This is a genomic window from Xanthomonas sp. 4461 (genome assembly GCF_024806475.1).
In the GTDB taxonomy this organism is placed as follows: Bacteria; Pseudomonadota; Gammaproteobacteria; order Xanthomonadales; family Xanthomonadaceae; genus Xanthomonas; species Xanthomonas arboricola_F.
Window position 1 is genome coordinate 173014 of the sequence record NZ_JANTYV010000002.1, and the last position, 115111, is coordinate 288124.

Consider the following 115111-nt stretch of genomic DNA (forward strand, 5'->3'; position numbering starts at 1 on the left):
CCAATGAAAAATTCACGGACTGGTATTACCTCAGGGAATACAAATGGAAGAGCCCGCTAGCCAAGGGATTCCGGCCCACGCAGACCGGGGTACAAACGCCGTGCGGTGGTCCGCAGCGCCTGCAGGATGCGCTCGGCGCCGGGCGGCAGGATGTAATCGCGCCGACGGATGATGCCGAACGATTCCATCCGCACCCCCAGTTCGATCGGCAGCACGGTCAGCAACTTGGCCTGGATCAGCGGCGCCACCGACTCCACCGGCAGGGCGGTCAGCATGTCGGTGCCACGCAACAGGGTCGAGGTCACCGGCAACGACGAGGTTTCGATGGCATTGGTCGGCGTCTGCACGCCGTGCTCCATGAACATCGAATCCAGCCGTGCGCGCAAGACGCTGTCGGCCGGCGGCAGGATCCAGCCGTGCCGTACCAGGTCCGCGTGCTGCAGACCGACCCGGCTGGCCAGCGGGTGGCCGGCACGTGCGATCACCGAATGCGGCTCATCGGCCAGCGGCTCGAACTCCAGCTCGCCCACGCCTTCCGGGCCCAGGATGCGGCCGATCACGATATCCAGCTGGCCATCGAGCAATTTCGCCACCAACGGCCGGCTGTAGTCCATCTCCACCCGCACCAGGATGTCCGGGAACTCGCGCTTGACCTCGGCGATCGCCTGCGGCACCAGGTTGGTCCCCGGATTGACCACGGTCCCGATCGACGCCTGGCCCATGCGGCCGGCGCGCAGCGCGGCGATTTCTTCCTGGGCCCGGCCGATCTCCGACATCGCCGCGCGGGCGCGCCGGATCAGCACATGACCGTACCAGGTGGGCTCGACACCGCGGGCATGCCGCTCGAACAATTTCACCCCCAGCATGTCTTCCATCTCGGCCAGCAGCTTGGAGGCGGCCGGTTGGGTCATGCTGGCGGCCTCGGCCGCGCGCAGCACCGAGCGTTGTTCGTGCAGATGCAGCAGCAACAGGAGTTGGCGGGTCTTGAGGCGGGCTGCGTTGAACCAGGGAGTACCGGAATTTGCCATGGGTTGCGGATGCGGCCGTGTATTCGTCGGAGGAATAGAATATGCCGAAAATTTCATTTGCAGCACATATCTCCCCGGGCGAGGCTAGCGCTCGCCGCAGCAGGAGCCCCTACCTCCCGGGCGCGGCCAGAACCAGACGTGACCGCCTCTGACCGGGTGGCAGCACGCACGCCATGACTGCGGAGGTGGACGACGATGACGGCATCTTGCCGGCCACTTGCGGGCCGTAGCGCGAAGCATGCAGCTTGGGCATGCGCTGGCGGCCCAGCCATACGTCCGCTCTTTCGCCCCTCACTCTACCCTGCGGATCGCGCATCGGCAGCACCTGCTTGCCGCCCGCCGTTGCGCAAGTTCCCCCGACGCTGCCGGCCTTCTGGCCACCAACGGCCGCTTTCCGCTCTATCGCGAGTAACACCATGACTTCACAGACCACCGCCAGCCTGTTCGCCTTGCCGCTGATCGCCATCCTGCGTGGCATCACCCCGGAAGACACACTCGCCCATGTCGGCGCGCTGATCGACGCCGGCTTCGATGCGATCGAGATCCCGCTCAATTCGCCGCGCTGGGCCGAGAGCATTGCGCTCGCGCAGCAAACCTACGGCGAGCGCGCCTGGATCGGCGCCGGCACGGTGCTGCGCAACGAAGATGTCGACACCCTGGCCGGCATCGGTGCGCGCTTCATCGTCACCCCGAACACGCGCCCGTCGTTGATCCGCCATGCGGTGTCGCGCGGGCTGACCGTGGTGGCCGGCTTCGCCACCGCCAGCGAGGCGTTCGACGCCATCGATGCCGGCGCAACGATCCTGAAACTGTTCCCGGCCGCAACTTATGGCGCTGCGCATGTGCGCGCGCTGCGCTCGGTGCTGCCCACCCACATCCCGGTCTATGTGGTCGGCGGCGTCAGCCCGCAGACCCTGGCCGGCTTCATCGCCCAGGGCGCCGCCGGCGCCGGCATCGGCGGCGAGCTGTACAAACCCGCGCAATCACTCGAAACGACCCAGACGCATGCACGCAGCTTCGTGCAGGCCTACCAGGAACTGCAAGGATGAAGATCACCCGCCTCACCACCTACCACGCCGCACCGCGCTGGTTGTTTCTCAAGGTCGAGACCGACGAGGGCATCACCGGCTGGGGCGAGCCGGTCATCGAGGGCCGCGCGCGCAGCGTGGAAGCGGCCGTGCACGAACTGGCCGGCTATGTCGTCGGCAAGGATCCGGCGCGCATCAACGACCTGTGGCAGACCATGTACCGCGCCGGTTTCTACCGCGGCGGCGCCATCCTGATGAGCGCCATCGCCGGTATCGACCAGGCGCTATGGGACATCAAGGGCAAGGCGCTGGGCGTACCGGTGTACGAGCTGCTGGGCGGGCTGGTGCGCGACCGCATGAAGACCTACCGCTGGGTCGGAGGCGACCGCCCCGGTGCCATCATCCAGCAGATCACCGACTACCGCGCGCTGGGCTTTGACACCTTCAAGTTCAACGGCACCGAAGAGATGAAGCTGATCGACAGCGCGCGCGCCGTGGATGCCGCCGTGGTCAAGGTCGCCGAAATCCGCGAAGCCTTCGGCAACACCATCGACTTCGGCATCGACTTCCACGGCCGCGTCGGCGCGCCGATGGCCAAGGCGCTGCTGCGCGAGCTGGAACCGTTCAAGCCGCTGTTCGTCGAGGAACCGGTGCTGGCCGAACAGGCTGAGTACTACCCGCGCCTGGCCGCCAGCACCTCGATCCCGCTGGCGGCCGGCGAGCGCATGTTCTCGCGTTTCGAATTCAAGAACGTGCTGTGCGCCGGCGGCATCGGCATGGTGCAGCCGGACCTGTCGCATGCCGGCGGCATCACCGAGTGCGTCAAGATCGCCGCGATGGCCGAAGCCTACGATGTCGGCTTCGCCCCGCACTGCCCGCTCGGCCCGATCGCGCTGGCTGCCTGCCTGCACGTGGACTTCGTCTCGCACAACGCGGTGCTGCAGGAACAGAGCATCGGCATCCACTACAACGAAGGCGCCGACCTGCTCGACTACGTCATCAATAAAGACGATTTTCAGTGTGTCGATGGCAGTATCGCCGCCCTGCCCAAGCCCGGGCTCGGTGTGGAGATCGACGAAGACATGCTCAAGCGCGCAAACGAAAATCCGCCGGACTGGCGCAACCCGGTATGGCGTCATGCCGATGGCAGCATCGCCGAATGGTGAGCACGCCCGAACACACCGCCGTGCTGGCGGTCGACAGCCGCTGCACGCATGGCGAAGGCGTGCTGTGGTGCGAGCAGCGCCAGGCGCTGTACTGGGTCGACATCGTCGACAAGCGCCTGTGGCGGCATCATCCGGCCACGGCGCAATCGCGCTACTGGACGCTGCCCGACCGCCCGGGCTGCCTGGGCCTGATGCACGACGGCCGCCTGCTGATCGCATTGGCCAAGGCCATCGGCATCGTCGACCCGGACAGCACCGAAGACGAGCTGTTGCCGTTCGAGAAGCTGGCCGATATCGAAGCAGACAACCCGCTCACGCGCAGTAACGATGGCCGCGTCGACCGGCACGGCAACCTGGTGTTCGGCACCATGGACGAGCACGACAGCAAGGCTGCTCGCGGCGCGATGTATCAGTTCTCGCTGGCCCATGGCTTGCGCGCGTTGCCGTTGCCGGGCGTATCGATCCCCAATTCGATCTGCTTCAGCCTCGACGGCCGCACGCTGTATTACTGCGATTCGGTGCGCCCGCAGATCCTGTGCTGCGACTACGATCCGGACACCGCGCAGACCAGCAACACGCGCGTGTTCGCCACGCTGGATCGCGATGATGCCGAGCCGGATGGCTCCATCATCGACAGCGAAGGTCATCTGTGGAATGCGCAGTGGCGCGCCTGGCGCGTGGTGCGTTATCGCCCCGACGGCAGCGTCGAGCGGATCGTGCAGCTGCCGGTCAAGCACCCCACCTGCAGCGCGTTCGGCGGCGCGGCGCTGGACCGTCTGCATGTGATCTCCTCGCGCCTGGACCATAGCGCCGAAGAACTCGCTGGCATGCCCCAAGCCGGAAGCCTGTTCGTCTGCGACCTCGCCATTACCGGCCTGCCCGAAAGCCGGGTGGCCAGCGCATGATCGCCGTCGACTGGGGGACCAGCAGCCTGCGCGCCTACCTGCTCGACGCCACCGGTGCCGTGCTCGAACAGCGTCGCGGCAGCGACGGCATCCTCGCCTGCCAGGGCCGCTTTGGCGAGGTGCTGAGCGCCTTGATCGACGGCTGGGAAGGTCCGGTCGTCCTGTCGGGCATGATCGGCAGCCGCAACGGCTGGGTCGAGCAGGCCTACCTGCCCTGCCCGGCCGATACCGCCGCACTGGCTGGCGCCATGCGCCGCTACGACGACCTGCTGCCCGGCCGCACGCTATGGTTCGTGCCCGGCGTCAGCACCGGCGCGCAGCATGGCGTGCCCGATGTCATGCGTGGCGAAGAAACCCAGCTGGTCGGGCTGATCGCCGCACTCGGCGACGGCGACCACATCGCCTGCCTGCCCGGCACACACAGCAAATGGGCGACGATTGCCGACGGCCAGCTGACCGACTTCGCCACCGTGATGACAGGCGAGCTGTACGCGGTGCTGCGCCAGCACAGCATCCTCGGCAAGCTTATGTCCGACGATCACGCCGACCTCGATGAAGCCGCGTTCCTGTCGGGCGTGGATCGCAGCGCAGACCCCGGCGGCCTCAGCCACCACCTGTTCGGCACCCGCACGCTGGGCTTGTTCGACCGCCTCAGTGCACAGGCCCTGCCCTCGTACCTTTCGGGCCTGCTGATCGGCCACGAGCTCGGCGAGCATCGCGGCAGCCACGCCACCGTGCACCTGGTCGGCAGCCCGGCGCTGGCGCAACGCTACGCCCTGGCGCTGACGCATCTGGGCGTGGCCACCCAAACGCACCCGGAAGACCTGGCCGCCGCCGGTCTGTTCGCCCTGGCCCGGCAACACGGCCTGACCTGAGCTGCGCCCCACGGAGACAGCATGCCAAGCCGTCTCCTGCGGGGCGGGAAGGCAAGGATCGCGCGCGCCGCAAGCGCGGGTTGGGGTGAGGGTGCTGCGGAAGACAGCCAACCCGGAAAGATCCAGGCATGTCCCGCACACGAGCGACACATCCAACAACTGCGCAGCACACAATCCGCATCCCACCTCACACCCATCACCGGACTGCTTTAGAATTACCGGGCTAAACGCCGGATTCCGCCATGCCTTTTGTTGTCACCGAAAACTGCATCAAGTGCAAATACACCGACTGCGTCGAAGTCTGCCCGGTGGATTGCTTCCACGTCGGCCCGAACTTTCTGGTCATCGATCCGGACGAGTGCATCGACTGCACGCTGTGCGAGCCCGAATGCCCGGCCAACGCGATCTATCCGGAAGATGACGTCCCCGCCGGCCAGGAAGGCTTCGTCGCGCTCAACGCCGAGCTGGCCAAGGCCTGGCCGGTGCTGACCGTGCGCCAGGAACCGCTTCCCGATGCTGCGGACTGGGACGGCAAACCGAACAAGCTGCCGCTGCTGCAGCGCTAAGGCGCTATCCCGCGCGCGATACCAACGCCGCCCGCAGCCACACCGCACAATGCAAAACGGGCGCCTTGAGCGCCCGTTTTGCTTTCCGACAGCGTTTTGAACCCACTCAGCCGCCGAGCTTGCCCTTCAGCGCGCTGATCACCGCCACCGGTGCAGCGGCCGTGGCCGGCATGCCGCGCGGATCCACTGCCGACACGTAGCTGCCCGCCTCGACCTTGACCACGCGCACCAGGAAGCTGGAACCCTCGTAGCTCACGTCGTAGGAACCGAGCATCTGCGCCTTGCTGGCGATGGTCAGGCCGGGAATCTCGGCCAGCGCCGCACCGACCTTGGCAAACACCTCGTCGCGCTCGCCCGGCACGGTGAAACCGCTGTTGGCGCTGGCAGACGGCGGCGTGTTGTTCTGCTGGGTGGTCGATGCCAGCGTCGGCACCTTCATCGCACCGGAGGTATCGGGCAGGTTCAGATCCGGCGGCACTTCCAGCGGGCGGGCTTCCGGGGCCAACGCATAGTCGCCGCGCGCGCCCTTGTGAAACCAGCTGCAACCACTCGTGGCGGCGACGGTGGCGGTCGCCAGCAACGCGAGCGACAGCACGCGGACGGGGGAAACGGAATGACGCATCGATAAATCTCCTGGGTCAGGCCGCGAGCATTTCGCGGCTGGAAAGTGCTTCCAACGCAATGGCGTCGGCGGCAAGGCGGTCGGCGGCAGGCTGGTGCGCCGCAGAAAGTGGCAGCAGCGGCAAGCGCAGGCCGTGGCCGATCCCGGCGCGCTGCAGCAGCGCCTTGACCGGGATGGGATTGGATTCGATCCCGCAGAAGCTGTGATATTCGCTCAGGCGCGCATCCCAGGCGGTGGCCGCATCGCGCTGGCCCTTGCGGGCCAGATCGCACAGGCGTCGATACGCCGACGGCAATGCGTTGGACGCCACCGAGATCAGGCCCTCAGCGCCGGACAGCATCGATTGCGCGGCGCTGCCGTCATCGCCGCTGAGCACCACGAAGGAGTCGCTGCGCAACGCGACCAGCGCGGCAACGCGCTCGGGTTCGCTACGCGCTTCCTTGATGCCGACGATATTCGGGTGATCGACCAGGTCGGCCACCGTCTCCGGCAACAGGTCGCAGCCGGTGCGGCCGGGCACGTTGTACAACACCACCGGCAGCCCGCCGTTGTCGGCCACGGCCAGAAAATGCGCCTTCAACCCTGCCTGGGTCGGGCGCACGTACGGCGGCGTCACCACCAGCGCGTACTGCGCGCCCAGCGCGGCGGCGCGGCGCGTCTGCGCAATGGTTTTTGCGGTGCCGGACAGGCCGGTACCGGCCAGCACCGGCACCCGGCCGGCAACCTGGGCAACGGCTGCGCGCAGCAGTGTGTCGTATTCGTCGTCGCTCAGCGCGGCGGCTTCGCCGGTGGAGCCGGCGACCACGATGCCCTGCACGCCACCGTGCAGCTGCTGCTCCAGCAGCCGCCGCCAGGCATCCAGGTCGAGTGCGCCGTCCGGCCCGAAGGGGGTCGCCAGCGCGGTGATGATGCCGGAAAGGGACAAGATTCTGCTGCTCTTACGTGACAGGGGAGGCCCGCGCGCACGCGGGTTGCGACCGCCTGCATGTTACTTGCGGCGCGAAACCACGGGCAAGTATGCTGGTCACCGCCAGGGCGCCTGCCCGGGCGGCCATTCAGCCTGATGCAATGCCGGAAGCCCCTTTGACCGACTCTACACCCCGGCCTTCGCCGACCGAAAATCACCTCCTGATCAACGCCTACACGACGCATCCGGAGTCCCCCCTATTGCCTGTCACCCGCCGCATCGCCGATAGCGGCTGCAATCTCGTGGACGCCCGCCTGGCAACGGTGGGGCGCGATGTCTCGGTCACCGCGCTGGCCACAGGCTCCTGGGATTCGGTCGCCAAGCTCGAAGCCATGCTGACCCGGCTGGAACGCGAGGAAGGCCTGAAGCTGGTCTGGTACCGCACCGGCCCCAAGCAGACCCAGTCCAACCTGCTGCCCTACATCGTCGAAGTCATCGCCGCCGACAAGCCGGGCATCCTGTTCCAGCTGGCCGATTTCTTCGACCGCCAGGGCATCACCATCGAAAATCTGCAAAGCACCCGCTACCGCGCCATGCAGACCGGCGCGGAGATGTTCTCTGCGCAGGTGACCATCGGGGTGCCGGCCAACATGCACATCGCCGCGTTGCGCGATGATTTCCTGGAATTCTGTGATCACCTCAATCTCGACGCGATCATGGACCCGATGAAGTTCTAAGGCAGACGCACCGATGGCCATCGCCCAATCCGCGCTGAAACAGATGTTCGACCATATCCGCTCCGAGACCGACTGGAATCTCGACGGCCCCTTGCGCTGGGAGTATTTCTTCGCCGACCCGGCGCAGGAACCGCTGCAGAAACTCGCCGAGCAACTCACCCAGGACGGCTACCGCGTCATCGACATCTTTCTCGGCGAACGCGACGAAGATGACGGCGACGACGAGGAGTCGTATTTCCTGCACGTGGACAGGCGCGAACACCACACCATCGAATCGCTGAATCAGCGCAATGCGCAGTTCGACGCACTCGCCAAACGTTTCCATGTGGCTGCTTATGATGGGATGGACGTCGGGCCGGCCTGACCGGCCGCCGACCGCCTCTCCCCTTCAGGCTGAGCAACGATGACCGACGCTGTACTGGAACTGCCCGCTACCACCCTCGACCTGCCACTGGCGCTGTCCGGCGGCACCCAGGCCACCCTGCGCGGCTATGCCGGCAAGTGGGTGGTGCTGTACTTCTACCCGAAGGACAGCACGCCCGGCTGCACCACCGAAGGCCTGGATTTCAACGCGCTGCTGCCGCAGTTCTCGCAGGCCGGCGCGGTCGTGCTGGGCGTCTCGCGCGACTCGGTGAAGTCGCACGACAATTTCTGCGCCAAGCAAGGATTTGCCTTCCCGCTGGTCAGCGATGGCGACGAGGCCCTGTGCCGCGCCCTCGACGTGATCAAGGAAAAGAACATGTACGGCAAGCAGGTGCTCGGCATCGAGCGCAGCACCTTCCTGCTCTCGCCCGAAGGGCGCGTCGTGCAGGCCTGGCGCAAGGTCAAGGTCGCCGGCCATGCCGAGGCCGTGCTGGCCGCAGTCAAGGCGCACGCCAAACAGTGACGCCCCTGAGTTCCCGTGTCCTCCATCACCCTGCACATGCAGGCGTGATGGCTCGCCCCTGCTCCATCACTTGGAAGACCCAATGACCCGAGGCAAGCGCATTTACGTGCTGGACACCAACGTGCTGATGCACGATCCCACCTCGCTGTTCAAGTTCGAGGAACACGATGTGTTCCTGCCGATGCAGGTGATCGAAGAACTCGACAACGCCAAGAAGGGCACCTCCGAAGTCAGCCGCAACGCGCGCCAGGTCAGCCGCTTCCTGGACGAACTGCTGGAGAACACCAACGCCGAGCAGATCCAGGCCGGCATCCTGCTCAGCCATCCGCAGGGCATCCAGCTCAAGGGCCAGGCGGCGATCGGCCGGCTGTACTTCCAGATCCATCCGATCGACCCGGGCCGTACCTTCGGCGCGATGCTGCCGGACAACAAAATCCTGGCCTCGGTGCTGGCGCTGCGCGAAGAAAACCCGGATGTGCCGGTCATTTTGGTGTCCAAGGACATCAACCTGCGCATCAAGGCCTACATCAGCGGCCTGGTGGCCGAGGATTACCAGAACGACCGCGCGCTGGACGATTTCAGCCTGCTGTTCACCGGCGCCATCGAGCTGCCGGAAGACTTCTGGCAGAAGCACAACGAAGACCTGCGCAGCTGGAACGAGCGCGGTCGCACCCATTACGAGATCGTGCTGGCCGACGACGAAGACTGGCACCCGAACCAGTACCTGTATCTGCCCGGCGAAGACGACGTGGAACTGCGCGTGGCCAAGGTCGGCGGCGGCAAGGCCACGCTGTGTCTGGTGGACGATTTCCGCCACACCCAGCACGCGGTCTGGGGCATCGCCGCGCGCAACCGCGAGCAGAACTTCGCGCTCAACGCCCTGATGGACCCGGAAATCGATTTCGTCACCCTGCTCGGCACCGCCGGCACCGGCAAGACGCTGCTCGCGCTGGCCGCCGGCCTGGCGCAGACGATGGACCAGCAGCGCTACCGCGAAATCATCATGACCCGCGCCACGGTCAGCGTGGGCGAGGACATCGGTTTTCTGCCCGGCACCGAAGAAGAAAAGATGACCCCGTGGATGGGCGCGCTCACCGACAACCTGGAAGTGCTCACCCACAACCAGGACGGCGGCTCCTGGGGCCGTGCGGCCACCAACGACCTGCTCGCCAGCCGCATCAAGATCCGCTCGATGAACTTCATGCGCGGGCGCACCTTCCTGTCGCGGTATCTGATCCTGGACGAGGCACAGAACCTCACCCCGAAGCAGATGAAGACCTTGATCACCCGTGCCGGCCCCGGCACCAAGATCGTGTGCCTGGGCAACGTCGAGCAGATCGACACGCCCTACCTGACCGAGACCACGTCCGGCCTGACCTACGCGGTGGATCGCTTCAAGGCCTGGCCGCACAGCGCGCACATCACGCTGCGCCGTGGCGAACGCTCGCGTCTGGCCGACTTCGCCTCGGAGGTGTTATGATGCGAACGCTTCGCAGCGCCACTGCACTTGCGGTGCTCGCACTGGCCGGCTGCGCGACCACCCAGGCGCCATCGACGGTGCCAACCAACCTCAAGAGCGGGCAGTCGTGGATCATCACCCGCCAGAGCGTCGCCGAGCAGGTGCTGGACACCTGCTCGCGCGATAGCCCGGCGCGTCATCCGGGCCAGATCAGCGGCTACTGGGAACCGAGCCATCAACAGATCGAGCAGCTGGAATCCCGGCAGGATGCGTTGACGCCGACCATTGCCGAGCCGCGCGAGTTCGACCGCCAATACGTGGGCGTGGTGATCCAGGGCCAGCAACTGATCTACATCAATGCGTTCAAGCTGCCCAACGACCCGCCGGTGAAACCGGCACGGGAAGCGATCAAGGTCTGCGACGGCGGCAGCGCTTTCTGGGGGGCGCTGTACGACCCGCAAACCGGCGCGTTTTCGCAGATCGCCGTCAACGGCAGCCCCTGACCCGCAATGGGCCTGCTGCTGCCGCGCTGGGTCTGGATTGGCGCGGTGGCATTGTCGAGCGTGGCGGGCATGGTCAACGTGGTCGGCTACCTGGGTTCCGAGCATCAGGTGGTCAGCCACCTCACCGGCACCACCAGCCTGCTTGGCGTGGCCCTGGTGCAAGGCAGCGCGCCGGAGATCGGCTTCCTCTGGGGCGTCCTGATCGCCTTCTGCGCAGGCGCCATGCTCAGCGGCCTGATCATCCAGGACGATGCCTTGCGGCTTGGACAGCGCTACGGCGCGGCGCTGCTGATCGAGGCACTGCTGTTGCTGGCCGCGATTCCGCTGTTCAAGCTGCATCATGTCGGCGGCGCTCTGTTCGCCGCTGGCGCCTGCGGCCTGCAGAATGCGATGGCGACCACCCTCAGTGGCGCGGCGGTCCGCACCACGCATGTGAGCGGCATGTTCACCGATCTGGGCATCGGCCTAGGGCACCTGCTGCGCGGACGCCCGCTGCAGGTGCGCCGGCTCACGCTGAGCGGGCTGATCATCGGCGGCTTTCTTGGCGGCAGCATCCTGGGCACTGTGCTGTTCCAGCGCTGGCAGTACGACGCGCTCTACCTGCCGGCCATCCTTACCGGATTGACCGGTGCCGGCTATGTCGCCTATCTGCAATGGCGTCGCTGGCGTACAGGATGATGCGCACATCCTCCAGGCAGCAGTGCAGAATCGGCGTATGACCACGCCCAGCACGCTGTCCGCATTGACCATCGCCGGCTCCGATTCCGGCGGCGGTGCCGGCATCCAGGCCGATCTCAAGACCTTCGCCGCGCATCGCGTGCATGGCTTGTCGGCGATTGCCGCATTGACGGCGCAGCACACGCGCGCCGTCACCGCCGTGCACATCCCGCCCATCGCATTCTTGCGCGCACAGGTGGACGCCTGCTTCGCCGACTTCCAGATCCAGGCCGTCAAACTCGGCATGCTGGCCAATGCCGAGGTCATCCACTGCGTGGCCGATCTGCTCGAAGCCCATCGCCCGCCTTTCGTGGTGCTGGACCCGGTCATGGTCGCCACCAGCGGCGCTCGCCTGCTAGAGGATGCTGCGCTGGATGCGCTGCGCTCGCGCCTGCTGCCGCTGGCAACCTTGATCACGCCCAACACGCCCGAAGCCGAGCTGTTGACCGGCCGCCGCATCGACACTGCCGATGCCGCCGAACATGCCGCCGCCGCGCTGCTGGAGCTCGGCGCGAACGCCGTGCTGCTCAAGGGCGGCCACCTGCACGAGGGCGCACGCGTCATCGATCGCTTCGATGACGGCGTCACCCAGGACGTGTTCATGCATCCGCGTGTCGACGTCGACGCGCACGGCACAGGCTGCAGCCTGTCGGCGGCGATCGCCGCACAGCTGTGCCAGGGTCTGTCGCTACTCAACGCCTGCGAGGCCGCGATCGACTACGTGGCGCGCGCCATCCGCCTGGGGCAGCGCCCGGGGCAGAGCGAGGTACTGGTGCTCGACCATTTCGGCGCCGCTCCTGGCGTATGAGCGCGCACAGCCAGACGCTGACGGCCAGCGCAGCGGACGGACATCGCTGGGAAGTGATGCGCATCGCACCGCTGCAACCGATCGCCACCTTGCTGTGGCTGCCCGCACTGGGCGTGGCGGCACGGCATTACCAACCGTTCGCCCATGCCTTGGCCGCTGCCGGAATTGCGGTGTATCTGCACGAATGGCGCGGCAATGGCAGCAGCACGCTGCGCCCATCGCGTCGACACGATTGGGGCTATCGCACCCTACTGGCCGACGACATTCCGGCCAGCCAGGCACTGATGGACCGGCTTGATCCGCAGCACCCGCGCATCGTCGGCGGGCACAGCCTGGGCGGTCAGCTGGCCTGCTGCCATGCCGCGTTGCAGGCCGGGCGATTGCCATCGCAACCCGACTCGCCTTTGACGCAGCTATGGCTGGTTGCCAGCGGCTCGCCGTATTGGCGTAATTTTCCGCGTCCCATGCGTTACGGACTGCCGCTGGTGTATCGCGCCCTGCCCTGGCTTGCACGCGTACAGGGCGTGCTGCACGGGCGATCGCTCGGCTTCGGCGGCACCGAGGCACGCAGCCTGATCGCCGACTGGGCGCGGGTCGGCCGCAGCAATCGCTATCGCGCTGCAGGCAGCGACTGGGAACTGGAGCGCGGGTTGGGCGCGTTGACGGTACCGATCAAGGCGCTGACCTTTGCACACGATCACTTCGGCCCGGCTGCGGCGCTGCATGCACTGCTGCACAAGATGCCGCACGCGCATGCCGAGCTGCAGCAGTTGGATGATGCGCAACTGGGCGTGCGCAGCGATCACTTTGCATGGATGAAGGCACCCGCCGCTGTGGCGGCTGCGCTGCATCGCAGGCGTGCCGATACAGTCAGTGGCGATCGAATTTCACAAAGGGATTGACGAGTACGCCGGGCATCCGCATAATTCCGCTCCTGACGAGGCGCCCGTAGCTCAGTTGGATAGAGTACCTGGCTACGAACCAGGCGGTCGGGAGTTCGAATCTCTCCGGGCGCACCATCTTCAGGAACAAAAAAGACAGCATTGAACCGCTGTCTTTTCAGTTAAAAGTCCGACTGCAGTGCATCGGATTGCAAGTCAAAACAAGATATGCGCCCGTAGCTCAGTTGGATAGAGTACCTGGCTACGAACCAGGCGGTCGGGAGTTCGAATCTCTCCGGGCGCACCAATCTTGAAGAAAACGACCAGCTTGCTGGTCTTTTTTTTGCCTGTCGTTTTGACTGCATCGCCTGCGAGCCCGGCTTGCGCAGCGTACCGATCGTGCAGACGCACCGAGCGAATGCGCTGCGACACCTGTTACCGAACCAGACGCAGAACGCTCACGTTGTCGCGCCAACAGCATCCGATTTAGCGACCACCACCACCGGCACCAACGAGGTCACCGGATGTCCGGCATCGCGCCAAGCATCCAGCCCGCCAAGCAACGGACGCACATCGCGATATCCATGCTCGCGCATCCGGCCCGCCAACCAGGCCGCAGACACTTCATCCGGGCACGCGCAATAAATCACCACACTGCGATCGCGCGGCACGCTGGCCAGAATCTGCGCAAGCTGGCGTTCGTCGGCGAAGACCGCGCCAGGAATCGTGTACGGCTGCAGCTCGCGGTATCCGGGTGCCCGGATATCCAGCACCGCCGGCCGCAGGCTCTCGTCGCCATCCAGCAGCGGCACCAGCTCGTCCACCGCAATGCGCGCGCGCTCCAGCGACCGCAGCAGCGTGTGACGCCGCCACCAGCGCCACCCGACGTAGCAAGCCAGCAGCGCGGCCACGATCACCACCGCACCAGAACCGAGTCCGGACAAGAACGCGAGCACGTCCTGCACCTGATTGGCGAACATCGCCCCGAGGCCCAGCCCGACCAATGCCCACAGCGAAGCGCCGAATGCGTCGTAACGCAGGAACGCGCCCGGCCGCACCCGCATCGCACCGGCCATCGGAACCGACACCATCGACAGGCCAGGCACGAATTTGGCCACTGCCAGGACCCGCACACCCCAGCGCGAGAAGAACCGCTCGGTCTGCTTCATGCAGGTATCGCGCGACAGGGATAACCGGCACAGCGACTGCAAGGTGCGATTGCCGAAGCGGCGACCCGCCAGATACCACGCCAGATCGCCAAGCAGACTCGCCAGCACTGACACACCCCACGCTGCAAGACCCGCCAGCCACGCCTCGCTGCCACCGCGCAGTGCGTAACCGGCGCCGACCAGCACCAGCGTCGGCAACGCCGGCACCGGCAGCCCGAGCGACAGTGCCAGCACGTTGGCAAACACCAGCGCCAATCCGTACTGTTCGATCAAGCCTTGCATGCGAGGGTCCTGCGCGACGGCAAGCGGCCATTATCCGCTCTTGATCACGTTTGCGACTGCCCGGCAGCAGCGAAACGATACGTTTCGGCAAGCGCCTGCAACCATCGCTCGAACAGCCCATCGGCACGCAAGGCGCGCCGCCACCAGCCAAGCGCCTCGCCCTCTTCGCCCGGCCGCCACGCCAGGTAGAAAGTCTCGTCGGCCTTGTGAGTTTCCACCGGTACCTCGCGCAAACGACCATTCAGCAGCGCGCCCTGCGCATACGGCTCAGGCAGAAACCCGTAACCTGCCCCGGCCAGCTGCAGCAGCAACTTGGTGTGCATGTCCGGCACGGTCAGCACGTCGCGGCCGGACAACAAACCGACCGTGCGCGGTAGCAGACGCCGCGCAGAATCGGCCACGGCAATCGCGCGATGGTCGGCCAGCTCGGTCGCACCCAGCAATTTCGCGTCCGCCAGCGGATGCCTCGCCGCCACGACGAACACGAAGCGCACGGTGCCGATCCGTTCGGCGACATAACCGCCACCGCTGGGCCCCTCGCCCGCCGCCACGATCAAATCCACGCGCCGGTCCAGCAACGCCTCCCAGCTGCCGGACAACGACTCGCTGAGCACACGCAGCCGAGTGCTGTCGGCCACGGCGTAGAAGTCCAGGATCTGCGCCTGCAACAGCGCGGCCGGCAACATCGCGTCCAGCCCGATCGCAAAGTCCGATTCCCAGCCGGAGGCCACCCGCCGCACCCGCACCTCCAGCTCCTGCGCGGCACGCAGCAGGTTTCGTCCTTCGCGCAGCAGCTCGCGCCCGGCCTGGGTCGGCGTTGCCTTCGGCCCCACCCGCTCGAACAGCTGCACACCCAGATCGTCTTCCAGCTTGGAAACCGTGTACGAAATGGTGGACGGCACCTTGAACAACACCTTGGCCGCGGCGGCGAACGAACCGCGGCGGTCGATCGCATCCAGGATCTGCAAGGCTTCCAGGCTGATCTTCATTGTTCGAATTTTTCGATGGTGGCGACCAAATCTACTCGCTTTTTCTCTGCATTGAAGGGGTGGAGACTACGCATCAAGCCGCTGGGACAGCGATTCGCCCCTAGCGCCAATTCGAACCTTTCAAGGAGAAGCAGCATGTTGAATGTCCGCAAGAGCGAAACCCGTGGCCGCGCCGAGCATGGCTGGCTGTCCTCGCGCCATACCTTCTCCTTCGCCAGCTACCACGACCCGCGCCATATGGGCATCGGCCCGCTGCGGGTGATCAACGAAGACAAGGTGACCCCGGGCGAAGGTTTCGGCACCCACGCCCACCGCGACATGGAGATCATCTCTTACGTCCTGGGCGGCGCGCTGGAGCACAAGGACAGCATGGGCACCGGTTCGGTCCTGCACTACGGCGATGTGCAGCGCATGAGCGCCGGCAGCGGCGTGACCCATAGCGAGTTCAATCATTCGTCCAGCGAGCCGGTGCACTTCCTGCAGATCTGGGTGATGCCCGAGCGCAACGGCATCGAGCCAAGCTATGAAGAGAAGCATTTCGATGCCGACAGCAAGCGCAACCAGTTGCGCCTGATCGCCTCGCCGGCCGGTGACGACGGCTCGCTGCGCCTGCACCAGGATGCACGGCTGTATGCATCGATCCTCGATGGCGACGTGCGCCTGCAACAGCCGCTGGCCGAAGGCCGCATCGGCTATGTGCAGGTGGCCCGCGGCAGCCTGAGCGTCAACGGGCAGGCGCTGTCGGCCGGCGATGCAGTGCAGGTCATCGGCGAGCCGGAGATCGTGCTGGCTGACGCAAGCGACGCGGAAGTACTGGTGTTCGATCTGCCGAAGTAAGCCTTGCAGCGCATGCGATGCGCACGCGCTGCCGGGGCGCTGATCGCAATGCACAAGGCCCGCTTTAGCGGGCTTTGTGTTGTGCGCAGGACATCGTCGCGACGCTGCACGCATGCCCTGTACGCTTGCCACCGTGCTGCGAGAGCAGGTGCCGCACATGCGCAGCCACACGACACGGTGTACGACGTCAGCGACGAAAGCAACCACGTTGCAGCCGCTCCAACCCGGCCGTGGAATCGGCGCGGGCGTCGGTTATGCGGCCTGCGATTTGACCTGCGGGTCGAACGGCGCATCGGGCTGCGCCGATCCGTCGGCATCGCCGTTGACCAGCGCAAACAGGGCGTCCGCATCGGCCTCCAGCACACGTGCCGACCGCGCCAGGTCGTCGACCATCTGCGCCTGGTCGCGCGCCTGCACGCCGATGGACTGCAGCGCCGTGTTCGCCGTCGAAATATCCTGCGCCTGCTCGTGGCTGGCAGCGGCGATCTGCTCCACGGTCGCGGTGACACGCAGCACCGAGGTCACCACGTCCTGCATCACCACACCGGCCTGCTCGGCCAGGCGCGAGCCGTCGCCGACCTGCCCGGTGGCATTGTCGATCAGCGAGCGGATCTCCCTGGCCGACACGCCGCAGCGCTGCGCCAGGCTGCGCACCTCGGTGGCGACCACCGCGAACCCACGCCCCTGCTCACCGGCGCGCGCCGCTTCCACTGCCGCGTTGAGCGCCAGGATATTGGTCTGGAACGCGATCCCGTCGATCACTTCGATGATCTGACCGATGCGGTCGGTTGCCGAGCGGATGCCGGCGGTGGTCTTGACCACATCGGCGATGACGTCGGCACCGCGCCGTGCCACCGCAGCCGAGTCTTCGGCCATGCGGCGTGCCGAGCCGGCGTTTTCGGAGTTGGCGCGCACGGTGGCCGCCAGTTGATCGATCGTGCTCGAGGTCTGCGCAACTGCGCCGGATTGCGTGGACACCCGGCTGACCAGCTCCTGATTGCTGGCAGAAATATGATGCGACTCGCGCTGCACGTTCTGCGCGATGCTCATGGTCTGCCGCATCAGGTCGCGCATGCGCTCGGCCGATCGCACTTGATCGGTTACGTCGGTGGCGTACTTGACCACCTTGTACGGGCGCCCGGAGACGTCCAGGATGGGATTGTAGGAGGCCTGGATCCACACCGAGGTGCCGTCCTTGCGCAGCCGGCGATACCGTCCCGCGTCGAACTGACCACGCGCCAGCTTTGCCCAGAAATGCCGGTACTCGTCGGAGGCGCGGTAGGCCGCATCCACGAATATCCCGTGATGCTGGCCAACCGCCTCTTGCGCCGAATAGCCAATAATCGCCAGGAAATTCTCGTTGGCATTCAGCACACGGCCGTCCAGATCGAACTCGATCACGCCCATTACCTTGTCGATGGCCTGCATGCGGCCATCCGCGTCGGCCGAATCGATGACCTGACGGGTGACATCGGTGGCGTACTTGACCACCTTGTAAGGGCGACCGAGCTCGTCGAGGACTGGATTGTAGGAGGCCTGTATCCACACTTCCCTGCCATCCTTGCCGATGCGCTTGTAGCGACCCGCATCGAATGCACCACGCCCCAGCGATTGCCAGAACGCGCGATACGTAGCCGATTGACGCGTCTGCGCATCCACGAACATGCCGTGGTGCTTGCCGCGGATCTCATCGAGCCGATAGCCCATCACCTGCAGAAAATTCTGGTTGGCATCGAGCACCGTGCCATCCAGCGAAAACTCGATGACGGCCATGACCTTGTCGATCGCATCGATCCGCCCTTCGAAATCGGCGGTTTGACGTACCTGTTCGGTGATGTCGGTGGCGTATTTCACCACGCGGTAGGCCTTGCCCGTGCGATCCAGCAACGGGTTATAGGAAGCATTGATCCAGACTTCGCGGCCTTGCTTGTCCAGCCGGCAAAAACGCCCGGCATTGAAGTCGCCACGCCGCAGCGCATCCCAGAACTGGCGGTAGCTCTCGCTGTCGCGATCGCTCGTGGTCACGAACATGCGGTGATGCTGGCCGACGACCTCATCACGCCGGTATCCCATCAGCGACAGGAAATTCTCATTGGCCTCAAGGATGCGGCCATCCAGATCGAATTCGATCACCGCCATCACCCGGTCCACCGCATTGGCCTTGTGTTGCAGCCCACGGCTCCACAAAGAGAACAGGCGTCCAAGCAACGGTAGGCGCATCACGTCGAAATCCGAGTTGTGGTTCACGTTGTTAGCGACACGCATGCGGCTTACTTGACCCCCATTCGCTCGCCACGGAGCCGAGCGATTCAGGCGTCGCACGGCCCGCCTTGATCGGCCTGGTCAGGCGCGGCCCATCTCCGAAATCCAGACGCTGCTTCCGTGTAGACGAAGAAGACCAGGCCTTCTTACCAGATGCGACAGCCAGGGGGCGGATACTGTAAATCGACTGCCAAGGCGCGCGCTTAGTCAGCACACCTGCAATCGCGTGCGATGGATGCTGCCGGGCCTTGCATCAAGAGTGCGCGGCATAGACACGCTGGCCAGAAACCACACGCAAAAGCTCTGAAGCTTCAGATCAAGGACCGATGACACAAGGTCTTCCGCGTTGGATTGCAAGGCGTGCAGCAGGCGGCTGCCTGGTTGAACGCAGAAGCATGACGCTGCAGATAGCTCTTCGCTCGTTCGCTGCAATCAGCGTCGGCCAACAGCTGCAAGCCACAGCTGCAAGCCACAGCTTCAAGCGAAGATAGTTCGCAGTCTGCCAAGCCCATTCTCCAGCTGCCTGTTTTCCAGCAACAGAGAAGAGAAAGACGCACGAAGGCAGCAAGCAGCAAGCAGCAAGCAGCAAGCAAAGGACAGCATACGGACCGACCGAAGTGGTAGCCGCAACCAACTTAGGTTGCTTCGAAAACGCCATTCGGTGCCAACATAGGCAGCAGACGGGACCGGTCAGACCCAGCAACCGCATGTCGGTCGCGATCGATGGTCGCTCGCAATGCGCGGCAGCAGTGCCTGCACCACAAACCGATCTTCCTGCGACCCGTCTTGCCATCGCTCAGGTCACCAAACAGTCACCACACAGGAAGGGACACTCGCCAGCAGCGCCGCGCGGCGGCGATCAGTCATTCCAGGCAAACACTTCTTACCAAAAGCGAGCGCTGCCATTCACAGCACTGGGCGGACTGGACGTTTCGCCGCATGCCGGGACTTCCCGCAACCAGGTTGCGATCGCATCCCTGCGCATCGTCGACGCATACGCTCGTGCATGCACTCCACCGGCAAGCTCGCACATCCGGGCATCGTGGGCCCATACCCACGATGCAACGCGTCCGCGCCACGCGACACCGGCAATGCGCGATGCAACGACCCGGGCGGCGCAGACCGCCGCAGACAAACCGATCAGGACATATCGGCACACCGAAGACATGAGTGCCGAGAAGTTCCCGACCACAAGCAACGCGTGATATTCGCAGGGCCCTCAACTGCGAGGCAGTGGTGCTAACTGGACCACCGGCAAGCGACGATCGACTGGTGCTGACCGCGTCAGTTAGCCAAATAAAAACGCCCGCAAATCAATGATTTGCGGGCGTCTAGAACACTGGCGGAGCGAGAGGGATTCGAACCCTCGATAGAGCTTTTGACCCTATACTCCCTTAGCAGGGGAGCCCCTTCAGCCGCTCGGGCATCGCTCCAGTTTTTGCGTCCTGCCGCGATGTCCGTGGCAGGCCGCGAAGAATACCGGGTAACAGGGGCTAACGTAAACCCTTTATGGCGATCAATTCGAAGAATCGTCGCCGTGGTGATGCGCGCCAGAAGCAACCGGCTCGTCCCCACGCTGGATGCGCTGATAAATCTCTTCGCGATGCACAGCCACATCTTTCGGTGCGGTGATGCCAATTCGCACCTGATTGCCCTTGACGCCGAGCACGGTAACAGTGACCGAGTCGCCGATCATCAAGGTTTCGCCTACCCGGCGAGTGAGGATCAACATTTTGCAAATCTCCTGGAACCGGTGGGTTTCCCACCAGCATCGACGGCCTCCTGAGTGAGACGCGCCCTAGGTAAAGGGAATAGACCAGAAATGGTAGCGGGACATCCTGCCAGCCAGCAAGGCATAGCAGGACAAGTGTTCAGCCCAAGTGTTGCTTGACCCAGGAGGTCACACCGTCGAGTGCGGTCGCAAGGGCGGGCCCGTCCTCGCCACCACCCTGGGCGAGATCCGGACGGCCACCGCCCTTGCCTCCGATCTGACTGGCGATATGGCCAAGGAGTTCCCCCGCCTTCACCTTGCCAGTTGGGCTGCCATTCACGCCGGCGACAAGTGCGACTTTGCCCGCCGAGGCACCGGCCAACACGATCACCGAATCGCCGAGCTGCTGCTTCAAGCGATCCATCGCCTCGCGTAGCGCCTTTGCATCGAATCCTTCCAGACGCACCGCAATCACCTTGACCCCGGCCACGTCGACAGCACTGCTACCGAGATCTGCCGTCGCGCCGGAGGCCAGCTTGGCCTTCAGCGATTCCAGTTCGCGCTCAAGCCGCTTCTGACGCTCTGTCAGTGCACGCACCTTGTCGACCACCTCGGCGGCGTTGCCACCGAGCAGACTTGCCGCCTCGGACAAACGACGCTCCTCATCGGCAACGTAATCCAGCGCGCCCTGCCCGGTCACCGCCTCGATTCGGCGCACGCCCGAAGACACGCCGCCCTCGGAGGTGATCTTGAACAGACCGATGTCGCCGGTACGGCTGACGTGGGTACCGCCACACAGCTCGGTGGAATAATCGCCCATCTTCAGCACGCGCACGTGCTCGCCATATTTCTCACCGAACAAGGCCATCGCGCCGAAATCCAGCGCTTCCTGCATCGCCATGTTGTGCACTTCGACACTATGGTTGGTGCGCACCTCGGCATTGACCTTGCGCTCGATCACCGCAAGCTCCTCCGCGGTGATCGGCTGGAAATGCGAGAAATCGAAACGCAAGCGGTCGGGTGCCACCAACGAGCCCTTCTGCTGCACATGCGTGCCCAGCACTTCGCGCAACGCGGCATGCAGCAAGTGCGTGGCCGAGTGATTGAGGATGGTCTTGCCGCGGCGCTGCACATCGATGCCGCCGGCCAGCACATCGCCCAGCGCAAGCGCGCCTTCGGTGATGCGTCCGACATGCCCATGGAACTGGCCGGCGAACTTCTGGGTGTCGGTGACGTCGATCGACACATCGGTGTTGCTCAATTGCCCGCTGTCGCCGACCTGGCCGCCGGATTCGGCGTAGAACGGCGTGCGATCGGTGAACACGATGACCTCGTCGCCGGCTTCGGCACGCTCGACCGGACGGCCCTGCTTGAGCAGCGCGACAACCTTGAGTACGTCGGCGTCATGCGCCTCATAGCCCAGAAACACCGTCGGCGACATGGTCGCAACCAGATCGGCCGGCAATGCGACGCCGCCACCGAACTTGCCTGCCGCACGCGCGGTCTCGCGCTGACGCTCCATGGCAAACTCGAAACCCTCCATGTCCACACGCAAGCCGCGCTCGCGTGCGATGTCGGAGGTCAGATCGACCGGGAATCCATAGGTATCGAAGAGGCGGAAGGCATCGGCGCCGGGAATCACCTCCTGCGAGCGGGCGGCAACCTCGTCGAAGATCTTCATGCCGGCGTCCAGCGTCTCGGCAAAGCGCTCTTCTTCGGCCAGCAACGCGCGCGCGACGGTCTCGCGTGCGACCACCAGTTCGGGATAGGCCTCGCCCATCAGCTCGACCAGGGTCGGCACCATCTTGCTGAAGAACGGCTGGCGCACGCCCAGCATCCAGCCGTGCCGCAGCGCACGCCGGATGATCCGGCGCAATACATAGCCGCGCCCTTCGTTGGAAGGCAGTACGCCATCGACAATCAGGAACGAGCACGCGCGAATGTGGTCGGCGATCACCCGCAGCGACTTGTTTTCCAGATCGGTGATACCGGTCAGGGCACTGGCCTTGCCGATCAGGGCCTGGAACAGGTCGATTTCGTAATTGGTATGGACGTGCTGCAGGATCGCCGCAAGACGCTCCAACCCCATGCCGGTATCCACGCATGGCGCAGGCAACGGCACCAGGGTGCCGTCGGGCTGTCGGTCGAACTGCATGAAGACCAGGTTCCAGATCTCGATGAAACGGTCGCCATCTTCGTCCGGCGAACCGGGCGGACCACCGGCGATGTGATCGCCATGATCGAAGAAGATCTCGGTACACGGGCCGCAGGGACCGGTGTCGGCCATCTGCCAGAAATTATCCGAGGCGTATGGCGCGCCCTTGTTGTCGCCGATACGCACGATGCGGCTTTCGGGAACGCCGATCATGTCCCGCCACAGCGCGAAGGCTTCTTCGTCGGTGTGGTAGACGGTGACCAGCAGACGGTCGGCCGGTAGCTTCCAGACTTGGGTCAACAGTTCCCAGGCCCAGGCGATGGCGTCCTTCTTGAAGTAGTCGCCGAACGACCAGTTGCCCAGCATTTCGAAGAAGGTGTGGTGGCGCGCGGTGTAGCCCACCGAGTCCAGATCGTTGTGCTTGCCGCCGGCACGCAGGCAGCGCTGCACATCAGCGGCCCGCACATAGCTGCGCTTTTCCGCGCCCAGGAACACGTCCTTGAACTGGACCATGCCGGAATTGGTGAACAGCAGGGTCGGGTCGTTACCCGGCACCAGCGGCGCGGACGGCACGATGGTGTGGCCCTTCCCCTCGAAAAACGCGAGGAAGTCACTACGAATCTGGGAAGTGCTGAATTTGGCAGGTGCGTTCATGAGCTGGCATTGGGCGGGCGGCAGTCCCGGTCACCCAATGACATGTGGGCGCAGATGAGCGGAACAACCTGAAACCACAAAGGGTAGCAGGCCTGACGCCCTCAGTCCTCAAGCTCGAAGCGGGTGGCGCTACGAATACTGTTGCCGTCGAAACCACGCCGGGCCAGCAGATCGGCCGCCTTGCGTCGTTGCGGCAGATCTACCGGGCCTTGCTCGCCAAACCGGCGCCGGACCAGATCGCGTGCGTTCTCGGTCCAATCGCCTTCAAATGTCGCCATGGCAGCACTGATGGCCTCGCTATCCAGGCCATGCGTTCCGAGTTCGGCGCGAATATGCAGGGGGCCATAGCCCGAGCCGGCACGATTGCGCACCACCGCAGCAGCGAACCGGGTGTCGTCTTGCCAACCCTCCTCCGCCAGCCGCTCAACCGCCGCCTGTGCGGCATCTGGCTCGATTCCGCGCGCCAGCAGCTTGCGGTTCAATTCCTTGCGCGAGTGCTCGCGCCGCACCAGTAGCCCCAGTGCGCGTTGGACCGGCGTCTGCTCCTTGAACCGGCGTCCCCGCTTGGGTGCGGGCTCGTGCTCGTCCATCGTGACGTGTCCCCGATCACTGAATCAATGCGCCCTCCATGGCGCCTGCCCTCCTGGCCTTCGATAGATCTACCGCGAGAAGCGACGGCACTGACTCCGCCGTCCCCGCGATAGAAAAACTTGCTGCGTTACCGCTCGCGCTGCAGTGGGCTGTCGCCAAGCGCTTGAGTCCGTCATGCTCTACGAGCACCTGACGGATGGTGCGCAGCGTCGACCGACTCGACCGCAATCGCTCACAGCCGGCGGCGTTTATTCCTTGTCGGCGTCTTCGCCTGCTTCGGGCGGGGCTTCGGTAGGCTGGAACTTCTCACGCAGCTCGGCTTCGAGCTTGGCCGCCACCTGCGGGTTATCGCGCAGATAACCACGTGCATTGTCCTTACCCTGACCGATGCGCTCGTCGCCATAGCTGTACCAGGCGCCGGCCTTGTCCACCAGCTTGGCCTCCACGCCCATGTCGATCAATTCGCCCTCGCGGCTGATGCCCTCGCCGTAGAGGATTTCGGTCACGACCTGCTTGAAAGGCGGCGCCAGCTTGTTCTTGACCACCTTGATCTTGGTCTGGTTACCGATGATTTCGTCGCCCTTCTTGATTGCGCCGATACGACGGATATCCAGACGCACCGAGGCGTAGAACTTCAGCGCATTGCCGCCGGTGGTCACTTCCGGGCTCTGGCCCGGCATCATGACGCCGATCTTCATGCGCAGCTGATTGATGAAGACCACCAGGGTATTGGACCGCTTGATGTTACCGGTGAGCTTGCGCAGCGCCTGGCTCATCAGACGCGCCTGCAGACCCGGGAGCTGATCGCCCATTTCGCCTTCGATTTCGGCCTTCGGCGTCAGTGCAGCCACCGAGTCGATCACCACGATATCCACCGAGCTGGAACGCACCAGCATGTCGGCGATTTCCAGCGCCTGCTCGCCGGTATCGGGCTGCGACAGCAGCAGATCGTCGACATTGACGCCCAGCTTGGCGGCATAGATCGGGTCGAGCGCATGCTCGGCATCGATGAACGCGGCGGTCCCGCCCTTTTTCTGGCATTCGGCGATCGCCTGCAGGGTCAAGGTGGTCTTGCCCGAGGATTCCGGTCCGTAGATTTCCACCACGCGGCCCTTCGGCAGGCCGCCGATCCCCAGTGCGATGTCCAGCATCAACGAGCCGGTCGGAATGACTTCGACGGCCTCGATCACGCGGTCGCCCATGCGCATCACCGAGCCCTTGCCGAATTGCTTTTCGATCTGGCTCAGTGCGGCGGAAAGGGCGCGCTTCTTGTTCTCATCCATCTGGGTGATCCTTGTCAGTGATTTCGGTGTAGGGCTAATGTAGCGGCGGTGTATCGCACAGGCTGAGACTGGCTGCGACACATCTAGATTAATGTTGCGAACATTGTGCTGGCAGCGGCGAATCCTGCGGTGTCAGCTGAGGAAAACGCCGGCGCGCGCATCGGTGCAACCCTCAGCGATTTGGCCTCAGCAGCCCGCAATACAGGCCTTCGATGGCGAAATCCTGATCCGGCAATACTTCGATCGGGGCGTAATCGGGGTTGCGCGGCAGCAGCCGGATCCGGTCCTTGCCGATCTTGAGCAACTTGACGGTGATCTCCTCGTCGATCCGTGCCACCACGATCTGCCCCGAGCGCGCATCGCGGGTGCGATGCACGCCGATCAGGTCGCCATTGAAGATGCCTTCGTCGCGCATCGAATCGCCCTGCACCTTGAGCAAGTAGTCCGGCGACGGCGAGAAGAACACCCGGTCGAGCACGACGAAGTCGTCCGAGCCGATATCGGCGCCGATCGGCAAGCCCGCTGCCACGCGACCCAGCACCGGCAGCCGCAGCACGTCGTCGCGCAGTGGCTCGGTGATCGGCGGCGTCCGCGACTGCGCGCCCTGCCCGGCCAGCCGGATGCCACGCGCCTGTCCCGGGACGCGGCGGATCGCACCCGCCTGCTCCAAGGCCTCCAGGTGATACTGCGCGGCGCGTACGCCCTTGAAGCCGAAGGCGCGGGCGATCTCGGTCTGCGACGGCGGGACGCCGTCGGCGTCGATGCGGTCGGCGATCAAGGCCAGGATTGCTTGCTGGGTATCGGTCAGGTCCATGGTTAGTAGTATTACTACTAACACCGCCATGTGCAATAGCGCCGAAGCAAAGCCCGCTGCTGATCGCTAACGCCGGCTGCGCCAGATCGAGAACAGGATCCAGATGCCGCATAAGCCTGCGCCGATGAAGCCGCCAACGCCCAACGCCAGCAGCCAGCGGCTGGCGCTCCCGCCGACGCTGTTCATGACGATCGACGAACCGATCACCAGGGCCGCGGTCACGATCCCCATGGTGAGCCGGTTGGCGGCGCGGTCGACCTGCTCGCCGAATTCGCGCAAGGCGCGCGTTTCCACGTGCAGCTGCAACTTGCCGCGCCGCGCCGCCTGGATCAGGCGCTTGAGATCGCGCGGCAGATCGCCGATCAGATCGATCGCCCCGGTCACGGTGCGCCGGCTGCGACGCAACATCGCGCTTGGCGCATACCGCTGCAAGACCACTCGCTCCAGATACGGCCGCGCTTCGCTGGCCATGTCGAAATCCGGGTCGAGCTGGCGCCCCATCCCTTCGAGGGTGAGAAAGGCCTTGATCATCAGCGCCAGATCCGACGGCAGGGTGAGCCCGTGGTCGCGCAGGATGGCGGTGACGTCGCCAAGCATCGCGCCGATGCGTAGCTCTTTGAGCGGCACACCGCGGTATTGGTCGACGAATGCACCGATGTCCTGCTGCAGCCGCGCCTCATCGATCTCCAGGCTGGTGCCGGCCCACTCCAGCAGCACGTCGATGACGGCGTCGGCGTCGTAGCTCACCATGCCGTGCAGCAGTTGCGCCACCTGGAAACGGCGTTGTTCGGAGACGCGCCCGACCATGCCGAAATCGATGAGCGCGATACGCCCGTCGCGCAGATAGAAAATATTCCCCGGATGCGGGTCGGCGTGGAAGCAGCCGTCCTGCAGCACCATCTTGAGCACGATGCCGGCACCGGTGCGCGCAAGCGCCTTACGATCCAGCCCCGCCGCATCGACCGACACCAGGTCGCGCCCGGGAATGCCGTCGATGAATTCCTGCACATTGAGCGACTCGCAGGTCCACTGCCAATACACCGTCGGCACCACCACCTGCGGGTCGTGCGCGAAGTTGGCAGCGATGCGCTCGGCATTACGGCATTCGGCGGCGAAGTCGAGTTCGCGCCGCAGCGAAACGGTGAATTGCTGCACCACTTCAGCCGGGCGATAGCGCTTGAGATCGGGTGCGCGCGTTTCGACGATGTCGGCAAGCCGTGCCAGCAGGCGCAGATCGGCATCGATGGTATCGCCGATGTCCGGACGACGGATCTTCAAGACCACCGGTGTGCCGTCGGCCAGCCAGGCACGGTGCGTTTGCGCCAGCGACGCAGCGGCCAGCGGCTGTTCGTCCAATCGCGCAAACACGCTTTCCGGCTCAGCGCCCAATGCGGCGACCAATTGCGGGCGGATCTGCTCGAACGGCAATGCAGGAACCGCGTTTTGCAGTTCGCTCAGTTCTTCGATCCATTCCGGCGGCAGCAAGTCGACACGCGTCGCCAGCACCTGCCCCAGCTTGACGAGGGTTGGCCCCAGTTCCTCCAGCGCACGGCGCACACGCACAGCGGCCGACATCCGCAAGCGGCCCTCGGCGTTGCTCCAGTGCAGTAGCCTGCCGGCGCGTTCGAGCACGTCGGCCAGCCCGATGCGGCGCACCACATCGCCGAAGCCGTACCGAATCAGGACCGAGGCGATTTCCTGCAGACGCCCGAGATCACGCACAGTGCCAAGCGCTTCCCACATCAGTGCACCGCCTGTGTTGCTTCGCAACCGGCGCCGGGCCTGCTGCACGCCTGTGCGCGGGCCCAGACGTGAGCGATCGCTCGATGCGGCCGCACTGCCTCGCGAGCCGACCGCCGCGTTACCCCAAGTCCACCAGCATCGCGTGCCGGCAAGACAACCGCATGACGCCACGCCTCACGCCACACGAACCGGCGCGCATGCGCAGCGACAACGCACGATGCACCAGGCGGACTGCGCGAGGTGAAGAGGGATGGCAATGTCTCGAACACGGCAGCGGAAAACGCGAACATCGGCACACAGGCTGGCAAGGAGACTCTAGTTTGTAGCCGATCTCTGCGCCGCTGTCGCGCTTGTGCCGGCCTCGGGCTGAGCGCAGAGCGTGGTGCGCGCACACGCCGACGCATCGATTGCGCAACATGCAGTGCGGCGCAGTGGCTTCAATACCGAAGGCGCAAGGTCAACCCATAGGTCCGCGGCGCGCCGAGAAATGCGTTCCAGGAACCGGTCTGCAGCGGCGTATCGATGACAATCTGTCGATAGGTTGCGTTCCCCAGATTTTCTACCCACGCCTCCAGCAGCCAGCGTTTGTCATCGGCACCGACGCCCACGCGTGCGTTGAGCAGGGTGTAGCCCGGCTGCGCCTTCTGCGGATCCAGATCACTGCCGGCGTTGTACTCGGACGTGTGTTTGGCGCCGACATTGACACGGCCGGTCAGGCGATTGCCGATGGCATGTTCGTAGGTGACCGACAGATTCGCCGACCAGCGCGGCGCAAAGCTCAGGCGGCTGCCAGGCAGCAGCGCCAACTCTGCATCCGGTAACGGATCGTCGCCATAGCTGGTATCCGCATAGCTGAGCCCGCCTTGCAGCATCAGTCCCGGCAGGGCGCCCTGCCACAGCACTTCGGTGTCGATGCCGCGCGAGACCACGGTCGGGATGGCGCGCACCACGAAGCTGGTGCCGAGGAAATTGTTGAGCTGGAAATCGCTGAAATTCTGGTAGAACAGCGTCGCGTTCAACAGCAGGTTGCCGCCGAGCCAGGTGGTCCTGGCGCCGAGTTCGTAGCTGTCCACGAACTCGCCCGGAAATGCGGTGTCATCGACGGGCAGGATGCCTTGCACGCCACTGGACAGGCCATCGGACGACTGCACGCGATCCAGATTGAAACCACCGGCCTTGTAACCGCGCGCGGCCGACGCATAGGTCATCAGCGCATCGTTCCAGCGATACGCCAGCTTTGCGGTACCGGACCACTCGCGCTCGGTGAGACGTTGTTCGGTCACGCGACCGGCATGGGCACTATTTGCCCAGGGCAGGCAGGTGAAGCCGATCACCTGCGGCGCGATGGCCGGCACCGCGGCCGCGGGCACGCCACGCGCAGTCAACGCTGCGCCAATGCGTCGCAGCGCTGCCGGACTCACGCTTCCATTGGGTGCGAAATAACTGGCGCACGCCGGACTGCCATCTGGATTTTCGAACGCGGATCGCAGCGCCTTATGCTCGTAGGTATAGCGCAGGCCCACGACCACATCCAGCGCATCGGTGGCATGCCAGGTGTTGTTGGTGAACAGCGCCGCGCTGGTGCCATCCTGCCGAAAGCGATCCTGGCTACCCTGCCCGCGAAACAGGCTGCCTGTAGGCAGACCGGTGGCATCGGCCAAAAACCGCGTCGTATCCGCACGCGCGGCCAACGCCGGATTCACCCGTGCCAACAGCACGCTGGACAGATAGGGTTCGTATGCACTGCCGAAACGGTAGGACTCGTTGCGATGCAGGGTTTCATCGGCGTAGAACGCGCCCACCAGCCAATCGATGCTGTCGGTGGCTCCGGCCAGGCGCAGTTCCTGACTGAAGGTGCGGAACTTGGTAAGCATCTCGTTCTCGCGCGGTTCGCGATAGAGGATGTCGGCCGCGCCATAGTCGAAATCCAGGCCGTTGACCGACTTCCAATCGCGCAGCGCGGTGATCGAGGTCAGCACCGCCTGGTTCAGCCATGGCGTCGCCCAATCGACCTGCGCCGCGACACCGCGGTCCTGGATGTCCTGCGCCGTGCTGCGATTGCTATAGGCACGGCGGCGAGCCGGCTCCGCTCGCGGACTGGTGCCCTGCCCACCCGCGGCCAGTGCATCGATCAACGCGGCAGTCGGGCCGCGCTCGGTGGTCACGGTGACGCAGCAATTTTCCTTGCGGCTGGTGGCATCGGCTGCGAGGTTGATATCCAGATCGTCGGTCGGCTCCCACAACAACTGCACGCGCGCGGTGCGCAGATTCTGATCGCCATCATCGGTGGCGGTGCGTGGGCCCGCGCCGGTCACCACCTGCTCGAACCCATCGCGACTGCGCCTTGCCGCGTACACGCGCAGCGCACTGGTTTCGCCCAGCGCATCGTTGAACGCACCGGCAACTCCCAGCGCACCGTAATTGCCGGCAGTGAATTCGGCATCGGCGCTGCGGGCAAAGCTCGGCCTGCGCGTGACCACATTGATGACGCCCGCCGAGGTATTTTTACCGAAGACGGTGCCTTGCGGTCCCTTCAGCACTTCGATGCGTTCAAGCTCGCCCAGGTCGGCGAAGCTCACGCCGTTGCGTGCACGCGCCACGCCATCGATGACCACGCCGACCGAAGATTCGAGCCCGGCGTTATCGCCGACTGTGCCGATACCGCGGATGCGCGCAGTGGTTTGCGCTGCGCTTTGGCTGCTGGTGACGATCAGGCCCGGCACCAGCACCTGCAGTTCCTTGATGTCATGCACGCCGCTGTCCTGCAGCAGCTGCTCGGGCAAGACCGAGACCACCACCGGCACATTCTGCAGCGATTCTTCGCGTTTTTGCGCGGTGACCTTGAGTGCAGACAGCGTCGTCGGCGCGTCGGCCGCTGCGCTCTGTGCATGGAGACCAGGCGCAGGCAGCGCTGCCAAGAGTGCTAGCGCCAGCAAGGCGCAAGGTTGCCGTTCCATTTCCATGCGTGCCCCCCGGCGGACGTGCGCGCGATGTGCTGCAGCCAATGCCGCAGCTGGCGCCAAGCCTCACCTTACCGGTTGAGCTTCAATACATGGCGCAGGGAGCGGAATGCACGGCGCGCAGGACGAATGCCGCGCCGCTGTGCATGTATGCCAGCCATGCATCGCACGCAGCATTACTCAGCAGGCGCGGAGACTTCAGGCGTTGGCGATCACATGAGGATCTGAAACCGCGACAAGGAGGATCCGGATTGCCCGCGCAAGTCAGTTACAGCAGAGCACTCAAACCACGCAGCGCCGCGACCACGGTTTGACGACGGACCGCATCGCGGTCGCCATCGAACTGGAACAATTGCGCCGTGGCGTAGCCGCCGCGCCGCTTCCAGCCGATCCACACCGTACCCACCGGCTTGTCTTCGCTGCCACCGCCCGGACCCGCAATACCGGTCACGGCGACCGCAATGCTGCCACCGGACGTCACCAATGCACCGGACACCATTTCGATCACGGTCTCTCGACTGACCGCGCCATGCACCTCCAGCGTCTGCGGCCTGACCCGGAGCAGCGCCTGCTTGGCTTCGTAGCTGTACGCCACCATGCCGCAATCAAACCAGTCCGAGGAGCCGGCGATGTCGGTCATTGCCTTGGCGATCCAGCCGCCGGTACAGCTCTCGGCCGTCACCAGCCGCTCGCGCGCAGCGCGTAGTTGGGCGCTCAGCGACTCGGCAAGCTGCAAAAGGTCGTGATCAGTGGGAGACGTCATCGCCAGGGTCAGGATTGGACAGCGGTCACTTTTATCCGAATTTGCCCGCGCTGTCTTCCGCCAGGTGACCGGTCAGCGATCGGTTGTCGGACCGCTCGCCTGTCTCGGCGAGCGCCGCCCGGCGCAACGCGGATCACCACCGCTACAGCTGCGGTGGGATATCGCCACGTGCTTGACCGTTTGCGCTGATCCGCACGAGCCAGATACTCGATCCTGACACCGCGCGCGGCACCACGTCATGGCATCTCTGGCGATCTAGCTGTCGCTCATCGCATCGCAACGCCACGTCCGCTGCGTCATGACGCGTATCATCGGCGGACGGGGCCTGCACTCCGCCGCTGGCGCGCAGCTGGCTGCGCCCAGCTCCGTCGACGCGCGCGTCAGGTTTCCCAGTCTTCCCGACGGTCAGGAAGCATCGCGCGCAACGGTGCGCCATCCTCTCCGGCGGCAAGCCGTTCGGCTTCGACCATCGGCAGATCGACCTCAAGCAACCAGCCGTCCTCGTCGGACTGCTCGTTGCGCACCACTTCCAGCTGATGCAGCTTGGACCGCAGGCGACCGGCCGACGACGGCAGTCGCAGCTGTCCGGTCAGATGACGCAGATCCAGGCGTTGACCGAGTGCTTGCTGCAGTTCCTGCAAGCCACGCCCGTCGCGCGCCGAGACCCACACGCGTTCGCGCCGCGCCTGATCCGGGATGCCATCCTGGGCGTCGTGACGAACTTCGGCGCCGTCGATCTTGTCGATCTTGTTGAACACCAGCAGCTGCGGCAGATCGCCTGCACCGACCGCCTGCAACACCTCATCGACCTGCTGGATGCGTTCTTCGCGCAGCGGGTCGGCGGCATCGACGATGTGCAACAACAGGTCGGCGTCGCGCGCTTCGGACAGGGTCGAACGGAACGCGGCAACCAATTGGTGTGGCAGATCGCGGACAAAACCCACCGTGTCGGCAAGAATCGCGCTGCCGCCCGGCAATGCGATACGGCGCACGGTCGGATCCAGCGTGGCGAACAACTGATCGGCCACATAGGCCTCCGCACCGGTCAGCGCATTGAACAACGTCGACTTGCCTGCGTTGGTATAGCCGACCAATGCGATGCGCGGCAGCTCGCTGCGCATGCGCGCACGGCGCATCTGGGTGCGCTGTACCTCGACTTTTTCCAGCCGCTGCTGCAACTGCTCCACGCGCTTCTGCAGCAGCCGGCGATCGGTTTCCAGCTGGGTTTCGCCGGGGCCGCGCAGGCCGATCGAACCGCCGCGCTGACGCTCCAGGTGGGTCCAGCCGCGGACCAGCCGCGTGGCCATGTGCCGCAGCTGCGCCAGTTCCACCTGCAGCTTGCCTTCGTGGCTGCGCGCGCGTTGCGCAAAGATGTCCAGGATCAGGCCGGTTCGGTCGATCACGCGCCGCTCCAGATAGCGCTCGAGATTGCGCTCCTGACCCGGCGACAAGGTGTGGTTGACCAATACCAGATCCGCGCCGGTCGCCTCGGCGGCGGCCTTGATCTCTTCCAGCTTGCCGCTGCCGATCAAGGTCGACGGGCTGGGTTTGTCGATGCGCGCGGTGAGCGTTGCCGCCACCGTGGCGCCCGCCGACCTCGCAAGGTCGGCGAACTCCTCCAGCACATCGTCTTCGGCAGGCCCACCTGCGTGGGTCTGAATCAACAGCGCGTGCTCACCCTTGCGGGAACGATCAAACACGCGTTACTCCATTACTGCTCGACGTCGTCATCTTCCGCTTGATTACCTTCATTGGATTGCACATACCCACCACCCGGCCCCACGCGCACATTGCGCGCCGGCACAACCGTGGAGATGGCGTGCTTGTAAACCATCTGACTCACGGTGTTGCGCAGCAGGACCACAAATTGGTCGAACGACTCGATGGTGCCCTGCAGCTTGATGCCGTTGACCAGATACACAGAGACCGGCACTCGCTCGCGCCGCAGCGCATTCAGGAATGGGTCCTGCAAAGATTGCCCCTTAGCCATCGAAAAATCCTCTTCATTCTTGTTCTTATTGTCCCGGTCGACACCTGCCATCCCCAGCCGGCCCCGGAAACGGGATGTTACACGCCTGAAGCCTGCTGCACAGTGGGACGATGAGCGAGGAAGCCGACAAGTGCGTCGTCCAATTGATGCCGATCACGCTCCGGGTCGAACCAACGTGCGTCGAGCTCGCCACGCAGCCAGGTGAGCTGCCGTTTGGCCAGTTGCCGGGTCGCCTGGATCGCCTTGTCGCGGAACTCGGCCAGGCTGCCGGCACCCTCCAGATACGCCCACGCCTGGCGATAGCCGACCGCGCGGACCGCGGGCAGGTCCAGCGGCGCAGCCACGGCGCGCATCTGCGGCAACTCCCGCAATCGCGTCACCTCGGCGAGAAAATCCTGCGCCAGCATCGCGTCCAGCCGCTGCGCGATGCGTGCGTGCAGTACCGCCCTATCTTGCGGCGCCAGCACGATTTTCAAGACCCGCAACGGCAGGCGCGGTCCCGGCGCCAGCGCCTGCCAGTCGCTGATCGGCCGCCCGCTGAGGCGGTACACCTCCAGCGCACGCTGGATGCGCTGCGGGTCGGTGGCATGGATACGCGCGGCAGCGATCGGGTCGACCTGCGCCAGTTCCGCGTGCAATCCGGCCCAGCCCACCTGCCCGGCCTCGGCGGCGATGGCGGCGCGCACCGCCGGGTCGGCTTCGGGCAACTGCGACAGCCCTTCGAGCACGGCACGGAAGTACAGCCCGGTGCCGCCGGCCAGGATCGGCAACTTGCCGCGCGCGACGATGTCGTCGATCGCCTTGCGTGCATCGTCGGCGAACTCCGCGGCCGAATAGATCTGCCAGGGGTCGCGCAGGTCGAGCAGATGATGCGGCACCGCTGCGCGCATCGCGGCATCGGGCTTGGCTGCGCCGATCTCCAGCCCACGGTAAACCAGGGCCGAATCGACGCTGACGATCTCGCCGTTCCAGCGTTGCGCCGCCTCCAGCGCCAGCGCGGTCTTACCGCTGGCGGTGGGGCCCATCAAGGCGATCGCAAGCGGGCGTCGGTCGGCGGGCATCAGTCCTCGTCCGGCCAGCGAATGGTCGGCGCGGCCGGCGTGTTGACCCGCGGGGTCGGAATCGCCGCCACCGCGGTCCAGACCTTCAACGCATCCACGGTCGCTGCCACATCGTGCACACGCAACAGCAGTGCGCCATGCTGCGCGGCGATCAAATGCGCGGCAACCGAACCGTGCACCCGTTCGGCGGCAATCTCGCGCCCGGTCACTTCACCGATGCTGCGTTTGCGCGACAACCCCGCCAATACCGGCAAACCGAATTCCTGCAGGCGCTGCAGTTGCGCAAGCAAGGTCAGGTTATGCGTGGTGTTCTTGTCGAAGCCAAAGCCCGGGTCGAGGATCAACCGGCGCTTGTCGATGCCAGCCATCTCGGCGGCGAAAATGCGCTCGGCCAGGAAACGATGCACCTCGGCCACCACGTCGTCGTACTGGGGCGCATCCTGCATGGCGTGCGGTGCGCTGCGTGCGTGCATCAGCACGACCGGCACGCCCAGGTCGGATGCTGCGTCCAGTGCGCCGGGCGAACGCAACGCGTAGACATCGTTGATCATGCCGGCACCGGCCGCGACCGCCGCGCGCATCACCTCCGGCTTGAAGGTGTCCACGCTGATCGGCACGCCGGTCTGCTGCACCAGCGCCTCAATCACCGGGATCACACGCTGCAATTCGTCTTCCAACGAAACCGCCGTGGCACCGGGACGGGTGGATTCGCCGCCGATGTCGAGCACCGCAGCGCCCTGCTCCACCAGCCGCAGTGCGTGTGCGATCGCCGCTTCGCAGGTCGCGTGCTGGCCGCCATCGGAGAACGAGTCCGGGGTGACGTTGACGATCCCCATCACCTGCGGCGCGTCCAGTCGCAAGCTGCGACCAGCGCAATCCAGCTTGAGCGCGGTATCGAACATCGGTGGTTTCTCCTGAAGCGGATGAAAGAATGATTGACCGAGCGGGTTGGTGCCCACGCAAGCGATTGCCAATCGATTGGGTTGCGCGCAGAACCTCGCTATCGAATACAGCGGCTGCGCAAACCCGGGGAACGACCGGAGCAAGCGGATGCTGCCTGTTGCCACGACACCGCGCATTGTCGCGCAGCCCGTCGCGTGTCGCATCCGGTGCGTTGAGGATTCAATGCCATATCCGACAGCGGACTGCTGCACCGGCGGCGTCCGGCGACTCGACACAACAACACGTCGCCGATGGCATCAACCCGTCGCCGATGGCATCCGACGACACCACACACACCACGCTCATCGCTCGCCACCGGCAGATCGATCACCTCGTCGACGCTGCGCAACGCAACGGGGCCAGGAATCGCTTCCTGGCCCCGCCGGATCATCTGCAATCGCCAATCGTCGGCTTAGATCTGCTCGGCCGGTCCTGCGATCGGCGGCAACGGACGCGGGCTTCCCTTGTCGTTGTTGTTGCCACCGTCCTTGTCGGACTTGCCCCAACCTGCCGGCGGCGGCGGCTCGCGGCCTTCCATGATCGCGTCGATCTGCGGCACGTCGATGGTTTCGTACTGCAGCAGCAACTGCGACATCGCATGCAGCTTGTCGAGATTGTCGGTGAGGATGGTCTTGGTCTTGCTGTAGGCCTTGTCCAGGATCGAACGCACCACCTCGTCGATCTTGCGCGCGGTTTCATCCGAGACGTTCTTATGCTGGGTCACCGAACGGCCCAGGAACACCTCGTCCTCTTCCTCGCCATAGGCAACCGGGCCGAGCTCGTCGGACAGGCCCCACTTGGTGACCATGTTGCGCGCCATCTTGGTGGCACGCTCGATGTCGTTGGACGCACCGGTGGTGACCTTGTCGCCGCCGAAGATCAATTCTTCGGCAACGCGGCCGCCATACAGCGAGCACAGCTGCGATTCGATCGCGACACGATTCATCGAGTAGCGGTCGCCTTCCGGCAGGTACATGGTCACACCCAACGCGCGACCGCGCGGAATGATGGTGACCTTGTAGACCGGGTCGTGCTCGGGCACCAGGCGACCGACAATGGCATGGCCGGCCTCGTGATACGCGGTCAGCGTCTTTTCGTCCTCGCTCATGGCCATCGAACGACGTTCGGCGCCCATCAGGATCTTGTCGCGTGCACGGTCGAAGTGATCCATACGGACTTCCTTCTCGCTGCCGCGCGCCGCAAACAACGCGGCTTCGTTACACAGATTGGCCAGATCGGCACCGGAGAAACCCGGCGTGCCGCGTGCGATGACCATCGGCACCACGTCGTCGGCAAGCGGCAGCTTGCGCATATGCACGCGCAGGATCTGCTCGCGACCCTTGACGTCCGGCAGCCCGACCACAACCTGGCGGTCGAAACGGCCCGGACGCAGCAGCGCCGGGTCCAGCACGTCGGGACGGTTGGTGGCTGCGATCACGATCACGCCTTCGCCGCCTTCGAAACCGTCCATCTCGACCAGCAACTGGTTCAGGGTCTGCTCGCGCTCGTCATGCCCGCCGCCGAGACCGGCACCGCGATGACGGCCCACCGCATCGATTTCGTCGATGAAGATGATGCACGGCGCATGCTTCTTGGCCTGCTCGAACATGTCGCGCACGCGGCTTGCACCGACGCCGACGAACATTTCGACGAAGTCCGAACCGGAGATGCTGAAAAACGGCACCTTGGCTTCGCCGGCGATCGCCTTGGCGAGCAGGGTCTTGCCGGTACCCGGCGGGCCGACCATCAGCACGCCGCGCGGGATCTTGCCGCCCAGCTTGGTGAACTTGGTCGGGTCGCGCAGGAAGTCGACCAGCTCGCTGACTTCTTCCTTGGCCTCGTCGCAACCGGCAACGTCGGCGAAGGTGATCTTGACCTGGTCCTCGCCCTGCAGCTTGGCGCGCGACTTGCCGAAGCTCATCGCCCCCTTGGCACCGCCGCCACCGCCCTGCATCTGGCGCATGATGAACAGCCAGAAGCCGATGATCAGGATGACCGGCAGGAAGTTGAGCACCAGCGACCAGAAGCCCGGCCCGGTGGACGGCTTCTGGCGGGTCATTTCGATGTTCTTGCTGTACAGCACGTCGACCAGCTTGTCGTCGCGCGGGCCGTAGACGGTAGCTTCGCTGCCGTCGGTGCGCTTGAAGCGGATCGCATTGACCGCGAGGTTGGTCTCATCGGTGTAATCCACCGATTTGACGCGCCCGGAGTCCACTTCTTTCAGAAACTGGGTATAGGTGATCGAGTCGGCACCGACGCCACCCGCCATCCGCGGCGAGAAGCTCTGGAAGACGACCATCAGCACAACCGCGACGACCACCCACAGCAGCAGATTCTTGGTCAAGTCGTTCATCCTCATTGGCTCCGGTGCCCTCTACTCTTTAATTCTTGAAACACGGTGGTCATTGGCAGCTTACTTGATCTGGACACGCTTGCCCTGACCGAGCGCATAAACTTCCGGGGAGCGCTTGCGCGAGGCCGCCGGCTTGCGAATCGTCACCTTCTCATAGCGGCGGCGAAGCTCACGAATGTAGTCGTCGGACCCGACACCCTGGAACAGCTTGATCAAAAACGCCCCACCCGGCTTGAGGTGAGTGTCGGCAAATTCCATCGCCAGTTCCGCCAGGTGCATCATCCGCGGTTGGTCGACCGCATCCATGCCACTCTTATTGGGGGCCATATCGGACAGCACAAGGTCCACCGGCACATCGCCCAACATCGCTTCGAATTCCGATAGGACCGCTTGTTCCCTGAAGTCGCCGTGAAGGAAGTCCACGCCCGCCAGGGCCGGCATGTCCAGGATATCCAGCGCCAGCACGCGCCCGCTGTCGCCCATGGACTTGCGCACCTGCTGCGACCAGCCGCCCGGCGCGGCCCCCAGGTCGACCACCACCATGCCCGGTTTGAGCAGGCGATCGCGCTGCAGCAGCTCTTCCAGCTTGTAGGCTGCGCGCGAGCGCATGCCTTCGGCCTGGGCCTTCTTCACGTAAGGGTCGGCGAAGTGTTCCTTGAGCCAGCGCTGGCTGCTTTTACTACGGGAAGGCATTGGCGACGGGGGTCGGAACGGGCCGCCATGATACCCTGAACACCCTTTGCTGCCTTTCGATCCTGCATGTCCATTGTTCTCACCTCCGCCCAGACCCGTTTCCTGCGCGGCCAGGCCCACGATCTCAAGGCGCTGCTGCAAACCGGCGGCAAAGGGGTCACGCCGGCATTTCTGGCCGAACTCGAGGAAGTGCTCGAGCGCCACGAATTGATCAAGGTGAAGGTGGCCTCCGAGGATCGTGAGACCCGCGATGCGCTGATCGCCGAACTGGTCGGACAGACCGGCAGCGCCCTGGTGCAGCGGATCGGCCACGTCGCCATCCTGTACCGCCCCAGCAAGGAAAAGCGCCAGATCGTGCTGCCGCGCGGCTGACCCACCGAGTCCGTTATGCCTTTAAGCCAGGAACACCCCGACTACACCTATGCGCTGCGCGCGGCCGATGGCCGCCATGCCAAGGTCAACGACCAGATCCTGCAACAGAGCTTCATCCTGATGCCGGATGAACTGGTGGAACGCTGGCCGGTGCAGGATCTGGACCACCTGCAGGCAAGCCACATGGACGCGGTGCTGGCGCTGGCGCCAGCGGTCATCCTGCTGGGCACCGGCGAGCGCCAGCGCTTTCCGAACGCACAAGTGCTTGCCGCCTGCCTGACCCGTGGCATCGGCCTGGAAGCGATGACCAACGCCGCTGCCGCGCGGACCTATAACGTGCTGGCCAGCGAAGGCCGCCGGGTGGCGCTGGCAATGATTCTGCAAGGCTGAATCGGGAATCGGGAATCGGGAAAGCAGGCTGGACTGAAGTTTCGCTGTCAAGCGAAAATTGACCAAGCCTCAGATGCCCTGCTCATGCAAGGCATCATCCGCCACCGATCGATAAAGCCGCGGCCCAAGGCTGTTGCGATTCCCTATTCCCTATTCCCGAATCACTTCTTAGGCAGATACAACAGCGGATCGACCGGCTTGCCGTTGTAGCGGATCTCGAAGTGCAGCATGTCGCGGGCGGCGCCGCTGCGGCCCATTTCGGCGATCTGCTGACCGGCCTTGACGCTCTGGCCCTCGTTGAGCAGGCGCTTGCGGTTGTGGCCGTACGCCGACAACCACTGGTCGTTGTGCTTGATGATGATCAGCTCGCCATAGCCGACCAGGCCGGCACCGGAGTACACCACCACACCATCGGCGGCCGCGCGCACGGCCTGGCCGCTGGCGCCGGCGATATCCACACCCTGCTTGGTGGTTTCTCCGCTCACGAAGGTACCGACCACCACGCCATCGGCGGGCCAGCGCCAGGAGAAGCCGCTGCTGACCGGGGCGGCGACCGGCGCTGCCGGACGCGGCGGCACCACCGTGCCGGCGCCGGCCACCGGTGCGCTGGCTCCCGGCTTGCCCGCACCGGGCGGATACAGCTTCAAGGTCTGGCCGGGATAGATGGTGTTGGGCGAAGAAAGGCCGTTCCACGCCGCCAGGTCAGGCGCGGTGATATTGGTGCGACGCGAGATCGCATACAGGGTATCGCCGCGCTGCACGGTCACCGTCACGCCGGGGCGTGGCACCGACGGTCGTGGCGCTGCGGTGGTCGGCCGTGACGACGAGCCGCCACTGGCGCCAGGCGAACGCACCACGGTGGCACTGCTGCAGGCGGTCAGCCCGATCGCCACCAGGAGCACGACTGCTGTCTTGCGTACCGAATTCATCTGCGTCTTGCTCATCCGTTCGTTGTCTTCCACACCAGCCAGCCTGCGCCCGCCGCGAGCACCGCCATCGCGACCCAGCCCAGCGGTTCGATCCAGCGATGCAGCGCCGCTTCGGCCCGTGCGCCACCGAGGCGGATCGCACCGGCGACCAGATACACGCGCTTGCCGCGGCCGACCAGCATGCTGGCGATGAAGGGCAGGATCGGCACGCCGACCACGCCCGAGGCCCAGGTAAAGATCTTCAACGGAATCGGGGTGAAGCCCACCAGCACCAGCGCCCAGAAGGCCTTCCACGGCGAATCGGCGACCAGCGTGCGCAGGGTTTCGATCTGCGCCTGGATCTTCGCGCTCCAGCCCAGCCACTCGATCAGCGGCTGCAATGCGGCAAAGGCGAAATGGCCCAGCAGATAGCCGACCAGCGCGCCGCAGACCGAGCCGATCAGGCTCAAGGTGGCGAACCACAGCGAACGCCTGGGTTCGGCCAGCGACATCGGCGCCAGCATCACTTCCGGCGGCACCGGAAAGATGAAGCCCTCCACGAAGCTGAGGCCGGTCAGCAGCGCTGGTGCGCGGCGGTGGCGTGACCAACGGATGGCCACGTCGTACAACGGCCCGAAAATCTTCATCGAGGAACTCTCATGGGATCAATCCAGCATGCCCGACAACAGCGGGACGAACGTGACCGGCGCCAGAACCTGCTGCTCGATCTCGCCATCGGCAGCGCGGGTGAGCTGCACCAGCGACTGCGAGGAGGCGCCACCGACCGGGGCGACCAGGCGCCCGCCGACCGCCAGTTGATCGACCAGCGCATCCACCAGGGCCGGAGCAGCGGCGGTGACCACGATGGCATCGTAGGGGCCGTGCTCGGGCCAGCCGATGCGGCCATCGTCGTGCTTGCTGCGCACGTTCATGCCCAGATGGCGGAAGCGCTTGCGCGCCTGTCGCAGCAGGTCGCCGATGCGCTCGACGGTGTAGACCTCCAGGCCCAGCGCGGCCAGGATCGCGCCCTGGTAGCCGGAGCCGGTGCCCACTTCCAGCACCTTGGTCGGGCCGACCTGCAGCACTGCCTCGGTCATACGCGCGACCACCCACGGCTGCGAGATGGTCTGGCCGTGGCCGATCGGCAATGCAGTGTCTTCATAGGCGCGCGAGGCCAGCGCTTCATCGATGAACAGATGACGCGGGACGGTGCGCATGGCATTGAGGGTGGCTTCGTCCTGGATGCCGGCCTCGCGCAGGCGCTCGACCAGACGGTCGCGCACGCGCTGCGAGGTCATGCCGATGCCGACCGACTCCGGTTGCAGCATGCGCAGCCTCGGTGTCATGCCGGGCCGTCCAGCGCAGCGGTCAGCCCGCCTACCCAGCCGGCCACCGTCTCCAGCGCCTGGTAGCGGGTGAGATCGACATGGATCGGCGTGATCGAGATATGCCCGGTGCGCACGGCATGGAAATCGGTGCCGGCGCCGGCGTCCTGCTCCGGACCGGCCGGGCCGATCCAGTACACGGTGCGGCCGCGCGGGTCCTGCTGCGGCACGCAGGGCTCGGAGCGATGCCGGTTGCCCAGCCGGGTGACTTCGAAACCGAGCACATCCGACCACGCCAGATCGGGCACGTTGACGTTGAGGATGGTGTCGGCCGGCAGTGGGTCGGCCTTGAGCCGCGCGACGATTTCCACTGCGGCGCGCGCGGCGGTCTCGTAGTGATCCGCTTGGTGATTGTGCGTGACCAGCGACACCGCGACCGCGGGCAGGCCGAGGAAGCGGCCTTCCATCGCGGCAGACACGGTGCCGGAATAGATCACGTCGTCGCCGAGATTGGCTGAATTATTGATGCCGGAAACCACGATGTCGGGGTCGTAATCCAGCATGCCGGTGAGCGCCAGATGCACGCAGTCGGTGGGTGTACCGGCCACCGCGCAGGTCTGCGCGTCGATGCGGCGGGTGCGGATCGGCACATCCAGCGTCAGCGAATTGCTGGCGCCGGAGCGGTCGCGATCGGGCGCGACCACCATCACTTCATGACCGGCGTGCCGCAACGCCTCGGCCAGGATCTGGATGCCGGGGGCGTCGACACCGTCGTCGTTGCTAACCAGTACGCGCATGAGACTCCTCGGAAAACCCGGCCATGATACCGGATGCGTCCATGCGCTTGCCGCTTGATCTTCGCGCGTGTCTGGGGTTGGAGCGGTTACGCTGTACCGATGTCACACCCTGAAGACGAAGACGACGGCGCGCTGTTCCGCGCGGCGATCGGCACGGTCAAGCCGATCCGCGAAGTCGCGCCACCGGCCAATGCCAAGCCGCGCCCGAAGCCGCGCGCGCGCATGGCCGAGCGCGACGAGGCGCAAGCGCATACCGAATTTGCACGATTGCTGCGTGACAGCGCGCCGCTGGAAGCCGGCGACACGGCCAGCTATCGCCGCGAGAATCTTCCCACCCGTCTGTTCCAACGCCTCAAGCGCGGGCAGTTTTCGGTGCAGGACGAACTGGACCTGCATGGCGCCACCGCAGCGCAGGCCGAAGCGTTGCTGCGGCAATTCCTGCTGGAGGCGCATGCGCACGAACATGGCTGCGTGCGCATCATCCACGGCAAGGGCCTGCAGTCGGACAACGGCGCGCCAGTCCTGAAGAACCTGATGGACCGCCTGCTGCGCCAGCGCAACGATGTGCTGGCATTTCATTCGGCACCGCCGACCCAGGGCGGTACCGGTGCGTTACTGGTGTTGTTGGCGCGGCGGTAGTGGCGATGCATGGGGCAGGCGCTGGCGACCCTGCCGTCTGGCAGGCAGAGATCGTGCCAAGACGAGTTGCGATCCATGCGCATGCAGCCCTGACGCCTGCTTTGCGACGCCCATCTTCGTTCCCCGGCGTTCGCTGCGCAGGTCGTCGTGCTTCGCAGGCAACGGTGCCTGTGTGCGTCTGGCAGGCTGTCGGCAGCGCGGGTCGCGGCCGGGCCCGCTGCTGCGAGAACGCACACGGCTGTTGTGCGTGCGGGATTTGACGACTTGCCTGAGGACGCTCAGTCGTCGGCGCGCGTGGTTGCCGCGGCACGACCGGCATCGCTGACATCGCCGAGTTCCCACAGCACTGCAGTGGCGTAGCAGCCTGGCGGCAGAGCGAATTCCACCTGCAACGCCCGCCCGTCCAGCCAGCGGTATTCCAGATCCTGCGGACGCAGACGCAACGCGCGGCGCTCCTGTTTCAGTCCGGCCGCTTCCAGCCCCTGGCGCAACACCTCCGATTGCCGATCCGATAACGCGCCCTGCTCCACCGCCGCGGCCTGATCGGTACAACGCAGCTCGCCCGCGCCCCACAGCGGGCCACTGGGGTGGATGTCGAAGCGCGCCAGCCGCTCGGCCAGCACCTCGCTCCAGGGTTCGGGGCCGAACACGCTGCGCGAGCCATCCAGCATCCACGCCTCGCCATCCAGCGCCGCATCCCAGCTGCCCTGCTCCACGCGCGCGGTCAACACGCGATTGAACAGCGCCGAGCGCGCCGCAGACAGCAGGATCGAGCGCTGATCGTTGCGCAGACGCCGCTTCGGCGCCGGCACCAAGGTGCCGTCGGCCTCCTGCAGATAACCGAACATCGCCAACGCAGAAGCCACGTTGCCACCATCGCGCCCGAAGCGCTGTTCGCCGAACCAGTTCGGAATCCCGCGTGCGGCGATCGACTGCAAGCGTTGCTCGATGGCGTCGCGCTCGCCCTGCACCTGACGCAAGGTCAGCACGAAGCGATTGCCCAGCAGCGCGCCGCGCTGCAGCTTGCGGTTATGCCAGGTGCTGTGGACCACCTGCATCTGCGCATCGTCGAGCGTGGCGAGGTCCGGCGCGATGCGCTTGGGCAGGTGCACGCTGAAACGTTGCGTGGTCACTGCATGACGATCCTTCAGCCCGGCATAACCGACGCCCATCTCCGCGATGCCCGCCCACTGCGCAAGCTGTCTGGCGATATGGGCGGTGTTCTGGCCGCGCTTGCGAATGGTGAGCAACAGGTGCTCGCCTTCGCCGGACGGCTCGAACGACGGCAGTTCGTCGACCTGGAAATCTTCCGGCGTGCTGCGCATTGCCGCGCCAAGGACCGCAGCGCCGTGCGCGCGTGGCAGGAGGAACGTCTCGCTCATGGTGTGGTTTGCCTCGCGCCGACGCATCGTGCGCTGTGTGCCGGGAGTGCGGCGTCGAATGTGGTGGTGCGCGCCGGCGACCCGGCATGCAGAAGTGCAGTTTAGTGCAGCCGGCAAACCGGCTGTGGTGGCCGACAGACGGCCGCGACCGGCGCTGGATGCAACAGAAGCCGCTCATGCGATCGTTGCACCGGGCGCCCGCTGCGCACGTCCAACTGAAGCATGTTCGCCAGGTCTTGTTCGCGACGCCTACATAGCGATCTTGCCCAGCAGCACCGCTGCCTGCGCGGCAATGCCTTCGCCGCGACCGGTGAAGCCGAGCTTTTCGCTGGTGGTGGCCTTGACGCTGACTGCATCGAGTTCGATGCCGAGCAGCCCGGCGATGCGTTCGCGCATTGCCAGTGCATGCGGGCCAACCTTGGGCCGCTCGCAGATCACGGTGATGTCGGCATTGCCCACGCGCCAGCCGCGCTCGCGCAACAACTGATCGCAATGCTGCAGAAACTGCGCGCTGTCGGCGTCCTTCCAGCGCGCGTCGGACGGCGGAAAGTGCTGGCCGATATCGCCCAGCGCCAACCCACCCAGCATCGCATCGCACAGCGCGTGCAACACCACGTCGCCATCGCTATGCGCGAGCACGCCCTGGCTATGCGCGACGCGCACGCCGCCGAGCATCACGTGGTCGCCATCGCCGAACGCATGCACGTCGTAGCCCTGGCCGATTCGGAAATTGAAGGACATGGAAAACCTGTGGTGATTTAAGAGGCGTCGTTGCCGTCGTCGCCGTCGTTGGCAACGACAGCCAGCCCGGCATCGCCGCGCGCGGATGGCGCAGCCTCATAGGTGGGCGCAGCGGCGGGGTCGGCGTCGACCGCAACGCCGCGGCGTACAAGTTCGAACTCGAAGCGCGCCAGATCCGCCGGCGTGGTGACCTTGAAGTTGTCCTCGGCGCCCTCCACCAGCAACGGACGCAGCCCGAGCCGCTCCATCGCCATGGCCTCGTCGGTGACGTCGACGCCGGCAGCCGATGCTTCATTGAGACCACGGATCAGCTGATGACGCCGAAACAGCTGCGGTGTCAGCGCACGCCACAAGCGCTCGCGAGGCTCGGTGCCGTCGATACCGCCATCGTCGCCGGCACGCTTGAGGGTGTCGCGCACCGGTGCGGCCAGGATCGCACCGACCGGGTCGCCGCGACCGATTTCCAGCAGCCGGTCCAGATCTGCCAGCGCCAGATTCGGGCGCGCGGCATCGTGCACCAGCACAAAGTCGTCGGCCCGCACGCTCTCCGGCAGGGCCAGCAAGCCCGCCAGCACCGACGCTGCGCGCGTGGCACCGCCCACGCAGGTCACTACGGGCTTGGACTGCACCGACGTCCAGCCCGGCCAGTCGGCATCGCCCGGTGCAATCGCCACCAGGATGCCGGCGACCGCCGGATGCGCAGCTAGCGCTGCCAACGTGTAGGCCATCAGCGGTTGTCCCGCTGCCGGCAGATATTGCTTGGGAAGCGCAGCACCAAACCGCGTGCCGCGCCCTGCGGCCGGCACGATGGCCCAGATCGAGCCGGTCATGGATGCGGTTCCGTTGCGGATGCAGGATCGGACGTAGCCGGCACAGGTGTCGCTTCGGGCGTTGCGGCAGGCAGTGGCGGTGCGTCCTCGACCACGCGATAGAACGTCTCGCCCGGTTTGATCATGCCCAGCTCGCTGCGTGCGCGCTCTTCGATTGCCTCCTCGCCGTCCTTCAAATCCTTCACCTCTGCTGCCAACGCCTGGTTGCGTTGGCGCAGACCTTCGTTGTCCTGTGTCTGATGCGCGACCTGGGCTTCCAGCATCATCACTTCACCGGAATTCCCAGGCCCGAACCAGAAGCGGTACTGCAGCCAAGCCAGCAGCACCGCCAGCACCAGCAGTAGCCAGCGCCAGTTGCGCACGGCTTATCGCTTGATCGAAACGAACGCGTCGCGGCCGGCGTAACGCGCGCCGGAGCCCAACGCCTGCTCGATGCGCAGCAGCTGGTTGTACTTGGCCACACGATCGCTGCGGCACAGCGAGCCGGTCTTGATCTGGGTGGCGGTGGTGGCCACGGCGATATCGGCGATGGTGGTGTCTTCGGTTTCGCCCGAACGGTGCGAGACGATGGACGCGTAATTGGCCGCATGCGCCATGGCGATCGCTTCCAACGTCTCGGTCAGCGTGCCGATCTGGTTGACCTTGATCAGGATCGCGTTGGCGGTGCCCGAGTCGATGCCCTGCTTGAAGATCTTCGGATTGGTGACGAACAGATCGTCGCCAACCAGCTGCACCTTCTTGCCGACGCGGTCGGTGAGCAGCTTCCAGCCGGCCCAATCGTCTTCGGCCAGGCCGTCTTCGATGCTGATGATCGGGTACTGCGCGACCCAGTCGGCCAGGAAGTCGACGAACTGCTCGCTGGTCAGGCGCTTGTTCTCGCCCACCAGGTTGTACTTGCCGTTGTCGTAGAACTCGCTGGAGGCCACGTCCAGACCCAGCAGGATGTCTTCGCCGGCCGTGTAACCGGCCTTGCCGATCGCTTCGAGAATGGTGTCCAGCGCTTCGACGTTGCTGCGGAAGTCCGGCGCAAAGCCGCCTTCGTCACCCACTGCCGTGCTCAGGCCGTGGCCCTTGAGCACCGACTTGAGCGAATGGAAGATTTCGGTGCCGGCGCGCAGCGCTTCGGAGAACGAGCTGCAGCCGACCGGCAACACCATGAACTCCTGGAAGTCGACGTTGTTGTCGGCATGCGCGCCGCCGTTGATGATGTTCATCATCGGCACCGGCAGCGCCACGTCCGATTCGGTGATGGTGGACAGGTACTGCCACAGCGGCTGTTTGCGCGAGGCGGCAACCGCGTGCGCGGCGGCCAGCGACACACCCAGCAACGCATTGGCGCCCAGGCGGCCCTTGTTCTCGGTGCCGTCCAGGTCGATCAGGCGACGGTCCAGGCCCTGCTGGTCGGCCGCATCGAAATCCTTGAGCGTCTCGGCGATGGTGCCGTTGACGTTGTCCACCGCATGGCGCACGCCCTTGCCCATGTAACGGGTCTTGTCGCCGTCGCGCAACTCCACCGCTTCCTTGGTGCCGGTCGAGGCGCCCGAGGGTACGGCGGCGCGGCCGAATGAGCCGTCTGCCAGCGTGACTTCGGCCTCCAGCGTGGGATTGCCGCGGGAATCGAGGATTTCGCGGGCGAGGATCTTGGCGATAGTGGTCATAGGTCGATCGGTTACCAGTAAGGGGGAAGTACACCGGAAACAAGCTGCCGGATTATCGCTGTACACCGCGCCATTGCCAAATCGCACGGGCCCGATGCGCGCCTGACCGGCAAGACCCTGCAGCTAGGCCCTCGGGCCCGGCAGCGAAGCGCAAAACAGCAGTAGCAGGAGCAGCAGCAGCGCCAAGCCCGTGGTGGCAGCGCCTGGCTGGCGACGCAGCGAGAACGCGACCGGGCTGGCGACAAGACCGCCCAACGTCAGCAACGCGCCTGTCAGCAACGTCACGAGCATCGGCGTGCGCGTAGCCTGCATCGCATGGTTGCCGTCGCCCGGCATGCCGATGCTGGTAGTCACCAGGAAGGCCATGACGGCCAGACAGGCCCATGCAGCGAGCGACAGGCCCAGCGCCATCCAGCCCCAGGGCCAGCGCCGCCAGTGCCGGCGTTGGCGACGCGATGCCGCCAACGCCCACGGATCGGAACTCATGCGAAGCGCGCGAACCCGTGCTTCTTGGTCACTGCATCCAGCTCCATCAGCGTTTCCAGCAGCTCCTCCATGCGATCGAGCGGCCACGCATTGGGACCATCGGACAGCGCCTTGGACGGATCCGGATGGGTTTCGGCGAACAGGCCGGAAATACCCACGGCCACGGCCGCGCGCGCCAGCACCGGCACGAACTCGCGCTGGCCGCCGGAGCTGCTGCCCTGCCCGCCCGGCAACTGCACCGAATGGGTCGCGTCAAACACCACCGGGCAGCCGGTATCGCGCATAACGCTGAGCGAACGCATGTCGCTGACCAGATTGTTGTAGCCGAACGAAGCGCCACGTTCGCAGACCATGATCTGCTCGTTGCCGGTCGACTTGGCCTTGTCCACCACCGGCTTCATGTCCCACGGCGCCAGGAACTGGCCCTTCTTGATGTTCACCGGCTTGCCGGCGGCGCAGACGTTCTTGATGAAGTCGGTCTGCCGCACCAGGAAGGCCGGGGTCTGCAGCACGTCGACGACGGCGGCGACCTCGTTCATCGGGGTGTATTCGTGCACGTCGGTGAGCACCGGCACGCCAATCTGCTGCTTCACCGCAGCCAGTACCTTCAGGCCTTCTTCCAGGCCGGGGCCGCGGAAGCTGGTGCCCGAGGTGCGATTGGCCTTGTCGAAGCTCGACTTGAAGATGAAGTTGATCCCCAGCTTGCCGGTGATCTCCTTGAGCTTGCCGGCCACGTCGAGCTGCAGCTGCATCGACTCGATCACGCAGGGGCCTGCAATCAGGAACAACGGCTGGTCGAGGCCGACTTCAAAGTCACACAGTTTCATCAGGTCACCTATTGAGTGAAGCCCCTCTCCCGTCGGAAGAGGGGTTGGGACGAGGGGAAGGTTTGAAAGCGCTTAATAAGCCCAGATGGTTTGCCCTGGCTGGCGCGTGGCGGCGCGTTCATCATGGCCTCAATCTTTCAGTGTGTTGCGGCGGCCCTCATCCGCCCCTACGGGGCACCTTCTCCCAGTGGGAGAAGGGAATTAACCACCCGTTTTTTGATCTTAGCCCCTATCCGATCGGGAGAGGGGCTGGGGGTGGGTCAAGGTTTGCAAGCGCTTATAAGGCCAGATGGTTTGCCCTGGCTGGCGCGTGGCGACGCGTTCATCATGGCTTCAATCTTTCAGCGTGTTGCGGCGCCTTTCATCCGCCCCTTCAGGACACCTTCTCCCGATGGGAGAAGGAACTCACGCACGCGCTTCCTTGAGCAACTTGCCGCCAGCCTTCTTCTCGCGCGCAGCGCGCACGAAGCCAATGAACAACGGGTGCCCGTCGCGCGGGGTGGACAGGAACTCCGGATGTGCCTGGCAGGCCAGGAACCACGGGTGCGCATCGCGCCGCAGCTCCACCACTTCCACCAGCGTGTCGTCCATCGACTTGCCGGAAATCACCAGCCCGGCGTCTTCCAGCTGGGTGCGGTAGCGGTTGTTGAACTCGTAGCGGTGACGGTGCCGTTCGGCGACCACGTCCTTGCCGTACACCTCGCGCGCCAGCGTGCCCGGCTTCAGCCGCTGCTCCTGCAGACCCAGGCGCATGGTGCCGCCCAGGTCGGATTTTTCGTCGCGCTTTTCGACTTCGCCGGTGGCGGTGCGCCATTCGGTGATCAGCCCGATCACCGGGTGTGGCGACTGGCGATCGTTCTCGGTGCTGTTGGCTGCGTCCAGGTCGGCCACGTGGCGGGCATAGTCCACCACCGCCGCCTGCATGCCGTAGCAGATGCCGAAATACGGCACCTTGTGCTCGCGCGCGTATTTGGAGGTCAGCACCTTGCCTTCGAAACCGCGATCGCCGAAGCCACCAGGCACCAGGATGCCGTCGATATCCTGCAGCGCCGCCATGTCGCTGCCTTCCAGGTCCTGGGCTTCCAGCCACTTCAGGTTGACCTTGGTGCGCTGGCGCAGGCCGCCGTGGCGCAACGCCTCGGCCACCGACTTGTAGGCGTCCTGGTGATCGACGTACTTGCCGACCACCGCAATGGTGACTTCGTCCAGCGGATGCTTGACCGCATCCACCACCGCCGCCCATTCGGACAGATCGGCCGCGGCGACCTTGTCGCGCAGCTTGAACTGGTCGATGACCAGCTCGTCCAACCCCTGACGCAGCAATTCCAGCGGCATGCCGTAAAGCACGTCGATATCCGGGCAGCTGATCACTGCGCGCTCGGACACATTGGTGAACAGGGCGATCTTGCGGCGCTCCGAATCCGGCACCGCCTGCTCGGACCGGCACAACAGCACGTCCGGCTGGATACCGATCGAGCGCAGTTCCTTGACCGAATGCTGGGTCGGCTTGGTCTTCAACTCACCGGCCGCCGCGATATATGGCACCAGGGTGAGGTGCATGAACATCGCCTTTTCCGCGCCACGCTCGGTGCGCACCTGGCGGATCGCCTCCAGGAACGGCAGCGATTCGATATCGCCGACGGTGCCGCCGATCTCGATCAACGCCACGTCGAAGCCGGCCGTGGCCTCGTCGATGCAGCGGCGGATCTCGTCGGTGATGTGCGGGATCACCTGTACGGTGGCGCCCAGATAATCGCCGCGGCGCTCCTTGCGTATCACGTTCTCATAGATCCGGCCGGTGGTGACCGAGTTCTTGCGCGACAGCCGCGTGCGCACGTAGCGCTCGTAGTGACCCAGGTCCAGGTCGGTCTCGGCGCCGTCGTCGGTGACGTAGACCTCGCCATGCTGGAACGGGCTCATCGTGCCCGGGTCCACATTGATGTACGGGTCCAGCTTCATCATCGTGACCTTCAGGCCACGCGCTTCCAGAATGGAGGCAAGCGAAGCGGCGGCAATGCCCTTGCCTAGCGAGGACACTACGCCGCCGGTAACAAAAATCAGGGGGGTCATGGGGCTTGAAGCCTCCCGGAAAGCCATAGTTTAGCGGGTGACGGGCGAATGCCCAAGGGCTGCGTGACGACCGGGCGGTCTCACACGGCAAATGCGCGCAACAACGCGTAAATGCAGACGCCCCGGCCGAGGCCGGGGCGTCCGTGGACCACGTAACGCTGCGCAGATGCCTCAGCGTGCGGGCTTCTCTTCTTCCTCTTCCTCACGCGGCGCGCTGTCGGCCTTGGGCTTTTGCGCGGCAGCGGCAGCGCGGCGCTCGGCCTTGCGCTCGGCGTCGGTCTTGGCCTTGGCGTCGTCGCTTTTCTGGGCGGTGGCGCCCTGCCCGGCCTGCTGAGGAGCGGCCTGGGCCAACGCAGGAAGCGCGGCCACTGCGGCGGCACCGAGGGTGAGCATCAGGATGTGCTTGAACTTCATGGTGTCCTCCGGTTTCGGTGACATCCTCAGGTGGGGACGTTTGGTTCCGAATCCAACGCCAGGGTATCCAGCCGCACCCCGCCCTGCACTGAACGCCTGTCGCGTGCAAAAAATCGGTTCTGCCCCCACACTTGCGCGTCGTTTCACGTGCCGACGAGATGCATGAACACCCGTTATAACGCCGCCGATATTGAAGTGCTGTCGGGCCTGGACCCGGTCAAACGCCGCCCTGGCATGTACACCGACACTGCGCGCCCGAACCATCTGGCGCAGGAAGTGATCGACAACTCGGTCGACGAGGCGCTGGCAGGCCACGCCAAGCAGGTCGAAGTCACCTTATACAAGGATGGCAGCTGCGAGGTGTCAGACGACGGTCGCGGCATGCCGGTGGACCTGCACCCGGAAGAAAAGATTCCCGGTGTGGAACTGATCCTGACCCGGCTGCATGCCGGCGGCAAGTTCAACAACCGCAATTACACCTTCTCCGGCGGCTTGCACGGCGTGGGCGTGAGCGTGGTCAACGCGCTGTCGACCAAGGTCGAGCTGTTCATCAAGCGCGAGGGTAGCGAGCACCGCATGGAGTTCCGCGACGGGATCGCCGCCTCCAAGCTGGAGGTCGTCGGCACTGTCGGCAAGAAGAACACCGGTACGCGGCTACGCTTCTGGGCCGACCCCAAGTATTTCGACACGCCCAAGTTCAACGTGCGTGCGCTGCGCCATCTGCTGCGCGCCAAGGCGGTGCTGTGTCCCGGCCTGACGGTCAAGCTGCACGACGAAGCGACCGGTGAGCAGGACAGCTGGTACTTCGAGAATGGCTTGCGCGATTACCTGAAAGGCGAAATGGCCGAGCACGAGATGCTGCCGGCCGACCTGTTCGCAGGCAGCCTGAAGAAGGACACCGAGATCGTCGACTGGGCCGCGGCCTGGGTGCCCGAAGGCGAGCTGGTGCAGGAAAGCTACGTCAACCTGATCCCGACCGCCCAGCACGGCACCCACGTCAACGGCCTGCGCTCTGGCCTGACCGATGCGCTGCGCGAGTTCTGCGACTTCCGCAACCTGCTGCCGCGCGGCGTCAAGCTGGCGCCGGAAGACGTGTGGGACCGGGTCACCTTCGTGCTCAGCCTGAAGATGACCGACCCGCAGTTTTCCGGGCAGACCAAGGAGCGGCTGTCCTCGCGCCAGGCCGCCGGCTTCATCGAAGGTGCCGCACACGATGCCTTCAGCCTGTATCTCAATCAGAACGTAGACATCGGCGAGAAGATCGCGCAGATCGCCATCGACCGTGCCAGCGCGCGGTTGAAGACCGAAAAGCAGATCGTCCGCAAGAAGGTCACCCAGGGCCCGGCCCTGCCCGGCAAGCTGGCCGACTGCATCAGCCAGGATCTGTCGCGTACCGAATTGTTCCTGGTCGAGGGCGACTCGGCCGGCGGCTCGGCCAAGCAGGCGCGCGACAAGGACTTCCAGGCGATCCTGCCGTTGCGCGGCAAGATCCTCAACACCTGGGAAGTGGCATCGGGCAGCGTGCTGGCCTCCGAGGAAGTGCATAACCTGGCGATCGCGATCGGCTGCGACCCGGGCAAGGACGACATCACCGGGCTGCGTTACGGCAAGGTGGTGATCCTGGCCGATGCGGACTCCGACGGCCTGCATATCGCCACCTTGCTGACCGCACTGTTCCTGCAGCATTTCCCGGCGCTGGTCGCGGCCGGCCACGTGTTCGTGGCAATGCCGCCGCTGTTCCGCGTGGACGTGGGCAAGCAGGTGTTCTACGCACTGGACGAAGAAGAAAAGACCACGCTGCTGGACAAGATTGCGCGCGAGAAGATGAAGGGCCAGATCAGCGTGACCCGCTTCAAGGGCCTGGGCGAGATGAACCCGCAGCAGCTGCGCGAATCGACCATCCACCCGGACACGCGCCGGCTGGTGCAGCTGACCATCGACGACGGCGAACAGACCCGCTCGCTGATGGACATGCTGCTGGCGAAAAAGCGCGCGGGCGACCGCAAGCAATGGCTGGAATCCAAGGGCGACCTGGCGTCGTTGGAAGTCTGAAGCCCGGCAAACATGCCCTCACTCAGCACAGAGAGGGCGTTGTGGGCGCGCTTGCCAATGAAGCGCGCCGCCAAGCGGCCTCGCCACACGCCCGGTTACCAGGCAACGCAGGCAGGCCGATGACGGTACGGCGATGGATCACCGCCATCCACCGGCAGCGATCCATCTGCCTGGACCGCCACGCAGCACCTTGCCGGCATCCGTCTCCGATGAAGTGCGGACCTGGCGCTCCGTCAGCGCACCCCGGGCAACACCTGGGTCGCACCGGTCACCAGTGAGCAGGCGTGGTCCTGCACTTCCTCGCCGCTGGCACGGTTACCGCTGTGCGCATCCTGCCGCGTTGCCAGCACGATGAATCCAGGTCGCCCGTCCTGCAGTTGCGCGCCGGCCACCACCAGCGAGTAATCGCGCAAGCTGGCATCGGCAGGCAGCGTGGCTGCGAGCAGGCGAACCGGATCCTGGTCCAGCGCCTCGCCTTGCAGCGTCCTGGCCAGATACGCATGGCCCAGCAACGGCTCGGCCAAAGCGCGCCACTCCGGGCCGATCCCGGTGCGCTGACGCTGCAGTACTGCGTACACGTCCGGACGCAGGCAATCGATATGGATATGCAGCTGCTCCTGCGAGCGCCCGTGCGGCGAGTTCAACGCAAGGCTCACGTATTGCCTGGGCAGCGGACGCTGCAACGCCTGTGCCACGAAGCTGCGCGCGTCCCAGGCACTGGCGAAATAATTCGGCGCATCGGCGCGTAGCAACGCAGGGTCTTCGATTCCACTGACCCGCACACTGGGCACCAACAGGTATTGGAAGCTGCCGTGACGGTCTTTCAACACCACCGCCTGACGCGCCGGATCCGACCACACCGCAACGCAATCGGGTGGCCGCGACGCCTCTGCCAAACAGCGGGTGGAGACGATGCGCCATAACGCATCCGGGTCGCTGGCATGGTGTACCGGCGCAGGTGGCGTCACCGCACAGCCGGCCACCGACAGCACCACGGCGCAGGCAGAGCGAACGACACAAGGCCTCATCTGCAGCTCGATCATCAGGGCGCGCCATGATAGCGAGCGGTGCGGCATCGGTCAGCGCGACAGCCATGCCTTTTTGCACATCCACCGCGCGGGGCCGCGGCCTAGCATCAGCGTTCTTCCGTTCGAATGCCGATTGCCCATGCCCTCCTTGCTCCATACCGGCCTGCTGGCCTACCTGCTGCTCGGCGTCCCGGTCTTCGCCGCCGCGCAGGACGGCAAGACCGATTCCAAGCCCGACGCCAAGGCCGATGCCGTTGCGACCAAACCCGCGCCGTTGCCGGCCGATACCAGCGTGCGGCAAACCACGCGCCTGGCCGGACGCACGCTGAGTTACACCGCCAGCGTCGGCACGCTGCCGGTGCGCGATGCGCAGGGCAAGACCACTGGCGAAGTGGTGTTCACCGCCTACACCGTGGACGGCAAGGACCGCCCGGTCACCTTTGCCTTGAACGGCGGACCAGGTGCGGCGTCGGTCTATCTGAACATGGGCGCGATCGGGCCGAAGGTGGTCGGGTTCGGCGCCGAAGGCGACAGCGCGTCCGCGCCGGCGACCTTGCGCGACAATCCGGGCACCTGGCTGGACTTCACGGACCTGGTGTTCATCGACCCGGTCGGCACCGGCTTCAGCCGCGCGCTCATCGGCGAGGACGAAGCCAAGAAGCAGTTCTATAACCCGCAGGCCGACGTGGAATATCTCTCGCGCGTGATCTACGACTGGCTGCTGAAGAATCGCCGCCTGCAGACGCGCAAGTATCTGGTCGGCGAAAGCTATGGCGGCTTCCGCGGCCCGCGCATCACCCAGTATCTGCAGACCCGGCTCGGGGTTGCGATGAACGGCGTGGTGCTGGTCTCGCCGTTCCTCAACCCGACCCTGGACGACAACAGCGACGTCTCGCCGCTGGCGTGGATGCTGACCTTGCCGTCGATCGCCGCCGCGCACCTGGAGCGCCAGGGCCAGCTCAGCGACAGCGCGATGCGCCAGGTGATCGACTACACCCGCGGCGACTATGCGGTGGCGCTGATGAAAGGCCGCACCGACCCGCAGGCCACCGAGGCGATGCTGCAGCAGGTCACACGCATGACCGGGCTGGATCCGGCCTATGTACGCCGCTCCGGTGGACGCCTGGAAACCCAGGCCTACCTGCGCGAGGTGTTTCGCGACAAGGGCGAGCTGGGCAGCCGCTACGACGCCAACGTGACCGCCTTCGACCCCTTCCCCAACGATCCCACGCAGCGCGCCAGCGACCCGCTGCTGGACAGCATCATCGCGCCCACCACCACCGCGATGGTGGACTTCGTCACCCGGATCGTCGGCTGGAAGGTCGATGCCCGCTATCAGGCGATCAATTACGAGGTCAACTCGGCGTGGGACTGGGGCGACGAACTACGCAAGGGCGCGGTGACGCAGCTGCGCCAATCGGTGGCGATCGACCCCAAGCTGCGCGTGCTGATCGCGCACGGCTGGAACGATCTCTCCTGCCCGTTCATGGGCTCGGTGCTCACCGTGGATCAGATGCCGGCGATGGGCGACCCCACGCGCGTGGAGGTGCGCGAGTATCCCGGTGGCCACATGTTCTACAACCGCGCCGACAGCCAGGCCGCCTTCCGTCGCGACGTCAAGGCGATGTACGAAACGCGCTGAGCGCAGGCAACGCCGGGCGTACTCGCTACGCCTGGCGATGGACCAACCGCGTCGTGACGCTCAGACCGCGCCGGGCTCAGTCGCTTTGACGTTCCAGCCCAGCCACTGGTAAAGCCGATACCGCGCGATGCCCAGGTATTCGTGCAGGGCGACATCGGCCAGGGTGAAGTTGTAGCTCTGCGGCAGGATCGACCAGGAGGCGGTCAGCCAGTCGGCGCGCACCGGAATGGCATCGATCCCGAAATGCCGGAAATACAGCGCGGCACGACGCAGATGCGTAGCCGAGGACACCAGCACGACGCGATCGGGCCGGTGCGCGCGCAGCAAGGGTTGACTGAACTGCGCGTTCTGCCAGGTGTTCATGCTGGACGGCTCCATGATCAGATCCACCCGATCGATCCCCAGCCCGATCAACACGCGCTGATACACCACCGCCTCCGACAGGCCCAGGCCGCGCGCATCGCCGCCGCTGATCTCGATCTTGCACTCGCCGCCGCTGTGTCGGCATTGCCGGTACAGCCGCGCCGATTCGACGATGCGCCCATAGGCGAACAAGTTGGCTTCGGCCACCGCGTCGCGGCCTTCCGGGCGCACGGTGCCGGCGCCCAGCAGCACGATGACGTTGCGCCCGCCCCATCCGTTGAAATCGTTGACCCCGGTACGTTGCAGGTTCTGCAGCATCCACGATGGCAGCGGCCCGCAGCCGACCGCGAACACCAGCGCCAGGCTTGCGCCGGCCAGCGTGCGCGAGAACCGACGCAAGCCGCGACGGTCGATCAACCAGGCCAAGCCGAACAACACGCACACCAGGGCAAGCATCATCGCGGAAGGTTCTCACTCAGCACGCGCAGGCAGCCCGGTCACGGCAGATCCCTTGCGCAATAACGCCGCAGCGTGACAGCGGCGCGTGACCGCACCGCGACACCGGCTCAGGTCCAGCCGAACAGCTCGAACATCGTCAGGATCAGGTATGCCACACCGCCGGCAGCGGGGATGGTGAGAATCCATGCCCATACGATGCGCTCGATCACGCCCAACCGCAGCGAGCGCGGATTCTTGGCAAAACCCACGCCCATGATCGCGGTGGAAATGCTGTGCGTGGTCGACACCGGCATGCCGAAATGCGCCGCGACGGTGAGCACGGTGGCCGAGCTGGTTTCGGCGGCAAAGCCGTGGATGGGATGCAGCTTGACCATCTTGTGGCCGAGCGTCTTGATGATCTTCCAGCCGCCCGAGGCGGTGCCGGCGGCCATCACCACCGCGCAGGTCAGCACGATCCACATCGGGATGCCGTCGCCGGCGGCCAGGCCAGTGCCCGGATGCAGGAACGCCAGCCAGCTGGGCAGGTTGTCCAGCGCACCGGCCGACTGCGCGCCGATCAACGTCATCGCGATGATGCCCATGGTCTTCTGCGCATCGTTGTGGCCATGGGCGTAGCCCATGTAGGCGGCCGAGGCGATCTGCGCCTTGCCGAAGAACGCATTGACCCAGCGCGGACGCGCCAGCCGCCCGATCGGGCCACCGAGTCGCGACATGCCAGCAATAATGGCCCACAGCAGCACCATCACCACGATACCGAGCAAAAAGCCGGCGATCGGCGAGGTGATCATCGGCACGAACACCTTCCACAACAGGCCCTTGTTCTTGGCCCAGTTGCCGACGCTTTCCGACCAGATCAAGGCATCCCAGTTGTTGTGCGCGGCAGCCAGGCCGGCGCCGCACAGACCGCCGATCAGCGCATGCGACGACGACGACGGCAGGCCCTTCCACCAGGTGATCAGGTTCCAGATGATGCCGCCCAGCAACGCGCACAGGATCACCTGCGGGGTGACCTCGACCACATTGGTGTTGAGCAGGCCCGAGGCGATGGTCAACGCCACCGCGGTACCGGTCAGGGCGCCGATCAGGTTCATGCCGGCGGCCAGCATCACCGCCCAGCCCGGTGACAGCACCTTGGTGGCGACGACGGTGGCGATGGAATTGGCGGTGTCGTGAAAGCCGTTGATGAACTCGAACACCAATGCGGCCAGGATCACCACCAGAACAAGGGTAAGCACGCGGCGACCTCAGCTGTTCTTCAACACGATCTGGTACACCACCACCCCTGCCTCGCGGCAACGGTCGATGGCTTTTTCCAGGATCTCGAAGAACTCCTTGAGCAGAAACATCTGCAGCGTGTCCAGGCGACCGGAATAGATGTCGCGGTACAGCTCGAGCATCAGGCGGTCGGCCTCGTTTTCCAGCGTGCGCAGCTTGTCGTTGAGCGCAGTCATGCGATCGATGTTCATCTGCGGCAGGTCGGTCACCATCTCCACCACCACCGCAGCGGCCTGTTCCAGCATCGCCGCGCGCGGGGCGAAGTCGATGTGTTCCAGGTGTTTGGTGGCCAGCGAATAGCGGTCGGCGAATTTTTCGACCTGCTTGGGGATCTTGTACAGCGCCGAGCCCAGCGCTTCGATGTCTTCGCGCTCGATCGGGGTCATGAAGCTGTCCACCAGCGCCTGGCCGATCTTGTCGGAGGCGGCGCGTTCGCGCAGGCGGGCCAGCTTGAAGGCGTCCAGCGCCGGTTGCCGGTCGGACGTGCGCATCATGGCGTGCAACGCCTTGGTGCTGTCGTAGGCGGCCTGCGCCGCTTCGTTCAGAAGCGCATAGAACTGCTTGCCGGAGCCGAAGATGGTCTGCAACGAGAACATGGGTGGGGAACTTCCTGCCGTCGAGGGAGAGACGGGCGCCAAGGGCGAATTATGACCGTTCCATGACCTGTCTGGGTATATCGGCGCCGCGCGCGGCCTTCACGCCGGCATTTCCCGGCTCGAATCACCCTGCAATTTGCTAACATGCCCCCGCGCCTTCGGGCGCACCCTATGGAAGACGACCCTATATTTCCCCGTTGCCGCCCCGCCTTCGCGCGCGCCGGCCAACCCCGTGCTTGCCCGCCCTCCCCTTCACTGACCGGGGAAGACGCCCGTGGTTGAGTTTCTGATCGTCATCGCACTGATCGTGTTGAACGGCTTCTTCGCCATGTCGGAGATGTCGTTGATGACCTCGCGCAAGAGCCGCCTGAAGCAGATGGCCGGTTCCAGCAAGCGCGCCGCGCGGGCCTTGGCACTGGCCGAGAGCCCCGAGAACTTCCTGTCTACGGTCCAGATCGGCATCACCTCGATCGGCATCCTGACCGGCCTGTTCGGCGGCGAAGCCATCGGCGAGGCGATCGGCGAACGGCTGCAGCTGGCCTTCCCCGCGCTGTCGGCCACTTTTTCGCTGGTTGGCGATCCCAAACCGTATTCGGCGGTGATCGGCAGCACCCTGGCAGTGGCCCTGATCACCTTTCTGACGCTGATCTTCGGCGAGCTGGTGCCCAAGCGGCTGGCATTGCGCAATTCCGAGGACATCGCCGGCTTTGTCGCGGTGCCGATGACCTGGCTGGCCAAGATCGCCGCGCCGGGAGTGTGGGTGCTGGCGCGCTCCACCCGGCTGGTACTGCGTCTGCTGGGCATGGGCAAGGACGAATCGGCCTCGATCACCGAAGAAGAGATCCGCATGCTGGTGGCCGAAAGCCACGAGGCCGGCGTGATCGATGCGCACGAGCGCGACATGATGAACCGGGTGATGCGGCTGGGCGATCGCACTGCCGATAGCCTGATGACGCCGCGCAACCGTATCGCCTGGCTGGATGCCAATGCCGAGCCCGAACGCAATCTGCTGGTGATGCGCGAGCACGAGTTCTCGCGTTACCCGGTGTACCGCGGCAGCGACCAGGACATTGCCGGCGTGCTGGAAGTCAAATCGCTGGTCACGCGCCTGGGCGGGCACGGCGAGAACCTGTTCCAGGCACTGCGCGATACCTTGTTCGTCTCCGAATCCACGCATGCGATGAAGCTGCTGGAGATCTTCCGCGAAGAACAGCAGTCGATGGCGCTGGTGGTGGACGAATACGGCGAAATCCGCGGATTGGTGACCATCAGCGACCTGATGGGCGCGGTGGTCGGACGTCTGCAGGCGGTGGAAAACACCGACGAAGACGCGCTGGTGGTGACCCGCGCCGACGGCTCGCTGCTGATCGACGGTTCGCTGCCGGTGGAAGAATTACGCGAAGTGCTGGGCGCCGAACTGCCGGAAGCCGACGAAGGCGATTACCACACGCTGGCCGGGCTTTGCATTTACTACTTCGGCCGCATTCCGCAGGCCGGCGAGTTCTTCGATTGGGCCGGTTGGCGCATCGAGATCGTGGACCTGGATGGCGCACGTGTGGACAAGCTGCTGTTGAGCCGCATCGGCGACGAGGGCAGCGATGACATCGTCGGATAACGGCGCTCCGCCATCCGACGCATCCGGCGGCGAGCAGATGCGGTACCGCAATGAAGGCATCCGCAGCTTGCTGGCCGCCTTCAGCGACGGCGACCCGGAGCACGTGCTGCGGGTGCGCGACATCCTCGCCGACCTGCAGCAGAGCGCGTTCGGGGTGTTCTTGTTCCTGGCGATCCTGCCTTCCTTCATTCCGATCCCGGGAGTGGCTGGCGGCATCAGCGGTCCGCTGACGGTGCTGATCGGGGTGCAGATGATGTGCTGCCTGCGCAAGCCGTGGGTGCCAGGTTTCATCGGCGAACGTGGGCCGCGGCGACGCACCAGCCAGCGCTTCGTGGCGAAACTGGCACCGACGCTGCAGCGACTGGATCGCCTGCTCAAGCCGCGTCTGCACGGCATGCTCGATCGGATACCGGCGCAGGTGTTTACCGGGCTGCTGCTGGTGCTGGTCGGTATCCTGCTGACGCTGCCGATCCCGTTTACCAACTACCTGTTCGGCCTGATCCTGTTGCTGTTCGCGCTGGCCTTGCTGGAGCGCGATGGCGCCCTGATGCTGGCTGGCTGGGCGGCGGCACTGGTATCGATCGCCGTGTTCGGCATCACGTCGGATCAATTGGTGGATCTGATTCGCGGGTGGTGGCCGGTGGCCTGGCGTTGAGTTCCACCGTCGAGTGCGCAGCGGTTGCGCTTGTCGGCACTGACTGATCACGCTTCACGCTGGAACGTGGTACAGCTTTTCCGCTGGCGAAAGCCGGTTGGGACTGTCAGTCGAACGTCGAGATCGCTGGCCGACGTACCCTCCCCCCAACCCCTCTCGCAGGAGAAGGGCTAAAGCGCTTGGCGCGCAGTTGGGCGATCCTGGGTGCGGTGGTACGTGATACGCGCCATGCGGACTGCGTTGCGTTGGGGGCGACAGATCGCACCACATGCGGACCAGGGAATCTTGCGGCGATGCGTTTTCGCCGCAGTTGGAAGGACCGGTCGTGTCGAGCGCCCGATCCAAAGCCAAGCCCTGGTAATCAGATCGGGACTTGGCGCTTACGCCAGGGTCTTGCTTACTTCAGATCGACCACGCGGTTGTCCGAGAGGCTGGCAGTATCGTCGGTGACGGCAGCCATGACGAAGTACAGCGCCTTGCCGAGCAGGCCGCTGGGGCCGTCCCAATACTCTGCCGACTCGGCGCGCACGTGAATCAGGCGCAGGTTGGGGTCGTCCTTGCCGCCGGGGAAAAACACCTTCATTGCCGGCGACCACAGCTCATCGATCTTGGCGCGGTCGTGCACCACGCGGGCGGTGCCTGCAACCGACACATAGGTGTTCCTGGACGCCGAGGCGTAGGCCACGTTGACGCGCGGGTCGGCGGCGATCTCCGCCACCTTGGGGCTGTCGGCTGCGGTGGCGAACCACAGGTCGCCATCGAATTCGACTTCCTGCGTGCCCAGCGGGCGGCTCACCAACTTGCCGTCTGCCGAGACGGTGGTGAACATCGCAATGTCCACGCCGCGAATCAATTCCGCCAACTGCTTGATGCTCTCGCTACGTTCCTGAAGTTGCATGCGTCTGTTCCCGATGGAGATGCACGCATCTGAGCGGATTGCCGCGCAAAGCGACGTGAATCACGCGATGGTCACGTCCAGCTCGCGCACCGCTTCGGCTGCGATCCCGAACGAGCGCAGGCGCGCGGCATGGTCGTAGATGTTGGCGGTGAACAACAGCTCGTCCGGCGCGTGGCGCTCGATGAAGGCGGCCACGCCCTGCGCAATCTGCTCGGCATCGCCGAGCACGGTGCACGCCAGGGCGCGCTCCACGCCGACACGCTCATGCGGCTGCCAGAAGCTGTCGATGTCGTCGATGGGCGGCGGAATCTTGCCGGGCTTGCCGCGGCGCAAATTGACGAAACTCTGCTGCTGGGTAGTGAACAAACGACGCGCCTGCGCTTCGGTCTCCGCTGCCACCACATTCAAGGCCAGCATCACGTGCGGCTTGGCCAGTTGCGCGGACGGGCGGAATTCGCGGCGGTAGATCGCCACCGCCTCGTCCATCGCGTCGGGCGCGAAGTGCGAGGCGAACGCAAACGACAACCCCATCGCGGCAGCCAGGCGCGCACTGAACAGGCTGGACCCGAGCAGCCACACCGGCACATCGAGTCCGGCACCGGGAACGGCCTGCACCAGCTGCCCTGGTACGGCAGGGGCGAAGTAACGCAGCAACTCGGCCACGTCCTGCGGAAACTGGTCCGCGCTGTCGAAATAGCGGCGCAATGCGCGCGCGGTCGGTTGGTCGGTACCAGGCGCGCGGCCCAGGCCCAGGTCGATGCGCTGCGGATACAACGAGGCAAGCGTGCCGAACTGTTCGGCCACCTGCAGCGGCGCATGATTGGGCAGCATGATGCCGCCGGAACCGACGCGGATGGTCCTGGTGCCGCCGGCGACGTGTCCGATCAACACTGCCGTGGCGGCGCTGGCAATGCCGGGCATGTTGTGGTGCTCGGCCAACCAATACCGGTGATAGCCCCAGCGCTCGGCGTGTTGCGCCAGATCGAGCATGTTGGCGAAGGCGTGGGTGGTGTCGCTGCCTTCGCAGACGGGCGCCAGGTCGAGCACGGAAATGGGCGTCATCGGACGGCTCCGGAACTAAGTGATGGGCAAGAGATGGGGCTGCCCGCGCCGCATTGCCAGCTGCCGGTCTGACGCTGAGAGGATTACAGCATTCCAGCAGCCGAACACCGGCCGTGGCCCGGACCTGCGCCACCGAGCGTGGCTGGCACACCCATCGCGAGCAGCCGTCGGGGGCTGGGACGGCGCAAGAGCCGGCGCGCGCGCGCGGTTGATGCCGCATCGGGCATCGGCCGCGCCTACTTGGCAGCGGTAGCGTCGTTCTGTTGACTGCTCCAGGCTCGGCTGGCCGCGCCGCTGCAGCAGATGCACCGACCAGGGCGCGAACACGTCGACGGTGCCACGAAGGGCCGGCGCTGGCGGATCGGGCCGCTGGCTATGATGCGGGCTAACCTGACAATGCGACACGACCATGGCGATGAGCGCCCCCGCTACCCCTGACGCCAGTGCCGCACAGATCGCCGCGCGCATCGATCGACTGCCGGCCAGCGCAACGCTGTGGCGGCTGGTCGGGCTGCTCGCGCTGGGCGGGTTCTTCGAGCTGTACGACCTGTTCCAGACCGCCTACATCAGCCCCGGGCTGATTGCCGACGGCATTTTTGCCCAGGGGGCCGATGGCGTCTTCGGCATGTCCGACCAGGCGGCCTTCGCTGCGGCCACGTTTGTCGGCCTGTTCGTCGGTGCCGCTCTGTTGAGCCCGTTCGCCGATCGCTTCGGCCGCCGCCTGGTGTTCACCTTCGCGCTGGTCTGGTACACTGCGGCAACCGTGGCGATGGGCCTGCAAAGCACCGCGACCGGCGTCATCGTGCTGCGCTTTGTGGTGGGCATCGGACTGGGCATCGAGCTGGTGACCATCGACACCTACCTGTCCGAGCTGGTGCCGCGGCACATGCGCAGCGCGGCGTTTGCGTTCGCCTTCTTCGTGCAGTTTCTGGCGGTCCCCACGGTGGCCCTGACCGCCTGGCTGCTGGTGCCGCAAGCGCCGCTGGGAATCAGCGGCTGGCGCTGGGTGGTGTTGCTGAGCGGCGTGTTTGCATTGGCGATCTGGTGGTTGCGCAGCCGCTTGCCGGAATCGGCGCGCTGGCTTGCCGCGCAGGGACGCCATGCCGAAGCCGATGCGGTGCTGGGGCAACTGGAGGCGCGCTGCGTGCGCGATATCGGCGGACCCTTGCCCGCGCCGCAACTGGCTGTCGCGGCGCCTGCCGCTCAGGCGCGGGTGTCGGCCTTGTGGCGGGCGCCCTATCGCAGGCGCATCGGCATGCTGGTGGTGTTCCATGTGTTTCAGGCCATCGGTTTCTTCGGCTTCGGCAACTGGTTGCCGGCGCTGATTGCCGCGCAGGGCACCGGGGTGACCAAGAGCCTGGGCTATTCGTTTGCGATCTCGCTGGCCTACCCGCTTGCGCCGCTGCTGTTGCTGCGCTTTGCGCAACGCTGGGAAAACAAGTGGCAGATCACCGCCTCGGCGCTGGGCGCGGTGTTGTTTGGCGTGCTGTTTTCGCTGCAGCACCAGGCCATCGGCATGGTGCTGTGCGGGGCGATGATCGCGTTCTGCAATGCCTGGATGAGTTTTGCCTACCACGGCTATCAGGCCGAGTTGTTCCCCACCGGCTTGCGTGCGCGGGCGGTGGGATTTTGCTACTCGTTCAGCCGTCTGGCCACGGCAGTGAGCAGCGTATTGATCGGCTGGCTGCTTGCGCAGGTCGGCAGCCATGGCGTGCTGATGTTCATCGTGATCAGCATGTCGATCGTCGCAGGCGTGATCGCCGTGTTCGGGCCGCGCACACGCGATCGTGCGCTGGAGGAGATTGCCGGCTAGCGCCTTTGCGCGGCGCTGACAGGCCGGCGATGCACGCGGCTCACGCGCCGAGGCGCGTCGTCAGGGCGGCGCGCCTGCCCTGCGGCTGCAGGAGCGGTGTCTGTCCAAGTGCGACGGTGCGATCGGCTACCGAGGCCAGGCTGGTGCGATGGGAGACCACCACCAGCACGGTATGCGGCAGACGCTGCCGCACCGTGCACAGCAGCTGATGTTCGGCCTGCGCATCGAGTGCGCTGGTCGCCTCGTCCAGCACCGCCAGGGTCGGCGCGCGCAGCAGCACCTGCGCCAACAGCAGACGTTGCAGCTCGCCACCGGACAGGCGGCTCTCCGGGCCGTTGATGGCCGTCAGCAGGCCACGGCCGTCGCGCTGCAGACGCGCGTGCAGCCCGACGTCGGCCAGTACCTGCCACATGCGGGGCTCGGTGGTCCCTGGCGACGCCCACTCCAGGCAGTCGCGCACCGTGCGCTGCCAGGGGCGCACGCCCTGGCCGATGTAGGCGCTGTGCCGGATCAGCTGCCGGTAAGCGGCGAAATCCAGCCGGCGCCCCCCCATGTGCGCATCGAACGCTGCAGGCGGCGTCTGACCGGAGAGCACGTCCATCAAGCTGCTCTTGCCGACACCGGAGGGCCCGACGATCAAGGTCATTTCTCCGGGCACCAGCAGCAGCGGGCCGATATCCAGCGCAGGCAGCGGCGCTGCCAGTTCGACGCGTTCGACATGCAGCGCAGCCGGCAGCGGCGGCGCGGCCTCGGCCGATGCCTGCATGCGCGTCGACCCCAGATCCACATGGCGCCGCCATAGCTGCAGCGCCGGCCAGGCAGAACGCAATTGCTGCACGCTCTGCCGCGTGGTGACCAGATACGGCAACAGCCGGCCGAGCAGCAGGCTGACCGTGATCAGCGCGGCGCGGTCGGCACCCTGCCACAGATTGGCCAGCACCAGAATGCCGGCGATTGCGGCCACGGCGATCAGCTCCAGGATCAGCCGGCTGCTGGCCACCAGCTCCTGCTGCTGTGCGTAGCCCCGCCCCAATCGCGTGGAAATGTGTTCGTAATGCCGCGTTTCGACCTCTTCGCGCTGAAACGACCGCACGTGGCGCAGGCGTCTGGGAAAATCTTCGCTCAACCAGAACAGCTGCGTCATGTCGGCCACATAGTCGCGGCTGATGCGTGCCTGCGCATCGCTACTGGACAGGCGCACACCCAGCCAGGCCAGCACCAACAACAGCGGGATGGCAAACAGCAGCGCAGGTGCGATCAGCACGGCAATGCACAGGCTGACCACTGCGGTAATCCCTGCCACCAGCAACTGCAGCACGGCGCTGAAGCCTTGCGTGGCGATCTCGATGTTGTAGGTGAGCACATTGGCGATTTCGGCCGAACTGGCACCTGCCAGCGCCGGCAACGGCGCATCGATCAATGCGGCATGCACGCGCCCGCGCAGACCCACGGCATAGCGGCTGGTCAGGCGAGCGGCCAGGCGTGCGACCCACCAGCGCAGGCCGGCGAACAACAGGCTCACCATCACGAACAGGCTTGCCTGTGTCGGCAGCCCGCCCGGCAATGCGAGTCGGTAGCCGGCCAACTGCACGCTGTGGCCGGGTTGCACCAGCGGCAGCAGGCACACCGCGACGATGCTGCCCACGCACGCGGCGGCCAGCGACAGCGCGACGTACAGCGCGACAGCCGGCAGGTCTGCGGGCACCAGCGTGTCGGCAAAGCTGTGCAGCGCCGCTCGAATCCGGCCGCCATGTGCGGGCTTATGCATCTGCTGCACCGCATGCCTGATGCGCTGCTGGATCCGCCACCCGCGGCAGGCGCGGCGCGTGCGCAATGGCGCAGGCTGTCATCGCAACACCTGCAGCACGGCCTCCACCGAGGCGTGCGGGTGCGCGCCGCGGCGCAGGGTGAACATGCCCAGCTGCTGCACCTGCGCAACAAAACGCAGCCAGCCGGGCTGACCGGCTGCGTACGGCTGGTCGCGTGCCAGGCACTCGGCAATCTGCGTCACCGGCACCGGCGCCAAGACGGGTGCGGAGGTATCGGCAGGCTGGCTGGACAACATCAGCACTGCACTCAACTGCAACGGCGTGGGCGCAAGCGTGGCATGCCCGTGGCGAATGTCGACTTCGTACTTTTCCACGCCGCTGCGGCGCGCAATGGTGGGCGAGGCACTGATCCATGCGCGCGTCCGCGCATCGAGCAACCCGAGCGATTCCGGCCGCAGATGCAGAAAGTTGGCCACACCGGTGGTCAGCAGACTGTCCGCTGCCACGAATACACCGTCTTCGGCAATGAATTCCAGGCCGTGCAGCAGACTGTGCAGCGCCAGCGTGGATTTGCCCGCACCGCTGGCGCCCAGCAACAGCGCGCAGCGACCGTGGCGGCCAACGCAGGCGCCATGCAAGGGCACCAGACCGATGCCGCGCGCGGCAAGCAGGAACACCGCAAACTCGATGAGTTCGTAGCGCACGTGATACGCGTGCGCCAGCATGTCCTCGGACACCATCAGCATCGCGCGACGCTCGGGCACCGAGAGCATCAGGTAATTGCAGTCATCCATGACGCCGCAGACCAGCCCGCCAACCGCGTGCGTGCGTACCGGCGGCGGCACACCGACCACTGCGCCCGGCGTGCGTGGCACCAGATCCAGCGTGAGATGGAACTGCGGCGCTGCAGGCAGGCAATGCGCCGGCAGGCCCGCGTATGCGGCATCGACCAGCGCCAGCAACGCCTCGCTGTCGCTATGAAAGTGGAAAAGTGCACCCAGGATCTGCCGCTGCACGCTGAAGCGCCGCGAATGCTGCTCGCCGAACGGGTCTGCCGCGCCCGTGTCCGGCGCGGGCGTCCTCGGCGGAACCACGCCCGCGCGTTCGCTCACCGGCATGTGTTGCGCCCACGCAGCCGACTGCGGCATGCCTGTCATCCATTGCGTTGATCAACCCGTGTGTGCGCTGTGCATGGCGAAAGGTTGCATCGGCGCATGCGCTGAACTGCCGCAACACATCGACGCTGGAGCGCAACGCGATGGCGCAACCAAAGGCGCCTGCGTGCGCACCTACTGCCGAGCCGAATGCCGGTGTCTGCGCACGCTACCGCTGCGCGTCATCTGGCAACAGAACGAGAGCCTTGTGCAGATGCTAAAGATCCAGGTCAGTCATTCGTATTTCCTGCGTTACGACCCGAAACAATGGGAACGCGGCAAGCCGTATCCGCCGCTGGCTACCTTGCAGATTGCCGCGTTGCTGCGCGAGCGCGGGCACGCGCTGAGCCTGTTCGACGCCATGCTCGCCGACGACGTGGAGGACTATGCCGGCGCGCTGCATGAGGCACAGCCGGACCTGGTGGTGTTCTACGAGGACAACTTCAACTTTCTCACCAAGATGTGCCTGAGCCGGATGCGCGACGCAGCCTGCCGCATGATCGGGCAGGCACGCGCCGCCGGGTGCCGTGTGCTGGTGGCGGGCTCGGACGCCTCCGACAACCCCGATGTGTTTCTGGCCGCCGGCGCACATGCGGTCTTGATCGGCGAAGGCATCGCGCCGCTGATCGAGCTGATCGAGCGGTTGGAAAGCGCACCGCAACTCGATGACCAGGCCTGGCTGGCCGGCGTTGCGCGCATTGCCACCAGCGACCCTGTCGCGGCACGCGCGCACCCGGGCGCGCAGCCACCGGATGCACGCCTGAGCGGGCTGCCTGCCTGGGATCTGGTCGACATGCCGCGCTATCGGCAGTTCTGGCAGCAACGGCATGGCTATTTCAGCTTGAACATGGCGGCTTCGCGCGGCTGCCCGTTCCGTTGCAACTGGTGCGCCAAGCCGATCTGGGGCAACCATTACAAACGCCGCGGCGCCGAAGACGTGGCTGCGGAGATGATTCATCTCAAACGTCATTTCCAACCCGACCACCTGTGGATGGCCGACGATATCTTCGGCTTCCATATCGATTGGGTCGAGACGTTCGCGCAACGCTTGAGCGAAGACGACGGCGCCATCCCGTTCACCATCCAGACCCGCGCCGATCTGGCCAGCGATCGCATGGCCGCCGCGCTGGCGCGTGCCGGTTGTGCGGAAGCCTGGATCGGTGCGGAAAGCGGCAGCCAGCGCATCCTCGACAAGATGACCAAGGGCACACAGGTGGGCGAGGTGATCGCTGCACGCCAACGGCTGGGCGCACACGGCATCCGCGTGGGTTTCTTCATCCAGCTGGGATATCTGGGCGAAGAACTCGACGACATTCTGGCCACGCGCGCATTGGTGACGCAGGCCAACCCGGACATCATCGGCGTCAGCGTGTCCTATCCCCTGCCCGGCACCAAGTTCTACGAAGAAGTGAAGAATCAGCTGGGCGGCAAGACGCATTGGCAGGACAGCGACGACCTGGCGATGATGTTCCATGGTGCCTACGACTCGGAGTTCTACCGCAGCGTACGCAATCTGCTGCATACACAGGTCGACCTGCAGCAGGCACGCCCGACGATGACGGCCGATGCTTTTTCGCAAGCGGACCAGCAGCTGGAAACGCGCTGGGCCGCATTGATCGCCTCGGAACACCTCCACCGCACCGAGCCGCTCGCCACCCTGGCGGCACGCCAGCCACGGCAACTGGAGACGGTGCTGGTGGGCTGATCGAAGGCGGCAGCAAGCGGACGCGTGCTCGCCAAGCGGCGGCCTGCGCGGGCGTCGGCCTGCGTCGCGCTCATGCCAGCCGAGTGATCAGCATCCAGCATCGACATTCCATTGACCCACCCTTTCGACTTTCCGGACCACCCGCATGCAGCCTTCGCTTCGTACCATCAGACATGGCCTGCACACCGCCACCGAGCAGTTGGCGCACGAGCTGGCACAGCCTGGCGACACTTCGCCGCAATGGGACCGATTGCAGTGGCAGCTGGCCGCGGCGGCGGCGGCGGCGCATGGCGTCTCGCCCTTGCTGCAGCGCCGCTCGTTGTGGCAGAACGCCGAATGGACTGCCTTTCTGAGCGAGCAGCGCAGCCATGTCGAAGACCGGCACCGGCGGATTGCGCTGCTGTTGACGCAGATCGATGCGGCCGCACGCAGCGCGGGCATCGCGCTGGTGGGACTCAAGGGCAGCGCCTTGCATCGGCTTGGCGTGTATCTGCCCGGCGATCGTCCAATGGCCGACATCGATCTGCTGGTGCAGCCGGATGACGCGCCTGCGGCGGCGGCGCTGTTGTGCGGGCTCGGCTATGTGGCCTCTTTCGAACAATGGAAGCACCAGGCGTTCAAACCGCTGCAAGGCGACGCCATTGCCGGCTTGGGCGAGCATCGCGACGCGCCGATCAACATCGAGCTGCATACGCGCATCCAGGAGCGTCTGCCTGTGCGCAGCGTGGAGATCACCGCGCGGATATGGCCGGAGCGCCCGCAGCCTGGGCTCAATCCCTACCCCACCATCGGCGCGTTGATGTGCCACCTGCTGCTGCATGCGGCCGGCGGCATCTGCCATCGCAGCATCCGCCTGATGCATCTGCACGATCTGGCCTTGCTGGCCACGCGCATGGGGCCGCGCGACTGGGAGGAGCTGTGGGAAGACCCGGCCGTCTCGCCGTGGTGGGCCTTGCCGCCGCTGTTGCTGCTGCAGCGCTACTACCGCGCCGTGGTGCCAGCGACGGTGATGGCGCGCCTGCATGCGCAGTGTCCGCGACTGCTGCGCATGCGGGCCGCCCGGCAGTCGCTGACCACCGCCTCGTGCTCGAACCTGTGGTTGTCTGCGCTACCCGGGATCGAGTGGTCGGGTTCGCTGCGCGAGGCGCGGCAGTACCTGCAGCAACGCGTGGTGCCGTCGGCGGAGGGCCGCAAGGAGCGGGCCGACATGCTGCAGACCCAGTTGTGGCTGCAGGACCAACCGTGGGTGCGCCAGACCCAGGCGCGCCGCCTGATGACCCGGCTGACCCGCCCCGTCCCGCGCACCGACATGCTGTATGTGGTGCGTGCCGCGCTCGATGGGTATCTGCAGCCTGCGTAGGACTGCGTGGGTGTCCTGCAGAATGATGGGCCGGCGTCTGCCGCCTGCGTCGGCGCGGACCGCGAGTCGGCATCGCGGCCTTGGCGGTCACGGTGACTGAAGAGAGCAGCAGTCAGCGGGCGCTGCGTGCGTGCCACGCTAGATGGGCGCTGGACCTGCGTCGTGCGTGCCGGCAGCGCATGATGTGATCCGAACCGGGTTACGCAAGCACAGCCATTACCACGTGGCGGGCAGTCTTCAGGTGTCCATGCACGGCATGCGCAACACCGGCTGCGCCCGCCTGGCCGCGACGCGGCAGCGTCTCGGTCGTTCTAATGCGTCGGACCAAACGGCCGGCGCTCGCACAACTGACGGTAGATCTGTTCGAACAGGCGCGTGGTCATGGCCGCGTCTTCGCGCACCGCGCGGCACTGCGCCGCCCACGCCAGACGCAGGCGCAGCTCGTCATCGCCGAGCACCTGCCGGACCGCCTCGGCCAGGCCCGCCCAATCGCCCGGCGGCACCGCCAGCGCAGCGACCGGCGCCCATTCGACCAGGTGCCCGACGGCGGTGCCGACGGTAGGAACACCGGCCACGGCCGCTTCCAGCAACACCATCGGCCCGGCTTCGTGCAGGGACGACATCAGCAACAGATCGGCAGCCAGCATGATCGGGCGCAACTGGCGCTGGGTCTTGAAGCCGAGAAAGCGCACCTGCTCCTGCAGATCCAGCTGCTGTACCAGGCGCTGCATGGCACCATCCAGCGTATCGACACCGACCATGTCCAGCGTAAAGGCGACGCCGGCGCGCTTGAGCGCGGCCATCGCGCGCAGCAAGGTCGGTTGGTCCTTGACCGGATTCAGGCTAGCCACGTGCAGCAGACGTGCAACTGCGCCTTGGCGGGCGCGCGGTGGAACCGGCTGCCAGGCACGCAGATCCACTCCCAACGGCACACGCTGCGCGCCAATGCCGAGCGCCTGCAGCGACGCGACGATGGGCGCGCTGGCAGCGGTGACACGATCGGCCAGGCGCAGGATCACCGCTTCGCGCAGGCGCCCACGCCACTTGCGGCGGCCGCCGTAGCCGATGGCATGCAGCGCCACCAGTTCACCGCCGGCGATATGCACCACGCTGGGACGTCGCAGCAGCTTCGCTGCGCTGACTGCGATCAGGCTGCAGTAACCGGAAAAGATCGCCTGGATCACCGCAAACGGGGCGCGCCGGTGTTCTTCGACAATGGCGCCGATGGCACGCAGACGCGTACGTCGCGCGCCGATGTTGTGCACCTTGGCGCCGCGCAGCATCCAGGTATCGGGCAAGGGTTCCTGATGCAGCACGAACACGTGCACCTCGTGGCTGCGTGCCAGCCATTCGATCAAGGTCAGGAATACCGGAATCACCCGCACGTCGCCGCTGCGATCCACGCCCCCCGGCACCACCAGCGCCAATTTCATCGGGCGTGCGCTCGCATCGGTGTCAGCAGGCTGGCATATGCCTGCGCCCAGCGCCGCCCCACTGCCGCGAACGACAACCGTGCATCGAAATGCGCGCGTACCTGCGCGCGGCCGGGACGCTGCCGCGCCACGCGCAACAACAGTTCCGCCAATGCGCCGGCATCGCCCACTGGCCACAGTTCGCCAACCGCGCCACCGTCGCTGAGTGCGCGAAAGGCCGGAATATCGGTCAACAACGGCAGGGCGCCGCAGGCATAGGCTTCCAGCGCGGCATACCCGCAGCTCTCGGCGTGGCTGGCGGACACGAAGACATCGCTCGCCTGCAACAGCGTCTGCACGCGTGCATGCTCGACCTTGCCCAACAACTGCACGCAGCGCGCCAGATTCGCATCGTCGCGCAACCGCTGCTGCACTTCTTCCAGCAAGGGCGCCTGGTCGAACACGCACCACAGCCGCAGGCCCGGCAACAGGCGCGCCGCGATGGAAACCGCATCGAGCACGCACAGCGGATCCTTGGCCGCGCTCAGATGGCCAATCCACAGCACGCAGGGGTCGCCACGCAGTTGGCTCTGCTCGCGCGCCAGCAGGCGATCGCCGGGCACGAATCGGCTGCTGGATTCGGGAATCGCAAACAGCTGCGTACGGCGTCGAAACAGGCGCGCACGCTCAAACGGTTCCGCCAGCTCCAGCGAGGTAAACGCGATGCCGGCAGCGGCGCCATAGCGCGCCCGCCACACTGCTCTGCTCCACCAGCGCGGCGGGCGATTGGCATGATCCTGCAGCAGGATGGGCACGTGCGGAAGCAGCCGCGCAAGCCTGCGCGCATCGCCGGCGAATTCCAGGCCGTGCACGTGGACGACATCGGCGCCGATGTCACGCAATAGCGAGGACAACTTCGCCGCGCGCGTGGCGCTGCCACGTGCACCAAGCGCGACGAAGCGATAGTCCACGCCCTGCCGCGCGATCTGCACGTTCAACGCAGAGGCCTGGATCACCGAAACGCGCACCTGCGCACTGGCCACCGCCTCGGCAATGTCGGCAAGCGAGGGCCAGTATGCAAACACCTGCGCGGCGCTCAAACCGACCGGCGTTGGTAGCAGATTGAGCTGTGCAACATGCAGTGTCACGGTGCGCTTGCCGATGGGCTGACGCGTGTCGGGCCGGCGCAGCCACGCGCCGCGCGGCGCGACGCCCGGTCATGCCGGTTGCCCGCACCGCCCGGGTTGCGCGGGCAAACTGTCGGCATGACTCTCACGCGAGGCGCCGCAGCCGCAGCACCAGCGCCACCGGCACCTGCAGCGCCGTCTGGTCGAAATGCGCGCCGGCAGGGATGTCGGCCGGGTCCAGCATCGGCTCGGCCACCGCTTCGATCGCAAACCCCAATGCCGTGCATGCCGAATGCCAGTGGCTGTACAGATGCTGGGTGTGGCGCACCGCATAGTGCAGGCCATCGGCCTTGAAGTCGCGGCGCCAGCCCAGCGCATGGCCGATCGGATGCACGTCGCTGCACAGCACCAGGCCATCGACACGGGTGACCCGATGCAGTTCTTCCAGCGCCGGCCATAGCAGCTGCAGATGCCCGACCACCAGGCCGCACACGCTGAGGTCGGCAACCGCATCGTCAAGCGGCAACTGGTCCAGGCTGCCCTGCTGCAATTGCACGCGCGCCGGTGGCCAATGTTGTGACAGTTCCGCCCTGGCGCGCTCAAGCATCTGCGGCGACAGATCGACACCGGTGACATGTCGCGCGCCACGGCGCAACGCATGCAGCATGTAGCGGCCGCTGCCGCAGCCGGCATCCAGCACATGCAGGTTCTGCAGGGTGGAGGGCATCAGATCGAGCATTGCGCGCTCTTCTGCCTGCATCACCGGGTTATGCGCATGCGGCGGATACGCCTGCGCCCAGAGCGCATACGCCGCATCAGGCTCGAGCACCGGGACTGCGCTCACGACGCGACACCGATCGATGCCAGCGCGTTCGACGATTGCCGGACGCCTTGCACCTGTTGCAAGCCGGGTTCGAGCGCGAGCACGGCCGGGTCCGCCAGACTGGCGTCCAGCAACTTGGGGCGTCCATCCAGCACCACCGGGATGGTCTGGATGCCGGCGGCATCGAACCAGGGTGCAAAATCCGGATCGGCGATGCGTGGCTTGCCATCACGGATCACGGCACGCAACTCGCTGCGGTCGCAGCCGATCACGCTGCTGGCGGGCTCGCCGCCGCGGTCGCGCACGATCACTAGGTCCGCCACTGCGCCCGGTGCGATCCGTCCGCGTGTTGCCATGCGCAAGATGCGTGCGGATTGATCGGTGGCCAGACCCAATAGCAAATCCGGCGCCAGCCCGCTGCCGGCGGCGATGCGCAATTCTTCGAGCAGATCGCGCGCGCCACTGACGCGCGAATCGCTGCCCAGCGCCAGCCGCCCGGCCATGCACAGCTGCCATGGCTCGAGCGTGCGCCCGAGCAGCGCCAGATTGCTCGACGGGCACCACACCACCGCCGCACCGCGCGCAATCACCCGCTCGATATCCTGCTCGCCCATGCCCACGCCATGGATCAAGACCGTGTTGGACGCCAGGCACCCGAGCCGATCCAGAGCGTCGAGTTCGGCACGCGCCACCGCGTCGGTGCCTTCGGCCAGGTGGATCATCCATGGGTGCGCCGCCGGCGTTGCCGCAAAGCTGCCCTGTACCGGCGGGCCGTAGCCGGTCCAGCCCAGCGCATAACTCCAGCCGAATTCGCGCAGGACGCTGACCGGAAAGTCGGCCTCGTCCAACGTGGCGTGCCAGGGGTCGTGCTGCGCCACGCAGGTCACCCCGGCGAGCAGGTTCTTCAAACCACCATGGCGCAGGCGCACCGCCTTGGGCACGCGCAATGCCGCGGCCACGGATGGATGCTGAAAGTGCGATTGAAACGCCTCGATCCATGCATAGCTGTTGGCGAACGGCGCGCCCTGCGGCAGCGGCGGCACGCAGTTGACCTGCAAGTGCTCGTGCGCGTTGATCAGCCCAGGCGCCAGTACATGGCCCTGCAAGTCAAGGCGCAAGGTGCCGGTACCGAGCGTGCCGCCGAAGCGACCGGCGCGCATGTTCACCGCTGCGCGCGACGGCCCCGCCAGCGTGATCGATCGCGCGCCTTGCAGGCAGACATCGGCCATGGACATCGGCATCTCCACTCAGCGCTTGCGCATCACGATCAGGAAGTGATCGCCCATGTCGCGCAACAGCGGCCACCCACCGAAGCGGTCGTCCAGCCCACCCAAGCGCTCGGAGACACGCGGATGCCGCTGGCAAAAGTCGACCAGGTACGGTGGCGGCAGGAACAGGCTCAGGGCACGGTAGCTGTCCAGCACGAAGTGCTGTTCGAATGCGCGATAGAACTCGCGTGGCAGGTGGTACCAGGTCCAGATGGTGTGGCCGTTCATGCCCACCGCGGTTGCGCCCTTGGCCGCACGCACCGCCGCGCGCTTGAAACGCCCGCGCAGCGCGTAATGGCCGATTTCCCATGGGCAGATGCGTCCGATCACCGAAAACACCAGGCAGCCATCGGCACGCAGAAGGCGCGCGCATTCGGCGGCCACTGCCGGCAGATCCGGCGCGCAATTGAGCGGGCCGAAGTTGGAGTACATACCGTCGAAGGTACCCTCCAGCTGATCGAGCTGCTGGATGCCGACATGTGCGGCTGTCAGGCGCTGTTCCAGCCCCTGCGCGGCGGCGCGGTGGCGCGTGCGTTCGATCATGGCCGGCGACCAATCGGTGGCCAGCACACTGTAGCCGCGACGGGCAAACTCACCCGCATCCAGGCCGGTCCCGCAGCCCAGATCCACCAGCCGCGCGCCGACCGGCAACTCTGCGGCCACCGTATCCCACAATGTGGTGCGCATGCGCTGGATCAACGCATTGTTGCCGCGTGGGCCATCGTAATCGGGGGCGACGCTGTCGAACGCGCGTTGCGTCTCCAGCAACTGCTCGGGCGCGACCGTCCCGCCGCGCGCGGCATGCTCACTGAGCACTGACATGCATTGCCTCCCCCACCCGTCCTGCTGATCTCACGGCACTCTCCAGACGCGGCACCGGCAACGCGGTATCGCTTGATAGACCGGTGAGTGCCGGGCCGCGCCGGTTTGGTTGCAGTCAGGCCGTTCGCGCGGGGATTGCCCGACATGATCGGCTACAGACTCGGCAGTGAAAAACCCTGGCCGGCAGGACTCCGTCTTGATCACTGGGTGCCGCGCTTGCGCGTCCGAACTGCCCGCTCGCCCGACACGCCGCAGTCCATGACGACGATCGCGCGTCCTGCATCGGCTAACGGACCATGGCGGGCAGTCGCCAGGTCGGTATGGACGGGGCTGCCAGGACCGGGGGGCACGCGTGGGCCATGCCGCAGCGTGCAGCGGCAGCGCCCGCAAGGCGGTGCGCGCAGTCGCTTGTATCAGCGCTTACGCAATGGCGCCGGCGCCTTCAACCCGACGGCGACGCCAGGCATTACGCACCACCGCCACCAGCACGCCCAACCCTGCCCCACCGAGCAGACCGACCGCCCAGATCATCACCGCATTCGGAAACGCCCGCTGCTCGGGCACGTACAACGGCCACGCCAACGAGGTTTGATAGGTGTAACGCGCGGTCAGCCGTGCAACCAGATCATCACGTTCGCTCTTGATCGCACGGAGGCTGGTGGTGTTTTCGGTCAGCAACACCCCGGCCAGCACCTGCTCCGGGCTTGCCGCAGACCCGGATTGCAGTTGCTTTTGCAGTTGCGCGCGAGTGAGCGTGGCAACGCGCAGATCCTCGTCAAGCCCCTGCAGGCGCGTCCGTGCAAGTGCGAGCGCGGCGGCATTGGTGTCGCCATGCAGGCCCTGCAATGCGGCGACGGTGGCCAGCGCCAAGGTGCGCGCCTGCTGCACGGATTCGGCGCGAATGGTCACACCGATGAGATTGGCGTACGGGTCCGGATCCGGCTTCAGGCTGCTGCGATACAACTGCGCGGCACGGCTGCTGAGCGGCACGCCGGCCTGGTGCAGGACCGCGTCCTGAAACAGCCGCGTCTTCATGCGATCGATCACCCGCTGGAACGGCTCGACCTTGGGGTCGCGTCCGGCAGGCGTGGGGCCGATTTCCCCCACCTGGATCCATGCAGCGGCTTCCCATTGCGGCTTGGCCACGCGCAGGAAGACAAACGTCAGGCCCAGCACCACCACCAATGCGGCCAGCGCCCAGCGCCACTCGCGCCGCAGGATGCGCCAAAGGTCGATCAGGTAGATTTCGTCGTGTTGATTCATGGTACGCAGGCTCTGGAACGTGACAGTGGGTTGCCGCACTTATGCGACAGACGGATGCGCTGGATGTCGGCTAGGCAACAACACGGTGCAGGCGTGCAGCGCCAGACACAGCGCAATGAAGCCGAGGTTGGTCCAGGTGAACGCCTGCGGCGCGAATGGCGACATCAGGCAGGCGTAGGCGATGCGCAGGAAGATCAGCACATGGAAAATCGAGAGCGAGCCCTTGAGCCGGCGCACGCTCCACACCAGGCTTGCATACAGCGTCAACAACGCCAGCCACGCACCCGGTGCGCCCCAGGCCATCAGAAACGGAAAGAACTCGGTGCCCACATTGATGTTGGGCGCATCCAACGGAATGCTGGTACCGGCGGTGGCGATCGACCCACTGAACGGCACCAGCTGGTTGACCAGAAAACTGGCGTTTTCGTACCCCTTGGCCAGGATGGCGCCAAAGTTGTAAGGCCCGGCACTGATGTACAGCAGCAGCCATTGCACGCCTTGCGGCATGGCACGGTAGAACGCGCTGAACGGCAATGTCACGCTCGCCAGCGAGCCGGAACGCACCGCACCGAGTACCGAGAACACGCCAGCACCTGCCAGTACCAGCGCGCCGATGGTCTTCCACGGCAGCGCGCGCGTCGGGTCGCGGCGCAGCAGCATCACCAGCACGAACGAAAACAGCCCGGCAAAGATGCGATTGCGGTCGATCACCACAATCGGGAATACGAACCCGAACGCCACCATTGCTGCACGCAGGCCGCGATGGCGTATACACAGCAACGCAATCGGCGGCAGGATCCAGCACATGTTGGAGATATGCCGCACGTGCGAGCGCAATGGGCTCAAGGTGGCGTACGACGATGGATCGCTGAACAACGGAATCGGAAACAGCACCACGTCGGCAATGCAGAACACCGTGACCACCGCTGCCAGCGTCATGACCACAAACGCATCGCGCGTGCCGGCGTAACGATAACGGCGGAAATCCTCCACCGCAGGCAGCCGGGTGCGCAGCGCAGCGTCGAGCGCGACGGTCACCGTCGCGGCAATCGCCAGCAACACGATGCCATCCAGGTAGCCGTCCGGCAGCGTATAGGTCAGCAACGTCAATGCGCAGCTGAGCAGCATCGGCAAGGCCAGGTAGGTCGCAGGCCGCCGCAGCAACGCGCTCATGCCGGCTCCGTCGCACTGCGCGCGGGCCTGGGCCGCCATGCGGCCGGCAGCGACAACCACGCATAGGCCAGCAAGTTAGCGATCACCGCATGTGGCCTACGCTGCAGGAAAGCCACCTTGGCCGCGATATAGCGCGATTGCGCATACAACAACGTGCGATCGGGTTCGTCGAACAAGACCGCGCAGCGCAGGGCCACCCGTCGCGACTCGCTCAGATTGGCGATACGTGCCGGCACGTCCGCCGTCTTGCTGAGGTTATTGCCGTGCAAGCGATACGCGCAGACTTGCATATCGATGAATCCCAGCGCGTTGCGCGCAGCCAGGCGCAGGAAAAAGTCCCAATCCTCGATACGCAGTGACTCGTCCCAGCCACTGCGTGCATCGAAGGCGCCGCGACGCAACAAGGCAACGGCACCGCTGACAGCCCATTGCCGGATCACCGCGCGGCGGATGCCTTGTTCGGAGCGATACAGATCGACATCCACCCCATGCAGGTCGCGCATCGCGCTGTCGTGCAGTAGCCGGCCATGTTGATCCACCACGCAGGCATCGCCGATCACCGCAAGCGTCTGCGGATGCGCGCGCAAATAGCGCACCTGCGCATCCAGCCCGCCGGGCAATAGATAGTCGTCGCTGGCACCCAGACGCAGAAACTCGCCATTGGCACGCAACGCCAGTTCGTTGAGCGTGGCCGCAACCCCGCGATTGGCCCGCTGGACGAACTGCACCGGCAGCCGATGCCCGTGGGCGGCGAGCCACTGCGCAATCCGTTCACCGGTGGCATCGCTGGAGCCGTCGTCGATGATGACGATCTCCTTGCATGGGTACGGGTCCTCCAACACGCTGTCCAGGCAGCGCTGGACGAAGCGCTCATGGTTGAACGCGGGGATCAGCACCGACACCAACGGCCAGCGTGCACGTCCGGCCGGTTGGGTACGCTCGTTCATGCCGGCTGCACCAGGTAGCGCCGCACCACCACGAGATTGAACAGCAGATACAGCACGTAGTTGGCGACGAAGGCGTACATCGCACCGATCAGCCCGAATCGCGCGGCAAGCAGGTACACCAACCCCAGATAGCTGGCGGCAAACACGCACTCGGACACCACGAACAGGCGCGTCATGGCCTTGGCCAACATCACATACGACAAAACGAAGGCCGCGATCTTGACCACATCGCCCACCAGCTGCGGGCCGTACAGCGCCCTGGCCGCAGCAAACTGCGGGTCGAACAGCAGCCAGGTCACCCAATCGCGGCAGACATACACGCCCAATGCCATCACGATCACCGCCGGCATTACATAACGATATGCAGCGCGCAGTTCGCGGCCCAGGTCGGCACGCGTCTCCAGCGAGGCCAGCTTGGGCAGGTAATACACGTTGATGGCGGTGGTGAAGAACAGCAGGTAGGCATCCGACACCCGGCTCACCGCCTGCCAGTAGCCCACCTGTTCCCAGCCGAACTCGGCGACAAGATGGTCGCGCACCAGAATGATCACCAGCTGCGGCACCAGGGTGGAGGTGAGCGTCATCACCGAAAAGGCCGCCAGCCGGCGCGTCATCCCCGCATCGAAGCGCGGGCGCAACATCTCGCGGCGAAAGTACGGGCTGCGTCGCAGGGCCGGCACCCCCGCCAACAGCCATAGCACCTGCCCAAGCACCAGTGCGAACAAGGCCCCTTGCAGCTGCGCCATGCCCGACAGCCATGCCACCAGCGCAACGCTCATCGCCGCGCCGCTTACCTGCACGATGGCCAGGCGGCGCACATCCATGAAACCGTTGATCACCGCAAGAATGTAGTTGACCGCCGCGATGCCCAACTGCGCCACAGCCAGCACGCAGATCAACGGGCGGTAGCCGACATCTCCCAGCAGCCGCTCGGCAAGCAAGCCGCTGAACACCAACGCCAGCACCGCCAGCACGCAGGACGCACAACACGCATACCACAGCGCCGCACCGAGCAGACGCGCCTGCGCCTGCGGGTCGTTGCGATAGTCGGCGACGTACTTGACGATACCGGCGCTGATGCCGCCGCCCGCCAGCACCGCCAGCACCGCCATCAGATTGAGGAACTGGCCCAGCCGCCCCACCCCCTGCGGCCCGGCATACACGGCCACCAGCTTGACCACCACCAGCGCAGCGAGCAATTTCGCCAGCGTCGCGACGCCGGTGTAGGCGCTGCTGCGCACCAGATTCATGTGCCGGCGCCGAACGATTGGCAGGCAGCGATCACGCGCTCCACCGATGCCGCATCCAGTGCCGGGCCCATCGGCAGACTCAACACCTCGGCATGCAGGCGCTCGCTGATCGGCAGGCAGGTATCGCCGAGTGTCGCGTAGGCCGGCTGCCGATGCGGCGGCACCGGGTAATGAATCTGGGTGTGGATTCCATGGCGCAACAGATGCGCCTGCAGCGCATCACGCTGCGGGCTGCGTACCACGAACAGATGCCACACATGTTGCTCGTCGCAGACCACCGTCGGCAAGACGATCAAGGGGTTGTCGATGCCTTGCAGATAACGTCGTGCCACCGCGCGCCGCAATGCGATCTCCTGGTCCAGGTAGCCCAGTTTGACGCGCAACAAGGCCGCCTGCAGCTCGTCCAGTCGCGAGTTCACGCCCTGGTAGAGATGGTGGTACTTCACCTCCGAGCCATAGTTGCGCAACGCGCGGATGCGCTCGGCCAGCCGCGCATCGGAGGTGACGACTGCGCCGCCATCGCCGAGGGCACCCAGGTTCTTGGTCGGAAAAAAACTGAACGCGGCAGCATCGCCGAAGGCCCCCGCGCGCCGGGCCTTCGCCATTGCACCGTGCGCCTGTGCGGCATCCTCGAGCAGCAGCAAGCCGTAGCGGTGCGCCAGCGTCTGCAACGCCGCCATGTCGGCCAGCTGGCCGTACAGATGCACCGCCATGATGGCGCGGGTGCGCGGCCCGATCGCTTTTTCCACGCTGGCCGGGTCCATGTTGAAGGTGGCCGGGTCCGGCTCCACCGGCACCAGCACCAGATGGTTCTGGCTGATCGCCAGAAATGTCGCGATGAAGGTATTGGCCGGCACGATGATCTCATCGCCCTCGCGCAATACGCCCAGTTCGCGGTAACCGCGCAGGATCAGCGACAACGCGTCCAGTCCGTTGCCGACGCCGACCGCATGCGCCGCGCCGCAGTAACTGGCGAATTCTTCTTCGAATGCGGCCAGCTCCTGGCCGAGTACATACCAGCCGGCATCGATCACCCGCGCGGCCGCGGTTTTGAGTTCATCGGCGTAGCGCGCGTTGACCGCGCGCAAATCCAGGAACGGCACATCCATTACAAGGTCCATCGATAGAAGTCCTGCACAACCGCACGTGCGCCGAAGCGCTCCTTTTGTTCGACCAAGCCTTCATTGAGCACTTGCCCGCCATGCTCGGTGGAAATGCCGAAACTGAAGTAGTCGCGCGCCGCATACACCTGGGTGATCAGTTCGGCCAGCAGCAGGCTCAGCGCATCCAGCCGGCGCCCGTGCTCGGACACCGCCAGATACTGGGTGTGCACGCTGCGGCCGAAGTCGTACACCAGCGCAGCGGCCACCAGCTGTCCCTCGACGCGTGCCTCGTGCAGCACGATGTGATGCGGAAACCGCCCCTGCAGCAATTGCAGCTCGTCCAGCCGATGCGTGGGCGCCACGCCATGCCGCTGCAGCACCTCGCTCAGCAGTGCATGAAACGCATCCAGCGTGGTGCCGGTCTGGATGTGCACGCCGGCCTTGCGCGCCTTGGCGATCGAACGCCGCCGCTCGGCGCTGAAGGTAAACGGCTGGCGCAAGGCGATCACCGACGACAGATCGCGTCGATACAGCTGCGCGCCCATCCGATGCAGCGCATACAGCTCTTCCTCAGCCGGGTAGGCATGAAACACATGCGGCACCGGCTTGTAGACGAGCTCGCGCATGCCGCCTGCGCGGTAATGCGCCGCGATCTGTTCGAGCACCTGCAAGGTGGCACTGGCCCGCATCGCCATCGACGACAGCAGGCCGGCATAGGTGAGCCCGGCATGGCTGCTGACGCAATCGCCCTGCACGCTGGCGGGAAACACCGCGAGCACCTCGCCGCCACGTTCCACCAGCAACGAGGCATCCACGAAGCGGTCGGCGTGATAATCCATGTAGCCGCGCCGATGCAACAGGTTGCCATTGCGCGAACACGCCACTAATGCGTCCCAGGCGAGCGCATCGCCGGCAACGTAGGGCCTAACCGAATACATGACAGCCCTGCAGCTCCACCGGCAACGCGGCATCGGCCAGCCCGAAGCCGGCCTGGCCCATCGCGTTGCCGTTGTAGAACATCAATACCCGCTCGCCCTGCTGGATCAATGCGGGGTAGCACAACGTCTGCGCATCCCATCCCTCGGTGGACAACTGCAGACCCAGCGCCTCATCGTTGCGTTCCCAGTGCACGCCATCGCGGCTGAACGCGATGCCGGGAAAATAGCCGCCACCGATATCGCCGCGGGTGAAGTACATCAGATAGCGCTCGTCCAGCCGGTACACGCGCGGGCGTCCGATGCGGTACTCGTCATCGTGCGGACGCAGGCACACGCTGTCGGCAAGCGGAATGCAGCGCAGGTCGTCGGTTTCCACATAGCGGATGTGGTAACGCGGATACGGGTGACCACCGATGTCTTCCCAGTCGTCGCCCACCGCGTACCACAGACGCCAGCGCCCATCTTCGTAGCGTGCCGAATGCACCGCCGCGATCGTGCTGCGGCCAGGGGCGCGGTCCAGCAGCGGCGTTTCCTGACGACGCTCAAACGTCTCGCCGCCATCGCGCGAGATCGCCAGGCCGGTGAACGCCAGAAACTTCGCCTTGGCCACCCGCTGGAAGCCAACGTAGAACATGTACAAGCCGTCCGGGCCGGCGACCACATCGCCCAGGATCATGCCGTTGTCGTCGAAGCAGCCATCGCGCCCGATGTCCAGCACCGGCAGCTTGCTCACACCGACGATCTGCGTCGGCGCATCGGCGCGCACATCCACATAGCCGATCCGGCTCACGCCCTGACTGTCGCGAAAGCCGGCATACACGCGCAATACCTGCGCAGACAAGCGGTACGGCGTAGGCGTCAGCGCTGCGTGCTGCATCCATCCGCCCACGCCATCGCGCGCGACATCGAATACCAGCCCACGCTTGGTCCAGGTAAACACGGCCTCAGAGCTCCACGTCGGCGCTGAACCTGCCGGCCACGGCGCGCGCGGGCGAACCGACATACACGCGCCCGGCCTCGGTATGTCGCGTCACCAGTGCACCTGCACCGATGATGTTGTCCGCGGCAATACGCACCTTGTCGCTCAAGGTGGCGTTGACGCCGACGAAGCTGCCGCTGCCGATCTCGCAATAGCCGGAGATGACCGCGTGCGAGGCGATGAACACATGGTCCTGCACCACGGTGCGATGGCCGATGTGGTTGCCGCTCCACAAGATGCAGTTGTCGCCGATACGGGTAAACGGCTGGATGACGTTGCCTTCGAAGATGAAACTGTTGGCGCCGATCTGTGCATTGCGCCAGACGAACGCGCGCGAGCTGACATAGGTGGCGCAGCGGTAGCCGCGGCGCACCACATCTTGGTAAAAGCGCATGCGCAAGCGGTTCAACTGCGTTGCCGGAATCGCGACGAACACCGCGTACTGCGCGGGCGGATAGCGCTGCTCGAGTTCCTCGTAGGCCACCACCGGCAACTCGGCCAGGGTGGGCCGCAACAGGAAATCGCGCTCCACGCTGAAGGCGACCACGTCGTAGTCGCTGTCGTGCTGAAAGTATTCGCAGGCGATCTGCGCAAACTCGCCCGCACCGACGATCACCAGAGGTTTGCGCACGCTCATGCTTCCAGCCTGCACGCGTCCAGGCGGTGTTCCCCACGCACTTCGCCCAGGAACTGGTCGTAATCGAGGATGTAATCGCCTGGGTCGTAGAACTGGTCGGCCAGCACCATCAGCACGCAGTCGGGACTGAAATGGTGCAGGTCGCGCCAGACCATGCGGCCCAGCAGCAGGCCTTGCGAGGGGTCGTTCAAGGTCACCTCGGTCGGACCATCGCCCTTGCCTTCGTCCAGCAGGATCGTCACCGAGCCATGCAGGGCCACCGCAAGCTGATTGAGCCGGCGGTGCGCGTGCTGGCCACGGTGCACGCCGCTGCGGGTACCGAACAGGTAATACACGCGGCGTATCTCGAATGGCACGTTGCGCTCCTGCTCCAACGAAATGAGCAGACCGCGATCGTCGCCGTGGGTATGCAACTGGATGGGTTCGAAGGCCATGGTTCCGGGGCGTAACCGCTGACTGCACGTAGTGCGACATGCCTGAGTGCGCCGGGATGCGCGAAAGGTTGCGCCAGGTCACGGCACTGCGAAGTGGCGTGCGCACAAGCGCAATCGCATGCCGAGCGCGCTCGGCCACGATAAAAATTCGTTGTGGCGATGCAACCTTTCATCGCTAGCGCCGCACATATCGGTGCACGTTCACCTGGCCGCAGTTCCGGCCGGCGTGGGGAGCCAGGCCTGGCAGCGCAGCACGCGCTGCCGGAACCAACGACCACCACCGGTGAGGACACCACCCAGATGCATCCATCCCCCCAGGCGCCGGACACGGCAGCCGCCGGCAGCGCCACAACGCTGCCTCCCTCCACGCCCGCAGCGCCAGCCGCACGGGTCACGCCCTTGCCCAAACCGATGCGCGTGCTGCACTGGCTCACCGTGCTGTGCCTGGTGATGGCGGCCAGCCTGATCCTGCTGCGCGCCGAGCTCGATGGGCGCGCATTGCGTCAGTGGCTGCTCGAAGGCCATCGCCATTTCGGCCTGATGGTGTTGCTGCTGTTCGTGTTGCGTGTCGGCCTGCGGCTGCGGCTGCGCAAGCTGCCACCCGGCCCGCCCGCACCGTTGATGACTCGACTGGCTGCAGGCGGCACCCATCTGGCGATGTACGGGCTGATGCTTGCGTTGCCGTTGATCGGCTGGTCACTGAGCAACGCGTTCGGCAAGACGGTCTACCTGTTGGGTCTGGCGCTGCCAAACCTCATCGAGGCCGATCCGGATCTGGGCGACACCATCGGCGTGTGGCACTTGAATGCCGCCTGGGCGCTGCTGGCCTTGGTGCTGCTGCATATCGGCGCCGCGCTGTGGCATCACCTGGTGCTGCGCGATGGCCTGCTGTACCGCGTGCTGCCGGGCAAGCGCGCATGAGTCCTCGCACCTCCCTCGCCCTCGTCCGCTCTTTCCCAGTTGAACCCCGCACCGTCGAACAAGGACTTTCCATGCCTATTTCCCAGCCTGCTTCGCGCCGCGCCAACCCATCGCGCACCGCCTCCCTGACGTCCTTGTTATGCGTGTCCGGCCCGTTGCTGCTGCTGGCCAGCACGCAGGCGCAGGCGATTCCCTCGTTCGCCCGCCAGACCGGTTCTTCGTGCGCGGACTGCCATATCGGCTCCTACGGTCCCTCGCTCACGCCCTACGGCATGCGCTTCAAGCTGGGCGGCTTCACCGATACCAATGGCGAGGGCACCAAGATTCCGGTGTCCGGCCAGCTCACCTGGGCGCGCAATAACCCCAGCCGCGGCGACAGCACCGCGCGCCTGACCCAGGCCGACCTGTATCTGGCCGGCCGGGTCAACGACAACATCGGCGGCTATTCCAAGATCCGCTCCAACAACAGCGGCAACGCCACCTTCGACACACGCCTGGACGACGTGGATCTGCGCTTTGTCAGCAAGCCGTTCCAGATGGCCGGCAAGGACACCATGATCGGTGTCAGCGTCAACAACAATCCGGGCATCTCCGACCCGATCCATGTGTTGCCCAATGCCTCCACCCTGACGCCGGCCTCCAACGGAGGCGCGTCCACCATGCTCAGCTCCTCGTCGCTGTCCAACCGCGTCATCGGTGCCAGCGTGTACGGGCTGTACGACCGCAACTGGTACGGCGAAGTAGGCAGCTACAGCGCGTTGTCGCCGTCTGCGCAGGATCGCCTCGGCTGGCCGATCAACGGCGACCCGGGCAAGCTCAGCGACACCAGCTATGCGCGGCTTGCCTATATGAAGGACATGAAGCGGCAGTTCTTCTCGGTGGGCCTGACCGCGCTCAACACGCGCCGCCAGCGTCCGCGCAACGGGCCCAGCGACGACCTCACCGACTTCGGCTACGACCTGACCTATCAGTTCCTGGGCACCCGCGAACACGTCATGTCGCTGGCCTACGTCAACATCTACGAGCGCCGCAAGTACGGCAGCCCGCTGATTCCGTCCGACCCGACCATGCCTGCGCTGGAACGCGGCAACGTGCGCGATCAGACCATCAGCATGAACTACTCGTTCAAGCAGACCTATGGCGTGCTGGCCGCGCACATGATCAACACCGGTTCGTTCGATGCAGCGCGTTATTCGCCGGTCGGCATCCCCGACACCACCAGCAATCTGATCCTGGTGTACTGGAGCCCGTTCGGGCGCGAAGGCACCTACACCACCAATGCCAACCTGCGCGTGTCGGCTGGCTGGTTCCGCTTCGACAAGTTCAACGGCAGCACCTCCAACGTGTTCCGCGGCCCGCCGATCACCAATCCGCGCGACCTCGACAGCTTCACGCTGTCGGTGAACCTGGCGTTCTGATTTCCCTTGTTGCACGCAACCGTACGGATCCCCATGCCTCCATTCCCCAAGACTCTGTTGTGCGCTTCGCTGACCGGCCTGCTGCTGGCCGGCGCGACCCTGACCACCCCGGCGCGTGCCGCCGATGGCAAGAGCGTTTTCACAAGCGAATGCGCCGAATGCCACAGCGCCACCCAGGGCAAGAACAAAAAGGGCCCGTCCCTGTTTGGCATCGTCAACCGCCCTCCCGGCAGCGTGGCCGATTTCAGCGGCTACTCGACGGACCTCAAAGGTTATTCGGCGGTCCTCAAGAGCCGCTCGACAGAAAAGATGCCGATCAGTAGCGTTTGGGATGCAGCCAACCTGAAGACGTTTCTGAAGCAGGACTCGAAGAAAGCCATGCCGGGCACCAAGATGAAGTACGAAGGGCTCGAAGACGAAAAGGAGCTGGACGCGCTGATCGCTTACCTCAACACCCTGCGCTGAGGACCGACCGGCCCGCGCTGACCGCAACGGCCGGGCTGGCACGCAGGATGCGAGCGGCCCCGGTGCGGCCCGGTGGCAAAGCCGGACGCGGGCATCGCCTGCGCCGGCCTGAACGAAACCCGCGCCATTGTGAGGATCGCTTCAAGCCCGGTACATCCCGCCGGCCGCAGTGTCCGCGGCTTGCATCCGGGCCACCGCTGCACCTGCACGGGTGCACGGCCCCGCGTTGCCTGACACGAACCCTTCGCGTATACGGACGGAACCGCCACACATCGGCGGTCTCGCCCAGCGTGATGGGTCACTATCGCGCACCGCCACGGTCCACACCCCGCCCTTGTTGAACGCTTCGTCCGCCCAGCAGCAGCCCCCTTCCCGAGCGCAACGCCATGGCGTCTGCGACGGGCAGCCGTGGCCTGCGAGCGGCTCGGCAGCACAGCCGCACCCGCCCCTCTTGCCGGGGTCGCCCTGCCTGTCCCGCCGCTGCCGACACTGTCGGCGGGTCCTGCAGCAGCACCTGGGAATACGTCGCGCGTTGCTGCTGGCGCTGGTCATGGGCACCAGCGGGACCGCATCGGCAGACAACGTCGGCGGCGCCGTGGCGGTGGCGTCCACCTTGATCGACCGCGGCATCTCCATCGCGCCCAACCGCGTCACCTTGCAGGCGGCCGGCTACTGGCTGCCCGCGCCCGGTTGGTCGGTGTCGGCCTCCGCGGCGCTGCAATCGCCCTCCTTCAGCAAGCCGGTGGCGCTCACGTTGCAGGGCGCACGGGGCTGGATGCTGGGCGACCGCTGGCAGATGCAGGCCAGCCTGCTGTATTACGCCTATCCGGCCGACCGCCAGTCGCGCACCTTCGACCGCCAGGAAGCCAGCCTGGCCTGGTCCTATCGCGACACGCTCACCTTCTCGCTCTCCAGGTTTAATTTCCCCCGCGCGCAACGCTCGCCCTGGAACACGGCGGTCGACGTAACCGCCAACCTGCCGCTGACCGGGGATTTCAGCCTGTCGGCCGGCGCCGGCATCTCGGACTTTCCGGCGATGACCTACGGCGCTGCGAGTTCCGGCCGCTATCGGTATGGGCAACTGGGCCTGAAGTGGAGTCGCGCGGCATGGAGCGTGAAGCTGGACCGGGTACTGACCAGCAGCAATACCCCGCGTGCGCAGGGCGGCCCCGGCGCATTGCAGTGGGTCGGCATGGTTTCCCGCAGTTTCTGATCCAAACGCAACCTTTTCTCCGCCTGCGGGCACCTAGAGGTGTCTAACGCCATGTCTGCTTTGATGAATGACTCCGATACCCTTGGCGATGCCACCGACCGCATGCTGTTACGCCGCATGGCAGCGGGCGATCGCGACGCCCTGGCGAGCATGTACCACAGCTACCACGGCCGCCTGTGCCGGTTCTTGTCGCGGCTGACGCGGCGCCCGGACATCATCGAAGAAGCCATCAACGACTGCTTCTGGATCGCCTGGCAAAAAGCGGGCGACTTCCGCGGCGACTCGCAGGTGTCGACCTGGATCATGGGTATCGCCTATCGCTGCGGGCTCAAATGCCTGCGCCAGCACGACGGCGAAGCGATCGACGACACCGCCGTGGTGGAAGACCATGCCCCCAGCGCCGACGACAACGACGACCGCGAGCTGCGCGACTGGCTGGACAAGGGCATGGAACGGCTTTCGCCGGATCAGCGCCTGGTCATCGAACTGGTCTACGGCGTCGGCCACAAGCTGGAAGAAGTCGCCGAAATCATGCAGTGCCCGGTGGGCACGATCAAAGCCCGGCTGTTTCACGCGCGGGTCAAATTACGCAATGTGCTGCCCGGCCTGGCCGGCAACACCCCTTACACGGAGACCCTGCAATGAAGACGTTTTTCATCGCGCCTGGCAAGGAATGCTCGCACGCCTGGGAACTGATGCCGGCGGTGCTGCTGGACAGCGCCACCGAAGAAGAGAACGCCTGGCTGATCGCGCACGTGGCCAAATGCGCCTCGTGCAGCGCCGAGTTCGCCCAGCAAAATCGCCTGCGCCAGGCGCTGGCGCTGCCGTGTGCGGTCACGCTGGACGCCAACGCCGGCCTGCAACGCCTGCTCGGCCGCCTGGATGCGCCCGAGGTCCGCGCCGCACCGGCGCCGGCCGCACGTCGCTCCGGCAGCTGGACCGTCCGTGCGCTGGCCGCTGCCGCGTTGGTCCAGGCCATCGGCCTGGGCGTCATGGGCGTCAAGCTGGCCTCGCCGGCGCCGTCGCACGACTACCGCACGCTCAGCAGCGCCACCGCGCTGCCGGTGCCGCAAGGCGCCATCCGCGTGGTGCCAGACGCCAGCATGACCGTGGCCGATTGGGACCGCCTGCTGCATGCGCAGCAGCTGCAGGTGATCGGCGGGCCCAACGACATGGGCGCCTACACCGTGGTGCCTGCCGCGCCGCAGCCGCCGGCCCAGCCGCAGCGGACCGTGCAGCAACTGCGCGCCAATCCGGGCATCCGGCTGGCCGAGGTCATCTCCGCCCCATGAGCCGTTTCCTCGTCATCGGCCTGCTGCTCGCACTGACCGGACCGGGCCTGCACGGTAACGCGCAGGCGCAGGACGCCGGCACCGTTGCTGCGCCCGCCGATGCGCATACACCCGACAGCAGCCGCGACATCCTGCTGGCGGTGGCCAACCCGCTCAGCGCACCGCCGGCACGTGCCGGCTCCAGCCTGATCGGCTACGCGTCCAGCTATTACGGCGCCGGCCAGAAGGCGGCGGTGCGCATGGAAGCCATCAAGCAGCGCTACAAGCTGCGCGAAGTGTCCGGCTGGCCGATCACCTCGCTGGGCCTGTATTGCGCCGTGCTGCAGCCACCACCGGGCGTGTCGCGCGATGAGCTGGTCACCGCCCTGGCCAACGACGAGGGCGTGGAGCTGGTGCAGCCGGTGCAGGACTTCTCGGTGTTTTCGGCCGATGCGGCAGAAAAGACCACGCCGTTGTCCGGCTACAACGACCCGTACGTGGACATGCAGCGCGGTTTCATCGACACCGATGCCGCCAGTGCCCAGGCCGTCACCCAGGGCCGCGGCGTGGTGGTGGCGGTGGTCGATACCGGCGTGGACACCACCCACCCCGATCTGAAGGCGCGCATCCGCGAGGTGCACGATCTGGTCGACGACAAGCCGGGCATGACCAGCAGCGACTCGCACGGCACCGAGGTGGCCGGGATCATCGCCGCCGGCAGCAACAACCATCAAGGCATCGTCGGCATGGCGCCCAAGGCCATGCTGAGCGTCTACAAGGCGTGCTGGTACGCGCCCACGGTCGGCGCCACCGCACGCTGCAACACCTTCACCCTGGCCAAGGCGCTGGCGGCGATCAACAACAGCTCCGCGCGGGTGGTCAACCTGAGCCTGGGCGGGCCGGCCGACCCGCTGCTGAGCAAGATGCTCACCCATCTGGTGCAGCAGGGCCGCATCGTGGTGGCGGCCATGCCGCCGAACGGGCGACTGGACGGCTTTCCCAACGATGTGCCGGGCGTGCTGGTGGTGCGCAGCAGTAGCGCCAGCGCGGCCATGCCGGGCGTGCTCAGCGCGCCGGGCAAGGACATCCTGACCACCCAGCCGAACGGGCGTTACGACTTCACCTCCGGCTCGTCGATGGCCACCGCGCATGTCAGCGGCATGGCCGCGCTGCTGCTGTCGCTGTCGCCGTCGATGGACGCCGCGGCGTTGCGCGAGCTCCTGCAGCGCACCAGCAAGGTCTCCGACGGCCAGTTGCAGGTCAACGCCGGCGCCGCAGTCGATGCGCTGTCGCCCTCCAAACACTCCAACTGACGACACCGGCATGGCCAAGTGGATCCCGTTGTGGTTGCACAAGCTCAGCTCGCCGCCGATGTTTTACCGCTTTGCCGGTGCCGTGCGCCCGTGGGCGCTGGCGCTGGCGCTGCTGCTCGGCGCAGTCGCCGCTTACGGCGGGCTGGTGCTGGCGCCGCCGGATTATCAGCAGCACGATGCCTACCGCATCATCTTCATCCACGTGCCCAGCGCCTGGATGAGCCTTTTCATCTATGCAGCGATGGGCGTGTCGGCGTTCATCGCGCTGGTGTGGCGGATCAAGCTTGCCGAAGTGGTGACCATGGCCTCGGCACCGATCGGTGCGGCGTTCACCTTCATCACCTTGTGCACCGGCTCGTTGTGGGGCAAACCGATGTGGGGCACCTGGTGGACCTGGGACGCGCGGCTGACCTCGGAGTTGCTGCTGCTGTTTCTGTACCTGGGCGTGCTGGGCCTGTACCACGCGGTGGAAGACCGCCGTCAGGCGATGCGTGCGGCCGGCCTGCTTGCGCTGGTCGGCCTGGTGAATCTGCCCATCGTGCATTACTCGGTGGTGTGGTGGAACACGCTGCACCAGGGCTCCACCGTGCGGCTGCTCGGCCCGTCCAAGATGGGCGCGGACATGCTGTGGCCGTTGCTGACCATGATGCTCGCCACCAAGTGCTACTACCTCGCCAGCCTGTTCGGCCGCGTGCGCGTGGACCTGCTGGCGCTGGAAAGCGGCAAGGACTGGGCACGCCGCATCGTGTTGACCGAGCGCACTGCATGAGCACGTTTTTGGCGATGGGCGGCTACGGCCAATACGTGTGGACGTCGTATGCGTTGTTCGTGCTGGTGCTGCTGGCCGACCTGGCAGCGCCGTGGTTGCGACGCCGGCGCCTGCCGCGCGAACTGCGTGGCAAGTTGCAGCGGCAAACCCCGCGGCGTCTGCGCGATCACCCCGCGCCACCGCTGGAGCGCGACGCACCATGAATGCCACGCGCAAACAACGCCTGTGGCTGGTGCTCGGCGTGATCGCCGCCGCCGCGCTCGCGGTGACGCTGATCGTACTGGCACTGCAGCGGAACATGAGCTACCTGTTCACGCCCAGCCAGGTCCGCGCCGGCGAAGCGGCCAGCTATCAGCAATTCCGTCTCGGCGGCATGGTCAAGGCCGGCTCGATCCAGCGCGCCAGCGACTCGCTGAAAGTCAGCTTCACCGTCGTCGACAAACACGCCGCCACCCAGGTCGAGTACACCGGCATCCTGCCGGACCTGTTCCGCGACAACCAATCGGTGATCGCCAACGGGCGCATGCAGGGCGGGCATTTCGTCGCCAACGAAGTGCTGGCCAAGCACGACGAAACCTACATGCCCAAAGAACTCAAGGACGCGATGGCCGAAGGCCATGTCGGCAAGCCGATCCCTGCCACCGCCGCGCCGCTGGCCGCGCCGCGTTGAGGCGGCATCGGCTGCGCGTCGCTCACTCGATGACCTCTTCCTGCTGCACGTTGCGACCTACCCATGACGCCTGAACTCGGCCAGATCGCATTGATCCTGGCGCTGCTGCTTTCGCTTGCCCAGGGCGTGTTGCCGCTGATCGGCGCCTGGCGCGGCAATACCGCCTTGATGGGAATTGCGCGGCCGGCAGCGGTGGGCCAGGCAGTGTTCGTGTGGATGGCATTCGGCCTGCTCGCCTGGTCGCTGCTGTCGCTGGATTTTTCGGTGGGCTATGTCGCCGCCAACGCCAACATCACCCTGCCCTGGTACTACCGCTTTGCCGCGGTATGGGGCGCGCATGAAGGCTCGTTGCTGCTGTGGATCGCCATCCTTGCGACATGGACGGTGTTGCTGGCCGCCTTCAGCCGGCATCTGCCGCAGCACTTCGCCGCACGCGTGCTGGCGGTGTTGGGTCTGGTATCGGTGGGCTTTCTGGCCTTCATCCTGCTGACCTCCAATCCGTTCGGGCGGCTGTCGCCGATCCCGCTCGATGGCAACGAGCTCAATCCGGTGCTGCAGGATCCGGGCATGACCTTCCATCCGCCGGTGCTGTACACCGGTTATGTCGGTTTCTCGGTGGCCTTCGCATTCGCGGTGGCGGCGCTGCTCGGCGGCGAGCTCGAACAGGCCTGGGTGCGCTGGGCGCGGCCGTGGACCAATGTGGCCTGGGCCTGCCTCACCGCCGGCATCGTCGCCGGCAGCTGGTGGGCGTACGCGGAACTGGGCTGGGGCGGTTGGTGGTTCTGGGACCCGGTGGAAAATGCCAGCTTCATGCCGTGGCTGGTCGGCACGGCGCTGATCCACACCCAGGCGGTCACCGAAAAACGCGGCAGCCTGCGTGCCTGGACCATCCTGCTGTCGATCCTGGCGTTCTCGCTGTCGTTGCTGGGCACCTTCCTAGTGCGCTCGGGCGTGCTCACCTCGGTGCATGCGTTTGCCGCCGATCCGCGCCGCGGCCTGTACATCCTCATTTTCCTGGTGGCAGTGGTGGGCGGCTCGTTGCTGCTGTACGCCCTGCGCGCACCGAAGATCGCCAGCGGCAAACCGTTTGCCGCCGCCTCGCGCGAGACCGCCATCCTGATCGGCAATCTATTGCTCACCGTCGCCGCGGCGATGGTGTTGTTGGGCACCTTGTTCCCGTTGATCGCCGATGCCTTCGGCCTGGGCAAGGTGTCGGTGGGGCCGCCCTACTTCGGCCTGTTGTTCCCGTTGCTGATGTTGCCGGTGGTGCTGTTGCTGCCGTTCGGCCCATACCTGCGCTGGGGCAAGGCCGAGGCGGCGCCGCTGAAGGCACTGGGCACGCGCGCCGGCATCGCCGCGATCGCCTGTGCGTTGGTCGGCAGCCTGTTTGCCGATGGCCAGGTCAAGGCGATTGCCGGGATCGGTGTCGCCGCGTGGGTGGCGGCCGGCACCGCGCTGTACATGCACAAGCGCTGGCGCGAGATGCCGCGCGGCCGGCGCTTTCCGGCGGAAATGGCCGGCATGCTGCTCGCGCATGCGGGCGTGGCGGTGTTCGTGGCCGGCGTGCTGGTGTCAGACAGCCTGTCGGTCGAACGCGACGTGCGGCTGTCGCCAGGACAGACCGCCGAGATCGCCGGCTACGCGTTCCGCTTCGACGGCGTGCAGCTGGTCGACGGGCCGAACTGGAAGGCCGAACAAGGCAGCGTGCAGGTCAGTCGCGATGGCAGGGTGATTGCGCAACTGCATCCGCAAAAACGCCTGTACAGCAGCGAACGCATTCAGACCGAATCGGCGATCGATCCCGGCATCACCCGCGATCTGTATGTCGCGCTGGGCGAGCCACTGGACGATCAGCACATCGAACACGACTGGACCTTGCGGCTGTACTACAAACCCTTCATCCGCTGGATCTGGGCCGGCGGCCTGTTGATGATGCTGGGCGGCTTCGTCAGCGCCTGCGCGCGGCGCTTTCGCGCGCTGGTGTCTGCAGGCAATGCCGCTGCATCGCCCGCCTACGATGCACGCCTCATCGCGCAGGAGTCGCACCCGTGAAGCGCATGCTGCCGTTGCTGGGGTTTCTGTGGGTCGCTGCGCTGTTCGGTTTCGGCATCTACTGGACCATGCAGCACAATCCGCGCGATGTGCCCTCGCCGTTGATCGGCAAACCGGCACCGGCGTTCTCGCTGCCGCGGCTGGACGCACCCGACCAGCATCTCAGCGGCGCGCAATTGCTGGGCAAGCCCTATGTGCTCAACGTGTTCGGCAGTTGGTGCGCCGAATGCGTGCACGAGCATCCGGTGCTGATGGCGCAGGCCAGCCGGCTCGGGGTGCCCTTGATCGGCTACAACTACAAGGACGTGCCGGCCGATGCGACCGCCTGGCTGGCACGATTGGGCAATCCGTACGCCGTGGTGATCGCCGACGAAGCCGGCCAGACCGCCCTCGATTTCGGCGTCTATGGCGCGCCGGAAAGCTTCCTGATCGATGCGCAAGGCGTGATCCGCTACAAGCACATCGGCGTGCTCACTCCCGATGTCATCAACGAGGAGTTGCTGCCCGCCATCGCCGCACTGCCCAAGGGGGCACCGTGATGCGGGCTTATGGCGTGTTTCAGGCGCATCGGCGTCGGCAGGCACGCAAGCTGCGCCTGCTGCTGGTGCTGCTGCTCGGTCTAGTGCTCGCACCCTGCGTCCAGGCGCAGGCGGTGGACCCACTGCCGTTCAAGGACCGCAACGAAGAGGCGCGCTTTCAGCGACTGACCGCACAGCTGCGTTGCCTGGTGTGCCAGAACGAGAATCTGGCCGATTCCAATGCCAGCCTGGCCCGCGACCTGCGGCATCAGGTATTCGCACAATTGCAGGCCGGCAAGAGCGATGCGCAGATCAAGCAGTACATGGTCGAGCGCTATTCGGATTTCGTGCTGTACGACCCGCCGGTCAAGCGCGGCACCTGGTTGTTGTGGTTCGGACCGCTGCTGATGTTGGGCGCCGGCGCTGCGGTGGTGGCACACACCGTGCGCAAACGCGCGCACGCTGGCACCGCAGCAGCGCCGCAGGCAGAGGAAGAGTGGTGATGACGGGCTTTTATTTCCTGAGTGCTGGGCTGGTGGTCGTTGCGCTGCTGTTGTTGCTGCGGCCGCTGCTACGTACCCCCACGCGCAATGGCAACGCACGTTACACGCTGCCGATTCTGCTGATACTGGGCCTGCCTGTCGCCACTGCCGGCCTGTATCGACTGGTTGGCGCGCCCGATGCGATCGCGCATCCGGTGTACGCGACAGCATTGCCGCCCGTGCCCGCCGCACCGACCGCTGCAGCCGATGACGCACCACCACAACCGACGGCTGCCGAACAGGCGCAACTGGCGGCGCTCGCCTCGTGGATGCAACAGGCCAAAACGTATGAGCAGGCCGACCGCTCCGCCGAGGCGCGCGATGCCTACGCGCAGGCGCTGAAGATCGCGCCCGACACCAGTGCCGCAATCGTCGGCTGGATCGCTGCGGATATGGCAACGCACAGCGATTTCGCCATCGATGCCGCCTCGCGGACGCGTCTGCAGCAACTGATCGCGCGCGAACCGGACAATCAGCGCGGACTATGGCTGCTGGGCATCAGCGACTTCCAGCAGCACGACTATGCCGCAGCCACTACCCATTGGCGCCATCTGCATGGACTGCTGGAAACCGGCTCGCCGATGCAGAACGCGGTGGCAGACAAGATTGCCGTGGCCGAATCGATGGCCAGCGCGCGGCAATCCGGGCGTGCTGCACGCTGAAAACACCGGCGCAAAGACCTGCAGGCGCACCCGGGACGGCGATCTGAGCCCGCAGAGTCCATCGCCAGCGGTCATGCTGCGCAGCGGCGGCACGCCGACGCAGCCGACCAGGCCAAAGCGCGGTGTGCGAGCTTGCCTGCGCAGCCCGCACCTGTGCTTGGATGAAGGCAGTCGACGCGGCTACCCAGAAACGTTGAGCCAGCACTGCGGCAGATGCCGCGCCTGCCTCGCTCAGGACGACGGCCCCAGCACCTCGTGCAATTTTCCACTGAACTCGCCCAGCGTAAACGGCTTGGCGATCATGCTCATGCCCTCGGCGAGAAATTCGCCGCGGTCGCGTGCGGTTTCCGCATAACCGGTCATGAAGATCACCGGCAGGTCGCGGCGCGACTGGCGCGCGATCTCGGCCAGCTGTCGCCCATTGAGCCCGGGCAGGCCGACGTCGGTGACCAACAGATCGATCCGTCGCTGCGATGCCAGGATCGGCAGCGCGGCGTCGGCATCGGCGACCACCTCCGCCTCATAACCCAACTCGCCAAGCAGCTCGGTCACCAGCAGGCGCACCTGCTCGTCGTCTTCCACCACCAGCACCTGCTGCCCCTGCCCGGCTACCACTGCTCCGATCTGGGGCCCGGTCGCCACGCTCTGCGCTTCCGCACCGGCCGGCAGATACAGGCTGACCGTGGTGCCTGCGCCCACCTGCGACTCCACCCAGACCTGTCCGTTGGACTGCTGCATGAAGCCATAGATCATCGACATGCCCAGGCCGGTGCCCTGCCCGATCGGCTTGGTGGTGTAAAACGGCTCGAACACGCGCTCCAGCACATCGGCCGGCATGCCGGTGCCGGTGTCGGCCACCGACACCACGACGTAATCGCCCGGCGCCAGGGTAATGCCGCGGCCAAGTTCGAGCCGGTGTTCGTCGACATGCAGATGCCGGGTAGCAATGCGCAACTGGCCGCCATCCGGCATGGCATCGCGGGCGTTGATGGCCAGGTTGATCAATGCGCTTTCCAGCTGGTTCTCATCGACATACGCCTGCGGCAGCGCATCGCAAAGGTCCGCTTCCAGGCGCACCGACTCGCCCAGCGTGCGCACCAGCAATTCCTGCAACGACAGCACCAGATCGTTCAACTGCAGATGCCGCGCCTGCAACGACTGCCGGCGCGAGAACGCCAGCAGGCGCTGGGTCAGTGCGGCCGCGCGCAAGGCCGACGCCGAGGCCACATCCAGAAACCGCCCCAGTCCCTCGGTGCGCCCCTGGTCGATACGCAGGCGCGCCAGATCCAGGGCAGACAGGATGCCGGTCAGCATGTTGTTGAAGTCGTGCGCAATGCCGCCGGTCAACTGGCCCACGGCTTCCATCTTCTGCGCCTGACGCAGCGCGGCCTCACTGGACTCGCGCGCCAGCATCTGCTGCTGCAGCTCGGCGGTGCGCTCGGCCACCTTGGCCTCCAGCACGTTGGCCTGCTCCTGGATCGATTCCATTGCCAATGCACGTGCGGTGATGTCGGTGGCAAATACATGAAACCCATCCACCTTGCCATCGGCATCCAGGCGCGGCATGTAGCGGATCTCTGCATCGCGGCGGCGTCCATCGGCATGCGGCCAGCTCGCTTCCACGGTCAACGCCTGGCCGGCCAGCGCTGCTTCGATCCAGGCGCGCCGCTCGGCCACGACCGCAGGCCCCATCACATCCACCAGCGGCCTTCCGATCACGTCCTGCGGCGGAATCCCGATCCAGTCTTCGTAAGAGCGATTGGCGAAGCGATACACCAGATGCTTGTCGATGAAGGCGATCAACACCGGCAACGCGTCGGTGACCCGGCGCAGCTCGGCTTCGCTCAACGCCAATGCGGCGCGGCCTTCGGCCAGCTCGGCCATCTGGTCGCGGATCACGAACTGTTTCTGTCGCGACCGCAACGCGTTGAAAATCGCGCTCAACAACGACGACGAACTCAGCGGCCGCTCCAGCTCGATGACATTGGTCATCTCGGCAGGCAAGCTCACCCGTCGACCGTGCTGGCTGCCGCGCGGCGCGCGCAACAGCACGAAGGGAATATCCGACCACGCCGCCTGACCCTGCAGGATCTGCTGCAACTGCTGCAGATCGCCGCGGACGGCTTCTTCGGTCAGCACCACCACGCCGGAACTGTCGAGCAGGTCGCCGGCCAGGGCCGCCAAGGCGCCATAGACCCGGCGCGTCAGCCCACGCTCACCAACGATGGCCGCAATACTCTCCGCATCGCGACCGAACGGCGCAATGATGTGGACGACCGAGCCATCCGCTTCACGGCTGGTCAAGCGCACGATCCAGCAACGGCGTGCCGTCTCCGACAAACTGCGGGGTGCCGGTCAGAACACCATGGAACTTCTCCAGCGGCTCGCTCAAATGCAGGCCGCTGCTATTGATGCGCATCTCGCGAATCGAATCCTCATGCGCGCCACTGCGGTTCTTGATCACCGACAGCGCCTTGCGGATCCGCCCTTGGGCTTCGAAGAAGCGGAACAAGATGACCGTATCGGCCATGTAGGAGATATTGAGATTGCCGGTCGACATCGTTCCCACCAGACCATGCTGCGGATTGATCAGGAACGTGGTCACGCCGCTCTGGTTCAGGTAGGACAGCAACTCGTGCATCTGCAGCATCAACTGCTTTTCCTGCGGCATCGACGACAGATAACCGTTGAGGCTGTCGATCACCAGGATGCGGCAGTTGCGCATCTCCACGCTTTCGCGCACCGCCCAGGCGAACTCGCCGGGCGTCAGCTCGGACGGGTCCATCTGGTGCAGCTCCAGCATGCCCGAGGCCAGATGCTTGCGCAGATCCATGCCCAGGTTTTCGGCACGCGTCAACAACGTGCCGGTGCGCTCGTCGAACTGCAGCACGCAGCAATGCTCGCCTCGCTCGCAGGCCGCGCTGACATATTGCAGGGCGACATTGGTCTTGCCAGAGCCGGCAGGCCCGGTCAGCAAGGTGCTGGTGCCGCGCAAGGGACCGCCATGCAGCAGCGCATCGATACGGTCCACTCCGCTGGGCACCGCCTGGCCGACAAACGGGACGTGATGATCGGCCGCGATCAGGCGTGGATAGATCCGCATGCCACCGGTGACGATGGTGATGTCGTGATAGCCGGCAATGAAATTGACCCCGCGCAATTTCTGCACCTGCATGCGCCGGCGTGCCGCGCCGAAATCCAGCGTCATGCGTTCCAGCGAGATCACGCCGTGGCACAGGCTGTGCAGGTGCGCATCGCGCTGACCGTTCTCGTCGGTGAGGTCGTCGACCAGAAAGACGGTGATGTTGCGCGGTGCAAAGAACTGCTTCAGCGCCAGCACCTGCCGCCGGTAACGCAACGAATCCTGCGCCAACAGACGCAGTTCGGACAACGAGTCGAACACTACGCGGGTCGGCTTGACTCGATCGACCTCGGCCTGGATCAGCTTGATCGTGCCATCCAGTTCCATTTCCCACGGATGCAGAATGGACTGCTGGCGCCCGTCGCCGAGAAACGCTTCAGCCGAGGCCAGCTCGAAGATGTGCAAGGCTTTCAGCGACCATTCGTGCGAAGCGGCGACCTCGTTGAGCTCGTCGATGGTCTCGGACAAGGTGACATACAGGCAGCTTTCGCCCTTGGCTGCGCCATCGAGCAGGAACTGCAACGCCAGCGTGGTCTTGCCGGAGCCCGGCTGGCCTTCGAGCAGGTAGAGCCGGTTGGCCGGCAATCCTCCGCGGAGGATGGTGTCAAGCCCCGTCGTCCCGGTGGTGATGCGGTTTGCGATCATCGGCTTCACGTTTTTCATACCGTTAAGTTAACACGCGCCCGCGATCGCCCGCTGCCAACGACTGAACTGATCAGCTTGCCTGGCCTGACCCACCGTGCCTGCGGGCTGCCTTTCGCCGCGACAGCCGTCGCTGTTTTCGCGGCGCGCCGTCTCGCAGGATCGGCACTATGCCGCGCGTCTTGCCGCCAGGTGTGACAACTCCGACACATTCGTCACGGGCGCACGCATAGCCTCGACAGTGAAGTAGGTCGCGTTGTTGCGATCGCTTGAGGATCGCGGTGAACGACGCACCATGTAACGCACGCATTCTGTTGGTAGAAGACGACGACGCCATTCGCGCGATGACTGCGGATATCCTCTGCGATGAGGGTTACCAGGTCGTGGTATCTGCCGACGCCGAACAGGCCATGGAGCAGCTCACCATGGCCTGCCCGTTCGACCTGCTGCTGTCCGATATCTGCCTGCCAGGCATGAACGGGCGCGACCTGGCAGACAATGCACGGCGCTTGTACCCCGCGCTGCCGATCATTTTCATGACCGGCTATGCAGGCGTCAGCGCCAAGCGCACGGATTTTCTCGATACCGGCATGCGCTTGCTGACCAAACCGTTTTCATTGCGCGACTTGCTGGGCATCGTGGAGACGGCGCTGTAACCGGGCGCAGCCGCGGCGATCCCAAGCGCTGCAAGGCCAGCCCATAGCGCGCGCTGGCCGGGCGATGGCAAGCACCGCACCTGGCGCTTGATACGGGCGTCAGCAGCCCGGCTGCCCGCCCGATGCCAGCGGCGGCGGTGCTGCCGACACTGCCGACGCATCATGACACCTGCCGCGCCAGCAACTGCAACACGCGCAGCTTCAGCTCGGCCGCCAGGAACGGTTTGGTCAACACTTCCATACCGTCGTCCAGCTGCCCAGCGCCTACTGCCGCGGTTGCCGCATAGCCGGTCACGAACAACACCGGCAGCGTTGGCCGGTATTGCCGGCCGGCATCGGCCACCTGGCGCCCGTTCAAGCCGCCGGTCAGGCCGACATCGGTGACCAACACATCGATCGGCTCCAGCGAGCGCAAGCGCTCCACCGCGACGCTACCTTCGGCCGCTTCGATGACGTGATAACCGGCCTCGGTGAGCACCTCGGAAATCAGGGTACGGATCGCGATTTCATCCTCCACCAGCAACACGGTGCAACTGCGTACGTCGGCGCACTGCAGCTGTTCCGGTGCTGCCACGGCATGGTCCTGCGCATGCGCGCCAGTGAACCGCGGCAGATACAGCGCCATGGTGGTGCCCACGCCCACTTCCGAATCGATACGCACATGGCCGCCGGACTGCCGGGTAAACCCGTAGATCATCGACAATCCCAGACCGGTGCCCTGCCCGATCGGTTTGGTGGTGAAAAACGGCTCGAACACCTTGGACATGACCTCGTCGGTCATGCCGGTGCCGGTGTCCTGCACGCTCAGGCAGACGTAATCGCCAGGCGGCAGATCCAGCGGCAGCGCCGCAGCCGAATCCAGCGAGCGGTTGTGCAGGCTGATGGTGAGTTCGCCGCCGTCGGGCATGGCATCGCGCGCATTGATGCACAGATTGAGCAGCGCGTTCTCCAGCTGCGGCGCGTCCACCAGCACCTTCCACGGCTGCGGCGCCGGCGTCACCTGCAAGGTGATCGATGGCCCCAGTGTCCGCGAGATAATCTCGCGCATGCCGTGCACCAGGGCGTCCACTTCCAGGGCACTGGGGGCCAGCGTCTGCCGGCGCGAAAATGCCAGCAGGCGTTGCGTCAACGCGGTAGCGCGCGCGGCGCTTGTCTGCGCCATTTCCACATAGCGTTCCAGCCGGTCGTACTTGCCCTGCTCCACGCGTGCCTGCAGCAGCTCTAGCCCCACTGTGATGGAGGTCAGCAGATTGTTGAAGTCGTGCGCCAGGCCACCGGTGAGCTGCCCGACCGCCTCCATCTTTTGACTCTGGCGCAGTTTTTCTTCGGCCAGCAGCAACGCCGCACTCCGCTCGCGCACGCGTTCTTCCAGGGTCTCGGTCAGCAAGCGCAGTTGCTCTTCGGCCGCGCGTCGGTCGCTGACGTCCGAGGCGGTGCCGAACCACTCCTCGATCCCGCCCTGCGCATCCAGCAACGGCACTGCACGCAACAGCGTCCAGCGCACCCGCTGCTGTCTGTCGAGCACGCGCAGCTCCAGCTCCAGGGCAGCCTTGTCGCCGATCGCAGTATCGATCGCTTCCAGCAACGGCGCACGATCGTCCGGATGAATCCATTCCTGCTGCCAGTGCGCATTTGCCGGACGACCATCGTCCAGCAAGCCGTCGCCCGCATGCAGGCGCAACGCACTCCAGCTCGCAGTGGCGGAAAAGATCGCTTGCGACGACGCGCGTACCAAGGCGTCCAGCCGGCGCTCGCTTTTGATCAAGGCCTCGCTGGCCAGGCGCTCGGCGGTGCGGTCGCGCAGCACTTTGACAAAGCCGATCGCCGCGCCGGTTTCTTCGCGCAGCACCATCAGCGACCCATTGGCCCAGAACCGCTCGCCGGATTTGCGCATATGCCAGCGCTCGTCCATGCCGCTGCCGCTTTCCAGCGCTGCAGCGGCTTCGATGAGAATCTGGTGATTGGCCACATCTTCCGGAGTAAACGTGCGCTCCAGCGATTGCCCGAGCATCTCGGCCTCGGTCCAGCCCAGTATGCGGCGCGCACCTTCGTTCCACGAGGTTACCCGGCCGCGCATGTCGGTGGCGATGATCGCGTAATCCATGACGCTATCGAGGATCTGCCGGTTGCGCACCTCCGCCTCGCGCACGGCGCGTTCCAGGCTGATGCGATCGGTGATGTCCAAGCCTTGCACGAAGATACCGGACACCGTGCCGTCGGCGCCGGCAATCGGTTGATACACCAGATCCAGCAGATGTCGCTCGGTCGGCCCGCCCGGCACTGCCTGGACGTCGTACACCAGCGCGTTGGCCGTGTACGCGCGCCCGGAGCGATACACCTCATCCAGATGGCGCAAGTGACCCTGCTCCAGCGCATCCGGCAACGCTTCGGCGAGCGGACGCCCGATCACGTCGCGGTGTCCGATCAGGCGCGAATAACAGGGGTTGGCAAACTCGACGCGATGCTGCGGCCCGCTCAAAAACGCCATGAACATCGGCGCCTGCTCGAACAAGCGGATCAAGCGCTCATGCTCGTCGGCCAACCGCGTCTGCGCCAGCTTGCGCGCAGTCACCTCGTTGGTCACGCAGAACGCGCCGCCGATACTGCCATCGTCCAGATAGATCGGCGAAAACGAGAACGTCCACCAGGTGTCTTCCGGCACACCGTAGCGGTTCATGGCGATCGGCACTTCCTCAAAGCGCGAGGCGTCCCCGGCAAACGCCGCCTCGATCGGCGCACGCACCGCCTCCCAGGCATCGGCCCACAGCTCGCGCAGCGGCGCGCCCAGTGCATACGGCTGACGCGGCCCGAGGATAGGCGCATACGCATCGTTGTAGAAAAACGTCAGCGCTTCGCCCCATACCACGTACATGCTCTCTGGCGAGGTGAGCATCAGGCTGACCGCGTTGCGCAACGGTGACGGCCACTGCTCGCTCGGCCCCAACGGCGTGCCAGACCAGTCGTATGCACGTACCGCCTGCGCCATGGCGCTGTCGCCATACGGAAATGCAGCGATCATGCCGCGCGCATCCGCACGGCCACGCCATGCAGGTCGCCTGCACAAGGCAAGTGTGTCGCCGCACCGTCTACGCCCTGATGATTGTTCACCCATCCGTGCATCTGTGCCAAACCGTTATTAAAGAGCCCGAGACCGCGCGGCGCATCGCCAGGAAGCACGATCGACCGCCCACACCACTGTCATCATCCAACGCGCGGCAGGCGGCGTCCATACAGCCACTCGCTGCCATGGCGCCACGGTACTGCGCCGCGTGTGAGGACGTGGGTTAGCCGAGGGCGACGTGGTGCGCGACTGCCAGCCCGCGCCGCGCGGCGGGCCTGTCCGCCGTGCGGATTGCCTGCGTGGCGCCCTCAAGTCCCTAGTGCACCTCACCCGTCCATTGCTCGCGACGTTTCCTCGGCGCCTTCAAGATCGGAAGGTGTCGGTTGTCCTTGGCATGCTTGACCGCTCCAGGTGCGTCATGGGAGAGCCGCTGATCGGCGCCCGGCTGCGGGGCCCTTGCCCGCCCACCGCTACGGGACATGGCGTGAGTCCGCCATGGAGCTCTCAAGCGCCGAAGCCAACGGAAGCAGCATGTTCGCGACGACTCGCTGGACCAGCAACGGCCGCGCCGCCGCCCGGGGTGCGTGCCGACAGGCACATCGCGCCGCTGTGCTGGGAATCAGGACGCGTATATCAAATATGCACGCGACACCTACCGCAGGAACTACCGCAAACCATGCCTGCGTCGCCGCCGCCACTGCATCGGGGCCCTCCAGGGCCCCGTTCGCCATCTTGCTGCGCACGTCCAACGTCGCCCGCTCGATCCCATGCATGCGCATCCGCAGCGCGATCCAACGGCGCCTGAATGCCGGATGCGCGGTGCGTACAGTTCCAGTGGATGAGGTCGCTAACGGACGAGGCGATACACGATTGGGGTAGCAACGCAGCCCTGTCGGAGGCCTCCCTGCTGCCCCGCATCCCTGCCCATGCCGGGATTCCCCCCGCCCTCCGGATCACCGATCTCCTCTTATGCACACCCTCTCCGACCTGCGCATTGGCCAACGCCTGTCCCTCGGCTTTCTCGCGATCATCATCCTGATGGTGATCCTTACCGTGGTGGGCATCCAGCGCGTGCGCAGCATCGACCGGCAATTGACCGCCATCAATGAAGTCAACAGCGTCAAGCAACGGTACGCAATCAATTTCCGTGGCAGTGTGCATGACCGCGCAATCGCCTTGCGCGATGTCGTGCTGATGGATGCGCCGGCTGACCGCCGCACTGCGGAGCAATCGATCGACAAGCTGGCCGCCGATTATGCCCGCTCCGCCCAGCCGCTCGACGACATGATCGCCGCCTCGACAGACGCGCAGGAAAAAACAATCCTGCAACAGATCAAATCCATCGAGCAGCGCACCCTGCCATTGATCGCACAGGTGCGCGCATTGCGCGACGCGTCGGACCGGCCGCATGCCGAACAACGCTTGCTGCAGGAAGCACGCCCGGCCTTCATCGATTGGCTGGCCAGCATCAACGCCTTCATCGATCTGCAAGAGCACAAGAACCGCCAAGCCGCCACGCAGGCCGTCGCCACCGCACGTGGCTTCGCCATGCTGATGGTGATCTCCACTGTCATCGCACTGCTGCTGGGTGCAGCGATTGCCTTGCTGCTCACCCGCAGCGTCGTACTACCCTTGCTTCTGTCACTGCAACTAGCCGAGCGCATCAGCGCAGGCGACCTCGGCACGGCCGATACCACGGCAGGCAAGGACGAATCCGGCCAGCTATTGCGTGCCATGCAGCAGATGCAGCGCCGCCTGCGCGATGTCATATCGGCGCAACGCACCATGGCCGCGCGTCACGACGCCGGCCAGATCAGCTATCGCACCGACGCGCAGCAATTTCCTGGCGAGTACGCGCACATGGTGCAGGACACCAACGCGCTGGTGCACGCGCATGTGCAGACCCAGTTGCGCATGACCGAGGTCATGGGACGCTATGCAATCGGTGACCTGACTCCGGAAATCGAACACTACCCCGGCGAAAAAGCCGCCATCACCACCACCATGCAGCAGGTCAAGCAGAACCTGCGCGCCATCAACGCACAAATCCACGCACTGACCCAGGCCGCATGTGCTGGCGACTTCGCGCTGCGCGGTCAACCCGAAAAGTTCGAACATGATTTCCGCCTGATGGTGGACAACCTCAACACCATGATGGCCACCGCCGACAGCAACCTGGCCAAGTTCTCCGAGCTGCTGCGCGCCATCGCCGACGGCGACCTGACCGTGCGCATGTCCGGCAACTTCCATGGCGTGTTCGCCGCCATGCGCGACGATGCCAACAGCACCGTGCATCGCCTGACAGACATCGTCAGCCAGATACAAACGACCTCCAACAGCATCGGATTTGCTGCCGAGGACATCGCCAGCGGCAATCAGGAACTGGCGCGCCGCAGCGAACAACAGGCCGCCAATCTCGAAGAAACCGCAGCTTCGATGGAAGAGCTGACCTCCACTGTCAAGCAGAACGCCGAGCACGCCGGCCGCGCCAACCAGCTCGCACGCGGCGCCGCCAACATCGCATCGGAAGGACGCGATGTGGTCGGCCAGGTGATCGATACCATGTCCGGGATCGAAGCATCGTCCAGGCGTATCGCCGACATCATCTCGGTCATCGACGGTATCGCCTTCCAGACCAATATTCTGGCGTTGAATGCAGCGGTCGAGGCCGCACGCGCCGGCGAACAAGGCCGAGGCTTTGCCGTCGTCGCCTCCGAAGTACGTACCCTCTCGCACCGCTCATCCGATGCCGCCAAGGAAATCAAACGCCTGATCGACGATTCAGTACAGCGCGTGGCCGATGGCTCGGCCCTGGTGCACAAGGCCGGCACCACCATGGGCGAAGTCGTCACCAGCGTGCAGCACGTCACCGACATCATGGGCCAGATCTCCGCCGCCTCGCTGGAACAGGCCGGCGGCATCGAACAGGTGAATCAGACCATCGCGCAGATGGACGAAACCACCCAGCAAAACGTGCGCCTGGTCGAAGCCGCAAGCACCGCCGCGCGTGCGCTGGAAGACCATTCCGTGCAACTGACCCGCGCAGTGGACGTGTTCAAGGTCAAGGCGACGATGATGTGAGTGCGTGAGCCATCATGGGATGAGTGGGAACAGGATCAGGTTAATTCATAAAGTGCACCTGACCCAGCTCTTTCCGATGGAAAATCCAGAGAGTCTCAGTCGCGACCAGATCGCGCATTGGCATCGCTCCTGCTGGATGGAACATCCCAGGCGATCGGTTTGGAGTGGGCGCTTTTTCAGGCCGAGCGTAAAAAACCGCCGAATGCATTCCGGCTTTCAGCGCACCGCCCTGCGTCCGGCGTCACCAAGTCGCAGGGCGGCGGACTGGCTGCATGCGTTATGCAGCCAATGCGAGCTTCGTCTTGCCGGTGGCGCTGCGTGAGCTACTTGCAACACTTTCCACCAGAGCGGTCGCCTGATCCTCAAGTGCACGGGCCGACGATGCCATGGTGTCAACCAGAGCGGAATTCTGCTGCGTCGCTGCATCCATCTGCGAGATGGTTTGATTGATCTGCTCGATGCCGGCGCTCTGCTCGTGACTGGCCGCCGCAATGCCGCTCATGATGTCGTTGACCTGCCGCACCGAGGAAAGCAGTTCTTCCATGGCCTTGCCCGCCACGTTGACCTGCTCCGCGCCCTGCCCCACCTTCGCACCCGAATCGGCGATCAGATCGCGAATCTCCTTGGCAGCCATGGTGCAGCGCTGCGCGAGGCTGCGCACCTCGGATGCAACGACCGCAAAACCACGTCCCTGCTCGCCCGCCCGCGCCGCTTCCACGGCCGCGTTCAGGGCAAGGATATTGGTCTGGAACGCGATCCCGTCGATGACGGTGATGATTTCGCCGATCTTGCGCGACGACGCCTGGATCGCCGCCATGGTGCTGACGACACCATTGACCAGCTCACCGCCATGCAATGCTGTCTCTGCGGCCTTGCTCGCCAGCGAGTTGGCCTGACGCGCACCTTCGGCATTCTTGCGAACGATGCTGGTCATCTCCTCCATGGAACTCGCAGTCTCCTCGAGGGCAGCTGCCTGCTGCTCCGTGCGCCGCGATAGGTCATCGTTGCTGCGCACGATATCGCCTGCCGCACTGCTGAGCGTGTTTGCCACTTCGCCCAGCTGACGTCCGGCTTCCACGTCCATCAATGCTCCAACCGCGCGCAACGGCGTGCCATCGACAGCGCGCTTGGTCAGGCCGCGTGCGCGGAACCAGCGGTACTGGCCGCTCTTGAGCTGCAGGCGGTACTCGATATCGAAGTTGGTGCGGCCACTACGGTCGTTCAAGTGCGCCGCGAAGGCGTTCAGAGAACGCTCCTTGTCTTCCGGGTGCAGCCGTGACGCCCAGCTATCGAGCACGTTGGGGAAGTCCTGCTCGGACTCGAAGCCGAGCAGATGGCGGAACTGCTGCGACCACCAGAACTCGTTGTTCGGATTGATCGGGTCACCCGCGATCACGCTCATGTCCCACAAGCCATCGCTGAGCATCTGTGAGCCGAGCTCGAAGCGCGTCAGCGTGATGTCGAGGAACTGCTCCCGCTCGCGGCGCTCGGTGATGTCGGTGAGCGAACCGGCCACACGGAGCGGCACGCCTTGCGCATCGCGCTCGGTCGTGCCGAATGCGCGGAACCAGCGATATTCGCCGGATTTCAGACGCAGGCGGTTTTCGACGTCGTAGGGGGTTCGACCACTGCGATCGGCAAGGTGCGCCGCAAAGGCATCCAGCGTCGGCTGCTTGTCATCCGGGTGCAGGCATGCGACCCAACTGTCCAGGACATTGGGAAAATCCTGTTCAGAGGCAAAGCCCAGCAGCCGACGCATCTGCGGCGACCACCACACCGGGCTGTCGGGGTGGCTGGGATCCCCGGCAATGACACCAATATCCCAGAGCCCGTCGGTTGTACCACTGGCGACTAGGTCGAAACGGCCCTCCAGATGGCGCAACGCGGTGGTCGCGTCTTCCGCCTCGGCCTTGGCCAAATCACACTCCTGCTGGGCCGCATACAAGCGCTCGGCCATTTTCTTGAGCAGTAGAGCCGATCCGTTATTGGGCCACTGCGCACTGCCACCTTTCAACGTGGCATCAACCGCCTTGGTCAGCGCGTCCACCTTGCGGCTGTCGGAGAAAAACATAGCGGCCTCTGCTGCTTGCGTTGGGGATGCGTCCCTAGCGGCAGCGGTCGGCCGTTCTTGATGGCCCTTTTCCGATCCACCACCCTGGGCGAGTCGAGCATTCAGCTAGACAGCAGCAGCCCCTGTAGATCGAGTCCGCTGTCTGCTACTCCTCGCCAAACGCGGCGGCGGTCACCCTGGCACGCCACGCTAGTCGCCGCAGTCGCTCAACGACTAATCGAAATCCTCGCCTGGCAGCTGCGATCCGGGGCACTCCGGCCCCGCGGTTACAGACGTGCTGCACGACACAGACACGCAGCAAGAACAGCTAGACGCCAGTCGGCTCGTGGATCGGGCAGCGATTGAACTCGGAGCGGAATCGGCGCGAGGCTGCCATTACGATACGGCGCGCCCGGTTGATCGCACCCAGCGGCCGATGAGCGGCCAGGGCATGCCACGGCGAGAAGGCGATACGGTCTTCCAGCTGCTGCGAGTTCTTTCCGTCCCATCCGGCCTGGCGCTCGACCACGACGCGCGCGACCGCCACAAAGGGGCTGATGGATTGCGGCCACTCTATCGACGCATCCTCGACCGGCATCTTTTCCACATCCCGGCACAGCTGCACGCGCAGCTCCCACTCGGCCGGGCTGTCCAGGGTGCTGATGGCGTGATGAACGGCCTCGCGCTGCGCGTCCTGGGAGTCGCCGACTTCCCGACCATCGAGTTCGAGGAGGTTTCTGGACACCGGCGCCAGCGAGAACTTGGCGATGTAACGCCCGTAGAGATACGGCACCTGCGAGAAAAACGTTTCGCCCAGCGGATGAACCTGCGGTTGCCCGCCAATCTGCTTGATGCTGCCGCTTCCCCCACCGATCTTCTCAAGCGTGTTCTCGACACCCCGAAGCACTTTTGAAAGTGCGGCCTTGGCGCGTGGCGCCTTTTCCGTAGTCGCCGCAAGAACGCGAAAATTACGCAAGAACCCATCGGGACCAGGGGTGGTGAAGGAAGGGCCATTGACCATCAAGAAATCCTGACTGTGCTTTTCGTCTCCACCCTCGACGCGCTCACCGCTGACACCTAACACCTTCAACGCCAGGGCACGCGGGGTCGAGACAGCATCGCTCAGCTGTTCGGCAGGTGGCGATGACAGGCGGATGTAAGCATCGTATTGCCCAGGCCCTGCGAACAACCCTTGCCGCAGCTCTTCGGGCAGATCGTTGAATACGGTGAGCTTGGCGGTGAACAGGCCCTGCCCTTTCGCATGGACTGCGCGGTGCGCGTGCCCTTCCTTCTCGGCCACGGTCGTTGCCATGTCGACGAACAGCGCCTCAAGCGAACGAATGGTTTCCTGCTCGCTGACGCTGGGCGTTTCCAGATCGGGGCGATATTCGACGGGCGCGTTCATGAGGTTCCTGGCTTTATGGCTGGTCAGGCCAATGTGCTACACCCGCTGTTTACGCTCCGTCGAAGTCGAGGAGAGTCAACTGTCGAGGGGCGCACGTCTACTCCGCCCAGCCCTTCCAATGGCACTAGCCGACAGGCGGGTGATCCAGCCCCGCCCCCGCAGTCCTTTCGCTCTCCGACTCGCAGCGGTCGCTTCCTTGAAGAACGCCGGCACCTGGTCCTTCCAACCCGATGATCTGGATCATTCCATGAACAATTTGTGGCCAGACCACCTTATGACCTGCTCGTCCACTGTCGCAAGAATTCACTCCCCTCAGCACACAGACAAACTGTCATCGCTGTTTGACTCCGCCTCGGCGAGAATAATGATGAACAAGCCCTGTACTTGCATCGAGCAAATCAAACCCTGCTCGGCAAGCAGCTGCTGCGACTAACAAATCGACATTCCCGATTGAAAGACTTAATTGGCGCGTACTAAACCGCCGCTTGTGAAACTCATGTCTTTGGAGCGCACAAGGAAACTGCCCTTGTCGAGAGACAAACGAATTCGACAATTAAAGAGACTTTGATCTCAATTTTTTTAAAAAGGCTGCGTTGCTCAGCGCAGGCATAGCAACGAGCTGGCGAAAGCTACCGCACCGATGCGCAGCGTTGGCGCACGATTTCTGCAAAGCAAACCACAAGTTCGCTCTTGCCGTTAATTTCCTACCTAGTCGGCAATCCGTCCAGCACAACTTCAGGCATCAAAAATCTATAATGAGGGGTAAACGTAAACTGCACCAATGTAGATTTTCATACCCATCCCAATAATCGACCATAAAATCTACACATAAACCTCAAAAATCCGCCCCGCACATCCCAACAAGAAATTATTAGGCATCATTTTAAAATTGACAGAGAGGAGATCGCAGGCCCAGTGTCATGATGAAGGGCCTCGATATATCGAAGCCCTTAACGGCAAACTATTTTTTTAACAATGCACGCCTCTTTTTCAACTGCCGTAGAAGTTGAAAGCTAAGAAAAGCACAAATTACTGCAAAAGGAATTACCATATAGTCAGCCTCCTCAAGCTCCTGCCCCATATAAAATTTACTAAAGAAGTAGAATAAAAATCTTACTGATGAAAGCCCAAAAGTAAAAGCCCAAAATTTAAGCCAAAACAAGGACATAATTTTATCCGCCAGAATTACAATGAGTTGGACCGGCTGCATCTACAGCACCCTTGATGACATCCATTATATCTTTATCGGTGACAACGCCTCTCCATCCACCAACAAGGCCGCCAAGCGCCCCCTTGAATTGCGGGGAGTCGACAAAGGCTCTGCTTGACGATCTACCGTCCCAAGACTTGCAGATCAATGAGAACGCATTGGCGGAAGGACCAGTGGCCGGAGGAGGATCGGACGAGATGATGAGGGATGGGCACCGGGAGATGTGTCCCGATTTGCGCCCTGCCTCAGACCTTAAAATATCCGAAACAATCTCTTATAAATCAATGATTTATGCGGGAACTTGGCGGAGAGAGTGGGATTCGAACCCACGGAAGGTTTGACCCTTCGCCGGTTTTCAAGACCGGTGCCTTAAACCGCTCGGCCATCTCTCCGATGTTGCTGCGCGCGACCGCCGAAAGCATCGGTTGTTACGCTGGCGACCCGAATCGCGCGGGTGGCGCCTGGCGGTGACCGCACGGGTGTCCTGTGCAGAGCCACCACTCCCGGGATCGCTCCCGGGCGCGCATTCTCGCATGCCCGGGCGCGTTTTGCTTGGGCACTACTCGCTTATGGCTGGCGCAGCGTAGTGCGGCGCTAATCGTGGCCGGCCGCTGCACGTGGTGGTCGGCGGGATGCACCTAAGCATAGATGCAGCCTGCCGAATGTCTGAGGCGAGCTGACTGCCGAGCAGCTCGCTGGCTGCCAAACAACCGGGCAGCCAGCGCAGCGGCGAACACAGCCCTCAGCTTGCTTCGGTCACGACTGCTCAGCCTGCCTCGGCCACCGCCAAGCGCGGCGCAGTGCCAGCGGCGCGCTTGAGCTTTTCGGCCAGCTCGGCGCAATTGCCGCCGCAATCCAGGCGCGAGCGTTCGATTTCCTGCGGCAGGTGTTCGGCCAGGAAGTCGATGAACACCCGCACCGCCGGCAGCAGGCCGCGACGCGAGGCGAACACGGCGTGGCAGATGCCCTGCGGCAGCGACCAGTGCGGCAGCACCACTTCCAGTTCGCCGCTGCGCACCGCTTCGGCGCAGACGGTTTCCGGCAGCATGGTGATGCCGAAGCCATCGCGCGCCATCGACTGCAGCAACGGGAAATCGAAACCGGCCAGACGCGGCTGCAGGTCCACGCGGCGCATCTCGCCATTGGGGCCGTGCAGTTCCCAGCGCTGATGCGCTTCGTCTTCGCTGGTGCTCATGGTGGTGTGGTTGGCCAGCTCGCTCGGGTCTTTCGGGCGACCGGCGCGGTCCAGATACTTCGGGCTGGCGACCAGCAATTCCTGCACCTGACCAAAGCTGCGCATCACCAGGCTGCCGTCGTCGTCCAGGCGCGAACGCACCCGTAGCGCGATGTCGTAGCCCTCGTTGATGACGTCGACGCGGCGGTTGCTGATGTTGAGCTGCAGCCGCACCTTGGGGTACTTGGCCAGAAACTCCGGCAGCAGCTTGGGTAGCTGGATCTGCGCGAGCGAGACCGGAACGCTCACCCGTACAAGACCGCGCGGCTCGGCGCTGAGACGATCCACCACCTCGCGCGCGGCCTGGGCTTCGGCAAGCATGGTCTGGGCGTGCCGGTGCACGCTGGTGCCCACGTCGGTGACCGCGAAGCGGCGCGTGGAGCGTTGCAGCAGGCGCACCCCCAGGTCGGTTTCGAGTTGGCTGATACGACGGCTCAGGCGCGACTTGGGGATCCCGAGCGCACGCTCGGCGGCAGCAAAGCCGCCGTGGTCCACCACCATCGCGAAGTAGTACAGGTCATTCAGGTCGTGCATGGCGCAGGTATCCATGGATAGAACGATAAGCGATATTTAATCACCTTTATCCCAACAGAGCAACGACCTAGTCTTCGCAGCGACGCGGTTGCCCAGGCCCCGGCAGCGCTGCAGGAGCCGGAAAAAGAAAACGGGACCTTCGCAGGTCCCGTTTTCAATCGCCGTTCTGGATGCTGCTGTGCGTGACGAGGCTGCAGCGCTACGCAGCCGCCTGCAGCAACCAGGCTGCAGATCGGCCTTGCGCGCCGGCATCGACGTCACGCAAGGCGCGTTGCCGCGCATTGGAGCCGATGCGTAGCGCCCCAGCCCAACGAAAGTGAGATCAGCCGATCTTTTCCAGCCCGCCCATATACGGACGCAGCACCTGCGGCACATCGATCGAGCCATCGGCGTTCTGGTAGTTCTCCATCACCGCGATCATCGCGCGGCCCACGGCGGTGCCGGAACCGTTGAGCGTATGCAGCAGTTCCGGCTTGCCGCTGGCCGGGTTGCGCCAGCGCGCCTGCATGCGGCGGGCCTGGAAGTCGCCGCAATTGGAGCACGACGAAATCTCGCGGTAGGTGTCCTGCGAAGGCAGCCACACTTCCAGATCGTAGGTCTTGATCGCAGCAAAGCCCATGTCGCCGGTGCACAGCAGCACCTTGCGATACGGCAGGCCGAGTTGTTCCAGCACCACTTCGGCGCAGCGCGTCATGCGCTGATGCTCGGCATCGCTGTGTTCCGGCGCGCAGGCGGTGACCAGCTCCACCTTCTCGAACTGGTGCTGGCGGATCATGCCGCGCGTATCGCGGCCGCCGCTACCGGCTTCGGCACGGAAGCACATCGAATGCGCGGTCATGCGCAGCGGCAGTCGCTCGGCATCGACGATCTCGTCGCGCACAATGTTGGTCAGCGGCACCTCGGAGGTAGGGATCAGATAGCGGCGGGATTCACCCACCTCGGTCTGAAACAGGTCGTCCTCGAACTTAGGCAGCTGCCCAGTGCCACGCATCGACTCGGCATTGACCAGCAGCGGCACATTGGTTTCTTCGTAGCCATGCTCGCCGACATGCAGGTCGAGCATGAATTGCGCCAGCGCGCGGTGCAGCCGCGCAATCGGCCCACGCAGCACGGTGAAGCGCGCACCCGACAGCTTGGCGGCAGTCTCGCCGTCCAGCCAGCCGTGCGGCGCGCCGAGTTCCACATGGTCCTTGACCGGGAAATCGAAGCTGCGCGGCGTGCCCCAGCGCGACTGCTCGACGTTCTCGCCCTCGTCCTTGCCCAGCGGCACATCGTCGGCCGGCAGATTGGGCAGGCCTAGCGCGATGGTCTCCAGCTTGGCGCGGATCACGTCCAGCGCGTCTTCCGAAGCCTTGAGCTCATCGCCGAAGCCGGCCACCTCGGCCATCAACGCGGCGACATCTTCCCCCTTGGCCTTGGCCTGCCCGATCGCCTTGGATCTGGAATTGCGCATGCTCTGCAATTCCTGCGTGCGCACCTGG

General features: G+C 65.2%; 101 protein-coding genes, 4 tRNA genes and 1 pseudogene (1 of these 106 cut by a window edge). 42 read left to right on the top strand and 64 right to left on the bottom strand.

What is annotated here, in order from left to right; translation table 11 throughout:
- Positions 1-56: 56 nt before the first annotated feature.
- A complete protein-coding gene (locus FHY19_RS08465; protein ID WP_259153921.1) occupies positions 57-1028 on the bottom strand; it encodes a LysR family transcriptional regulator in 972 nt (323 codons plus the stop codon).
- 416 nt (positions 1029-1444) lie between these two features.
- Here FHY19_RS08465 and FHY19_RS08470 point away from each other — a divergent pair, with 416 nt between their 5' ends.
- The 5 genes from FHY19_RS08470 to fdxA all read left to right on the top strand — a co-directional run bounded on the left by FHY19_RS08470 (position 1445) and on the right by fdxA (position 5568).
- The gene (locus FHY19_RS08470; protein WP_259153920.1) at positions 1445-2077 is read left to right on the top strand and encodes a 2-dehydro-3-deoxy-6-phosphogalactonate aldolase; all 633 of its coding nucleotides are present in this window, start codon (positions 1445-1447) and stop codon (positions 2075-2077) included.
- Positions 2074-3222: a galactonate dehydratase gene (gene dgoD, locus FHY19_RS08475; RefSeq protein ID WP_039404273.1), complete on the top strand. Its 1149-nt coding sequence runs from the start codon at positions 2074-2076 to the stop codon at positions 3220-3222. The genes FHY19_RS08470 and dgoD overlap by 4 nt, the downstream gene beginning before the upstream one ends.
- The gene (locus tag FHY19_RS08480) at positions 3216-4127 is read left to right on the top strand and encodes an SMP-30/gluconolactonase/LRE family protein (RefSeq protein ID WP_259164641.1); all 912 of its coding nucleotides are present in this window, start codon (positions 3216-3218) and stop codon (positions 4125-4127) included. Before dgoD ends, FHY19_RS08480 begins: the two co-directional genes overlap by 7 nt.
- Positions 4124-5002, top strand: a complete 879-nt coding sequence (locus FHY19_RS08485) for a 2-dehydro-3-deoxygalactonokinase (protein ID WP_259164648.1) — start codon at positions 4124-4126, stop codon at positions 5000-5002. The genes FHY19_RS08480 and FHY19_RS08485 overlap by 4 nt, the downstream gene beginning before the upstream one ends.
- A gap of 242 nt (positions 5003-5244) precedes the next feature.
- Complete coding sequence (gene fdxA, locus FHY19_RS08490; protein WP_005994928.1) at positions 5245-5568, top strand: ferredoxin FdxA; 324 nt, start codon at positions 5245-5247, stop codon at positions 5566-5568.
- Positions 5569-5674: 106 nt separating this feature from the next.
- Here the strand turns inward: fdxA and FHY19_RS08495 are convergent, their stop codons facing one another.
- Positions 5675-6190 (bottom strand): hypothetical protein, encoded by a 516-nt coding sequence (locus FHY19_RS08495; protein ID WP_104611331.1) that lies wholly within the window; start codon positions 6188-6190, stop codon positions 5675-5677.
- Between the two features lie 16 nt (positions 6191-6206).
- A complete protein-coding gene (dapA, locus tag FHY19_RS08500) occupies positions 6207-7115 on the bottom strand; it encodes a 4-hydroxy-tetrahydrodipicolinate synthase (RefSeq protein ID WP_259164658.1) in 909 nt (302 codons plus the stop codon).
- A 92-nt stretch (positions 7116-7207) separates the two neighbouring features.
- Between dapA and FHY19_RS08505 the strand changes: the two genes are divergently transcribed.
- The 10 genes from FHY19_RS08505 to FHY19_RS08550 all read left to right on the top strand — a co-directional run bounded on the left by FHY19_RS08505 (position 7208) and on the right by FHY19_RS08550 (position 13395).
- Positions 7208-7834 carry a glycine cleavage system protein R gene (locus FHY19_RS08505; protein WP_002813792.1) on the top strand — a complete coding sequence of 209 codons (627 nt, stop codon included), beginning with the start codon at positions 7208-7210 and terminating at the stop codon, positions 7832-7834.
- 13 nt (positions 7835-7847) lie between these two features.
- A complete protein-coding gene (locus FHY19_RS08510; protein WP_259153906.1) occupies positions 7848-8198 on the top strand; it encodes a ribonuclease E inhibitor RraB in 351 nt (116 codons plus the stop codon).
- Positions 8199-8237: 39 nt separating this feature from the next.
- On the top strand, positions 8238-8720 hold the full coding sequence (locus FHY19_RS08515; RefSeq protein ID WP_259164666.1) for a peroxiredoxin: 483 nt from the start codon (positions 8238-8240) through the stop codon (positions 8718-8720).
- 82 nt (positions 8721-8802) lie between these two features.
- Entirely contained in the window at positions 8803-10200 is a 1398-nt protein-coding gene (locus FHY19_RS08520; protein ID WP_259164674.1) for a PhoH family protein, read from the top strand.
- On the top strand, positions 10200-10682 hold the full coding sequence (locus FHY19_RS08525) for a hypothetical protein (RefSeq protein WP_259164676.1): 483 nt from the start codon (positions 10200-10202) through the stop codon (positions 10680-10682). Before FHY19_RS08520 ends, FHY19_RS08525 begins: the two co-directional genes overlap by 1 nt.
- A 6-nt stretch (positions 10683-10688) precedes the next feature.
- A complete protein-coding gene (locus FHY19_RS08530) occupies positions 10689-11360 on the top strand; it encodes a YoaK family protein (RefSeq protein WP_259153895.1) in 672 nt (223 codons plus the stop codon).
- A 37-nt stretch (positions 11361-11397) separates the two neighbouring features.
- Positions 11398-12207, top strand: a complete 810-nt coding sequence (thiD, locus tag FHY19_RS08535) for a bifunctional hydroxymethylpyrimidine kinase/phosphomethylpyrimidine kinase (protein ID WP_259164687.1) — start codon at positions 11398-11400, stop codon at positions 12205-12207.
- Positions 12204-13109 (top strand): alpha/beta fold hydrolase, encoded by a 906-nt coding sequence (locus FHY19_RS08540; RefSeq protein ID WP_259164690.1) that lies wholly within the window; start codon positions 12204-12206, stop codon positions 13107-13109. The genes thiD and FHY19_RS08540 overlap by 4 nt, the downstream gene beginning before the upstream one ends.
- 40 nt (positions 13110-13149) lie before the next feature.
- Positions 13150-13226: transfer RNA gene (locus tag FHY19_RS08545), tRNA-Arg, on the top strand.
- A 92-nt stretch (positions 13227-13318) separates the two neighbouring features.
- A tRNA-Arg gene (locus tag FHY19_RS08550) sits at positions 13319-13395 on the top strand.
- Between the two features lie 151 nt (positions 13396-13546).
- Here the strand turns inward: FHY19_RS08550 and FHY19_RS08555 are convergent.
- Together FHY19_RS08555 and FHY19_RS08560 are read right to left on the bottom strand one after the other, a co-directional pair.
- Complete coding sequence (locus FHY19_RS08555; protein WP_259164691.1) at positions 13547-14539, bottom strand: DedA family protein/thiosulfate sulfurtransferase GlpE; 993 nt, start codon at positions 14537-14539, stop codon at positions 13547-13549.
- A 44-nt stretch (positions 14540-14583) separates the two neighbouring features.
- Positions 14584-15528 carry a LysR substrate-binding domain-containing protein gene (locus tag FHY19_RS08560; protein ID WP_259164699.1) on the bottom strand — a complete coding sequence of 315 codons (945 nt, stop codon included), beginning with the start codon at positions 15526-15528 and terminating at the stop codon, positions 14584-14586.
- A gap of 135 nt (positions 15529-15663) precedes the next feature.
- Between FHY19_RS08560 and FHY19_RS08565 the strand changes: the two genes are divergently transcribed.
- The gene (locus FHY19_RS08565) at positions 15664-16365 is read left to right on the top strand and encodes a pirin family protein (RefSeq protein WP_259164701.1); all 702 of its coding nucleotides are present in this window, start codon (positions 15664-15666) and stop codon (positions 16363-16365) included.
- A 252-nt stretch (positions 16366-16617) separates the two neighbouring features.
- Here FHY19_RS08565 and FHY19_RS08570 read toward each other — a convergent pair whose 3' ends face one another.
- The 16 genes from FHY19_RS08570 to rlmE form a co-directional block, all read right to left on the bottom strand.
- Positions 16618-18561: a methyl-accepting chemotaxis protein gene (locus FHY19_RS08570; RefSeq protein ID WP_259166347.1), complete on the bottom strand. Its 1944-nt coding sequence runs from the start codon at positions 18559-18561 to the stop codon at positions 16618-16620.
- 1406 nt (positions 18562-19967) lie between these two features.
- A tRNA-Ser gene (locus FHY19_RS08575) sits at positions 19968-20060 on the bottom strand.
- An 83-nt stretch (positions 20061-20143) separates the two neighbouring features.
- Entirely contained in the window at positions 20144-20359 is a 216-nt protein-coding gene (csrA, locus tag FHY19_RS08580) for a carbon storage regulator CsrA (RefSeq protein ID WP_104611342.1), read from the bottom strand.
- A gap of 139 nt (positions 20360-20498) precedes the next feature.
- Positions 20499-23147: an alanine--tRNA ligase gene (alaS, locus tag FHY19_RS08585; RefSeq protein WP_259164710.1), complete on the bottom strand. Its 2649-nt coding sequence runs from the start codon at positions 23145-23147 to the stop codon at positions 20499-20501.
- Positions 23148-23248: 101 nt separating this feature from the next.
- Positions 23249-23737, bottom strand: a complete 489-nt coding sequence (gene recX, locus FHY19_RS08590; RefSeq protein ID WP_259153887.1) for a recombination regulator RecX — start codon at positions 23735-23737, stop codon at positions 23249-23251.
- A 249-nt stretch (positions 23738-23986) separates the two neighbouring features.
- A complete protein-coding gene (gene recA, locus FHY19_RS08595) occupies positions 23987-25021 on the bottom strand; it encodes a recombinase RecA (RefSeq protein WP_259153886.1) in 1035 nt (344 codons plus the stop codon).
- Between the two features lie 172 nt (positions 25022-25193).
- The gene (gene lexA / locus FHY19_RS08600) at positions 25194-25835 is read right to left on the bottom strand and encodes a transcriptional repressor LexA (protein ID WP_259153885.1); all 642 of its coding nucleotides are present in this window, start codon (positions 25833-25835) and stop codon (positions 25194-25196) included.
- Positions 25836-25901: 66 nt separating this feature from the next.
- Entirely contained in the window at positions 25902-27578 is a 1677-nt protein-coding gene (gene ubiB, locus FHY19_RS08605; protein WP_259164721.1) for a 2-polyprenylphenol 6-hydroxylase, read from the bottom strand.
- A gap of 437 nt (positions 27579-28015) precedes the next feature.
- A complete protein-coding gene (locus FHY19_RS08610) occupies positions 28016-30541 on the bottom strand; it encodes a TonB-dependent receptor (RefSeq protein WP_326521116.1) in 2526 nt (841 codons plus the stop codon).
- 265 nt (positions 30542-30806) lie between these two features.
- Complete coding sequence (locus FHY19_RS08615; protein ID WP_005992383.1) at positions 30807-31301, bottom strand: CinA family protein; 495 nt, start codon at positions 31299-31301, stop codon at positions 30807-30809.
- A gap of 380 nt (positions 31302-31681) precedes the next feature.
- A complete protein-coding gene (gene hflX, locus FHY19_RS08620; protein ID WP_104611349.1) occupies positions 31682-33001 on the bottom strand; it encodes a ribosome rescue GTPase HflX in 1320 nt (439 codons plus the stop codon).
- Positions 33002-33012: 11 nt separating this feature from the next.
- Positions 33013-33291 (bottom strand): RNA chaperone Hfq, encoded by a 279-nt coding sequence (hfq, locus tag FHY19_RS08625; RefSeq protein ID WP_005915027.1) that lies wholly within the window; start codon positions 33289-33291, stop codon positions 33013-33015.
- Positions 33292-33368: 77 nt separating this feature from the next.
- Positions 33369-34352 (bottom strand): tRNA (adenosine(37)-N6)-dimethylallyltransferase MiaA, encoded by a 984-nt coding sequence (gene miaA / locus FHY19_RS08630; RefSeq protein WP_259164730.1) that lies wholly within the window; start codon positions 34350-34352, stop codon positions 33369-33371.
- Positions 34352-35254: a dihydropteroate synthase gene (gene folP / locus FHY19_RS08635; RefSeq protein ID WP_259164737.1), complete on the bottom strand. Its 903-nt coding sequence runs from the start codon at positions 35252-35254 to the stop codon at positions 34352-34354. Before folP ends, miaA begins: the two co-directional genes overlap by 1 nt.
- 452 nt (positions 35255-35706) lie before the next feature.
- A complete protein-coding gene (gene ftsH / locus FHY19_RS08640) occupies positions 35707-37647 on the bottom strand; it encodes an ATP-dependent zinc metalloprotease FtsH (RefSeq protein ID WP_259153877.1) in 1941 nt (646 codons plus the stop codon).
- Positions 37648-37707: 60 nt separating this feature from the next.
- A complete protein-coding gene (gene rlmE, locus FHY19_RS08645) occupies positions 37708-38340 on the bottom strand; it encodes a 23S rRNA (uridine(2552)-2'-O)-methyltransferase RlmE (RefSeq protein ID WP_259153876.1) in 633 nt (210 codons plus the stop codon).
- A gap of 66 nt (positions 38341-38406) precedes the next feature.
- Between rlmE and yhbY the strand changes: the two genes are divergently transcribed.
- Both yhbY and FHY19_RS08655 read left to right on the top strand, forming a co-directional pair.
- Positions 38407-38712, top strand: a complete 306-nt coding sequence (yhbY, locus tag FHY19_RS08650; RefSeq protein WP_005992396.1) for a ribosome assembly RNA-binding protein YhbY — start codon at positions 38407-38409, stop codon at positions 38710-38712.
- A gap of 15 nt (positions 38713-38727) precedes the next feature.
- Positions 38728-39102 carry an Mth938-like domain-containing protein gene (locus FHY19_RS08655; RefSeq protein WP_259164739.1) on the top strand — a complete coding sequence of 125 codons (375 nt, stop codon included), beginning with the start codon at positions 38728-38730 and terminating at the stop codon, positions 39100-39102.
- 161 nt (positions 39103-39263) lie between these two features.
- Here the strand turns inward: FHY19_RS08655 and FHY19_RS08660 are convergent, their stop codons facing one another.
- From FHY19_RS08660 to surE, 4 genes are read right to left on the bottom strand one after another with little or no spacing between them, the layout of a single operon-like run.
- The gene (locus FHY19_RS08660; RefSeq protein WP_259153870.1) at positions 39264-40046 is read right to left on the bottom strand and encodes a peptidoglycan DD-metalloendopeptidase family protein; all 783 of its coding nucleotides are present in this window, start codon (positions 40044-40046) and stop codon (positions 39264-39266) included.
- Positions 40043-40657: a YqaA family protein gene (locus FHY19_RS08665; protein WP_259153869.1), complete on the bottom strand. Its 615-nt coding sequence runs from the start codon at positions 40655-40657 to the stop codon at positions 40043-40045. Before FHY19_RS08665 ends, FHY19_RS08660 begins: the two co-directional genes overlap by 4 nt.
- 18 nt (positions 40658-40675) lie before the next feature.
- Entirely contained in the window at positions 40676-41356 is a 681-nt protein-coding gene (locus FHY19_RS08670) for a protein-L-isoaspartate(D-aspartate) O-methyltransferase (protein ID WP_259164747.1), read from the bottom strand.
- Positions 41353-42132: a 5'/3'-nucleotidase SurE gene (gene surE / locus FHY19_RS08675; RefSeq protein WP_259153867.1), complete on the bottom strand. Its 780-nt coding sequence runs from the start codon at positions 42130-42132 to the stop codon at positions 41353-41355. The genes FHY19_RS08670 and surE overlap by 4 nt, the downstream gene beginning before the upstream one ends.
- A 99-nt stretch (positions 42133-42231) precedes the next feature.
- On the opposite strand from surE, the gene FHY19_RS08680 reads away from it, so the two are divergent.
- Positions 42232-42771 carry a Smr/MutS family protein gene (locus FHY19_RS08680; RefSeq protein WP_259153865.1) on the top strand — a complete coding sequence of 180 codons (540 nt, stop codon included), beginning with the start codon at positions 42232-42234 and terminating at the stop codon, positions 42769-42771.
- 278 nt (positions 42772-43049) lie between these two features.
- On the opposite strand, the gene truD is transcribed toward FHY19_RS08680, so the two are convergent.
- The 9 genes from truD to FHY19_RS08725 all read right to left on the bottom strand — a co-directional run bounded on the left by truD (position 43050) and on the right by FHY19_RS08725 (position 51179).
- Complete coding sequence (gene truD / locus FHY19_RS08685) at positions 43050-44153, bottom strand: tRNA pseudouridine(13) synthase TruD (protein WP_259164755.1); 1104 nt, start codon at positions 44151-44153, stop codon at positions 43050-43052.
- A 249-nt stretch (positions 44154-44402) separates the two neighbouring features.
- Positions 44403-44894 carry a 2-C-methyl-D-erythritol 2,4-cyclodiphosphate synthase gene (gene ispF, locus FHY19_RS08690; protein WP_259153862.1) on the bottom strand — a complete coding sequence of 164 codons (492 nt, stop codon included), beginning with the start codon at positions 44892-44894 and terminating at the stop codon, positions 44403-44405.
- A 17-nt stretch (positions 44895-44911) separates the two neighbouring features.
- Positions 44912-45724 carry a 2-C-methyl-D-erythritol 4-phosphate cytidylyltransferase gene (gene ispD / locus FHY19_RS08695; protein WP_259164762.1) on the bottom strand — a complete coding sequence of 271 codons (813 nt, stop codon included), beginning with the start codon at positions 45722-45724 and terminating at the stop codon, positions 44912-44914.
- A complete protein-coding gene (gene ftsB / locus FHY19_RS08700) occupies positions 45721-46086 on the bottom strand; it encodes a cell division protein FtsB (RefSeq protein WP_259153859.1) in 366 nt (121 codons plus the stop codon). Before ftsB ends, ispD begins: the two co-directional genes overlap by 4 nt.
- Positions 46087-46089: 3 nt before the next feature.
- The gene (gene eno / locus FHY19_RS08705; RefSeq protein WP_259164772.1) at positions 46090-47382 is read right to left on the bottom strand and encodes a phosphopyruvate hydratase; all 1293 of its coding nucleotides are present in this window, start codon (positions 47380-47382) and stop codon (positions 46090-46092) included.
- A 123-nt stretch (positions 47383-47505) separates the two neighbouring features.
- Positions 47506-47793: a hypothetical protein gene (locus FHY19_RS08710; RefSeq protein WP_326521117.1), complete on the bottom strand. Its 288-nt coding sequence runs from the start codon at positions 47791-47793 to the stop codon at positions 47506-47508.
- A 71-nt stretch (positions 47794-47864) separates the two neighbouring features.
- Entirely contained in the window at positions 47865-48695 is an 831-nt protein-coding gene (kdsA, locus tag FHY19_RS08715; protein ID WP_055828670.1) for a 3-deoxy-8-phosphooctulonate synthase, read from the bottom strand.
- A gap of 405 nt (positions 48696-49100) precedes the next feature.
- On the bottom strand, positions 49101-50765 hold the full coding sequence (locus tag FHY19_RS08720) for a CTP synthase (protein ID WP_259164782.1): 1665 nt from the start codon (positions 50763-50765) through the stop codon (positions 49101-49103).
- Positions 50766-50936: 171 nt separating this feature from the next.
- Positions 50937-51179: a hypothetical protein gene (locus FHY19_RS08725; RefSeq protein ID WP_259164785.1), complete on the bottom strand. Its 243-nt coding sequence runs from the start codon at positions 51177-51179 to the stop codon at positions 50937-50939.
- A 162-nt stretch (positions 51180-51341) separates the two neighbouring features.
- Between FHY19_RS08725 and parE the strand changes: the two genes are divergently transcribed.
- Positions 51342-53231: a DNA topoisomerase IV subunit B gene (gene parE, locus FHY19_RS08730; RefSeq protein WP_259164793.1), complete on the top strand. Its 1890-nt coding sequence runs from the start codon at positions 51342-51344 to the stop codon at positions 53229-53231.
- 233 nt (positions 53232-53464) lie between these two features.
- Here the strand turns inward: parE and FHY19_RS08735 are convergent, their stop codons facing one another.
- Positions 53465-54259, bottom strand: coding sequence for a CDP-diacylglycerol diphosphatase (locus FHY19_RS08735; protein WP_259164795.1), 795 nt, complete (start codon positions 54257-54259; stop codon positions 53465-53467).
- Positions 54260-54398: 139 nt separating this feature from the next.
- Here FHY19_RS08735 and FHY19_RS08740 point away from each other — a divergent pair, with 139 nt between their 5' ends.
- Entirely contained in the window at positions 54399-55901 is a 1503-nt protein-coding gene (locus FHY19_RS08740; RefSeq protein ID WP_259164797.1) for a S10 family peptidase, read from the top strand.
- A 60-nt stretch (positions 55902-55961) separates the two neighbouring features.
- Here FHY19_RS08740 and FHY19_RS08745 read toward each other — a convergent pair whose 3' ends face one another.
- From FHY19_RS08745 to FHY19_RS08755, 3 genes are all read right to left on the bottom strand, one after another.
- The gene (locus FHY19_RS08745) at positions 55962-56723 is read right to left on the bottom strand and encodes a YdcF family protein (RefSeq protein WP_259164799.1); all 762 of its coding nucleotides are present in this window, start codon (positions 56721-56723) and stop codon (positions 55962-55964) included.
- A gap of 107 nt (positions 56724-56830) precedes the next feature.
- Entirely contained in the window at positions 56831-57958 is a 1128-nt protein-coding gene (locus FHY19_RS08750; protein ID WP_104611372.1) for an inorganic phosphate transporter, read from the bottom strand.
- A 9-nt stretch (positions 57959-57967) separates the two neighbouring features.
- On the bottom strand, positions 57968-58594 hold the full coding sequence (locus FHY19_RS08755; RefSeq protein ID WP_005992439.1) for a DUF47 family protein: 627 nt from the start codon (positions 58592-58594) through the stop codon (positions 57968-57970).
- 274 nt (positions 58595-58868) lie between these two features.
- On the opposite strand from FHY19_RS08755, the gene FHY19_RS08760 reads away from it, so the two are divergent.
- Both FHY19_RS08760 and FHY19_RS08765 read left to right on the top strand, forming a co-directional pair.
- Positions 58869-60209 carry a hemolysin family protein gene (locus tag FHY19_RS08760; protein ID WP_259153848.1) on the top strand — a complete coding sequence of 447 codons (1341 nt, stop codon included), beginning with the start codon at positions 58869-58871 and terminating at the stop codon, positions 60207-60209.
- On the top strand, positions 60193-60864 hold the full coding sequence (locus FHY19_RS08765; protein WP_259153846.1) for an exopolysaccharide biosynthesis protein: 672 nt from the start codon (positions 60193-60195) through the stop codon (positions 60862-60864). The genes FHY19_RS08760 and FHY19_RS08765 overlap by 17 nt, the downstream gene beginning before the upstream one ends.
- A 397-nt stretch (positions 60865-61261) precedes the next feature.
- Here FHY19_RS08765 and FHY19_RS08770 read toward each other — a convergent pair whose 3' ends face one another.
- Both FHY19_RS08770 and FHY19_RS08775 read right to left on the bottom strand, forming a co-directional pair.
- Complete coding sequence (locus FHY19_RS08770; RefSeq protein WP_259164800.1) at positions 61262-61762, bottom strand: pyridoxamine 5'-phosphate oxidase family protein; 501 nt, start codon at positions 61760-61762, stop codon at positions 61262-61264.
- A 60-nt stretch (positions 61763-61822) separates the two neighbouring features.
- Positions 61823-62824, bottom strand: coding sequence for an LLM class flavin-dependent oxidoreductase (locus FHY19_RS08775; RefSeq protein WP_259153842.1), 1002 nt, complete (start codon positions 62822-62824; stop codon positions 61823-61825).
- A gap of 409 nt (positions 62825-63233) precedes the next feature.
- Between FHY19_RS08775 and FHY19_RS08780 the strand changes: the two genes are divergently transcribed.
- Positions 63234-64637 carry an MFS transporter gene (locus FHY19_RS08780; protein WP_259164808.1) on the top strand — a complete coding sequence of 468 codons (1404 nt, stop codon included), beginning with the start codon at positions 63234-63236 and terminating at the stop codon, positions 64635-64637.
- Positions 64638-64677: 40 nt separating this feature from the next.
- Here FHY19_RS08780 and FHY19_RS08785 read toward each other — a convergent pair whose 3' ends face one another.
- Complete coding sequence (locus tag FHY19_RS08785; protein WP_259164809.1) at positions 64678-66405, bottom strand: ABC transporter ATP-binding protein; 1728 nt, start codon at positions 66403-66405, stop codon at positions 64678-64680.
- 78 nt (positions 66406-66483) lie between these two features.
- Positions 66484-67554 (bottom strand): serine kinase, encoded by a 1071-nt coding sequence (locus tag FHY19_RS08790; protein WP_259153835.1) that lies wholly within the window; start codon positions 67552-67554, stop codon positions 66484-66486.
- 156 nt (positions 67555-67710) lie between these two features.
- Between FHY19_RS08790 and FHY19_RS08795 the strand changes: the two are divergent.
- Together FHY19_RS08795 and FHY19_RS08800 are read left to right on the top strand one after the other, a co-directional pair.
- Positions 67711-69265 (top strand): annotated as a pseudogene (locus tag FHY19_RS08795) (radical SAM protein).
- 145 nt (positions 69266-69410) lie between these two features.
- The gene (locus FHY19_RS08800; RefSeq protein ID WP_259164810.1) at positions 69411-70625 is read left to right on the top strand and encodes a nucleotidyltransferase family protein; all 1215 of its coding nucleotides are present in this window, start codon (positions 69411-69413) and stop codon (positions 70623-70625) included.
- Between the two features lie 311 nt (positions 70626-70936).
- Here the strand turns inward: FHY19_RS08800 and FHY19_RS08805 are convergent, their stop codons facing one another.
- From FHY19_RS08805 to FHY19_RS08870, 14 genes are all read right to left on the bottom strand, one after another.
- Complete coding sequence (locus tag FHY19_RS08805) at positions 70937-72058, bottom strand: glycosyltransferase family 4 protein (RefSeq protein ID WP_259164811.1); 1122 nt, start codon at positions 72056-72058, stop codon at positions 70937-70939.
- The gene (locus FHY19_RS08810; protein ID WP_259164814.1) at positions 72055-73185 is read right to left on the bottom strand and encodes a glycosyltransferase family 4 protein; all 1131 of its coding nucleotides are present in this window, start codon (positions 73183-73185) and stop codon (positions 72055-72057) included. Before FHY19_RS08810 ends, FHY19_RS08805 begins: the two co-directional genes overlap by 4 nt.
- A gap of 124 nt (positions 73186-73309) precedes the next feature.
- Positions 73310-74008: a class I SAM-dependent methyltransferase gene (locus tag FHY19_RS08815; protein WP_259164815.1), complete on the bottom strand. Its 699-nt coding sequence runs from the start codon at positions 74006-74008 to the stop codon at positions 73310-73312.
- Positions 74005-75222, bottom strand: a complete 1218-nt coding sequence (locus FHY19_RS08820; protein WP_259164822.1) for an amidohydrolase family protein — start codon at positions 75220-75222, stop codon at positions 74005-74007. The genes FHY19_RS08815 and FHY19_RS08820 overlap by 4 nt, the downstream gene beginning before the upstream one ends.
- Before the next feature lie 12 nt (positions 75223-75234).
- Entirely contained in the window at positions 75235-76077 is an 843-nt protein-coding gene (locus FHY19_RS08825) for a class I SAM-dependent methyltransferase (protein WP_259153827.1), read from the bottom strand.
- A gap of 420 nt (positions 76078-76497) precedes the next feature.
- Entirely contained in the window at positions 76498-77340 is an 843-nt protein-coding gene (locus FHY19_RS08830) for a Wzz/FepE/Etk N-terminal domain-containing protein (RefSeq protein ID WP_259164831.1), read from the bottom strand.
- A 39-nt stretch (positions 77341-77379) separates the two neighbouring features.
- Entirely contained in the window at positions 77380-78513 is a 1134-nt protein-coding gene (locus FHY19_RS08835) for a hypothetical protein (RefSeq protein WP_259164832.1), read from the bottom strand.
- Entirely contained in the window at positions 78510-79460 is a 951-nt protein-coding gene (locus tag FHY19_RS08840) for a glycosyltransferase (RefSeq protein ID WP_259164834.1), read from the bottom strand. Before FHY19_RS08840 ends, FHY19_RS08835 begins: the two co-directional genes overlap by 4 nt.
- The gene (locus FHY19_RS08845; protein WP_259164836.1) at positions 79457-80710 is read right to left on the bottom strand and encodes an O-antigen translocase; all 1254 of its coding nucleotides are present in this window, start codon (positions 80708-80710) and stop codon (positions 79457-79459) included. The genes FHY19_RS08840 and FHY19_RS08845 overlap by 4 nt, the downstream gene beginning before the upstream one ends.
- Positions 80707-81831, bottom strand: a complete 1125-nt coding sequence (locus FHY19_RS08850; RefSeq protein WP_259164837.1) for a DegT/DnrJ/EryC1/StrS family aminotransferase — start codon at positions 81829-81831, stop codon at positions 80707-80709. Before FHY19_RS08850 ends, FHY19_RS08845 begins: the two co-directional genes overlap by 4 nt.
- The gene (locus tag FHY19_RS08855; protein ID WP_259164839.1) at positions 81819-82751 is read right to left on the bottom strand and encodes a GNAT family N-acetyltransferase; all 933 of its coding nucleotides are present in this window, start codon (positions 82749-82751) and stop codon (positions 81819-81821) included. The genes FHY19_RS08850 and FHY19_RS08855 overlap by 13 nt, the downstream gene beginning before the upstream one ends.
- A complete protein-coding gene (locus tag FHY19_RS08860; RefSeq protein WP_259164846.1) occupies positions 82738-83691 on the bottom strand; it encodes a hypothetical protein in 954 nt (317 codons plus the stop codon). Before FHY19_RS08860 ends, FHY19_RS08855 begins: the two co-directional genes overlap by 14 nt.
- Before the next feature lie 4 nt (positions 83692-83695).
- The gene (locus FHY19_RS08865; RefSeq protein WP_259164848.1) at positions 83696-84367 is read right to left on the bottom strand and encodes an acetyltransferase; all 672 of its coding nucleotides are present in this window, start codon (positions 84365-84367) and stop codon (positions 83696-83698) included.
- A complete protein-coding gene (locus tag FHY19_RS08870) occupies positions 84364-84801 on the bottom strand; it encodes an FdtA/QdtA family cupin domain-containing protein (protein ID WP_259164852.1) in 438 nt (145 codons plus the stop codon). The genes FHY19_RS08865 and FHY19_RS08870 overlap by 4 nt, the downstream gene beginning before the upstream one ends.
- Positions 84802-85101: 300 nt before the next feature.
- Between FHY19_RS08870 and FHY19_RS08875 the strand changes: the two genes are divergently transcribed.
- From FHY19_RS08875 to FHY19_RS08940, 14 genes are all read left to right on the top strand, one after another.
- Positions 85102-85722 (top strand): cytochrome b/b6 domain-containing protein, encoded by a 621-nt coding sequence (locus FHY19_RS08875; protein ID WP_259164859.1) that lies wholly within the window; start codon positions 85102-85104, stop codon positions 85720-85722.
- 71 nt (positions 85723-85793) lie between these two features.
- Positions 85794-87140 carry a cytochrome C gene (locus FHY19_RS08880; RefSeq protein WP_259164866.1) on the top strand — a complete coding sequence of 449 codons (1347 nt, stop codon included), beginning with the start codon at positions 85794-85796 and terminating at the stop codon, positions 87138-87140.
- 33 nt (positions 87141-87173) lie between these two features.
- A complete protein-coding gene (locus tag FHY19_RS08885; RefSeq protein WP_259164873.1) occupies positions 87174-87605 on the top strand; it encodes a c-type cytochrome in 432 nt (143 codons plus the stop codon).
- A 550-nt stretch (positions 87606-88155) separates the two neighbouring features.
- Entirely contained in the window at positions 88156-88818 is a 663-nt protein-coding gene (locus tag FHY19_RS08890; protein ID WP_259164874.1) for a hypothetical protein, read from the top strand.
- 51 nt (positions 88819-88869) lie between these two features.
- The gene (locus tag FHY19_RS08895) at positions 88870-89463 is read left to right on the top strand and encodes a sigma-70 family RNA polymerase sigma factor (protein ID WP_228439975.1); all 594 of its coding nucleotides are present in this window, start codon (positions 88870-88872) and stop codon (positions 89461-89463) included.
- Positions 89460-90110 carry a zf-HC2 domain-containing protein gene (locus FHY19_RS08900; RefSeq protein ID WP_259153796.1) on the top strand — a complete coding sequence of 217 codons (651 nt, stop codon included), beginning with the start codon at positions 89460-89462 and terminating at the stop codon, positions 90108-90110. Before FHY19_RS08895 ends, FHY19_RS08900 begins: the two co-directional genes overlap by 4 nt.
- Positions 90107-91402 (top strand): S8 family serine peptidase, encoded by a 1296-nt coding sequence (locus FHY19_RS08905; RefSeq protein WP_259164891.1) that lies wholly within the window; start codon positions 90107-90109, stop codon positions 91400-91402. The genes FHY19_RS08900 and FHY19_RS08905 overlap by 4 nt, the downstream gene beginning before the upstream one ends.
- Positions 91403-91412: 10 nt before the next feature.
- Entirely contained in the window at positions 91413-92171 is a 759-nt protein-coding gene (ccmC, locus tag FHY19_RS08910) for a heme ABC transporter permease CcmC (protein WP_259153794.1), read from the top strand.
- Complete coding sequence (ccmD, locus tag FHY19_RS08915; protein ID WP_259164898.1) at positions 92168-92374, top strand: heme exporter protein CcmD; 207 nt, start codon at positions 92168-92170, stop codon at positions 92372-92374. The genes ccmC and ccmD overlap by 4 nt, the downstream gene beginning before the upstream one ends.
- On the top strand, positions 92371-92841 hold the full coding sequence (ccmE, locus tag FHY19_RS08920; RefSeq protein WP_259164906.1) for a cytochrome c maturation protein CcmE: 471 nt from the start codon (positions 92371-92373) through the stop codon (positions 92839-92841). The genes ccmD and ccmE overlap by 4 nt, the downstream gene beginning before the upstream one ends.
- A 63-nt stretch (positions 92842-92904) precedes the next feature.
- A complete protein-coding gene (locus tag FHY19_RS08925) occupies positions 92905-94893 on the top strand; it encodes a heme lyase CcmF/NrfE family subunit (RefSeq protein WP_259164913.1) in 1989 nt (662 codons plus the stop codon).
- A complete protein-coding gene (locus FHY19_RS08930) occupies positions 94890-95432 on the top strand; it encodes a DsbE family thiol:disulfide interchange protein (RefSeq protein WP_259164915.1) in 543 nt (180 codons plus the stop codon). The genes FHY19_RS08925 and FHY19_RS08930 overlap by 4 nt, the downstream gene beginning before the upstream one ends.
- Positions 95432-95914, top strand: a complete 483-nt coding sequence (locus FHY19_RS08935; RefSeq protein WP_259166349.1) for a cytochrome c-type biogenesis protein — start codon at positions 95432-95434, stop codon at positions 95912-95914. Before FHY19_RS08930 ends, FHY19_RS08935 begins: the two co-directional genes overlap by 1 nt.
- Complete coding sequence (locus FHY19_RS08940; RefSeq protein ID WP_259164916.1) at positions 95908-96615, top strand: C-type cytochrome biogenesis protein; 708 nt, start codon at positions 95908-95910, stop codon at positions 96613-96615. Before FHY19_RS08935 ends, FHY19_RS08940 begins: the two co-directional genes overlap by 7 nt.
- Positions 96616-96846: 231 nt before the next feature.
- Here the strand turns inward: FHY19_RS08940 and FHY19_RS08945 are convergent, their stop codons facing one another.
- Together FHY19_RS08945 and FHY19_RS08950 are read right to left on the bottom strand one after the other, a co-directional pair.
- Entirely contained in the window at positions 96847-98919 is a 2073-nt protein-coding gene (locus FHY19_RS08945; RefSeq protein ID WP_259164923.1) for a PAS domain-containing sensor histidine kinase, read from the bottom strand.
- A complete protein-coding gene (locus FHY19_RS08950) occupies positions 98906-100420 on the bottom strand; it encodes an ATPase domain-containing protein (RefSeq protein ID WP_259164926.1) in 1515 nt (504 codons plus the stop codon). The genes FHY19_RS08945 and FHY19_RS08950 overlap by 14 nt, the downstream gene beginning before the upstream one ends.
- A gap of 290 nt (positions 100421-100710) precedes the next feature.
- Here FHY19_RS08950 and FHY19_RS08955 point away from each other — a divergent pair, with 290 nt between their 5' ends.
- A complete protein-coding gene (locus FHY19_RS08955; RefSeq protein WP_259154017.1) occupies positions 100711-101055 on the top strand; it encodes a response regulator in 345 nt (114 codons plus the stop codon).
- A 160-nt stretch (positions 101056-101215) separates the two neighbouring features.
- Here FHY19_RS08955 and FHY19_RS08960 read toward each other — a convergent pair whose 3' ends face one another.
- Positions 101216-104074, bottom strand: coding sequence for a PAS domain-containing protein (locus FHY19_RS08960; protein ID WP_259164933.1), 2859 nt, complete (start codon positions 104072-104074; stop codon positions 101216-101218).
- Positions 104075-105085: 1011 nt separating this feature from the next.
- On the opposite strand from FHY19_RS08960, the gene FHY19_RS08965 reads away from it, so the two are divergent.
- Complete coding sequence (locus FHY19_RS08965; protein ID WP_259164944.1) at positions 105086-107197, top strand: methyl-accepting chemotaxis protein; 2112 nt, start codon at positions 105086-105088, stop codon at positions 107195-107197.
- 277 nt (positions 107198-107474) lie between these two features.
- On the opposite strand, the gene FHY19_RS08970 is transcribed toward FHY19_RS08965, so the two are convergent.
- From FHY19_RS08970 to serS, 5 genes are all read right to left on the bottom strand, one after another.
- Positions 107475-109268: a PAS domain-containing methyl-accepting chemotaxis protein gene (locus FHY19_RS08970; RefSeq protein ID WP_259164951.1), complete on the bottom strand. Its 1794-nt coding sequence runs from the start codon at positions 109266-109268 to the stop codon at positions 107475-107477.
- 307 nt (positions 109269-109575) lie between these two features.
- Positions 109576-110652: a catalase family protein gene (locus FHY19_RS08975; protein ID WP_259164952.1), complete on the bottom strand. Its 1077-nt coding sequence runs from the start codon at positions 110650-110652 to the stop codon at positions 109576-109578.
- Between the two features lie 1512 nt (positions 110653-112164).
- Positions 112165-112254 (bottom strand) — tRNA-Ser (locus tag FHY19_RS08980).
- Positions 112255-112628: 374 nt separating this feature from the next.
- Positions 112629-113645 carry a LysR family transcriptional regulator gene (locus tag FHY19_RS08985; RefSeq protein ID WP_007964080.1) on the bottom strand — a complete coding sequence of 339 codons (1017 nt, stop codon included), beginning with the start codon at positions 113643-113645 and terminating at the stop codon, positions 112629-112631.
- 307 nt (positions 113646-113952) lie between these two features.
- A protein-coding gene (serS, locus tag FHY19_RS08990; protein ID WP_259164959.1) for a serine--tRNA ligase crosses the window boundary here: on the bottom strand, positions 113953-115111 show its 3' portion. It continues 122 nt past the right edge of the window; only the last 1159 of its 1281 coding nucleotides appear in the window; its start codon lies off the right edge, out of view; the stop codon is at positions 113953-113955.

Coding starts and splice junctions, on each gene's coding strand:
- FHY19_RS08465 (WP_259153921.1), bottom strand. CDS start 1,028: ATGGCAAATTCCGGTACTCCCTGGTTCAACGCAGCCCGCCTCAAGACC.
- FHY19_RS08470 (WP_259153920.1), top strand. CDS start 1,445: ATGACTTCACAGACCACCGCCAGCCTGTTCGCCTTGCCGCTGATCGCC.
- dgoD (WP_039404273.1), top strand. CDS start 2,074: ATGAAGATCACCCGCCTCACCACCTACCACGCCGCACCGCGCTGGTTG.
- FHY19_RS08480 (WP_259164641.1), top strand. CDS start 3,216: ATGGTGAGCACGCCCGAACACACCGCCGTGCTGGCGGTCGACAGCCGC.
- FHY19_RS08485 (WP_259164648.1), top strand. CDS start 4,124: ATGATCGCCGTCGACTGGGGGACCAGCAGCCTGCGCGCCTACCTGCTC.
- fdxA (WP_005994928.1), top strand. CDS start 5,245: ATGCCTTTTGTTGTCACCGAAAACTGCATCAAGTGCAAATACACCGAC.
- FHY19_RS08495 (WP_104611331.1), bottom strand. CDS start 6,190: ATGCGTCATTCCGTTTCCCCCGTCCGCGTGCTGTCGCTCGCGTTGCTG.
- FHY19_RS08505 (WP_002813792.1), top strand. CDS start 7,208: ATGCTGGTCACCGCCAGGGCGCCTGCCCGGGCGGCCATTCAGCCTGAT.
- FHY19_RS08510 (WP_259153906.1), top strand. CDS start 7,848: ATGGCCATCGCCCAATCCGCGCTGAAACAGATGTTCGACCATATCCGC.
- FHY19_RS08515 (WP_259164666.1), top strand. CDS start 8,238: ATGACCGACGCTGTACTGGAACTGCCCGCTACCACCCTCGACCTGCCA.
- FHY19_RS08520 (WP_259164674.1), top strand. CDS start 8,803: ATGACCCGAGGCAAGCGCATTTACGTGCTGGACACCAACGTGCTGATG.
- FHY19_RS08525 (WP_259164676.1), top strand. CDS start 10,200: ATGCGAACGCTTCGCAGCGCCACTGCACTTGCGGTGCTCGCACTGGCC.
- FHY19_RS08530 (WP_259153895.1), top strand. CDS start 10,689: ATGGGCCTGCTGCTGCCGCGCTGGGTCTGGATTGGCGCGGTGGCATTG.
- thiD (WP_259164687.1), top strand. CDS start 11,398: ATGACCACGCCCAGCACGCTGTCCGCATTGACCATCGCCGGCTCCGAT.
- FHY19_RS08540 (WP_259164690.1), top strand. CDS start 12,204: ATGAGCGCGCACAGCCAGACGCTGACGGCCAGCGCAGCGGACGGACAT.
- FHY19_RS08555 (WP_259164691.1), bottom strand. CDS start 14,539: ATGCAAGGCTTGATCGAACAGTACGGATTGGCGCTGGTGTTTGCCAAC.
- FHY19_RS08560 (WP_259164699.1), bottom strand. CDS start 15,528: ATGAAGATCAGCCTGGAAGCCTTGCAGATCCTGGATGCGATCGACCGC.
- FHY19_RS08565 (WP_259164701.1), top strand. CDS start 15,664: ATGTTGAATGTCCGCAAGAGCGAAACCCGTGGCCGCGCCGAGCATGGC.
- csrA (WP_104611342.1), bottom strand. CDS start 20,359: ATGTTGATCCTCACTCGCCGGGTAGGCGAAACCTTGATGATCGGCGAC.
- alaS (WP_259164710.1), bottom strand. CDS start 23,147: ATGAACGCACCTGCCAAATTCAGCACTTCCCAGATTCGTAGTGACTTC.
- recX (WP_259153887.1), bottom strand. CDS start 23,737: ATGGACGAGCACGAGCCCGCACCCAAGCGGGGACGCCGGTTCAAGGAG.
- recA (WP_259153886.1), bottom strand. CDS start 25,021: ATGGATGAGAACAAGAAGCGCGCCCTTTCCGCCGCACTGAGCCAGATC.
- lexA (WP_259153885.1), bottom strand. CDS start 25,835: ATGGACCTGACCGATACCCAGCAAGCAATCCTGGCCTTGATCGCCGAC.
- ubiB (WP_259164721.1), bottom strand. CDS start 27,578: ATGTGGGAAGCGCTTGGCACTGTGCGTGATCTCGGGCGTCTGCAGGAA.
- FHY19_RS08610 (WP_326521116.1), bottom strand. CDS start 30,541: ATGGAAATGGAACGGCAACCTTGCGCCTTGCTGGCGCTAGCACTCTTG.
- FHY19_RS08615 (WP_005992383.1), bottom strand. CDS start 31,301: ATGACGTCTCCCACTGATCACGACCTTTTGCAGCTTGCCGAGTCGCTG.
- hfq (WP_005915027.1), bottom strand. CDS start 33,291: ATGGCTAAGGGGCAATCTTTGCAGGACCCATTCCTGAATGCGCTGCGG.
- miaA (WP_259164730.1), bottom strand. CDS start 34,352: ATGCCCGCCGACCGACGCCCGCTTGCGATCGCCTTGATGGGCCCCACC.
- folP (WP_259164737.1), bottom strand. CDS start 35,254: ATGTTCGATACCGCGCTCAAGCTGGATTGCGCTGGTCGCAGCTTGCGA.
- ftsH (WP_259153877.1), bottom strand. CDS start 37,647: ATGAACGACTTGACCAAGAATCTGCTGCTGTGGGTGGTCGTCGCGGTT.
- rlmE (WP_259153876.1), bottom strand. CDS start 38,340: ATGCCTTCCCGTAGTAAAAGCAGCCAGCGCTGGCTCAAGGAACACTTC.
- yhbY (WP_005992396.1), top strand. CDS start 38,407: ATGTCCATTGTTCTCACCTCCGCCCAGACCCGTTTCCTGCGCGGCCAG.
- FHY19_RS08655 (WP_259164739.1), top strand. CDS start 38,728: ATGCCTTTAAGCCAGGAACACCCCGACTACACCTATGCGCTGCGCGCG.
- FHY19_RS08660 (WP_259153870.1), bottom strand. CDS start 40,046: ATGAGCAAGACGCAGATGAATTCGGTACGCAAGACAGCAGTCGTGCTC.
- FHY19_RS08665 (WP_259153869.1), bottom strand. CDS start 40,657: ATGAAGATTTTCGGGCCGTTGTACGACGTGGCCATCCGTTGGTCACGC.
- FHY19_RS08670 (WP_259164747.1), bottom strand. CDS start 41,356: ATGACACCGAGGCTGCGCATGCTGCAACCGGAGTCGGTCGGCATCGGC.
- surE (WP_259153867.1), bottom strand. CDS start 42,132: ATGCGCGTACTGGTTAGCAACGACGACGGTGTCGACGCCCCCGGCATC.
- FHY19_RS08680 (WP_259153865.1), top strand. CDS start 42,232: ATGTCACACCCTGAAGACGAAGACGACGGCGCGCTGTTCCGCGCGGCG.
- truD (WP_259164755.1), bottom strand. CDS start 44,153: ATGAGCGAGACGTTCCTCCTGCCACGCGCGCACGGCGCTGCGGTCCTT.
- ispF (WP_259153862.1), bottom strand. CDS start 44,894: ATGTCCTTCAATTTCCGAATCGGCCAGGGCTACGACGTGCATGCGTTC.
- ispD (WP_259164762.1), bottom strand. CDS start 45,724: ATGACCGGCTCGATCTGGGCCATCGTGCCGGCCGCAGGGCGCGGCACG.
- eno (WP_259164772.1), bottom strand. CDS start 47,382: ATGACCACTATCGCCAAGATCCTCGCCCGCGAAATCCTCGATTCCCGC.
- FHY19_RS08710 (WP_326521117.1), bottom strand. CDS start 47,793: ATGGCGCTGGGCCTGTCGCTCGCTGCATGGGCCTGTCTGGCCGTCATG.
- kdsA (WP_055828670.1), bottom strand. CDS start 48,695: ATGAAACTGTGTGACTTTGAAGTCGGCCTCGACCAGCCGTTGTTCCTG.
- FHY19_RS08720 (WP_259164782.1), bottom strand. CDS start 50,765: ATGACCCCCCTGATTTTTGTTACCGGCGGCGTAGTGTCCTCGCTAGGC.
- FHY19_RS08725 (WP_259164785.1), bottom strand. CDS start 51,179: ATGAAGTTCAAGCACATCCTGATGCTCACCCTCGGTGCCGCCGCAGTG.
- parE (WP_259164793.1), top strand. CDS start 51,342: ATGAACACCCGTTATAACGCCGCCGATATTGAAGTGCTGTCGGGCCTG.
- FHY19_RS08735 (WP_259164795.1), bottom strand. CDS start 54,259: ATGAGGCCTTGTGTCGTTCGCTCTGCCTGCGCCGTGGTGCTGTCGGTG.
- FHY19_RS08740 (WP_259164797.1), top strand. CDS start 54,399: ATGCCCTCCTTGCTCCATACCGGCCTGCTGGCCTACCTGCTGCTCGGC.
- FHY19_RS08745 (WP_259164799.1), bottom strand. CDS start 56,723: ATGATGCTTGCCCTGGTGTGCGTGTTGTTCGGCTTGGCCTGGTTGATC.
- FHY19_RS08755 (WP_005992439.1), bottom strand. CDS start 58,594: ATGTTCTCGTTGCAGACCATCTTCGGCTCCGGCAAGCAGTTCTATGCG.
- FHY19_RS08765 (WP_259153846.1), top strand. CDS start 60,193: ATGACATCGTCGGATAACGGCGCTCCGCCATCCGACGCATCCGGCGGC.
- FHY19_RS08770 (WP_259164800.1), bottom strand. CDS start 61,762: ATGCAACTTCAGGAACGTAGCGAGAGCATCAAGCAGTTGGCGGAATTG.
- FHY19_RS08775 (WP_259153842.1), bottom strand. CDS start 62,824: ATGACGCCCATTTCCGTGCTCGACCTGGCGCCCGTCTGCGAAGGCAGC.
- FHY19_RS08780 (WP_259164808.1), top strand. CDS start 63,234: ATGGCGATGAGCGCCCCCGCTACCCCTGACGCCAGTGCCGCACAGATC.
- FHY19_RS08785 (WP_259164809.1), bottom strand. CDS start 66,405: ATGCATAAGCCCGCACATGGCGGCCGGATTCGAGCGGCGCTGCACAGC.
- FHY19_RS08790 (WP_259153835.1), bottom strand. CDS start 67,554: ATGCCGCAGTCGGCTGCGTGGGCGCAACACATGCCGGTGAGCGAACGC.
- FHY19_RS08800 (WP_259164810.1), top strand. CDS start 69,411: ATGCAGCCTTCGCTTCGTACCATCAGACATGGCCTGCACACCGCCACC.
- FHY19_RS08805 (WP_259164811.1), bottom strand. CDS start 72,058: ATGAAATTGGCGCTGGTGGTGCCGGGGGGCGTGGATCGCAGCGGCGAC.
- FHY19_RS08820 (WP_259164822.1), bottom strand. CDS start 75,222: ATGTCCATGGCCGATGTCTGCCTGCAAGGCGCGCGATCGATCACGCTG.
- FHY19_RS08825 (WP_259153827.1), bottom strand. CDS start 76,077: ATGTCAGTGCTCAGTGAGCATGCCGCGCGCGGCGGGACGGTCGCGCCC.
- FHY19_RS08830 (WP_259164831.1), bottom strand. CDS start 77,340: ATGAATCAACACGACGAAATCTACCTGATCGACCTTTGGCGCATCCTG.
- FHY19_RS08835 (WP_259164832.1), bottom strand. CDS start 78,513: ATGAGCGCGTTGCTGCGGCGGCCTGCGACCTACCTGGCCTTGCCGATG.
- FHY19_RS08840 (WP_259164834.1), bottom strand. CDS start 79,460: ATGAACGAGCGTACCCAACCGGCCGGACGTGCACGCTGGCCGTTGGTG.
- FHY19_RS08845 (WP_259164836.1), bottom strand. CDS start 80,710: ATGAATCTGGTGCGCAGCAGCGCCTACACCGGCGTCGCGACGCTGGCG.
- FHY19_RS08850 (WP_259164837.1), bottom strand. CDS start 81,831: ATGGACCTTGTAATGGATGTGCCGTTCCTGGATTTGCGCGCGGTCAAC.
- FHY19_RS08855 (WP_259164839.1), bottom strand. CDS start 82,751: ATGTATTCGGTTAGGCCCTACGTTGCCGGCGATGCGCTCGCCTGGGAC.
- FHY19_RS08865 (WP_259164848.1), bottom strand. CDS start 84,367: ATGAGCGTGCGCAAACCTCTGGTGATCGTCGGTGCGGGCGAGTTTGCG.
- FHY19_RS08870 (WP_259164852.1), bottom strand. CDS start 84,801: ATGGCCTTCGAACCCATCCAGTTGCATACCCACGGCGACGATCGCGGT.
- FHY19_RS08875 (WP_259164859.1), top strand. CDS start 85,102: ATGCATCCATCCCCCCAGGCGCCGGACACGGCAGCCGCCGGCAGCGCC.
- FHY19_RS08880 (WP_259164866.1), top strand. CDS start 85,794: ATGCCTATTTCCCAGCCTGCTTCGCGCCGCGCCAACCCATCGCGCACC.
- FHY19_RS08885 (WP_259164873.1), top strand. CDS start 87,174: ATGCCTCCATTCCCCAAGACTCTGTTGTGCGCTTCGCTGACCGGCCTG.
- FHY19_RS08890 (WP_259164874.1), top strand. CDS start 88,156: ATGGGCACCAGCGGGACCGCATCGGCAGACAACGTCGGCGGCGCCGTG.
- FHY19_RS08895 (WP_228439975.1), top strand. CDS start 88,870: ATGTCTGCTTTGATGAATGACTCCGATACCCTTGGCGATGCCACCGAC.
- FHY19_RS08900 (WP_259153796.1), top strand. CDS start 89,460: ATGAAGACGTTTTTCATCGCGCCTGGCAAGGAATGCTCGCACGCCTGG.
- FHY19_RS08905 (WP_259164891.1), top strand. CDS start 90,107: ATGAGCCGTTTCCTCGTCATCGGCCTGCTGCTCGCACTGACCGGACCG.
- ccmC (WP_259153794.1), top strand. CDS start 91,413: ATGGCCAAGTGGATCCCGTTGTGGTTGCACAAGCTCAGCTCGCCGCCG.
- ccmD (WP_259164898.1), top strand. CDS start 92,168: ATGAGCACGTTTTTGGCGATGGGCGGCTACGGCCAATACGTGTGGACG.
- ccmE (WP_259164906.1), top strand. CDS start 92,371: ATGAATGCCACGCGCAAACAACGCCTGTGGCTGGTGCTCGGCGTGATC.
- FHY19_RS08925 (WP_259164913.1), top strand. CDS start 92,905: ATGACGCCTGAACTCGGCCAGATCGCATTGATCCTGGCGCTGCTGCTT.
- FHY19_RS08935 (WP_259166349.1), top strand. CDS start 95,432: ATGCGGGCTTATGGCGTGTTTCAGGCGCATCGGCGTCGGCAGGCACGC.
- FHY19_RS08950 (WP_259164926.1), bottom strand. CDS start 100,420: ATGAAAAACGTGAAGCCGATGATCGCAAACCGCATCACCACCGGGACG.
- FHY19_RS08960 (WP_259164933.1), bottom strand. CDS start 104,074: ATGATCGCTGCATTTCCGTATGGCGACAGCGCCATGGCGCAGGCGGTA.
- FHY19_RS08965 (WP_259164944.1), top strand. CDS start 105,086: ATGCACACCCTCTCCGACCTGCGCATTGGCCAACGCCTGTCCCTCGGC.
- FHY19_RS08970 (WP_259164951.1), bottom strand. CDS start 109,268: ATGTTTTTCTCCGACAGCCGCAAGGTGGACGCGCTGACCAAGGCGGTT.
- FHY19_RS08975 (WP_259164952.1), bottom strand. CDS start 110,652: ATGAACGCGCCCGTCGAATATCGCCCCGATCTGGAAACGCCCAGCGTC.
- FHY19_RS08985 (WP_007964080.1), bottom strand. CDS start 113,645: ATGGATACCTGCGCCATGCACGACCTGAATGACCTGTACTACTTCGCG.